The 87,454-nt window shown below is 65.4% G+C and carries 60 protein-coding genes, 2 tRNA genes and 6 pseudogenes; 22 read left to right on the forward strand and 46 right to left on the reverse strand.

The genetic code is table 11. The annotated features are described in order from the left end of the window. A partial coding sequence (locus GEV05_06780; GenBank protein MPZ43094.1) for a hypothetical protein occupies positions 1-204 on the reverse strand: 204 nt, incomplete at its 3' end. 157 nt (positions 205-361) lie between these two features. Here GEV05_06780 and GEV05_06785 point away from each other — a divergent pair. Beyond that, positions 362-2,068: a gamma-glutamyltransferase family protein gene (locus tag GEV05_06785; protein ID MPZ43095.1), complete on the forward strand. Its 1,707-nt coding sequence runs from the start codon at positions 362-364 to the stop codon at positions 2,066-2,068. 75 nt (positions 2,069-2,143) lie between these two features. Here the strand turns inward: GEV05_06785 and GEV05_06790 are convergent. The 7 genes and pseudogenes from GEV05_06790 to GEV05_06820 form a co-directional block, all read right to left on the reverse strand. Beyond that, positions 2,144-3,320 (reverse strand): annotated as a pseudogene (locus tag GEV05_06790) (hypothetical protein). Positions 3,321-3,381: 61 nt separating this feature from the next. Then, positions 3,382-4,626, reverse strand: coding sequence for a methyltransferase domain-containing protein (locus GEV05_06795; GenBank protein ID MPZ43096.1), 1,245 nt, complete (start codon positions 4,624-4,626; stop codon positions 3,382-3,384). A 14-nt stretch (positions 4,627-4,640) separates the two neighbouring features. Beyond that, a complete protein-coding gene (locus GEV05_06800) occupies positions 4,641-6,713 on the reverse strand; it encodes an NAD(+) synthase (GenBank protein ID MPZ43097.1) in 2,073 nt (690 codons plus the stop codon). 299 nt (positions 6,714-7,012) lie between these two features. Beyond that, the gene (locus GEV05_06805) at positions 7,013-7,429 is read right to left on the reverse strand and encodes a hypothetical protein (protein ID MPZ43098.1); all 417 of its coding nucleotides are present in this window, start codon (positions 7,427-7,429) and stop codon (positions 7,013-7,015) included. Positions 7,430-7,693: 264 nt separating this feature from the next. After that, entirely contained in the window at positions 7,694-7,975 is a 282-nt protein-coding gene (locus GEV05_06810; GenBank protein MPZ43099.1) for a hypothetical protein, read from the reverse strand. A 194-nt stretch (positions 7,976-8,169) separates the two neighbouring features. Beyond that, complete coding sequence (locus tag GEV05_06815) at positions 8,170-8,838, reverse strand: response regulator (GenBank protein ID MPZ43100.1); 669 nt, start codon at positions 8,836-8,838, stop codon at positions 8,170-8,172. 50 nt (positions 8,839-8,888) lie between these two features. Continuing rightward, positions 8,889-12,392 carry a PAS domain S-box protein gene (locus GEV05_06820; protein MPZ43101.1) on the reverse strand — a complete coding sequence of 1,168 codons (3,504 nt, stop codon included), beginning with the start codon at positions 12,390-12,392 and terminating at the stop codon, positions 8,889-8,891. Between GEV05_06820 and GEV05_06825 the strand changes: the two genes are divergently transcribed. After that, complete coding sequence (locus GEV05_06825; protein MPZ43102.1) at positions 12,341-13,399, forward strand: chemotaxis protein CheB; 1,059 nt, start codon at positions 12,341-12,343, stop codon at positions 13,397-13,399. The genes GEV05_06820 and GEV05_06825 overlap by 52 nt on opposite strands. Here GEV05_06825 and GEV05_06830 read toward each other — a convergent pair. The 5 genes and pseudogenes from GEV05_06830 to GEV05_06850 form a co-directional block, all read right to left on the reverse strand. Next, a pseudogene (locus tag GEV05_06830) lies at positions 13,309-15,165 on the reverse strand (SLC13 family permease). The gene GEV05_06825 and the pseudogene GEV05_06830 overlap by 91 nt on opposite strands. Positions 15,166-15,257: 92 nt before the next feature. Then, positions 15,258-17,036: an NAD(P)-binding protein gene (locus GEV05_06835; protein MPZ43103.1), complete on the reverse strand. Its 1,779-nt coding sequence runs from the start codon at positions 17,034-17,036 to the stop codon at positions 15,258-15,260. Between the two features lie 204 nt (positions 17,037-17,240). Next, a complete protein-coding gene (locus GEV05_06840; protein MPZ43104.1) occupies positions 17,241-17,615 on the reverse strand; it encodes an HNH nuclease family protein in 375 nt (124 codons plus the stop codon). A 90-nt stretch (positions 17,616-17,705) separates the two neighbouring features. Then, positions 17,706-18,260, reverse strand: coding sequence for a hypothetical protein (locus tag GEV05_06845; protein ID MPZ43105.1), 555 nt, complete (start codon positions 18,258-18,260; stop codon positions 17,706-17,708). A 184-nt stretch (positions 18,261-18,444) separates the two neighbouring features. Continuing rightward, positions 18,445-19,836 carry a Fic family protein gene (locus GEV05_06850; protein MPZ43106.1) on the reverse strand — a complete coding sequence of 464 codons (1,392 nt, stop codon included), beginning with the start codon at positions 19,834-19,836 and terminating at the stop codon, positions 18,445-18,447. 188 nt (positions 19,837-20,024) lie between these two features. Here GEV05_06850 and GEV05_06855 point away from each other — a divergent pair, with 188 nt between their 5' ends. Continuing rightward, on the forward strand, positions 20,025-20,642 hold the full coding sequence (locus GEV05_06855; GenBank protein MPZ43107.1) for a carboxymuconolactone decarboxylase family protein: 618 nt from the start codon (positions 20,025-20,027) through the stop codon (positions 20,640-20,642). A gap of 15 nt (positions 20,643-20,657) precedes the next feature. Here GEV05_06855 and GEV05_06860 read toward each other — a convergent pair whose 3' ends face one another. Beyond that, complete coding sequence (locus GEV05_06860) at positions 20,658-20,888, reverse strand: hypothetical protein (GenBank protein ID MPZ43108.1); 231 nt, start codon at positions 20,886-20,888, stop codon at positions 20,658-20,660. A 243-nt stretch (positions 20,889-21,131) separates the two neighbouring features. Next, on the reverse strand, positions 21,132-22,109 hold the full coding sequence (locus GEV05_06865) for a tripartite tricarboxylate transporter substrate binding protein (GenBank protein ID MPZ43109.1): 978 nt from the start codon (positions 22,107-22,109) through the stop codon (positions 21,132-21,134). Between the two features lie 409 nt (positions 22,110-22,518). On the opposite strand from GEV05_06865, the gene GEV05_06870 reads away from it, so the two are divergent. Together GEV05_06870 and GEV05_06875 are read left to right on the forward strand one after the other, a co-directional pair. Further along, positions 22,519-23,397: a YihY family inner membrane protein gene (locus GEV05_06870; protein MPZ43110.1), complete on the forward strand. Its 879-nt coding sequence runs from the start codon at positions 22,519-22,521 to the stop codon at positions 23,395-23,397. A gap of 40 nt (positions 23,398-23,437) precedes the next feature. After that, positions 23,438-23,872: a hypothetical protein gene (locus GEV05_06875; protein MPZ43111.1), complete on the forward strand. Its 435-nt coding sequence runs from the start codon at positions 23,438-23,440 to the stop codon at positions 23,870-23,872. A 184-nt stretch (positions 23,873-24,056) separates the two neighbouring features. Here GEV05_06875 and GEV05_06880 read toward each other — a convergent pair whose 3' ends face one another. Together GEV05_06880 and GEV05_06885 are read right to left on the reverse strand one after the other, a co-directional pair. Further along, positions 24,057-24,350 carry a hypothetical protein gene (locus GEV05_06880; protein ID MPZ43112.1) on the reverse strand — a complete coding sequence of 98 codons (294 nt, stop codon included), beginning with the start codon at positions 24,348-24,350 and terminating at the stop codon, positions 24,057-24,059. A 222-nt stretch (positions 24,351-24,572) separates the two neighbouring features. Beyond that, positions 24,573-25,226 carry a DUF4154 domain-containing protein gene (locus tag GEV05_06885; GenBank protein MPZ43113.1) on the reverse strand — a complete coding sequence of 218 codons (654 nt, stop codon included), beginning with the start codon at positions 25,224-25,226 and terminating at the stop codon, positions 24,573-24,575. Positions 25,227-25,485: 259 nt separating this feature from the next. Here GEV05_06885 and GEV05_06890 point away from each other — a divergent pair, with 259 nt between their 5' ends. Further along, a complete protein-coding gene (locus GEV05_06890; protein MPZ43114.1) occupies positions 25,486-27,327 on the forward strand; it encodes a response regulator in 1,842 nt (613 codons plus the stop codon). Between the two features lie 105 nt (positions 27,328-27,432). Here GEV05_06890 and GEV05_06895 read toward each other — a convergent pair whose 3' ends face one another. From GEV05_06895 to GEV05_06930, 8 genes and pseudogenes are all read right to left on the reverse strand, one after another. Then, the gene (locus tag GEV05_06895) at positions 27,433-27,900 is read right to left on the reverse strand and encodes a hypothetical protein (GenBank protein ID MPZ43115.1); all 468 of its coding nucleotides are present in this window, start codon (positions 27,898-27,900) and stop codon (positions 27,433-27,435) included. Between the two features lie 12 nt (positions 27,901-27,912). Then, positions 27,913-30,064, reverse strand: a pseudogene (locus tag GEV05_06900) (BamA/TamA family outer membrane protein). 60 nt (positions 30,065-30,124) lie between these two features. Continuing rightward, a pseudogene (locus tag GEV05_06905) lies at positions 30,125-31,191 on the reverse strand (DUF4105 domain-containing protein). A gap of 76 nt (positions 31,192-31,267) precedes the next feature. Beyond that, entirely contained in the window at positions 31,268-32,425 is a 1,158-nt protein-coding gene (locus GEV05_06910) for a hypothetical protein (protein ID MPZ43116.1), read from the reverse strand. A gap of 588 nt (positions 32,426-33,013) precedes the next feature. After that, positions 33,014-33,397 carry a hypothetical protein gene (locus GEV05_06915; protein MPZ43117.1) on the reverse strand — a complete coding sequence of 128 codons (384 nt, stop codon included), beginning with the start codon at positions 33,395-33,397 and terminating at the stop codon, positions 33,014-33,016. Between the two features lie 148 nt (positions 33,398-33,545). After that, positions 33,546-34,781, reverse strand: coding sequence for a tyrosine-type recombinase/integrase (locus tag GEV05_06920; GenBank protein MPZ43118.1), 1,236 nt, complete (start codon positions 34,779-34,781; stop codon positions 33,546-33,548). Positions 34,782-34,974: 193 nt separating this feature from the next. Further along, a tRNA-Leu gene (locus tag GEV05_06925) sits at positions 34,975-35,062 on the reverse strand. Positions 35,063-35,194: 132 nt separating this feature from the next. After that, positions 35,195-36,010, reverse strand: a complete 816-nt coding sequence (locus GEV05_06930) for a hypothetical protein (protein ID MPZ43119.1) — start codon at positions 36,008-36,010, stop codon at positions 35,195-35,197. A gap of 578 nt (positions 36,011-36,588) precedes the next feature. Between GEV05_06930 and GEV05_06935 the strand changes: the two genes are divergently transcribed. From GEV05_06935 to GEV05_06945, 3 genes are read left to right on the forward strand one after another with little or no spacing between them, the layout of a single operon-like run. After that, positions 36,589-37,212, forward strand: a complete 624-nt coding sequence (locus tag GEV05_06935; GenBank protein MPZ43120.1) for a Rieske 2Fe-2S domain-containing protein — start codon at positions 36,589-36,591, stop codon at positions 37,210-37,212. Between the two features lie 17 nt (positions 37,213-37,229). Continuing rightward, the gene (locus tag GEV05_06940; protein MPZ43121.1) at positions 37,230-38,252 is read left to right on the forward strand and encodes a heme A synthase; all 1,023 of its coding nucleotides are present in this window, start codon (positions 37,230-37,232) and stop codon (positions 38,250-38,252) included. 16 nt (positions 38,253-38,268) lie between these two features. Next, positions 38,269-39,321, forward strand: coding sequence for an AI-2E family transporter (locus GEV05_06945; GenBank protein MPZ43122.1), 1,053 nt, complete (start codon positions 38,269-38,271; stop codon positions 39,319-39,321). 117 nt (positions 39,322-39,438) lie between these two features. Here GEV05_06945 and GEV05_06950 read toward each other — a convergent pair whose 3' ends face one another. The 13 genes and pseudogenes from GEV05_06950 to GEV05_07010 form a co-directional block, all read right to left on the reverse strand. After that, complete coding sequence (locus GEV05_06950; GenBank protein ID MPZ43123.1) at positions 39,439-40,128, reverse strand: hypothetical protein; 690 nt, start codon at positions 40,126-40,128, stop codon at positions 39,439-39,441. Then, positions 40,125-41,156 (reverse strand): MCE family protein, encoded by a 1,032-nt coding sequence (locus GEV05_06955; protein ID MPZ43124.1) that lies wholly within the window; start codon positions 41,154-41,156, stop codon positions 40,125-40,127. The genes GEV05_06950 and GEV05_06955 overlap by 4 nt, the downstream gene beginning before the upstream one ends. A 109-nt stretch (positions 41,157-41,265) precedes the next feature. Continuing rightward, entirely contained in the window at positions 41,266-42,048 is a 783-nt protein-coding gene (locus GEV05_06960; protein ID MPZ43125.1) for an ATP-binding cassette domain-containing protein, read from the reverse strand. A 3-nt stretch (positions 42,049-42,051) separates the two neighbouring features. Then, on the reverse strand, positions 42,052-43,224 hold the full coding sequence (locus GEV05_06965) for an ABC transporter permease (protein ID MPZ43126.1): 1,173 nt from the start codon (positions 43,222-43,224) through the stop codon (positions 42,052-42,054). After that, on the reverse strand, positions 43,170-45,338 hold the full coding sequence (locus tag GEV05_06970; GenBank protein ID MPZ43127.1) for a hypothetical protein: 2,169 nt from the start codon (positions 45,336-45,338) through the stop codon (positions 43,170-43,172). Before GEV05_06970 ends, GEV05_06965 begins: the two co-directional genes overlap by 55 nt. Beyond that, positions 45,335-45,925: an HdeD family acid-resistance protein gene (locus tag GEV05_06975; GenBank protein ID MPZ43128.1), complete on the reverse strand. Its 591-nt coding sequence runs from the start codon at positions 45,923-45,925 to the stop codon at positions 45,335-45,337. Before GEV05_06975 ends, GEV05_06970 begins: the two co-directional genes overlap by 4 nt. Continuing rightward, positions 45,844-47,403 carry an efflux transporter outer membrane subunit gene (locus tag GEV05_06980; protein ID MPZ43129.1) on the reverse strand — a complete coding sequence of 520 codons (1,560 nt, stop codon included), beginning with the start codon at positions 47,401-47,403 and terminating at the stop codon, positions 45,844-45,846. Before GEV05_06980 ends, GEV05_06975 begins: the two co-directional genes overlap by 82 nt. Continuing rightward, a pseudogene (locus GEV05_06985) lies at positions 47,400-49,946 on the reverse strand (hydrophobe/amphiphile efflux-1 family RND transporter). The gene GEV05_06980 and the pseudogene GEV05_06985 overlap by 4 nt, the downstream one beginning before the upstream one ends. Positions 49,947-49,950: 4 nt before the next feature. Next, positions 49,951-51,297, reverse strand: coding sequence for an efflux RND transporter periplasmic adaptor subunit (locus GEV05_06990; GenBank protein ID MPZ43130.1), 1,347 nt, complete (start codon positions 51,295-51,297; stop codon positions 49,951-49,953). 199 nt (positions 51,298-51,496) lie between these two features. Continuing rightward, a complete protein-coding gene (locus tag GEV05_06995) occupies positions 51,497-52,738 on the reverse strand; it encodes a PQQ-dependent sugar dehydrogenase (GenBank protein MPZ43131.1) in 1,242 nt (413 codons plus the stop codon). A gap of 350 nt (positions 52,739-53,088) precedes the next feature. After that, a pseudogene (locus tag GEV05_07000) lies at positions 53,089-55,309 on the reverse strand (HAD-IC family P-type ATPase). 9 nt (positions 55,310-55,318) lie between these two features. Further along, positions 55,319-58,540, reverse strand: coding sequence for a beta-phosphoglucomutase family hydrolase (locus GEV05_07005; protein MPZ43132.1), 3,222 nt, complete (start codon positions 58,538-58,540; stop codon positions 55,319-55,321). 16 nt (positions 58,541-58,556) lie between these two features. Beyond that, on the reverse strand, positions 58,557-59,492 hold the full coding sequence (locus GEV05_07010; protein ID MPZ43133.1) for an aldo/keto reductase: 936 nt from the start codon (positions 59,490-59,492) through the stop codon (positions 58,557-58,559). Between the two features lie 147 nt (positions 59,493-59,639). Here GEV05_07010 and GEV05_07015 point away from each other — a divergent pair, with 147 nt between their 5' ends. From GEV05_07015 to GEV05_07025, 3 genes are read left to right on the forward strand one after another with little or no spacing between them, the layout of a single operon-like run. Continuing rightward, positions 59,640-61,082: a cytochrome ubiquinol oxidase subunit I gene (locus tag GEV05_07015; protein ID MPZ43134.1), complete on the forward strand. Its 1,443-nt coding sequence runs from the start codon at positions 59,640-59,642 to the stop codon at positions 61,080-61,082. Next, positions 61,082-62,086 carry a cytochrome d ubiquinol oxidase subunit II gene (gene cydB, locus GEV05_07020; GenBank protein MPZ43135.1) on the forward strand — a complete coding sequence of 335 codons (1,005 nt, stop codon included), beginning with the start codon at positions 61,082-61,084 and terminating at the stop codon, positions 62,084-62,086. Before GEV05_07015 ends, cydB begins: the two co-directional genes overlap by 1 nt. 36 nt (positions 62,087-62,122) lie before the next feature. Beyond that, the gene (locus tag GEV05_07025; GenBank protein ID MPZ43136.1) at positions 62,123-62,272 is read left to right on the forward strand and encodes a DUF2474 family protein; all 150 of its coding nucleotides are present in this window, start codon (positions 62,123-62,125) and stop codon (positions 62,270-62,272) included. Here the strand turns inward: GEV05_07025 and GEV05_07030 are convergent. Further along, positions 62,244-62,921 carry a TetR family transcriptional regulator gene (locus GEV05_07030; GenBank protein ID MPZ43137.1) on the reverse strand — a complete coding sequence of 226 codons (678 nt, stop codon included), beginning with the start codon at positions 62,919-62,921 and terminating at the stop codon, positions 62,244-62,246. The two genes, GEV05_07025 and GEV05_07030, sit on opposite strands and share 29 nt — an antisense overlap. 90 nt (positions 62,922-63,011) lie before the next feature. Between GEV05_07030 and GEV05_07035 the strand changes: the two genes are divergently transcribed. The 4 genes from GEV05_07035 to GEV05_07050 all read left to right on the forward strand — a co-directional run bounded on the left by GEV05_07035 (position 63,012) and on the right by GEV05_07050 (position 71,547). Next, entirely contained in the window at positions 63,012-64,220 is a 1,209-nt protein-coding gene (locus GEV05_07035) for an efflux RND transporter periplasmic adaptor subunit (GenBank protein ID MPZ43138.1), read from the forward strand. Positions 64,221-64,421: 201 nt separating this feature from the next. Next, positions 64,422-67,562, forward strand: coding sequence for a multidrug efflux RND transporter permease subunit (locus GEV05_07040; protein MPZ43139.1), 3,141 nt, complete (start codon positions 64,422-64,424; stop codon positions 67,560-67,562). Further along, on the forward strand, positions 67,559-69,049 hold the full coding sequence (locus tag GEV05_07045; GenBank protein ID MPZ43140.1) for an efflux transporter outer membrane subunit: 1,491 nt from the start codon (positions 67,559-67,561) through the stop codon (positions 69,047-69,049). Before GEV05_07040 ends, GEV05_07045 begins: the two co-directional genes overlap by 4 nt. Before the next feature lie 305 nt (positions 69,050-69,354). Further along, a complete protein-coding gene (locus tag GEV05_07050) occupies positions 69,355-71,547 on the forward strand; it encodes a phospholipase (GenBank protein ID MPZ43141.1) in 2,193 nt (730 codons plus the stop codon). Between the two features lies 1 nt (position 71,548). Here the strand turns inward: GEV05_07050 and GEV05_07055 are convergent, their stop codons facing one another. Beyond that, a complete protein-coding gene (locus tag GEV05_07055; GenBank protein ID MPZ43142.1) occupies positions 71,549-72,172 on the reverse strand; it encodes a PEPxxWA-CTERM sorting domain-containing protein in 624 nt (207 codons plus the stop codon). A 198-nt stretch (positions 72,173-72,370) separates the two neighbouring features. Further along, positions 72,371-72,444: transfer RNA gene (locus tag GEV05_07060), tRNA-Cys, on the reverse strand. Positions 72,445-72,667: 223 nt separating this feature from the next. Between GEV05_07060 and GEV05_07065 the strand changes: the two genes are divergently transcribed. From GEV05_07065 to GEV05_07085, 5 genes are all read left to right on the forward strand, one after another. Then, the gene (locus GEV05_07065; GenBank protein MPZ43143.1) at positions 72,668-73,606 is read left to right on the forward strand and encodes a LysR family transcriptional regulator; all 939 of its coding nucleotides are present in this window, start codon (positions 72,668-72,670) and stop codon (positions 73,604-73,606) included. Between the two features lie 201 nt (positions 73,607-73,807). Next, entirely contained in the window at positions 73,808-73,993 is a 186-nt protein-coding gene (locus tag GEV05_07070) for a hypothetical protein (protein MPZ43144.1), read from the forward strand. Between the two features lie 401 nt (positions 73,994-74,394). Beyond that, positions 74,395-75,564: an efflux RND transporter periplasmic adaptor subunit gene (locus GEV05_07075; GenBank protein MPZ43145.1), complete on the forward strand. Its 1,170-nt coding sequence runs from the start codon at positions 74,395-74,397 to the stop codon at positions 75,562-75,564. Further along, complete coding sequence (locus GEV05_07080; GenBank protein ID MPZ43146.1) at positions 75,561-78,710, forward strand: efflux RND transporter permease subunit; 3,150 nt, start codon at positions 75,561-75,563, stop codon at positions 78,708-78,710. The genes GEV05_07075 and GEV05_07080 overlap by 4 nt, the downstream gene beginning before the upstream one ends. Positions 78,711-78,730: 20 nt before the next feature. Beyond that, positions 78,731-80,134, forward strand: coding sequence for an efflux transporter outer membrane subunit (locus tag GEV05_07085; GenBank protein MPZ43147.1), 1,404 nt, complete (start codon positions 78,731-78,733; stop codon positions 80,132-80,134). A gap of 13 nt (positions 80,135-80,147) precedes the next feature. Here the strand turns inward: GEV05_07085 and GEV05_07090 are convergent, their stop codons facing one another. The 5 genes from GEV05_07090 to imuA all read right to left on the reverse strand — a co-directional run bounded on the left by GEV05_07090 (position 80,148) and on the right by imuA (position 86,589). Further along, a complete protein-coding gene (locus tag GEV05_07090) occupies positions 80,148-80,678 on the reverse strand; it encodes a VOC family protein (protein ID MPZ43148.1) in 531 nt (176 codons plus the stop codon). 175 nt (positions 80,679-80,853) lie between these two features. Continuing rightward, positions 80,854-81,057: a hypothetical protein gene (locus GEV05_07095; GenBank protein ID MPZ43149.1), complete on the reverse strand. Its 204-nt coding sequence runs from the start codon at positions 81,055-81,057 to the stop codon at positions 80,854-80,856. 291 nt (positions 81,058-81,348) lie between these two features. Then, the gene (dnaE, locus tag GEV05_07100; GenBank protein ID MPZ43150.1) at positions 81,349-84,414 is read right to left on the reverse strand and encodes a DNA polymerase III subunit alpha; all 3,066 of its coding nucleotides are present in this window, start codon (positions 84,412-84,414) and stop codon (positions 81,349-81,351) included. A 9-nt stretch (positions 84,415-84,423) separates the two neighbouring features. Then, complete coding sequence (locus GEV05_07105; protein MPZ43151.1) at positions 84,424-85,875, reverse strand: hypothetical protein; 1,452 nt, start codon at positions 85,873-85,875, stop codon at positions 84,424-84,426. A 9-nt stretch (positions 85,876-85,884) separates the two neighbouring features. Next, positions 85,885-86,589, reverse strand: coding sequence for a translesion DNA synthesis-associated protein ImuA (gene imuA / locus GEV05_07110; protein MPZ43152.1), 705 nt, complete (start codon positions 86,587-86,589; stop codon positions 85,885-85,887). 145 nt (positions 86,590-86,734) lie between these two features. Between imuA and GEV05_07115 the strand changes: the two genes are divergently transcribed. Then, on the forward strand, positions 86,735-87,454 hold a 720-nt coding region (locus tag GEV05_07115; GenBank protein ID MPZ43153.1), incomplete at its 3' end, for an AAA family ATPase.

The raw sequence follows: 87,454 nt of genomic DNA on the forward strand, positions 1-87,454 counted from the left end.
GCTGAATGCGGCAAGCGTCGTGGTGGGATCGCCGAGACGGGCGAGGAAGGCGTGCACGAGCGAGTGCGAAAGCTGGTGCAACTCGGTCGTGAGAATCAGCGGAGCGAAGAACCAGACCGCCGTGCGGATGTTCAGCGGCGCCGGCGAGTGCAACGGAGAATGTGTGTGAGGTACGGCAACCATGATCCGGATGGAATTATCCACCGATCGCATCGAGCCGCGAGTCAGCGTGTCCACATGTTGGCTAGGGTTCGGACAATCGCATCGGGGCGCGCTACGATGTCGACATGCCCGGCCGTTATTCTCCAACCGCACATACCGCTGTGCGATTCGAACCTGAAGGGATGCGAGCTTGAGTCAAATGACCATCATGGGCGCCCGACACGTGATATCGGCCGGCCACTATCTCGCCGCGCATGCCGGCTTCATGATCCTGGAAGCCGGCGGCAACGCGATCGACGCCGGGGTTGCCGCCGGCATCGCCATCGACGTGCTGCAGACCGATCGTGTGAGCTTCGGCGGCGTCGCGCCGCAAATGATCTACCTGGCGAAGAGCCGCAGCGTGCAGTCGATCGACGGCCTCGGCGTGTGGCCGAAGGCGATCACGCCCGACTATTTCCTGAAGACGCACGGCGGACTGATCCCGCCGGGAGTCGAGCGCTGCATCGTGCCGGCCGCGCCGGATGCCTGGATCACGGCGCTCGAGCATTTCGGCACCATGAGCTTCGGCGAGGTGGCCGCGGCCGCGATCCGCTTCGCGACCGAAGGTTACCCGATGTATCCGGCCTTGACGCGCTTCCTCACCAACAACCGGGCTCGCTACGAGCGCTGGCCGTCGAGCGCGAAAGTATTCCTGCCCAGAGGCCGTGTGCCTCAGCCGGGCGAGTTGTTCGTGCAGACCGATCTCGGGCGCACGCTCATCTTCCTCGCCGACGAGGAGAAGCGTGCGGCACGCCGCAAGGGCCGCAAGGCGGGGCTTGCCGCCGTACGCTCAGCGTTCTACCGCGGCGACATCGCTGCGGAGATCGTGAAGTTCATTCGTGCGCAGGGCGGCTTCATGAGCCGCGAGGACCTGGCCGAGTATCGCGTGAGCTTCGAGCCGACCCTGAAGACGCGTTTCGCCGGCATCGAGCTGCATGCCTGCGGCCCATGGTCACAAGGGCCGGTGTTGCCGATGGCGCTCAACATCCTGAAGGGCTACGACCTGGCGTCGCTCGGTCACAACTCGCCCGAGTACATCCACCTGCTGGTGGAAGCGTTGAAGCTCGCGTTCGCGGACCGGCACAACCACGTCGGCGATCCGAAATTCGTCAAGGTTCCGATCCGGGGTCTGCTCTCGGAGCGCTATGCGGCCCATCGGCGCTCGCTCATCGATCCGGCCAAAGCCTGGGCCGAGATGCCGCCCGCCGGCGATCCGCGCACGTTAAGCGAAATCGCCAATCGCTGGATGCCGCCGCCCGAGACCGAGCACGGGCCGGGTCCGGGCGACACGTCGTACATTTGCGTCGTCGACAAGGATCGCAATGCCTTCTCCGCCACGCCGAGCGACGGCAGCGACCAGACCCCGACCATCCCGGGTGTGGGCATCGTGTGCTCGGGTCGCGGCACCCAGTCGTGGGCCGAGCCCGATCATCCCGCGTCGGTCGCCCCGGGCAAGCGCCCGCGCCTGACGCCCAATCCGGCACTGGCGTTCAAGAACGGCGAGCTGCTCATGCCGTTCGGCACGCCCAGCGGCGACGTGCAGCCTCAAGCCATGCTGCAGGTTTTCCTCAACATCAACGTATTCGGCATGGCAGCGCAGGACGCCGTCGAAGCGCCGCGCTTCGCGACCTACAGCTTCCCGGGCTCGTTCCAGCCGCATCCCTATTTCCCGGGCCGGCTGCAGATCGAGAACCGGATCGACTCTGCAGTGAGCGATGCGCTCGAACGCAGGGGGCACAAGGTATTTCGCTGGGGCGACTGGACGCCCCGCGCAGGATCGGTGTGCGCCATCGTCAACGATCGCAAGCACGGCGTTCTCCACGGCGGCGCCGATCCGCGCCGGCCGGCTTACGTGCTGGGATGGTAGAAAGGTGTTTGAATCTCCCCTCCTCTCATGAGGAGGGGTGTCGGCGCAGCCGACGGAGTGGTGTGGTTCTAACAGTCAGTCGTCGAGCACGAGCAGCCAGTCGACCGCATACAGCGTCGCCCCCGACGCGATCACCGGATTGAGATCCAGCTCGCGCAAGCGCGCGGCGTGCTGTGCGCCGAACAGGGAGACGCGCACGAGCAGATCCGCGATCGCCGCTTTGCTGATCGCCGGTTTGCCGCGCACGCCGTCGAGCAGGGCGCGGCGTTGCAGCTCATCCAGCATGGCGAGCGCCTGAGCTGGCGTGACCGGCGCCTTGCGAAACGCTACATCCCGCAGAACCTCGATCAGAATTCCGCCCAGGCCCGCCATGACCACGACGCCGAAGACCGGATCGCGCTGCAGGCCGATGACGAGCTCGGTGCCCGGCGGCGCCATCGGCTGAACCGCGACGCCCTCGATGCGTGCGCGGGGAAAGCGTGCCGCTGCATTGCCCACGATTTCGTCGTAGGCGGCGCGAATCGAAGTCTCGGTAGCGAGCCCGAGGCGCACGCCGCCGGCATCGGTTTTGTGGGCGATGTCGGGGGATTCGATCTTGAGCGTCGCGCATCACTTCGGCGAAGGTGACGTCGATCTCGTTGCCGGTATTGACGAAGTAACCCAACCCGAGATTACGCCGGCGGGCGAGCGCGGCGATCGCGGTTCCGAAAGCTCCAGACTGGGTGACGAACGCCACCGGCCCTGGAGGGGTCGGTCCGTCGGCGTATTGGCCGAAGCTCGCCATGACGCGGTCGAACGCGTTCACGAGCCCCAAACAGTTCGGGCCGCAGACTCGGATACCTGCCGCTCGCGCACGAGACCGGAGCTCGGCTTCGAGCTTGGCACCTTCGGTGCCCATCTCACCGAAGCCCGAACTGAATATCACCGCGGCCCGGACGCCTTTCCTTCCGAGGTCGTCGATCGCCGCAGGAACGACTGCAGCCGGAACGGCTACGATGGCGAGATCGACCTCGCCCGGAATGGCAGTCGCATTGGGATAGCATGCAAGGCCCGCGATGCGGTCGTATCTCGGATTGACCGGATGGATCGCGCCCGCGTACTGCTTCTCCAGCAGGAACTTGAGCGGGCGGCCGTTCACCTTGCGAAAGTCGGCCGAGGCGCCGACGATCGCGATGGAGCGCGGGCGAAGCAGCGGCGCCAGCGATCCGTTCATGCGCGAAATGGGGACGCACACAATTTTCCTACGCCACATCCGCATACGACGGTACGCTGGAAAACTGCGAGGAGAATTGTGTGCGTCCCCATTTCGGGACTCACGTCGACCCGGCCCCGCTTGCGGCCCGCAGCTTGGTCAGGTACTGATGCTCGCGCGTCCACAGCAACGGCTTCATCGTCTTGCGATCTGCCTTGGCGGCCAGGATCTGATGCAGCGAGATCCATCCGCTGGAAAAGGCGTGCGCGCAGCCGGCGAGGTATACGAGCCAGGTGCGGTAGCGCTGTTCGCCCACCAGGTCGCGCGCCTTGGCCTGCGCCGATTCCAGGCGCGATGCCCAGGAGTCGAGCGTCCTGGCGTAGTGATACCGCAGCGACTCGACGTCGACCGCTTCCAGGTTCTGCTCGCTCATCGCGCGGATCGCCAGGCTCAAGTGGGGCAGCTCACCATGGGGAAAGATGTAGCGGTCGATGAACGCACCCGCGCCCAGCCCGACCGCGCGGCTTTTCGGGTCCATAGTCGTGATGCCGTGGTTCATCACCAGGCCGTCGTCGGCCAGCAGGCGCTCGATCTTGCGAAAGTAAACCGGCAGATTGGCAAGACCCACGTGCTCGAACATGCCGACGCTCGCGATCTTGTCGAACTTCTCGTTCTCCGGCACATCGCGGTAATCGAGCAGCTCCACGCTGCAACGGTCGGCCAGCCCTTCGCGTGCGATGCGTTCGCGCACGAACTCGAACTGATTGCGCGACAGCGTGATGCCGAGCGCCCGCGCGCCGTGATGGCGGGCGGCATGCAGGATCAAGCCGCCCCAGCCGCAGCCGATGTCCAGCAGACGCTCGCCGGGCGCGAGCATGAGCTTGCGGCAGATGTGCTCGAACTTCTGCTCCTGCGCCGCATCGAGGCTATCGTCGTCGCTGCGAAAGTAGCCGCACGAATAGGTCATGTTTCGATCGAGCCAAAGGCGGTAGAACTCGTTCGACACATCGTAGTGATGTTCGATCGCCCTCGCATCCTGCTTGCGCGAATGGCCCATCACGCGCCGCAGCCGGGTCCAGGTCGCCGCATGCGGCCGGGCGCCGTGAACCAGGGCGTCGGCGGCCCGCATCGCCTCCAAAATCGACCCTTCGACATCGATCAGCTCATGGATGAAGGCTTCGCCCAGCTCGGAGAAGTCGGCTCCCACCAGCGCCCTCACGGCCGAGGGCTTCTTCACCTTGACGGTGACGGCGGGCGCAGGGCCGAGGTCGTAGGCGAGGCCGTTCCAGAGTTGCAGGCGCATCGGCACCGGCGCGGTGGTCATGAGATGCTGGGCGAATCGTGCAAGGCGCTTTTCGACGAACACGGTCGGTCCCCCGTTCAGGATTGAGCAGGTTTATCCGGGATATCGTCCAGCTGCGCGAGCCACACGGCGGCTTCGGCATCGCTCGGCGCACGCCAGTCGCCGCGCGGCGAGAGCGATCCACCGGAGCCCACCTTCGGCGCGTTGGCGATGCAGCTGCGCTTGTATTGGCTCAATTGGAAGAACCGGCGCAGGAACACGTGCAGCCAGCGCTTGATCGCTGCGAGCGAGTATTCGTTGCGCTTCGCCTCCGGCACATCGGGCCACGTGCCCGAACGCCGGTCGCCCCAGGCTGAATGGGCGAGGTACGCAACCTTGGCAGGCGCGTAGCCGAAGCGCAGCACATAGTAGAGGCAAAAGTCCTGCAGCTCGTAGGGGCCGACGGTCGCCTCGGACAGCTGGCCGGGCTGGTCTTCGGCATCCCCAGGCACCAGCTCCGGGCTGATCGCGGTATCGACGATGTCGCGCAGCACGCTGGAGGCATCCGCCCCCAGCTGGCCGGTCGCCGCGACCCAGCGCACCAGGTACTGGATCAGCGTCTTCGGAATGCTCGCGTTGACGTGGTAGTGCGCCATGTGATCGCCGACGCCGTAGGTCGACCAGCCGAGCGCGAGCTCGCTCAGGTCGCTCGTTCCCACCACCGGTGCCCCATGCTGGTTCGCGAGCCGGAACAGGTGGCTCGTCCGCTCCCCGGCCTGCACGTTCTCGAAGGTCACGTCGAATACCGGCTCGCCGCGGGCGTACGGGTGCTCGATGTCCTTCAGCATCTGCAGGCATGACGGCCGAATGTCGATTTCCCGCGCGGTGGCGCCGACCGCTTGCATCAATCGGTGTGCCTGGCCCAACGTGCGCTTGCCGGTGGCAAAACCCGGCATGGTGTAGGCCATGATGTCGGCACGCGGCAGTTTCAGCACATCCATCGCGCGCGCGCACACCAGCAGCGCATGGGTCGAGTCGAGCCCGCCCGATACACCGATCACCAGCTTGCGCGCCTGCATCGCCTGCATGCGTTTCACCAAGCCCTGGATCTGGATCTCGTAGATCTCGGCGCAGCGCACATCGCGCGTCGCCGGATCGTTGGGTACGTATGGGAACCGGTCGTAGCTACGCGCCAGCGATACCACCCGCTGGGCCGGGCGATTCAGGTTGAATTCGACCGTGCGAAACCGATCGACGCTCTCCCGATGCCGCAGCGCCGCCTGTGCGAACGTATTCTGGCGCATGCGATCGGCCACCAGACGGTCGAGATCGATATCGGCGCAGGTGAGCTGAGACTGGTAGCGGAAGCGATCGGATTCGGCCAGCAGCGTGCCGTTTTCGTAGATGAAGCCGTGACCATCCCAGGCCAGGTCGGTGGTGGATTCGCCGTAGCCGGAGGCGCAGTAGAGATAGGCTGCGATCGAGCGTGCCGACTGGCTTGCGCCCAGCAGCCGCCGGTACGAATCCTTGCCGATGACCACGTTCGATGCCGACAGATTGAGCAGCACGGTCGCACCGGCCAGGGCGCCGTACGACGACGGCGGAATGGGCGACCACAGGTCTTCGCAAATCTCGACGTGAACTGCCAGCCGGTCGAGATCCTCGGCGCGGAACAGGAGCTCGGCTCCGAACGGGACATCGTGCTGCCCGCACAGGCTGATCGACGCGCGCCGGCAGGCATCGCCGGACGTGAACTGCCGCAGCTCGTAGAACTCGCGATAGTTCGGAATATAGGTTTTCGGCACCACGCCGAGGATGCGTCCGCGGCACGCCACGATGGCACAGTTGTAGAGCGCGCCGTCGATCTGCAAGGGTGCGCCGAAGACGGCGAGCAGAGAGTGCGCGCGAGTCGCCTCCAGCAGCGTTTTCAGAGCGCGTTGGGCGCCTTGCAGCAGTGCCTGCTGGTGAAACAGATCGTCGCAGGTATACCCGGTGATTCCGAGCTCGGGGAACGCGATCAGGCAGACGCCTTGGCTGGCCGCCTGCTCCAGAAGCTGCGTGGTTTGCGCAGCGTTGAATTCGGCATTGGCGACGCGGACTTCGGGAACGGCGACGGCGGCGCGGATGAATCCGTGTCGATACAGATCGAGGAAGGCCTCAGTTTCGCCCATTGTCCGAGCCGTGTATGCGAATCCGATGCGACGCACCCGTCATGCCTGCTCAGCTGGCGCATGACGCCTGCCTGCGTTCTTGCCTTCCCGCGCGAACGCATTGCCGATTGCGAATTCACAGCGGGTGCGCGCGAACGCATCGATTCTACCAGTAGCCGGGGCCGCGACTGCCAGCCGCCGCGCACGGAGTGTCGACTCGCATCGCAGATTGTTGTAACCGTGCCCCGCACCGCCGACCGCGCCTCGCGAAACGGGGCGGAGGGGATCGTGCGTCTCGCCTCGATGCTATTGTGATTCTGTCAGTGTGACTCGGCTGCCCGCCGCGACCGGGACCAGGCGAGCAGCCGCTCGAAATCCCCGGCGAAATGTTTCCTCAGCAGGACGTCGTAGCCGATCGAGCACGCCATCGCCTCGCCACCGTCGAGCCGGCGGGAAATGCCCTCCTGCGAGCAGCGCGTGTAGAACAGCTTCATTTCCTGCTCGGAAAACTGCTCGAAGCGGGCACGGACGGGATCCTGGCCAGCGGCCGACGCTTCGCTGCCTTCCAGCCCCGTGCGCTCCACGAGAGCGCGATGCTGTTGCACCCGTGGCGCATCCGCCGAGCTGCCCGAAGCTGCGATGGCCGCGCAATACCAAACGAGCCAGATGGTCGCGGCAATGCCGAGAATGAACGAAGCCTTGCTGCAAACGCCCCATTGCTTGCAACTGGTTGGCATGGCGGTGTCCTCGCTCCACGTCGATGCGCCCACGCTCTCGACTGCACGAATGCGGCCCGGGCTCCCCCGGCGCTCGCGCCGGGCTTGTCGTACGAAGCACATTGTCGACGGCGAGCCTGCGCCTTGCCATCCGACAAAAGGATCAACCGTTGCCTACCAAAGTCTAGCGTCTAGCGTCTAGCGTCTAGCGCTCGGATCGATGCCGGCACATGCAGCTGTCGTGCGGCTGCTTTACGGATGTTCGTGGCGCGGACGCCCGGGCGCTCAGAGCAGCGACGGCCGTTGGAAGGCTCCGGGATCGGCAGAAATCGCGGGGTCGCCTGGGTATGATCCATCGATGGCGAGCGTTCCGTCGCGAAAAGACAAGCGGGTTTCGAGCTTGTTGCGAGCATCGAAGACATCCACCGCCGATCCCCGCTCGGCGGCAACCTTGCAGGCGATTTGCACCAAATAGCTCCGATCGTCGCTCTGCAGAAGCCCGCATTCCTGGCCCTCGATCATCAGGTGCCATTGCTGCTCGCGCCAAACGATCTGGTATTGCTTCATGGGAGCCTCGCCCTGGGGTGAAGACCCAACCGCACCCGATTGCGGAAGGGCACTACAATTGCATGCCAAGGTACTCTGGCACGCACGGGCACGCAGCGCGATACAGGATAGGGGTGCACAGCCCCGGGGATATCCCGGGCGTGCCGGTACGGACTCGGGGTGCGCCAGAGCCGCTTCGGGGTGCGTCAGAGCCGCTAATCGGGCGCCACGTCTTCGGACAGCCAGCCGCGCGCAACGGCGTAGCGCACGATGTCGGCACGGGTGCGCAAGTGTAGCTTTTCGATCGCGGCCGACTTGTAGGATTCGACGGTCTTGATGCTCAGCGAAAGCGCCGCGGCGATTTCCTTGTTGCTGCGGCCCCACGCAATGCCCTGCAGTACTTCTTCTTCGCGTGCGCTCAGGACCTCCTTGGAATGCGACCGCACGGCAGCGACCGGATGGCTGAAGGTTCGCTGCAGCAAAGGCCCCGCCAGGCCGGGCTCGATGTACGTGCCCCCCTGAGCGACGATTCGTATGGCATTGATCAAGGTATCGGCGGCGCTCTTCTTGAGCACATAGCCGCATGCGCCCGCTTGCAGCAATCGGCGCAGATAGGCCTGGTCGGCATGGCGTGTCAGCGCCAGGACTCGCACCGAGGGACAGTGCTCGGCGATCTTCTCGGCCGCTTCCGGCCCACCCATATCGGGCATGGACACGTCCAGGACCGCGACGTCGGGCCCCTTCTCCATGGCAAGTCGCACGGCTTCGCGCCCCGTGCCCGCCTGCGACACCACTTCCATGTCCGGCTGGCCATTGATCAGCATGCCCAGCCCATCGCGCACGATGGCATGGTCATCGGCCAGAAGAATACGTAGTTTGGTCATGCCATCGTCCGGTGATCGCAGGTTCTGGCGCATCTCCGCGTCCGTTGCGGCTACTCGATCGGCGCATCGCCACTTCCGCAACGCTCATTCCCCGCGTCATGCCGTTCCCAGGCAGGGACGCAAACACGCACGGTCGTTCCTCCTGGCCCGGAATCGATCTCGACCGTTCCCGACACCAGGCCGGCCCGCTCCCGCATGCTGAGCAAGCCCAGCGCTCGCGGATCGACCGGTGCCGAAATATCGAATCCTACGCCGTTATCCTTCACCACCAGGGAAACATCCGCGGCATCGCGTTCCAGCAGCAGCTCGACCTCGGTGGCTTGCGCGTGCTTGGCCACATTGTTGAGCGCTTCCTGCGCGATTCGGTACAGGACGGTCTCCATCTCGGCCGGAAGGCGCGCCGTAAGACGCGACTGCAAGCGGACAGGAATGTCGAAGTACTTCGACCAGCTTGCAATGTAGTCCGACAGGGCCTCGGACAAACCGAGGTCGTCCAGCGCCGTGGGGCGCAACTCCCAGACCAGAAAGTCGACATCGCTGTCGAGTCGCTTGACGATGTCTTCCAAGGCTGCGATCTGCGCCCGGAGCGGCGCTGTCGCGTCGGCCGAGGATTTCATCGCGGCGAGCTGGAGCCCCAGGGCGGTGATCTCCTGTCCGAGCTGGTCGTGCAGCTCGCGCGAGATGCGCCTGCGCTCCTCCTCCTGCGCACGCACCAACCGGCGCAGCAGGCGCACGCGCACCGCCTCGGCCCGCACGCGCTCGTCCATCTCTCGCCGCAATGCCGCATTCGCTTCCGCGAGCTCCTGGGTCCGCGCCACGACGCGCGCTTCCAGCTGTTCATGCGCAGCACGCAGGCTTTCCTCGCTCTCGCGCAGCGCCTGCTCTGCCCGCCTGCGCTCGGTGATGTCGGTAAACGTGAGCACGACACCCACGATCCTGTCGTCGGCGGTGCGATACGGCAGCACCCGGGCGATGTACCAGTGACCGTCGGTTGCCTCGACCTCGCGCTCGCCGACCGACAGCGTGTCCAGCACCCGCTCGATGTCGTGCACCAGCTCCCGATAGGTCAGCCGATGGGTGATGTCCATGAGCGGCCGGCCAGCATCGGCCGGGATCAGGTTGAAGATCGATCGCGCCCGCGGGGTGAAGAGCTTGATGCGCATGGCCCGGTCGACGAAGACGGTGGCGATGTCGGTCGAATTCATCAGGTTGCGCGTGTCGTTGTTGGCCGCCGAGAGCTCGTCGATCTTGATCTTCAGCTCCTGGTTGACCGTGGTCAGCTCTTCGTTCAGCGACTGCAGCTCCTCTTTGCTGGTCTCGAGCTCCTCGCCGGACGAGCGCAGCTCCTCGTTCATCGCCTGCAGCTCTTCGTTGGAAGCCTTCAACTCCTCCTGCTGCAGCTCGTGCTGCTCGATGGTGGTGCGCAGCTTCAGCTTGACCCGCATCAGCTCCTCTTCGAGCTGGCGGGCAATGGGCTCGACCCGCTGCACGGCATCGCCCACCCGGGCGGGCTCGTCGGCTTGCGTTCCGTCGATCGTTTCGAACAGGACCAGGATCATGCCGCGTGACGTGTCGATTTCGCTGAACACGGGCCGCACGATCAGCTTGACGTGCTCTGTTGCGCCATCGATCTGGATGGGGCCCGCGATCGTCTCGGCGCTGGTCCGGTACTGGGCGGCGTGGTTGAGGGCGCTGTGCAGCTCGAGGCGCAGCTCGGAACGGACCACCTTGAGCAGATTCTGCGACGGCTCGCCGCCGACGAACTGCAGGTAGCGGCCAGCGTGTTCGGACAGGTGCAGGATGTCGTAGTCCTGGCCTACGACCACCGAGGGCGCGGCATAGTGCTCGAGCAGGCATTGATGCAGTTCCTGGTACGACATGCGCTCGCGCAGGCGCGACTCCGGCGCGCGCGCATCGGCGGACCATTGAATAGCCGGCAACGTCGTCGCGCTGACCGGGGGCAGCGTCACCGGGGTTTCGACGTTACGGCTCTGGAATATGTGATGTTCCTTGTACAGGGGAACATAGAGATTGCCGGCGTCCTCGGCCGACTCGGAATTGCCCAGGAACAGAAAGCCGTCCGGGTTCAGGGCGAAGTGGAACAGGCGCAGGATGCGGTCCTGCGCGGCCCGGTTGAGATAGATGAGCAGGTTGCGACAGGTTACGAGGTCGAGGTGGGAAAACGGCGGGTCCACCAGCACGTTGTGGGGAGCGAACAGAACCATCTCGCGCAGCTCCCGGCGCACGCGGTACGAATCGCCCTCCTTGATGAAAAAGCGCCGCAGGCGCTCCGGCGGCACGTCGGCGGCGTCGTTCAGCGTGTACAAACCCGACCGCGCCTTCGCCAATGCGGCGTGGTCGATGTCGGTGGCGAACACCTGGATGGTGGGCGCGCTGAGCGGATTTGCGATCTGCTCGGCGAGCAGCATGGCGGTGGAATAGGCCTCTTCGCCGGTCGCGCATCCCGCCGCCCACACCCGGACATGATCCTGGGAGGTACGGTGGTCGAACAGCTTCGGGACGACATGGCGTTCGAGTGCGGCCCACGATTCGGGATCGCGGAAAAAATTCGTGACGCTGATCAGCAGATCGCGCAGCAGCAGGCGCGCTTCTTCCCGATTCTCGCGCAGGTAACGCGCGTATTCGACGATCGAGTGAAGATCCTGCACGTTGATGCGGCGCTCGATGCGCCTCAGTACCGTGGAGCGCTTGTAATTGGTGAAATCGTGGCTCGTGCGCACGCGCAGCAGCGCGAACACGTCGCTCAGCGCCTTCTCGTACTCGTCGGCTGCGTCGCGCTCCACGGCCTTCGCCGTATTGAGCTGGCTGTGATAGTGGACAAGCCGGGCCGGAATCTCGGTGGCGGGCAACACGTAGTCCACCAGCCCGGTCGCAATGGCGTTGCGCGGCATGTCGCTGAAGTCGGCCTCGGTCGGCTCCTGGACGACGCATATCCCGCCGCACTCCTTGATGCGCTTCATCCCCATCGAGCCGTTGGCGCCGGTTCCCGACAGGATCACCGAGATCGCGCGCGTGCGCTGCGCCTCGGCGAGCGTGCGGAAGAACATGTCCACCGGCGCACGCCGTTCCTCGGCGCCGTTCATCGGCATGACTTCGATATGCCCATCGGCCAGAAACAGCCGGTTGTTCGGGGAGACCACGTAGACCTGGTTCGGGGCGATGCGAACGCGAGCGCGAACCTGCGTCACCGGCAGCGGCGTCGCTTGCTGCAGAACCTGGGCGAGATGGCTTTCATGCTCGGGGGACAGATGCAGAATGACCACGTAGACCATCCCACTGTTGTCCGCCACGGCACTGAAGAACTGCTTCAGCGCTCGGATGCCGCCCGCCGAAGCGCCCAGCCCGACGACGGTGTTGTCGTCGAAGGTGGGCAGCTCGTCCGGCGCGCACGGCATCGTGCTTGCTGTCTCGCTCATCTCCCAATCTCCTGGTCGGCCGGTGCCGCCGCTACCGCGATCAGCGCTGGGCGACCTCTGCGTCCATGATATCGGAAGCCGCCGGTCCGGGAACGAGGCGTGCGATAATCGCGGCATCTCGCATCCGCGAGAGACCCAGGACTGGCGGCGCAAGCCGCTCTGGCCGAACCAAGGCCCGAATGATGCGGCGGAATCTCATGGTAGTGGGGGCATCGGCTGGCGGTATCGATGCGCTGCGCACGATCGCCGCGGGCCTGCCGGCGGATTTTCCTGCCGCGCTGTGTGCGGTGATCCACGTAGCGCCCGATTCCCCGGGCATCCTCGATCGCATCCTCGAGCGCGCAGGTCCGCTGCCTGCCGTGATGGTGAATGACAAGGAGCGGCTGCGCGAAGGCGTCATCTACGTGCCGCGGCCCGACCACCACCTCATCGTCGAGCCGTCGCGGCTGTGCGCGACCCGGGGGCCGAAGGAAAACCGTTTTCGGCCCGCGGTGGATCCGCTCTTTCGCTCGGCGGCGCAGACCTATGGTCCGCAAGTCATCGGGGTCATTCTGACCGGCGCACTGGACGATGGAACCGCCGGCCTTTGGACCGTGAAGCAACTCGGCGGCGTTGCCGTCGTCCAGGACCCGGACGATGCGGAAGCTCGCTCGATGCCGCAAAGTGCGCGCGAGCACGTGCGTGTCGACCACTGCGTCCCGCTGCGCCGAATAGCCAGCCTGCTGGTGGAGCTGGCGAGGCAGGACATTGCCGAGGCAGGAGGCTATACCCTGCCCGAACCCATCAACATCGAAGTCGAGATCGCCAAGGAAAATGCCGCCCTGGAGGCCGGAATCGAAGCGTTGGGCGAGCCCTCGAGGTACGCCTGCCCGGAATGCCATGGCGTGCTGCGGCAGTTGAAGGAAGGCGATCGCATGCGCTTCCGCTGCCATGCCGGGCATGCGTACTCGGCTGAAGCGCTGGTAGCGGACATGGATCAGGCGATCGAGGAAAGCCTGTGGAGCTCGATACGGGCAGTCGAAGACCAAAGGCGTCAGGCGGGCCTGAGCTCCCAGACCCAGGCGACGAGTGGCACCCCCGCCAGAACGACCAGAATCGACAAAGGCAGGCCGAACTTCCAGTAGTCGCCGAAGCGGTAGCCGCCGGGACCCATCACCAGCGTATTGCACTGGTGCCCGAAGGGCGTGAGGAAGTCGCATGCGGCGCCGACCGCAACCGCCATCAGGAACGGATCGACGTTGAGCCCGAGCTTGCCGGCGAGGCTGGCGGCGATGGGCGCCATCATCAACACCGTTGCCGCGTTGTTGAGAAACGGCGTGACGGCCATGGCTGCCACCATGATGAGCGCCAGCGAGCCGAGGGGCGGCAGCGCGTTGGTGACGCTCGACAGCCACCCCGCCACCAGGTCCGAGGCTCCGGTGGTGCGAACCGCCTCGCTCACCGGAATCAAGGCACCGATCAGAATGATGATGGGCCACTCCACGGTCTCGTACACTTCGCGCAGTGAAAGCGACTTGGCGAGCAGGATCGCGACCGCGGCGCCGAAGAATGCCAGCGCGACCGGCAACAGCTCGAATGCGACCGCGCCCATGGCGGCGGCGAGCACGAGCAGCGGAACCTAGCGTTTGCGGTTGCGCCCCAGCGCCACGTCGCGCTCCGCGAGCGGCAGGATGCCGAGCGCCTTCAGCGCATCGGGCAAGCGATCGAAGCGGCCCTGCAGCACCAGCACGTCGCCGGCGCGTAAACGAACCGAGCGCAACCGCTCGGTCAGATTCTCGCCGCTGCGGCTGATGGCGATGAGATTCAGGCCGAAACGGCTACGCAGATTCACTTCCGCCGGCGTGCTGTACACGAGCGCCGAGTCGGTCGTGATCACGCCCTCGATTACACCGACGTTGTCCTCGTCGTGCTTTTCGTCCTTGTCGTTCTCGTCATCCTCGCCCTTGTCGTCCTTCTCCTTGGAATCCTGGGGGTCCTTGTCTTCCTTGCGATCCGACTTGGCATCCTGCCCGGGCAGGTTGAGGCCCCCGCGCGCAATGGCGCGCTCGAGGTCTTCCGGGTCGCCCTTGATGAGCAGAACGTCGCCCTCCTGGATCCTGACGTTGGCATGGGGCTTCAGCTGGCGCGTATCGTCGCGCACCACCGAGGTCACCTTGGCTTCGCCCTCGGCCAAAGCCTCCACCTCTCGCGGCCCCTGCCCCACGATCGGGGACGAGGCCGGCACCCTCGCCTCCACCACGTAGTCCTCGATGTCGATCGCGGTATTGAGCGCCCCCGCGCCGCGCCGCTTCGGCAGCCAGGTGCAGGTGAGCGTGATCCAGACGAGACCGAGCGCGGACAAAGCGAGACCCACTGGGGCGTAGTCGAACATGCGGAACGGCTCGCCGCCGAGCTCTTCGCGCACGCGTGCCACGATCAGGTTCGGCGAGGTGCCGATCAATGTTATGAGACCGCCCAGGAGCGAGCCGGATGCGAGCGGCATGAGCAGCTGCGAGGGCGAGGTGCCCGAGCGCTTCGCCATCTGGAACGCCACCGGAATGAGTATCGCGAGCGCACCGACGTTCTTGATGAAGGTCGAGAGCAGCGTCACGGCGAGGACCAGGACGAACACCTGCGCACGCAGCGACGTGAGATGTGGACCGAGTGGCCGCAACGCGACCTCGGCGATGCCCGATTTGGCCACCGCGGCGCTCACGACCAGGGCGGCGGCCACGATGATCACGATGTCGTCGCTGAAGCCGGCGAACGCGCCTTCGGCCGGCACGATGCCGACCATCACGGCTGCGAACAACGCCAGCATCGCAACCAGGTCGTAGCGCAGGCGATCCCATACGAATAGCGCCATCATGATCGCGACGATGGCGAATACCGCGCCCTGGTCGAACGTCATAGGCAGAATTCCGCGATACTCCCCTCTCCCTTCGGGAGAGGGGCTGGGGTGAGAGAGAGGGACCGAGTTGTGGAGCAGCGACCGGAAGCTCGTCAGCGCGCAGCCAGCAAACCCCCTTCGATCGCCTTGATCTGCAGCGCCAGGTACCTGGAGTAGATGCGACACTGCGCGAGGCTGCCGGCCATGAACCAGAGGCCTTCCTGCGGCGTACGCTTCCACATGTTCGCCATCTCGCCGTCGTCGCCGAAACCCCAGATCGGTCCCACCCGCTCCGAGATCGCAGCGCCGAGCAGGCGCCGCACCAGCTCCTGCTGCGTGTAGTAGCCGGTGGCGAGCACGAGCAGCTGCGCGGGCAGCACGGTGCCATCTTTCAGCCGCACCCCTTCGGGTACGAAGCGATCGATGCGATCGAACTGCAGCAGGCCGACTTCGCCGTCGACGATGAGCTGCGAGCAGCCGACGTCGAGGTAGTAGCCGCCGCCGCGGCGTCGATACTTCATCTGGTGGCCGGTGCCGTCTTCGCCGATGTCCCATTTGAAGCCGCGCGCGACCAGCCCCGCGATCAAGTCCTTGTCGTACTCGACCATGCGCTCGACCGCCAGCTGGTAGCCGCGCACGATCAGCGGATAGGTGGCAGCCGTTGCGATCAGATCGCAATCGTCCAGCGGACCTTCGTCGTAGAGCGCATAGTTGAGCTTCGCGCTCGGGTCGACGCTCACCACGGTGGTGGAGCCGCGCTGGATGATGGTCGTATCGACGCCGTGGCTATGCAGGTCCTGCGCCACGTCGTGGCCGCTGTTGCCGGTGCCCAGCACCAATGCCTTCTTGCCACGCCAGGCCGAGCCATCGGTGAATTCGTGCGAGTGCACGATGTCGCCCGTGAAATCTTCGATGCGAGGCAGCGATGGCACGCGCGCAATGCCGCTGACGCCGTTGGCGAAGACCAGGTGCCGCGGATGCAAAATGCGCTCCGAGCCATCGGCGTTGCGCACTACCGCTCGCCAATGGCCCGCGTCTTCATCGTAGGCGCCGCCGGTGAACTCGGCGCCGGTCCACACGTCGAGCTCCAGTGCCCAGGCATAGTGCTCGAACCAGTTGGCGAGCATGTCTTTCGGGATGTATTTCGGCCAGGTCGGCGGGAACGGCAGGTACGGCAGGTGGTTCACCTGGATCTGGTTGTGCAGCGCGAGCGAGTGATAGCGCTTGCGCCAGTTGTCGCCGATGCGCTCATGCTTGTCGACGATCAGCGCGTCGATGCCGAGCTGGCGCAAGCGCGCGCCGAGCGCGAGACCTGCCTGGCCCGCGCCGACCACGAGCACCGTCGGCTCCCGATCCGCATACGCCTGGCTCTTGACGCGCTGGTCGAGCCAATTGTCGCCGCCGAAGTTGCGCGAATAGGCCTGGCCGGTCGGGCGGCGTTCGCCGCTCGTCTCCTCGAATCCTCTCAATTCATCCAGCGTGGTCAGGAATACCCAGGCCTTCGAAGGCTGATCGGCAAGAAACCTCACCACGCCGTTGCCGCGCCCGAGCTCGGTTTCGAACGTGAACAGTGCCTCGATCACCTCGACTCCGAGGCGGCGAATGCGCCGCGGCGGCGTGCGCCCGGGTGCGACGGCGAATGCCCGCGCCTTGGTCCTCACCTGCAGCCGGCTCAATTCGGCCGCAATGCGCGCGGCACCGCGATGCGGGGTCAGGTTCCAGGTGAAAGCGAGCAGGTCGCGCCAGTGGCTGTCGGGCGCGAACAGCGCCGCAATGGCATCGGCATTGCTTGCATGCAGAGCGGACTCGAACGATTCGAGCCAGTCTCGTACCAGGCTTTGTTCATCGTCGAGTACGGCGTTCGCCAGGTGCGCTCGGTCCAGGTCGTTCATAGAAATTCCTGTGTGCTTGGATTGGAGCTCGTGCGTCGAGCTTTCCCGCCGAATGCTAGGCCATTCCACCGAGGCGCACAAATCGCCACACAGGCATGGGACCATCTCTTGGAATCGCCGCGAATGAGCTCTCTACATAACGTTCACCGAGGTGCGGATGATCCGACCCGCGGCAGCCCCGCGATAGCTTGTCCGATCGGCGGCTCAGGATGGATTCGATTTCTTCGCGTCCAATCTTGCCTTCAGGTCCGCGAAGGGATTGTGGGTTGCGGGCGTGGCGGCCTGGCCACCAAGCGGCTCGCGTCCGGCGGAATCCTTCAACTTCGAATGCTCATGCTCGTGGCAATACGTGCAGAGCAGCTCCCAGTTGCTGCCGTCGGGCGGGTTATCGTCGTGATTCCCGTTCTTGTGATGGACTTCGAGCAATTGCAGGTTGCTGTGCGTGAACGTGCGCCCGCACACGCCGCACACCCAGGGATACATTTTCAACGCCTGCTCGCGGTAGCCGGCGGCGCGCTGCTCGGCATTGCGCCTTGCTTCGCGCACGATCTCCTCCAATCGGTCCTTTTTTTCGGGCATCAGTCCTCGGGTCCGTGTATCGCTCGATGCGCGAATGGGGTCTGGAAAGCGCGGTTCCTGCGGCGAACTGGGCGGCTCGCGCCTGCGTCGCTACGACGAGCGCCGGTTCGCTTCCTCGAACAGTCGCACGGCGCGTTCCACATCGTAGCGCTGTTCCAGCAGCGACTCCGGGTTCCATTCGCTGCGTTCGGCGGCGAAGAAATCGCCACCATACACATGCAGCGCGCCGGAAAGCCGTTCGATCGGGTTGGTGACCGAGTGGATGGTCTCGGCGCCGAGGAGCGCCACGTCCTTCTCGCACAGTGCCCGCGCGGAAGCCGCCTCCACTCGCCCGTTTGTCCCTTCCGGCACGCGGCGCCAGAAGATGTTGTCCTCGCGCCCGGTGTAGATCCCGATCACGGCCCACATGCGGTGGTCGTGCGGCATGATGGTCATCATCGGCGCCCATACTACGTTGAGGATCGTCAGATCGTCCGAGCGGTGCAGGGGCTGGATGGCCCCGCGGATCGGCGCGCCCAACCCTTCGAGAACGGCTGCAGGTTCCGAAACGGTGCGAGTCACGAGCTCGCGGATATGCCGGGAGGAATCAGCGCCACGCAACGCCGACCGGCAGTCGGCAACGAACTGCTCCGCTTCGAACCGCATCGCGACCTCCATCGGGCAACCTCGGAGCGGCCACGATATGCCGCATCGCGCCGCTTGTCCAATGCGCGTAGCCGGCCAGCCCGGGTTATGCCGGCTGGGTTCTGATGCGGTGGCCTGCGTCGTGTTTGAGCCGAGCGGGTGCATACCGTCACGCGCGACGATTGATGGTGCGGGCCGGAGATCGTCACCTTCTTTTCCAAGCCCGAAATTCGGGTAGTCGCAGTCGATAGCGGGCAATGTTGCCTTCGTGCAGATGATGGAGATCGTTGAAAGCCATCGCTACGAATTCGGCCAAGTCCCCGAGCTTGACGAGTGGCGCCGCCAGCTCGCGGACTAGTCGAGTGTCGATCGGCTTCCCGCCGCGGACGATGTTGCCAACGACATGGATGAGTGCTTCGCGGTTGCGCAGGCGTACCGGATCCGGTTCGGGAAGTGATTCCTTGATCGCGACGTAGCGTTGGCAAGAGCGCTCGTATGCCCAGACGAAGGCATCGCGCAGCAATTCGACGCGGTTGAGCTCGTAGACGCCCAATATCCCGTCCACGTATGCCGGCTCGGGCACGTCCACGAAGGACAGTGGCGACAGGTTGTGCTTGATGAGCGGGATGTTGGCGCCCAGTCTGGAGACGCGCTTGTTGACGTCAAGGAACGGCTGCAGGTACGGGATCTGCACCATCAAGAAGAACGCCTGCTCGAAAGGATCGCGTATGACATTCGCCTTGTCGAGAATGAGGCGAAAGTATTCCTCGATCTGTTGAGGAACGGCCAGTGGAAGAAAGACGCTGCCGCTGATCTCGATAGTCGCAGTGCGTAGACGTCCCGATGCGCCTGGATCCATAAGGAGGTTTTCCGAGAGCAACGCATGCAGGTTGAAAAAGGTAAACGCGTCGAAGCTGATTTCCTCGGCGTGATCGACGAGCATCTCGATGGCGGCCTTGTGGTTGAGGATCATCTGCGCCTCGCGCTGATCCTTACCGTCCGCGGCGTGTCCGAACTCGATGAGGTTCTGAGTTTCCAGACGACTGTAGGTATTGCCTTCGAGCCGGCTAGATGCCCAGGAAAGGTCGATCATCAGCCGGCCAAGAACATCACGGGCGTAGGTGCCCGCTGATCGTTGCATTGCGGGCGAACGGCCGAGTCTGTGCAGAAGGCTGCGCACCGAGTCCGGTACATACGCAGAGCTGTTGGGTTCGTAACGTTCGAGGAACGCGCGGTTGTAGCCGACGGGTTTACGTTCAGCGATCGGCCGGCGTACAAGTGCCTTGAGCTCTTGGCTCTCGCGCGAGAGCGGAACGTAAACTTCGGCGGCGGCTACGAGCACGTCGGGCGCCTCGGTGAGGTGAGCCGCGGCGGTGATCGGGGCGAGCAAATAACGGCTGGCCCTGCCCTTGCCGGCCTTGAAGACCCGCCTTGCTTGGATGAGTCGCGCGACGCGTCGTTGGAGAGTCCTCCGGTCCAGGTCGAGACCAGCTCCCTTTGCGGCCTGTTCGAGATCGTGTATACCGAGGCCCGACTTGTGGCGAGCGAGAAGCGCGACGAACCTGTCAAGCTCCTGGGCCGTAACGCGCTTAGGCATTTATTTGTCGCGATTGGTCATTTCGCGACAGTATGAGGCGTAATTTGTCGCGAAATCAAGTTTATTTTGTCGCGATGCAGCTTTTGCGACATTAAGTCCGTGGCCGCGACGCCCCGAATTTCTATCTGCGCGAAGCGCCCTTGTCGCCCCGATGCTAACTTAGCGCTTTGCCACGCAAGGATGGGACGATGAGCGCTTCCAACAACACCAACAGCACCGCCGACGCCCGCCGCTTCAAGCTGATTCCGGTCGACAATCTCACGCCCGAGCAGCGCACGCTGTACGACGCGATCCGCTCCGGCCCGCGCGCCAAGATTACAGGTTCGGGGGCGGCCAGCGCCGGCCCGCTCGGGGGACCGTTCAACGTCTGGCTGCGCAGTCCCGGCATCGGCGATTGCGTGCAGCGCCTGGGCGAGGAGATCCGCTTCCGCAGCTCGCTGCCGCCGAAGCTCAACGAGCTGGCGATCATCATCACGGCGCGCTACTGGACCTCCCAGTACGAATGGCACGCGCACTGCCGCCTGGCACTCGAAGCCGGGCTCGATTCCGCGATCACCCAGGACATCGCCGAAAGCCGCAGGCCGGTCAGCATGGATGCGGACGAGGCGACGATCTACGATTTCTCGCACGAGCTGCACGAGACCCACGGCGTGAGCGATGCGACCTACAAGCGCGCGCTGGAGCGCTTCGGCGAGCGCGGCGTGTTCGACCTGATCGCGGTGAACGGCTTCTACGGCTTGGTGTCGATGTGCCTCAACGTCGATCGCACGCCGCTGCCGGCGGGCGTTCCCGTGCCGCTGAAGTGAGCGGCAGCGGCGCGATCACGTTCTATCCGAGCGGGTGAATGCCGCGAGCTCCCAGGCGTCGGGCATTTCGTCGTAGCGCAGGATGTAGAGATCCCCGTCGTCCGCGCGCGCCTTGAACCAGCGCTGCTCGGGCCCGATCCAGCGGTCGACGATCTCCAGCACTTCGAGTCGCCGCTCGCCGAGCCAGAAGGCGCGCGGCTCCTGCTCGCCGCGATAACCCGCGTGGCTTTCCACTCGAATCGCCATAGGGCGCCATACTAGCGCGCAAATGGAGTTGCGGCGAGACGAGCTTCCGGCAAGCTCGAAGCTCCGCTGTTGAAGAAGTCGCGGCAGGCCGGCCGAATGCCGATGGGGTGTTTCGCCGAGTCCCGCGCGTACTGCCCCTATGATAGCGGGGCCGGCGGCGTTTGAGCGTACCTGTGCGCGTAGGCCTTTGCCGATGCCCCGTTGCCGGCGCTCGCGAGCGTTCCGAGCGTGTCGGCCGAAACGTTACTGCATCTTGACGCCGGATTCCTTGACCACCCGCCCCCAGCTCGCGATCTCGTTGCGCAGGATCTTGCTGGCCTCTTCCGGGGTGGTGACGCTCGCCTCCACGCCCTGCGCGGCGAGCTTGTCCTTCACTTCCTTGCTCGACAGCGCCTTGACGAACGCCTGGTTCAATTTCTCCACCGCCGTCTTGGGCGAGGCCGCGGCGGTCAGGACGTAGAAGTTGACGGGGACATCGAGCGTCGGAAAGCCGGCCTCGACCATGGTGGGCGTATCCGCAATAATCGGCAGACGCTCCTTTCCGGAGACGCCGATGATGCGGATCTTTCCGCTCTTGGCGAGCGGAATGCCGGTCGCGGTGGTGGTGAACCAGATTCCGACCCGATTGGAGATCACGTCGGGGACCGCGTCGCTGGTGCTCTTGTAGGAGACGAGCGAGATGTCGATCTTGCCCGCCGACTTGAGCATCTCGCCCATGAAATGCGATGCCGAGCCGAAGGTGCCGGCGTAGCTGAACTTGCCCGGATTCGCCTTGCACAGCGCGACCAGCTCCTTGATCGACTTCGCTGACGAAGTGACCGGAACCGCGAGTACATAAGGCAGCGTCGCCGGCCGAATGATGGCGGCGAAGTCCCTCTGTAGATTGTAATTGACCTTGGTCACGTAAGGATTGATGGTCTGGCTGGTGCTGGCGATGAGAATGGTATGGCCGTCGGGCGTGGCCCTGGCGGCGAGCTCGGTGCCGATCGCGCCGGCCGCCCCGCTGCGGTTCTCGACCACCAGCGGATTTCCCATGCTGTCGCCGATCTTCTGCGCGATCACGCGTGCAATGAGATCGTTGCCGCTGCCCGGCCCGTAGGGAACGATGAACTGGATCGGCCTGGTCGGGAAATTCTGTGCCGCGGCCGCGCCAAAGCCCAGGGCGGACGCGGCCAGCGTGACCGATACCTGCGCCGCGAATCGAACGAACTTCACTGCCATGTTACCTCCTCCTCTTTGTACTCAACGTTGTTTGCCGCACACGCGGCCCACGCCGTCCGCCGCGTCGGGATCGGCCGCGAGCCTCATTAGCCCACTTGCTGGACAGCGCGCTCGAACTTTACACCATCCGGAGGCGAGTCCGCGCGCGCTTTAAGCACGTTGCGCCGGGCGCAGTTTGCGCTAAGCTCTTTGCATCTTCCTCAATGACGCAAGTGAGGTCTGCCGCTGGAAAGCGAGATCGAGGTCGGTTCTTTGCGCAGTGCTTCTAACGGCAAGCCGTTCGCCATCGAGGCGAATGCCGCCGGTCGGAACCGCTGAACCGGTTGCGTTGTCGAGAAAATATAGCGGACGCGCTTGCCGTCGCGGCGTGGCGTGCGTGCCGCGCCCCTTGCATCGCGGAGCCTGACCCATGTCGAGCCTGCGCCTTAGCTCTGCGAAAGCCCCCGTCCGGAACGCATTCGGCATCGGCAGGAAGGCCGTGGCGGATTTCAGTCGCCACGACATGTCGACCTACGCCGCGGCGCTCGCGTACCGCCTGCTGTTTTCGCTCTTTCCCTTCCTCGTGTTTCTCGTCACGCTGCTCGGTTTTTTGGGCGTGCCCGAGATGTTCGACTGGCTGCGCGAACAGGCGGGGTACATGCTGCCGGATCAGGCGATGGAGCTGGTGAATACGGTTGTGACCGAGGTCGAAACGCCGCGCGGCGGGCTGATGTCGGTTGCCGTCGCACTCGCGATCTGGTCGGCGTCCGCGGGGGTGCTCGGAACGATGAATGCGCTCAACGTGGTGTTCGAGGTGCGGGAGCGGCGCGCGGCATGGAAGCGCATCCTCGTCTCGCTGCTCTACACCCTGGCGCTCGCGCTCATGCTGGTGATCGCCGCGGGAATGATGATCACCGGCCCCGAGCTCCTCGCCTGGGCCGCGCGTTATGTGCGGCTCGATGCCTACTTCATTCTGCTATGGGGCTGGATACGCTGGCCGCTGATCGTGTTCCTGCTCATCCTGGTGGTATCGATGGTGTACTACGCCGGGCCGAACCTGAAACAGCCCTTTCGACTCGTCACCGCGGGCGCGGTATCGGCGGTGGCGGCCTGGGTCGCGGCCTCGTTCGCGTTCGCCCTCTACGTGCAGACCTTCGCCAGCTACAACAAGACCTACGGCAGCATGGGTGCGGTGATCGTGCTGCTGCTGTATTTCTTTCTTTCGGCCGCGGTGCTACTGTTCGGCGCCGAGATCAATGCGGTGCTCGCTCGCAGCCGCGGCGAGCCGATACGGGAAGACACCGGTTGAGGGCGGCAAGCCGCACCGGGTTTTCATGGAGGCAGATGCAATGACCGTCGACCGAAGCACCGTTGTCGAATGCGCGTTGCCAACGTGCCGGCAAAAATGCTACCGCCGCATTGCCAGGACGCTCGGTTGCGCCCTGCTATGTTGGCTTCTCGTCCCGACGCCCGCGCTGGGCCAGACGATACTGGGCGCCGAATACGATGCGTCGTCCGATGCGCTGGTCATCGCGATCGCCTACCAGGGCACCAACCCGAATCACGATTTCGCGCTCACCTGGGACAAGTGCGAGCCGACCGGCGGCGGTCATTCCGTGGTGGCGCGCCTGATCGATCACCAGGGCAAGGACACTGCGCAGAAGGATTACCAGGTCAGCCGGCGCTTCGAGTTGTCGGCGCTCGAATGCCGGCCTGCGGAGGTGATGGTTCGACTGGGCCCGGTCTCGAACCGGACGGTGTCGGTGCCTGCGCGCGGCCGCTGAGCGCAACCTCGACATTGCGGTCGACATGCCGTCGGCGTTTACCGTCGTCATGCCGGAGGGCTAACCAGCCCGTGGGCCGCCTGCACCGGAGCGTTGCGGCGCGCGAAGGACATTGCCACGATCGTGCACCAGCTTCAGGCGCACCTTCACCGAGGCCGATGCAAGGTTGTCTGCGCCACGCCTTTCATCGCGTCATCTTGTTCAGACGCGCGCGCAAGTCGTCGCGTACCCGGCGGATGAGCTGAGCGTCTTCGTCGCCGCCGGCCGACTCCGCCAGGAAGTAGGTCATGGCGGTCAATGCGCGCCGGGCGCGCGAAACGCTGCGCCGCTGGACCTCGTCGTCGAACGAGCGTTGAGCCATGTCGAGATATGCCTCGGCCGTTCGCGCTTCGAGCAGGAGGAAATCCGCGCTGCCTATCCCGGAGCGCGGGGTCTTGCACCCGGTCGATTCCGGTTTACTGAACGATTCGGTACGCATGATCGGGCCTCGAGTTGCGGATGACAGGCGCACTGAATCAAACCCTACTGCGCCCAGTTTGCCCAGGAAACCCGGGAAATCCTCATTGGGTTATTCCCGGGTCTGGCAATTGCTCGGAGCACTGTGTACGCTGCCGGCGGGACACTCGCATCTCCCGGCGCGAGTCAGGGTCCGCAACGTCCCTTGCGTCCTGCTCCGGCGGCGTGCCTGCGCGCTGCGCCGCTAGTGCAAACGGCGCGCTGTGGTAATGAAACCCTCACGCCGACCCGGAAGCGGCGTGTACCGGTACGCGTACATCAAAGCGCCGCCTTTTTCGCCTTTCTTGATCCGCGTCGCTACGCCAAGGAGGCGCGAGTTGAGCTGCAGCCCGGCATTTGCGGCGGCCGCCAAAGAGATTTCGATCTGGACCCGGTTCGTGGTCACCAGGTTGATGATGCTGCCACGCTCCAATCCATCGGCAACCTCGGTGACGGTCAAAACAGGCCGGTGCCCCACGAGCCCGAGAATGCGCCCGAGACGATCGGTTTCGGCTGCGCCAATGAAAAGGATGTGCACGCCGCTCAAATCGTTTGCGCTTTCCACGCGCCGGACGCTGACGGGGCGACCGGGTGCGGTTTGCCCAGGCGAACTGCGGCGCAAGTGCATCTCCACATCTTCGTTGCTGAGCACGCCGATGACGACTTCCTTGTGAGCGCCGGTACTTTCCGGCCACGTCACGAAGTTCGCGAAGTTGTAGAGGAAGGCCGCCTTCACCTCGGCGGCTGAAGCGCGTAGCGGCGCTTGCGCGCGCGCGCCGCCACCGACGGCGATAAACCCAAGGAGCAACACAAGGTAGGCAAATCGGTAGGCAAATCGGTAAGCAAATCGTATCCGCATTTAATGCCGCCACAGGAGTGTCACAAAAATGGATCGGGCAATTTCGGCGCTGGTCCGATCGCCCCATTCCCGGTGGTACGGATCGAAGGCGTTTTGCGCGACCAGGGAGAGCTCCAGATTTCGCTTCACGTGGACCTCACCGTCATCTTCCTCATCGTTCGATTTATCGTCCGGTCGCTCGAAAGCCCGAGGTCGGGTGCGCGAAATGGTAGTCTAGCAGACGACGCCGGACGCTCCGGAGCTTCTCAAGAACACCCGCATGCCAAAGCCTGCCTCGATCCGGCGCAGCGTGACCCGGGTGGTGTTGCTGACGACGGCAACGGCGCTACTCATCAACGCGATCGCCTTGATCGCCTTGGATATCGGCGCGTTCCGTAACGCGGAGCTGGCGGACTTTCAAGTGCAGGCCGACATGCTCGCGCGCGCCTCGGCAGCGGCCGTCGCGTTCAATGACGTGAAGGAGGCCAACCGGGCGTTGCGCCTGTTCGAGCAGAATCCGAACTTGCAGGCTGCGGCCATCTACCGTGCCGACGGGCGTCTGTTTGCTTCCTATGCGCGCAAAGGTGCATCCAAGCCGCCTCCCATGGCGAACGCCAGCGGGGTTGATTTCGAACGCGACCGGCTGCGCGGCTTTCATACCGTTCACGAGGACGACGGGGCCGTCAACACGGTCTACCTCCATATGAACTCGCTTCTTTATGACCGGGCGCTGCGCTATCTCGCCATTCTCGCCGCAGTCATGGCGGGTGTACTGGGTATCGCCCTGTTCCTCGCGCATCGGCTGCAACAATCGGTGACAGGCCCCATCCTGGTCGTGGCAGACGCGGCCAAGCAGGTGGTCGAGCGCCGCGACTACAGTGTTCGCGTCGCGCCGCAGCCGGGAACGGAAACCGGCGTGCTCGCCGAGGCATTCAATTACATGCTGGCGGCGCTGGGCGATGAGATCCGGGAACGCCGGCACGCGGAGTCGGCGCTGCGCGAGGCGGATAGCCGCAAGGACCGCTTTCTGGCGACGCTCGCACACGAGTTGCGCAATCCGCTCGCGCCGATCGTCACGTGCTTCCAGCTGCTGCGGCGCTACGGCGGCGGCGACGCCGCGCAAGAACGGGCGCACGAGGTGATCGACCGACAGGTGCGCCATATGACCCGGCTGCTCGACGATCTGCTCGATGTCGCTCGAATCACCAACGACAAGGTGCAGTTGCGCAAGCAACGCCTCACCCTGGCATCGGTGATCGAAGCGGCGGTCGAGGCCACGCGGCCGGCGATCGATCGCGCCGGGCATAAGCTCTCCGTCGCCATCCCACAGGAGCCTCTTTATATCGACGGCGATGCCGTCCGCCTCGCCCAGGTCTTCGCCAACCTGCTCAACAATGCCGCCAAATACACGAACCGCGGCGGAATGATTGCCCTCACCGCCGCGCGCAAGGACACGCATGCTGAAGTGACGGTCGCGGACCAAGGCATTGGCATCGCCGCAGAAGACTTGCCGAAGATTTTTTCGATCTTCGCCCAATCCGATCCGGCGCGCGACCGCTCGGAAGGCGGCCTCGGAATCGGACTGTTTCTGGTAAAGGCGCTCACCGAGTTGCACGGCGGCGCCGCCAGCGTCGCCAGTGCCGGCCTGGGACGGGGCAGCCAGTTTACGGTCCGCCTGCCTCTTGCCGATGTTCAGGGGCTGGAGCTGGTTGCGGGAACGCAGATCGCGCCTCCCGAGAGCGTGCCGCGCCGGATTCTGATCGCCGACGACAACCGAGACGCTGCCGAATCGCTGGCCACGATGCTGCGCTTGCAGGGCAACGACGTGCAGGTCGCACTCGATGGTGTCGAAGCGATGGCGATCGCGCACAACTATCAGCCCGATACCGCGCTGCTGGATATCGGCATGCCCGGTCTCACCGGCTACGAGGTGGCCCGGCGTATCCGGCAAGCACCGTGGGGTCGAACGATGGTGCTGGTGGCGGTTACGGGCTGGGGGGCGATGGACGATCGGGAACGTGCGCGCGAGGCGGGCTTCGACCATCACCTCACGAAACCCGCCCGCATCGAGGATATCGAGCGCATCTTACGGGAAGAGCCGATGCGCCGGGTGGCGGGGTGAAGCGCCCATTCGTCCGTGCCGGCGAAGTCGGTCAAGGAGCTGACCGGCAAGCTGTCGGCAATGCTGCGCCGAGTGCCAGGTGGTACGCTCGAAGCCCTGGCGAGATCATGCGCGCCTCATCCCTTCGATCCGCGTTCTGAGCTTGTCGCGAGCGGCGACAACCTCGTCGCGCAGCGGCGCGTCGACATTCAACTGCCCCAGGAAGTAATCCACCGCAGCCAGCGCGCGTTGCGCCAGCGCGAGGTTACGATCGAAGCTGCCTTGATCGGCGGCGGCCTGCGCAATATCCAGGAACGCATGTGCCGAGTCGCAGTCCGCAAGGATGGACGCAGTACCGGTGTGCGCCGCCTTTTGCAGCTCGCTGCGCGGTCGGCCTTCGTCCCATGCTGCGCGCGCATGATCGTAGCGCCAGCTCATGCCCGGCACGGAGGCCGACAAAGATCTGATCTCGACATCGCGACCCGCGTCGATATGATCGGCCGCGATGCGCTGCGCCTGATCGAGCGAGCGGAATATGCCTATCGGCCGACCGTCCGCCCGCAGCTCGTAACCGACCGGGTCATCGATACTCATGCGACGTACACCTCACCGAAGAATCATACTCGCCTCGGGGCGTGCGTCTACCACATTGCTCCAGCGGATTGCCGACTTTGCCGAATTCGATGGAAGCGCCGCCGTACGCGCCCTCCAGCAGAGTCCCTCGGAGGATTCGGTGGTAATACATCAATCGGCCGAATTTCATGTTCTCGCCAACCAGTTGACCGGTCGCGTATCCCGATTGCTGCAAGAAGCCACCCCATTGAAACAAATCGAAGCGCGGCAGCGAATTCGACCCGATCTTGCCGCCGAATTTCAGAGCGACATTGAACGTGTGACTACCGAACGAATACGCGCCGGTCGCTTCGGCGTCCCACTTGGCGTAGTCATCGTCGGCGCCCAGCTGGCTTGTCGACTTGTACAGCCTCATCCCGCTGCGCCACCCGTTGCGCGGGAAATGCACGCTGTCGGCTCGATCGAAAAGCAGACGAAGCGTGTACGCTCCTCGAGTAACGTTCGACGCCCCGGGGGACAGGGTTTCGGGTCCGGTGTCGAGCTTCGGCTCGAGCGTGCCGCCCTCGATTCCCAAGCGCAGCTCGCCATATTGGCCCATCACGCTTCCAAGGTCCACGGCCGCAAGGGCGGATGTCGTATCGTAGGTCGCAATGCGGCGATCGCCCTGATAGAGGTCGGCCGAGCGGCGCTCGTAACTCACACGCGGTGCGACGAAGAACTGGCCCTCCGGAGTCAGCGGCTGGTAGAACTCGCTCCCCACGCTGCTGGTGCGGCCGATCTGTAGGTCGGTTCGCCATTCCGCGCCCAACGTGTTGAGCCAGCGTTTCCGATAGCTGCCGATCAGATTGAAGTACGCATCGCCCTTGAAATCGCTGGAAAGGCCGATCCCGAACCGCAGCGTGTCCAAGCCCCAGGATTTCTCGATCGCATCGACCACCAGTACTCGCTTGCTCGGTTCCTCCAGGAAGCGGTAGCTCACGTGTTCGAAGTCTCCCGTTCCGTAGATGCGGCGCATGTCGCGGTCGAGGACTTGCTGGTCGATTGGCCGTCCGGACCGAGTTTCCATGCCTGCCTGCGCGGTGCGCGGATTGACGCTGCGCATGGGCGCAAAACGGATTTCGTCGACGGGTTGCAGGTCGGGCACTACCTCCACCGTTTGGCGTTGGCGTAGCGCAGCGTATTCGGCTGCCGGGAGCGAGAGCCGCGCGAGCTGATCGGCCACCTTGCGCGCAGCCGCTTCGCCGAGGGGCTCGATTTTTGGCAGGTTGTCGAAGTCGCCTGTCGTGAAATCTCCCAGGTCCGGGGAAATGAGGATGTCGGTGCTCTTCAGCGAAGCCAGGGAAACCTGGACATTCTGTTCCGTGAGAATACTGAACATCTGGCTGCTCACACCGAGAATCCCGTTCAGCTGCTCGCGCTTCAGAAGGGGTGTGCCGACATTCACGGCGATGACGATGTCGGCACCCATTGCCCGCGCCGTCTCCACCGGCAGGTTGCTGGTGAGCATGCCATCGACCAGCATCATGCCGCCGAACTCCGCGGGCGCCACCGCTCCGGGAACGGACATGCTGGCGCGCATGACATTCGCGAGCTCGCCCTCGCTGAAGACGACCGCTTTGCCGGTCACCAGGTCCGTCGCAACGGCACGAAACGGGATCGGAAGATCATCGAAGCGGTGGAATCCCTTTACCTTCGACAGCCGACGCAATACCGTCTCGAGCTGCACGCCGGTGACCAGGCCCTTGGCGAGCGTCAAACCGCCGCTGCCGATCCCGATCTCGGGACCTACGAAATTCTTGATGTCCTCCTGTTTCTGCCGAATGGATCGCTCCTGCCGCGGCGGGCGTTCCTTGAACAGCAGCTCGGTCGAGATACTGGCGTTGATCTTCTCCATTTCCGCGACACTCATGCCGGTCGCGTAGGCTGCACCTACCAGAGAGCCCATGCTGGTTCCGGCTATGCAGTCGATCGGTACACGGTATTCCTCCAATACCTTTAGCACGCCGACGTGCGCCGCGCCACGCGCGCCTCCTCCGGATAACACCAGGCAAATCTTCGGTCGCGTCGTGCCACCGGCGGCGGAACCCGTGTCCGGCGTTGCAGGCAGCGCCACGCTGGGCAGCATGGCGGCGACGGCCAAGAAGGCGGCTGCTGTAAATGGTTTGCAACGCAGTTGGCTCAACATTCTTCGCCTGCCTTCTGAAGCGATGTCGTGTTATTCGAATTCGGGCGAGCGATCATGCGTTCAGCGCCCCGGTTTCTCGATGATTCCGCCCGCGCCGCTGGCAGTCGGCGTTACCGGATGCGCGCGGATGCGCAGGGAGAAGTCCGCGGCGCTATCTGCGGCTTGCGCCCGGGAATTGACATGAGCGCGCTGCTTGAGCTCCGGAAACGCCACGCCGGTATCGAGCCGGCCCGTGTCGTACAGGTACTCCGGTACATAGCCGCTTGCCAGGATCTTCCAGCTGAACCGTGGATGTCCGGCATTGACCAGGGTATGAAACCAGATGTTGGTCGTGCAGTTGGTGGTGAGCGTGTTGTAGAACTCGGGCTGCGCTTTGAGGGCGTTGATCTTCTTTACGTACTCCATGAATAGTCGCCGGCCGTTCTCGATCGGGCCTCGCATGCGAAAGATGTAGACGTCCTCCGGCGGATCGCGGCGATAGTTGGTGCGCAGGCGAACCACGTCACGCTCGTCGGCCACCACGTAGTAGAGCTGGTACTGACGGAAGAATCCCTTGAGCGTGGAATAACTTTCTCCCCGTTCCTTGCGCGTCTCGATGGAAACAGCGAGCTGGTCGCCGCCGGCAAAGGCGAAGCTGACGAAGATGTGTGCGATAGCCGTCCCCATCCAGTAGACGGCCACCAGATCGACCCCTTCCAGCTTGCTCAGATCGAAGCGCTTGCCGTAGTGGGCGGGGGTGTAATCGGTCTCGCTGCGGTAGGCGAAATTGCGAATGTTGTGCAGCGTGACGAAATCGCCCCCGACCGTGGCATGCGGCAACACCGCCACGTCGGCTTGCCAGTCGCGGTCGTTGGATGGCTCCAGGGCGCTCCACCACAGCAGCAGCCCTGCGAATAATGCGACGTAAGCCACGAGGGCCCGCCAGCGCCAGCGGCGGCAGCCCAGTGCGATCAGCGCGCCCAGCGATGCCACCGCGCGAATGCCACCGCCAGGCCATTGCGCAGCGCATCGTCGGACGGGCCGGCGTTGATGATCGCGAGCACGCCCCAACCGCTGGTTGCAAGCATGAGCACGCCGAGCAAACCCAGTCCCAGGGCGGCGGCGATTCGGACCGGGACATTGCGCATTGCGGACGCGCGCGTGAGATCGGTGATGGATTGATCGCTGGAGGTCATCGTTCGAATCGTCTCGATGTCGGCAAGGTCAAAGGCCGAACAGCATCTTGAGTAACCGCTGCGCCAGTTCGTCGGTCGGAAAGAACAACAATACGAGGGGCAACAGAGGCAGGACCGCGGATGCCACAAACGTGACCAGCAGCCGCTGGCTCACCGGAATCAGACGCATATCGCGCACGATGCCGACGCTGGTGGCAAAGTCGGCCATCGACTGCACATCCCCCGTGCCCAACAGTTCATCTGGGCGGATCGCGGCTGCACCCAGCCATTTCCTCTCGAATTCGTTCACGTAGCGCGCTGCAAGCTGCATGTACGTATCCAGGCCCTTCACTCTGCATAGCCAGAGTTGCGGGGCGAAAACGAACATCGGCCCCAGGAACATCGCTGCTTCGATGACGAGCACGAATGCGATCGCCGGGTATATCGCCGTCGGCGTCGTCGTGCCGGAGACAACGCTCTCCGCCAGCATGGCCGCTTGCAGCGACGAGAGTGCGACAATCAGCAGGGCGAATTCGGAATGCACCACCTCCAGATATCCCAGCCCGCCGGCGCCGTCGGGATGCGTCGGCACGAGGTGCAATTCCAGCCTCGCCACGCGCCAAAGAAAGTACGACCAAAGACAAATGCGCCACAGCCACCGGAGAACAAGGAAGCGAAAGAGCGTGAGGCACACGAGCCAGTACCACTGAGCCGTCAAGCCAGGTTCGCTCGCGACGGGGCCCGTCGCAGTCGATCCGAGCAGGGGCAGCACCGGGGCAATCGTGGACATCACAACGGCCGCCAGCAGGCACACCGACTCCGGCAGCCACGAGTCCTTCCATCGCCTGATGCGTGCGAGCTCGGCGTCGAAGGCCGGCAATACCGTATCCGGAACGACGCCCGAACGCACGATCGTGTGCACGAACACGGCCATTCGCGGATCCAGCAGGCTTTCGCACCAGAAGAACAGCGGAATGGCGACCAGCAAGCGAACATGCCCGCCGATCACCGAGAGGGAAAAAACCTGATCGACGATGCCCTCGATCGCTGCCAGCAGCAGCAGGATGCTCCAACAGGACACGCCCAGCGCGAGTCCCAAAGGAACCGTGTTCGATCCGCCTCGGACGAGTCCGAGGCGCTGTCCGAGCCGGTGCAGCGGGCCGCCCAGCAGCGAGAAATCGTCGAGCTTCCTGGCCTCGTTCGAAATTGGGCACCTATCCGTCGTCTGGCTCGAGCAAGGCGCTGGCACAGATCCGCCCGTGCCATCCGAATTCATGGCGAATAGTGTCTTCGAATCGTGATGGATGTCGGTGTTGGTGCTGGTGTTGGCGTTGGCGACTTGCGCACCGTCGCTCGGGAGCGCACCGTCGCTTGGCGTGTCGTCGGCTCGTGCGCACGCCCATTGATCAGCCCACGGGCGGTAAGTGCATCGCTTATGGCATCCTGCGAGCAGCCGGCGCGGCAGTGCCAGAGCAGCCGGCCATCGTCGCCTGTGTGCAGTGCCAGACTCGGGTGCGCATCGTCATGGCAGGGGCATATCGCCACAAACCCGGCACCATCGCGCCGTGCACCGCCGAGTGCGTCAGCGATCTGTTCGGGCGACATGCTAAGCGGCTGTCCGCCTCGACCAGGGCGGCGTTTGCGGTCGCGTCGCCCTGGCGCCGGCCAGGTATTCACTCCGCTCCGGCGTTTCTTCTTCGAGTCGCGTCATGCAGCGGCTCGCTCGCTCAGGCGATTACAGTAAGCGCTGCTCTGATCTCGCCGGCGCTATGCGTGCCGTGCTTCGCTTTCGGGATTAGGCCCTTCTTGACCCAACGTCGATACGTTGGCTCTGCAATGCCGCCGAATAGCGCGCGCACCACACACGGCTGCACGCGGGCATCGTCAGGAAGCGACGGCCACAGGCGCTAAATCGCTCCGGAGGAAGATCGAGGATTCCGACTAGTTCGCCGCTAAGGTGGGCCTGTTCCATTGCCTTGCAAAGTTTAGAAGTCGCTGCAGGATCGTTTGGATAAAAGAGACGCACGATATCGTCGCACGACCAAGCGGGCACGATTCCTTGTTTGATGCAGTCTTCGATGTGTTCCACCATGCGTTGCCGCATCCGCGCGTCGTAGTATGGCGCGAGAATTCGGATACACTCGCGAAGCGCATTCGCCCCTTCGTCCGACAGGCTCATAGCACGCCTTCCAGTGCTTTCCTTCAAGCGAGGAAGTCGCGCCAAGCCGGTGAAGGTGCCGGCGTTTCGGTGATCAGCCTAGGCGCGACAATTCAATCTTACCTTCGCCATTCCAGCCATCGAGTTTTGAGAGTTGCCGGCGCGGGTCTTACCCTGCTGCCTTGCGGATCGGGAGAACTTTGCGCCCGCGCGCCGCTGCGTCCAGATAGTCGGCCCATGATTGCATCATCTGGATGCGCTCGGGCAGGTATTGCGCATGGTTGTACGCGGCGCGGACTTTGTTCCCTTCGACGTGCGCGAGCTGCCGCTCGATAACGTCCGGCTTGAAGCCGATCTCATTGAGGATCGTGCTGGCCGTCGACCGGAAGCCGTGCACCGTGGCGCGGCCGTGGTAGCCCATGCGATAGAGCGCATAGAGCAGCGTATTCTCGCTCATGACCTTGCCGCCGCCGGTCGTCGCAGGAAACAGCAGGTCATCGTGCCACGAGTGCTTCTTGATCTCGGCCAGGACCTCCAGCGCCTGGCGCGACAGCGGGACGATGTGCCCCTGCCTGCCGCCCTTCATCCTGGCAGCAGGAACACGCCATTCGGCCCGGTCCATATCGAACTCATCCCACCGGGCGCCGCGGAGCTCGCCGGAGCGCACGAACGTGAGCAGCACCAGGCGCAGCGCAAGTATGGTCAGCGGATGCCCGTCGTAGCCCTCCAGACGCTCCAGGAACGCCGGCAGCTCGTCGCGCTTGATCCACTTGCGGTGCTGAACCTCGGGCGCCTCTATCGCCTCAGGATCGATCTGCGCGGCCGGGTTGTACGTCGCCTTGTGGGTGGCGATCGCGTAGCGAAACACCGACGAGCAGCGTTGCTTGATGCGGCCCGCTACATCGTAGGCGCCACGGGCAATCACCCGATCGAGCAGGCGCAGAATCTCCGGGGTAGTGATTTCGGCAATCGGCCGCCGGCCGATGTACGGAAACACGTCGCGCGTCAGCGAATCCAGCACACGGTCGCCGTGGTCCGAAGACCATTTCCGCCGCCGCTTGGCGTCCGATACCTTGCGCTTGCACCAAGCACGAGCCACCGCCTCGAACGAGTTCGCCGCGCGCTCGATCTGCTCGCGCTTCGTCTCGTGCTTCGTTACGACCGGGTCTTTGCCTTCGGCGATCAGGCTGCGCGCCTCGTCGCGTGCCGCGCGCGCCTGCTTCAGCTTGACGGCCGGGTAGACCCCGAGCGCAAGCACCCGCTCTTTGCCATGCAGCCGGAACTTCAGGCGCCAGTATTTCGAGCCGTTGGAATGGACGAGAAGAAAGAGGCCGTCACCGTCGAACAGCTTGCGCTGCCTGTCGCCGGCCTTCTCCGCTTTGATGCGAGCATCGGACAGTGCCATGGGGGTATCTCCCTGCGGGCCTAAAACCCGTCTGTACCCCGCGAATGTACCCCCCATTAGATTGGGTCGTCAAATCCAGCCATCACCTGACCATTCGGCGCTAGCCGGGCAGTGTTTCATAGGGCAATTCGTCGATATAGGCTTCATGGCCCGTCTGATATGGCGGCAAATGACGGCGATTGAATTTCGGTACTGGTGCCCGAGGCCGGATTCGAACCGGCACGCCGTATTAGGGCGAGGGATTTTAAGTCCCTTGTGTCTACCGATTCCACCACCCGGGCGAAGGACTAGGCTCCGACAGATCGGCCTATCCTATTGTAAACGGCCCGAGTCGGTGCAGGCGTCTCGAAGCTCACTCTGGATTCCCGCCTGCGCGGGAATGACGAACTACTCCGAATTTACGATTCACCGCACTAGAAGCGGGTCGTGAGCCCCACGACGGCAGCCCAATCCGCCGTCAGTTGCACGCCGTTCACGTGCTGATATACGGGCAATTGCACGAACCCGTAGAGCTGGGTGCGTTTCGAAAGCGAGTAGCTGATGCCCGGACTGACGTGGACGAAGCGGCCACCCGTGTCCTCGGGCTCGGCTTGCGCGCCGCGGTCCCGGCGTCGGACCTGGATATTGGCCTGCAGCATGAGGCCGACGTTCTCGGATGCTTCGTACCGATAGCCCACGTCCAGGGTGTAGCGCTTGCCCGGGCGGTAGTCCTGGCGACTATCGAGAGGGGTCTGAACAAGCACCTGCGCGAACCACGACGAGTCGAAGCCGGGAATGACCTGGCTGAAAAAACCGCCGATCAGCGCATCGGTCGTGCCGCTGCCTGGCTGCAAGGAGCGTTCCGCGAGGGCTCCCTCGTCGTTGCGAACATCGTGCTTGCCCGTGGGAAGCTTCAGACCGAAATTGATGCCGAAGAAACTCAACCGTCCCGTCGCCGGATTGCTCGCGGCAGTTTGAAACCGCCCGAGAACACGGATGTCCCCCAACCGCGTGAAGTCCCAGCTTTCGGCAATCGGCGTGCCGCGGTGGTTATGGATGTGGCGGTGGCTCGGGTGCACGACGGGAACGACGGCGCTCACGCCCCAGTTGCGATCGAACGTGTAATCGAGCGTCGAGACGAGGTTGCGATTGATGCTGCGCACCTCGTCGTGATGCTTGGAAATCTCGCCGACACCCACCTTCCTGGAGCCGGCGCGAGGCTGGTCCTGGTCCACGAACTCATAGCGCATATCGAGCCGCAGGCCAGGCTCGGCCACGAGCCCGTACAGGTTCCAGTTGGTATTCACCATGCAGTAGGCCAGGCCGCAGGTCGCATTCGCATCTGCCATGGCCATGATCGACATGGCCGATACGAGCAATATCCTTCTCGATGCACTTTGGGCCATGAACGACGACATTCTTCCAGCCGGGCGTGGCAGGCGCGGGGGCGAGCAGCGGCATTCCTCGTGGCGCATGGGCGCGAATTCCTTTGTCTACCCATGCCGTCATTGAGGCGAAGGGATATATGTGTGTCGGCGAGCTACGCCGATGCAGCATCCGTGATCGGTGCGCGCGCTATTGTAATCGTGCCGCGTCGCGACACCATTGGACGCAGCGTCGATGGCATCCGACAATAGCAGCCTTTCGCTTCAAACTCCCTTCGGGAGAGGAGTTGGGGTTGAGGGAAGTCGTGAGCACGACGCGTAATTTTCCCTCACCCTCGATCCATCTCCCGAAGGGAGAGGGAAGACAAGCACACCCCCTGGACAACATACAAGGGGTGGCGTGAGGGATCGAAGGCTCCCGCGCCGGTTCAGGAACAGATCGAATGAGCGACGCACTCGACTACCTGCTCAAGGTTCGGCCCGAGGCCATGGGCCATTACTTCCGTTTCATGCGCGAAGCGGGGCGCCATCTCGACCCGAAGACGCGGGCGCTCATCTCGGTCATCACCAAGGTTCATGCGCAAACCGAAGCCGGGTTCCGGCAATACCTGCGTCGGGCGCTCAAGGAAGGCGCGCAACCGATCGAAGTGCTGGATGCGCTGCTGATGGCGTTTCCGGCCCTCGGGCTCACCCGGATCGTCTGGGCGGTCGACGTGTTGCTCGCGATGGACCTTCCCGAATTCCGGGCCGATGCGCTTCTGGGTGAAACCGGCTGGCATCGAGTCTGCGCACTGGATGATTTCGAGGTCGGCGAGACGGCCCGCATCGAGGTCGATGGCAAGCCGCTGCTCGTCCATCGCACCGAGGACGGGATACGAATATACGATGCACATTGTCCGCACCAGGCCACCCTGCTGTCCGCGGACGCGGTGAAAGGAACTCGGCTCGTATGCCCGAAGCACGGCTGGGAGTTCGATGTGCTCGATGGCCGATCGATCAAGGGCAACGCGCCGCTGCGCGAATTCCCGAACCGCATCGATGAACGCGCCGTGCTCGCGTACTGGTGAGCATGGCGCGAGCGCGCATGGACGACCGGACACGCCGGCAGGTCGCAACCTGGCTGTTTGCGTTATGCGCGCTGCTGTTCGTCATGATCGTGGTCGGCGGCATCACGCGTCTCACCCGATCGGGACTTTCGATCGTCGAGTGGCAGCCGATCGTGGGCACCCTGCCGCCGCTGAGCGAGGCGCAGTGGCTCGATCTGTTCGACAAGTACAAGCTCACGCCGGAATACAAGCAGGTCAATCTCGGCATGAGCCTCGCGCAGTTCAAGAGCATCTTCTGGTGGGAATACATTCATCGGCTGCTGGGCCGGCTGATCGGTTTGGGATTTCTCCTGCCCTATCTCGGGTTCCTGCTGCGCAAGCGTCTCGACCGCTATTACGCCTGGCGGCTCGGATTCGTTTTCCTGCTGGGCGCGGCGCAGGGCGCGATGGGCTGGTACATGGTGATGAGCGGCCTGGTGGACGATCCGCGCGTGAGCCACTTCCGGCTCACCGCGCACCTGGGACTTGCCTTCGCCATCTTTGCCGCGATGTTCTGGATCGCGCTCGACATGCTCAAGCCGAGCCCAGGACGGGCCGCGCATCGCACCCGGCTCTCCGGCGGCGCTCTCGCACTGGTGGCGCTGGTGTTCCTGATGATCCTGAGCGGCGGCCTCGTAGCCGGCATCCGTGCCGGCTATGCCTACAACACTTTTCCGCTCATGAACGGCCACTTCGTCCCGCCCGAGATCTTCATGCTCGAACCGTGGCACCTGAACTTCTTCAACAACATGGCGACGGTGCAGTTCGATCATCGCCTGATCGCGTGGCTGCTCATGATCGTCGTGCCGCTCATGTGGTGGGCCACGCGGCGCAACCCGGTGCCGCCCGCGGCGCGACTGGCAGCGAGCTGCCTGTTGGCCGCGGCTGCCTTGCAGGTGAGTCTCGGAATCACGACGCTGCTGCTGCGCGTGCCGGTCGTGCTCGGCGCTGCACACCAGGGCGGCGCGGTGCTCGTATTCGCGGCCGCCCTATGGCTCGCGCACGCCCTGCGCCCAACATGAACGGAATGCCGCCGCCATGCCCCAAGACAAGACCTTCGTGTTTCTGGTGATCCTCATCACCGCCGCCTTCATCTGGATCCTGCGGCCGTTTTATGGCGCGATATTCTGGGCGACGATGCTGGCGATCCTGTTCGGCCCGATGTTCCGGCGCCTGACGCTCGGCGGGCGGGCGCGGCGCACGCCGGCGGCGCTGCTCACCACCTTCGTCATCGTGGTGCTGGTGATCCTGCCGGCGGCCATCCTTACCGGCATGCTGGTGCAGGAAGGGCTGGGCGTTTACCAGCGCGTGCAGTCGGGGGAGCTCAATTTCGCGCGCTACCTGCAGCAGATCATCGGAGTGCTGCCGGCGTGGGCGACCGGATGGCTGGAGGAATCGGGGCTGACCGATTTCGCCACGATGCAGGAACGCTTGTCGGCGGGACTGATGAAAGGCGTCCAGTTCTTCGCCACGCAGGCGTTCACGGTCGGAACCAACACGCTCGAATTCATCGTCGCCTTCTTCATCATGCTTTATCTGCTGTTCTTCCTGCTGCGCGACGGCGACCGGCTCGCCCAGCGCATCCGCTCCGCGGTCCCCTTGGAGCACACGCTGCAGCAAAACCTGGCGACGAAGTTCGCGGCCGTGGTGCGAGCGACCATCAAGGGCAGTCTCGTGGTCGCGGTCGTGCAGGGGGCGCTGGGCGGACTCATCTTCTGGATCCTGGGGATCAACGCGCCGGTGTTCTGGGGCGTGGTGATGGCGTTCCTGTCGCTGCTGCCCGCGGTGGGCACGGCGCTCGTGTGGGTACCGGTCGCGATCTACTTCCTGGTCACGGCTTCGCTCGTGAAAGGGCTCGTGCTGGTCGCTTTCGGCGTATTCGTGATCGGCATGGTGGATAACGTGTTGCGCCCGATCCTGGTGGGCAAGGATACGAAAATGCCCGACTACATCGTGCTCATCTCGACTCTGGGCGGCATGGCGATGTTCGGCATCAACGGCTTCGTCATCGGGCCGCTGATCGCCGCCATGTTCATCGCGGTATGGGATACCGTGGCGCAGGCGAATGCTGCTCGACACACCGAGCTTTGAGGCACGCGCTTTCCTCCCCTCCCCTCACCCTCGATCCCTCTCCCGAAGGGAGAGGGAAGACAACCATAGCCCTTGGGGCAAACATACAAGGGGTATGAAGCGGTCTTTGCTGCGGCGCTACGGCGGGGTATTGCTGCGAGAGCGTAGCGTCGCCGCCTCGCGCGCGAGCGCGCTGGCGAATTCGCCCAATGCCTGCGCGGTAGCTGCGGCCACCGCGGATGGCTGCGCCGAGGCGAGCGGTACGTCGAGCTGCGTGCGACCCGAGTGATTGGCACGCTCGCCTCCGGCGGCGACGAAGCTCCAGCGCGCATCGAGTGCAAGACGGCCGTCGAGCGGGTCCAGCGTGAGAAGCTCGATCGTCAGGTCGGCATCGGGGATGCGGCCGTCGCCTTCGATCAACACGCGCCCGGGGCCGAGCCGTTGCGACAACGCGTCGCGCAGCACGCGCCCCGCGGCATCCGACAGCCGCTCGGCCCATTCGGCATCGGCCGCCACGATCAACGTCTCGCCTTGGCGGCCGGTCACGACCGGGAAGCCATCCAGATAGCCGGGTACGCTCACGTGCCGCAGCAGGATCGTCGGCTCCGCGGCTGAATCCGCTGCGGCGCTCGGCGCGGCGGGCGGCGGCGCCGGCAGCGCTACCAGCGTGGGCGGCGCGGACGCGCATGCAGCGAGCATGAGCAAACCCGATGTTACCAATGCCGCGCGAACAGTCGTCATCATCGTTCCCGAATGAGAATGCTCGGATCTCGAAGCAAGCATCATTAAACCCAATGTCACGAATGCGCCGTGCACGGTCGTCATCATCGTCCCCGAATGAGAATGCTCGGATCGCGATCGGCGCGCTCGGCCAGGCTGCGCAGTCGCGCCGCCGCGGCGGCCAGATCGTCCACGGCGCGCTGGATCTGGATCATCGTGCGTCCGTGCGGGTCGAGCACCCGGCTCGCCCCTTCCAGCGCCTGCTGCGTTGTTTCGAGCGCCGGAGGCAGCGCAGCGAGTGCGGCATCGGCACCGGCGATGGTCTTGTCCACCTGCTGCAGCGTCGATCGGGCCGAGGCGGCCGTGCTGGCCGCTTCGCGCTCCAGCGTCGCGGCAAGGGCCTGCACCGATTGCAGCGTCTTGTCGAGCGAGCCGGCGCTGGTCGTCATCGTTGCGCGCACGGTGTCCGAAAGGCCCGCGACTTCGGTGTCGACCGTCTTCAGGGTCTGGCGCAGCTGGGCAACGAGCAGCGGCAACTCCTGCATCGTCTGCGCGGTCTCGGGCGAGCCGAGGATGCGATTGAGTGCGCCAAGCGTGCCCTGCAGTGCTTCCACTGCCGCGGGCAAGTCGATGTTGCGTGCCTTGCGGGCGAGCTCCTCGAGATCCGTGGGCACGGTCGGAATCTCCGTCGGCCAGGTGGTCTCGGCCTTCCGCGACTCGGCTTTGGGGCGAAAATCGAGATCCACGGTCAGGAGCCCGGTCACGAAATTCTGCTTCACCAGTTGCGCGGCGAGGCCGCGCTCAACCAGCGTGGGCACCAAGGTCTCGTCCATCGGCAGCTCGCCGCCGTAGAACTGCACCGAGTCGGGCACCAGGTCCATGTCTACCTGCACGATGGTGCGGAAGACTTTCGGCTCGATGCGGATGCCGATCGCTTTCACCTGGCCGACCTCGACGCCCCGGTAAGTCACCGCGGCGCCGACCTGCAAGCCCGCAACCGAACCGCTGAAGAAACTGACTGCGCGCAGCCGATCGGCAAAGAACGCGCCGCGGCCGAACAACAAGATCGCAGCCACGATCAGGGCGAGCGCGCCGAGCACGAACAGGCCGATCGTGGTCGGTGCGCGCCGGCTCATGCTGCCGCCTCCGAACGCACATCGCACGTCAACGGCCAAGCCGTCGGCGGCCGGCGTCGATTCGCTTTGCGGTCGATCCCCACTGCGTGGGGCCCCTCGCCCGGTAAGCTCACGTCGCCGCCTCCACTTCGGGTCTCGATTCGACGCCTCTGCGCGCGAGGAATTCGCGCACCTTCGTGCTCTGCGCGGCGCGTGCCAGCTCGGCCGGCGGGCCGAGCGCGATGGGGCGATGCGTTTCGCCGTCGAGGAACAGCATGCGGTCCGCCACGCTGAACAGACTTTCCAGCTCATGCGTCACCAGCACGACGGTGATACCGAGGCCCGCGCGCAGGCTCGAGATGAGCTCGTCCAGGCGACGCGAAGAGAGCGGATCGAGCCCGGCCGAGGGCTCATCCAGGAACAGCACGGATGGATCGAGAGCGAGCGCGCGCGCCAGCGCCGCACGCTTGCGCATCCCTCCGCTCAGGCTCGCCGGATAACGCGCTTCGGCGCCGGAGAGCCCCACCAGCGCAAGCTTGAATCGCGCCAGCGCGCTGCGGGCGCCCGGTTGCGCATAGCCGTGCAGCTCCATCGGCAGCATGACATTGTCGAGCACGCTCATGGACGTCCAGAGCGCGCCGCCCTGGAACAGGACGCCGAAATCCGGCGCACCGTCGCGCGGCATGCCGTCGGGGCGTGCCTCGATCAGGATGCGCCCGGACTGTGGCTGCAGCAGCCCGATCATGGCCTTCATCAGGGTGCTCTTGCCCGAGCCGCTGTCGCCCACGATGGCGAAGATCTCGCCCGCGCCGATGTCGGCGTCGATGCCCGATTGCACCGGGTGTCCGTCGTAGCCGACCGTAACGTCCTCGATACGGATCCGGGGCGGTATGTCGCTATATGACGTGTTCATGGCTCATACGTCGAGGGCATTCGCGCACATCGCGAACACCGCGTCGAGAACGATGATGACGACGATCGAGCTCACCACGGCCATCGTGGTGGCCTCGCCGACACCGGCCGCACTGCGCGCGGCCCGCAGCCCGTAATGGCAGCCGATCAGCGCGACCGAGGCACCGAAGATCAGCGCCTTGAGCGCCCCTATCGCAAAATTTGCTCCCGCGATCGCATCGCGCGTCTGCACCATGTAGGCCGTAGCCGAAATGTCCAGCAAGGGGGTCGCCACGAGCATCCCCCCCAGCAGGCTCAGCGTGCAGGCATAGACATAGAGCAGTGGCATCGAGACGCTCAGTGCGACCACCCGCGGCAGCACCAGAAACTCCACCGGCGACACGCCCAACGTGGTGAGCGCGTCGATTTCCTCGTTGCTCTGCATGGTGGCGATGCGTGCGGCGAAGCTTGCGCCCGTCCTCCCGGCCAGCACGACTGCGGTCAGGATCGGCGACAGCTCGCGCACCGCCGCGATGCCGACCAGGTCCGCCACGTAGATCCCCACGCCGAACGCACGCAGCTGCACCGCGCCCACGAAAGCCAGGATGGCGCCCATCAGCAGGTTCACGATCCCGACGATGAAAAGCGCTCGCGTGCTCGACTCCGCGATCACGTCGAGCACTTCTGCGCGGCGCACCTTGGCCCGGCCGGCGACGAATCGCGGCAGCAGCAGGACGACTTCGCCCAGCAGATCGATGAAGCGCTTGACGCCGGCCGCGTGCGCTTGCGCCAGCAATCCTACGCGGGCGGCGAAACCGGGCCGCGGTGCAGTCTGCGCCGGGCGCAGCGACGATGGCCGTCGCGCCAGCGCCAGCAGATCGGCCATGTCGGCGGGCAGACCTTCGATGGCAATGGGATGGCCGGGACGTTCCAGGTGGCTCACGAGTTGCGCGAGGAACGCCGCATCGTGGCTGCGCCAGTGCCACTGCGGGGGCGCCTCGATGCGCACGATCTCGACCTCGCTCCCCGGTTCGATGCCCCATCGCTCCGGGGGCTGTGCGAGCAGCGCCGGATCGATGCCCATCTCCGGGATCCGTACCGTCAGCGCACCGTTGTGTAGATGGAAGGTGGGCGCCACGCGATTCACGTCTGGCGGGCCGTTGCCGGGAGAGCACTGTAGCGCCCGAACAGGCGCCATACCAGCAGTCCCCCGCCGATCAGGACGGCGGTCACGACGGCGAGGCCTGCGAGCGTGTCTAGTCCCGGCGACGCGATCACGGCCTGCACGCGGTCGACGAAGACAACCGTGAGCGCGATCCGCGGGGCGATGCCCAACACCGTGCCGAGCCAGAAATCGCGCCAGCGAATATACGAAGCACCGGCGACGAGATTGGTCTTGGGAAACGAGGCCACCGGCAGCAGGCGAATGAGCGCGACGGCGAGGATTCCTTTGCGGGCGAGCCGGCGCGTAATGCGGTTCAACTTGTAGCCGGCGAGCCGGCGCACGACGTGGCGTCCGAGCCGTTTTCCCAGGGCGTACATGACACCGGCACTCAAAAGCGCGCCGCCGAAGGCGAAAATGCCGCCGAACAGCGGACCGAACACGAGGGCGGTCAGCACTACGAGCACCGTGACCGGGAAACCGAGCAGGTTGCCGACCACGTAAAGACCCATGGTCGCCGCCGCGGCCCAGTGCCATGTGGCGAAGGCGCGCATCGTTTCGACGATCGGCCCGAGCTCGATCCAGTCGCGCAACGGCGTCCAGCGCAACGCCGCGGCGAGCCCGGCGACAACGAGCAGGGTGAACAGGTAGCGGGCGACGCGGCCCGCGATCGATCGGTGCGCTTCAGCAGGCACGAACTCGGCCACGAGCTTGTCCGGGTCGACCGGACGTTCGGGATCGACCAGCGCACTGGCGGGCAGCAGCGCATCGGCGTCGTCCGGGACCACGGGATCGATCGGCTTCAAGGTGCGCTCGGCGCCTTGCAGGGCCTCGATGCCCCGGATGAGGCTGCCGCGATGACGCTCCATTTCCTGCGCGACGGCGCGCGGCGTGGTGTTCAGGTGTTCGGCGAGCAGCCGGTTGCGGAATTCCGCGATCGCTTGCCGGATGCGTGGCTCTCCGCGCGCTTCCAGGGCCAGGTTGCACTCGGTATCGAAGCCCATCGAACGGTTGTTGAAATTGGCCGACCCCACGCTCAGGAACTCGTCGTCAGCGATCAGCACCTTGCTGTGCACGTTGAGCAGATTCGGCCGCTGCAGCCGCGGGATGTGTGGATAGAGCAAGCGGTAGCGACCGTGGGCGTCCGCACGTACCAGGCGTCGATGCAGCAGCGCGCGCAGCACGCCCATCGTTCGCTCCTCCAGCCAGCCCTCCTCGGTGAGCCGCGACACGACCACGACTTCAGGTCCGTTCGTCTCTCGCAGTCGCCGATCGAGTGTCGCCCCCAGCAGGCTGGAGCTGAAGTACTGGTTTTCCAGGTATAGCGTGCGCCGCGCTTGCGCGATGGCGTCGGCATAGAGATGACGGATCTCCTGCACCGGGGTCCCGTTTCCGTACCCGGGGTCCGTGCGCGCAATCGCGACGTCGACATCGAACAGCTCCGCTCGCGTGGTCTCGGGCCACGGGTCGGCTGGCAGCTCGGTGTCGTCGTAGCTTGGATGCCGGCCGGTCGCGCGCACCCAGCGATCGCGGCAAAGATCGCCCAGAGCAGCCGCCACCGGGCCGGAGACGAGCGCCTGCACGTCGTGGTTGGGTCTGCAAAGACGACCTTGCGCATCGCGGCGATAGGGCTGGATCGGGCGGTGTTCGGGTGTGTCCCAGCGCCCGTGCGTCAGATCCAGCCCGCCGACGAAAGCCACCTCGTCGTCCACGACCACCACCTTCTGGTGGTGCGAGCTGCCGACGGGGTGCTTGTCGTCGAGCCGGAATTCCAGGCGTGCACGCGGATGGGTCTTCCAGCCCATCTTGTACAACGGCACCCACTCGCGATCGCGCGCGAAGATCATCGCGAAATCCCATGACAGCACGTACATGTGCAGGTGTCGCCGGCGCTTCACCACTTCTTTCAAAAACTCTCCCAGCTCCTCCGGGTAGCCGTCTCCAGCGCCGTGCGGTACGAGCCGGATCCTGCTGTCGAAATCCCAGCCGAGAATGTGTACGCTGCGCCGGGCTTGCGCGATCGCCGAGCGCAGCGCCGCGAAATACGCGCTCGCATCGATCAGAAAGGCGAGCCGGTGCGCGCGCTCGATGCGCCAGCAGTTGCGCCCCGGTACCAGGAGCCGTCCGCGTGCCTCGCCCACTGGGCTCAGGTTCCGCGCGGATGCGCGCTGGGATCATGAAAGCCGCTGTGCGGATCCGAATGCTTTTGCCAGCGGCGCGCGCGAAACGCCAGCACCAGCAGCAGGATGCCGGTTGCGACCGCATAGAAACTTACGAACAATGCGAGCGCCAGCGCGCCGGCCGGCGGAAACATCAGCACCAGAACGCCGAACACGATCGACACCACGCCGGTGAGGGCCAGCAGCCACTCATGCTCGATCTCCTTGCGCAAACGGATGGCGACGGCGATTTCGAGGACGCCCGTCACCAGCGCATTGGCCGCCATCAGCAGCACCAACGCGAACAAGGTGGCGCCGGGCTGGAACACCGCGATCACGCCGACGACCAGGCTGACGAGGCCGAGCAGCAGCATCAGCCACCAGCCGCCGTTCATGGTGCGATGCTTGAGCGCGCCGGCCACGGTGACCGCCCCGACGAGCAGCGCGAACGCGGCGAACAGCGAAACCAGCACCAGCAACGTGATGCCGGGCCAGATCAAGGCCAGTATGCCGAACAGCAGCGCGATGGCGCCGTGCAGCGCGAGCATCCACCAGGTTCTCGATAGCAGTTGTTCCATAGCGTCTCCTTTGCGGTCACAGTGATGGACGGACAGCTACTGTTGCACCCGCCGTTCCCCAGGCCCCCCCCCGGACGCGACGGCTCGACATCGGCCGCGATGGCAGCCGGGTCCCATCCGCCTCCGAGAGCGCGGTACAGCGTCACGAGCGAAGTCAATTGGGTCTCGCGTGCCTGAACCTGCGCGAGCTCGGCGGTGAAAAGATTGCGCTGCGCATCGAGCACCTCGAGGAAACTCGAATAGCCGTTGCGGTAACGGGTCTCGGCGAGCGCCAGCGTGCGTTCGGTGGACGCGACCTGGGCCGCCTGGGTCGCATGCTGCGCGGCCGCGCCGCGAATCCGGATGAGCGCGTTCTCGACTTCCGCGAACGACGCCTGGACGGTCTTGGCGTACTGCGCGAGCAGCTCCTGCTGCTGCGCGGTGAGCAACTCCACCTGCGCGCGGGTGCGCCCGGCGTTGAAGATGGACTGCGCGGCGGCGGCACCGACCTGCCAGAACAGCGCCCCGCTGCTGAGCAGGTTCGACAGCGACGAGCTCGCCCAGCCGAAGGCGCCGGTGAGCGCTATGGTCGGAAAGTACAATGTCCGGGCAGCGTCGATGCGCGCGTTCGCCGCCAGCAGATTCTGTTCCGCCGTCAGGATGTCCGGGCGCCGGGCAAGCAGCACCGAAGGCAGGCCGACCGGGACGTCGGGGGGAGCGGCGAACGCCATGACCGGGACGCCGCGCGGGATCTCGTGCGGAAAGCGGCCGAGCAGCAATGACAGCGTGCTCTGCTCCACCCCCGTCTGCTGCTCGAGGTTCGTGATGACGGCCGCGGCGTTCTGCAGCGCGACCTCGGCTTGGCGATAGTCGAGCTCCGAGGTGACCCCGCCGCGCCAGCGCCGCTCGGCCAGGCGCAGCGCATCCTCGCGCACGCGCAGGGTGCGCTGCGCGATCTCCAACTGCAGGTCCAGGCTGCGCAAGGTGAAGTAGGAGCGCGCGACGTCGGCGATGAGGGTCAGGCGAACGGTCTCGCGCCCATAGGCAGTGGCGAGGAGATCGGCCCGCGCCGCGTCGGTCGAGCGTTGCAGCCGGCCCCACAGATCGACTTCGTAGGAGATCAGGCCTTCGAGCGCGAAGTCGTTGGCGATCCTCGGCGCACCGGGCAGCGTGACGGACGAGCGGGCGCGAGCGGCGCTCGCCTGCGCGCTGACCGTGGGAAACTGTTCGCTGCGGACCAGTGCGAGGTTGGCGCGCGCCTGGGCTACCCGCGCTGCTGCGATTGCGAGATCCCTGTTGCCGTCCAGGGCCGCGACGACGAGCTCTTGCAACACCGGGTCGCCGAACGTGCTCCACCAGACCGTGAGCGGCGCCGAGCTGGTATCGACCCCATCGAGGTGCCAGGCAGCGGGCATCCCGGCATCGACCGGCGGGTGATCGGTGCGCAGTGCGGCGCAACCGGCGAGCACGAGAACCCCCATGGCGAGCGCTCGCCTCATGGCTTGTTATCGTCCGCGGGCGCGTTGGCGGTCGGCGCGGTATGGGGCGATCCGCGCTGTCTTCCGGCCATCAGCGTGTAGAACAGCGGGACGAACAGGATCGCGAGCGCGGTCGCTGCGAGCATGCCGCCGACCACGCCCGTTCCGATCGAATGCCGGCTGCCCGCACCCGCACCGCTCGCGACTGCCAGCGGCAGCACTTCGGCCGTGGTCGCTTCGATGGCCGAGAGGGCTTCGCCCGAGCTGTAGCCGGGAGCGGCGGAGCCGATCACGCGCGCGGAGGGAAAGCCGTTGAAGCGCTCGACCTGGCCGGCGCCGGTCACGCGTTCGACCTGGATCATGCTGGCGAGCGGAATCATCTCGCCCGCCGAGGAGCGCACGTGGATGCGGCCGATGTCCTCGGGCTGCGAGCGGAACGGCGCCTCGGCCTGCAGCTGCACCCGGTAGGTGCGGCCAAAGGCGTTGAAGTCATTCACGTACAGGGCGCCGAGGATGGTCTGGAGCGAATCGAAGATGTGGTTGAGCGGCACGCCATAGGCTTTTGCCCGCTCGCGGTCGACGTCGACATAGAGCTGCGGTATGTTGGCGCGAAACTGAGTGGACACGCCGCTGAGCTCGGGACGCTGATTGGCTGCGTCGACGAGCTTTTGCGTCGCCTGCGCGATTTCGACACTGTCCGCGCCGCCGAGGCTCTGGATATTGGCCTCGAACCCGCCGGTCGCCCCGAGGCCCGGAATGGGCGGCGGGTTGAAGGCGAGCACGATCGCCTCCTTGATCGCCGCGGTCTGGGCGAAGAACCAGGGGATGAGACTTTGCACGTCGGCGCCCGGCGCGGTGCGCTCGTCCCAGTGCTTGAGCCCGATGAACAGCGTCGCCGTCGCACTGTTGAGGCCGCCGCCCAGGAGATCGAATCCGACCAGTTGCACGACATTCTCGACATGCGGATTGTCCATCGCCATGCGCACGACGCGATCCGACACCTCTTCGGTTCGAGCGAGCGCCGATGCGTCGGGCAGCCGGATGGACGCGAAGAACACGCCCTGGTCCTCGGCCGGAACGAAGCTCGTGGGCACCGCACGGAAAAGGCCCACGGTAAGCGCGATCATCACGCCGAACAGAATCAGGGCGAGCGCAGAGCGCCGGATGAAAAAGGCGACGCCGGCGGTGTAGCGGCCAGTGAGCCAGTCGAAGCCGCGGTTGAAATAGCGGAACAACCCGCGCGGCTCGCGACGTTCGGGCTTGAGCATGACGGCGCACAGCGCCGGGCTCAGCGTCAGCGCCACCAGCCCGGAAATGCCGACCGATATGGCGATGGTGATCGCGAACTGGCGATAGAGAGCACCAGGCCGAGCAAGGTGAGCGTATTGACGGTGAAGCCGAGCGCCAGCATGCCTGCGAACGTGCCGATGAGCGAGACCGGAACGGCCAGCATCGGGATCAGCGTGGCGCGCCAGTTCTGCAGGAACACGTACACCACCACCAGCAGCACCAGCAGCATCGCCTCGATCAACGTTTTCACGACCTCCTTGATCGAGGCGTCGATGAAGATGGTGGTATCGAACGGGACCGTATACACCATGCCTTCGGGAAAGCGCTGTGCGAGCTCGTCCATGCGCGCGCGCACCACCCGGGATACGTCCAGCGCGTTCGCGCCCGACTGCAGGTACACCCCCATGTTGACGGCGGTTTGTCCATTTCACCTTGCCGATGAAGTCGTAGCCCTGCGCGCCCAGCTCGACGCGCGCCACGTCCTTCAGGCGCAGCAGCGATCCGTCCGGGTTCGCACGCAGCACGATGTTCTCGAACTCGCTCGTTTCCAGCAGCCTGCCCTTGGTGGTGACGGTGTAGGTGAACGGTACCTTGCCGCCGTTGGGCGGCGCGCCGATCTGTCCGGCCGCGAACTGCGAGTTCTGCTCGCCGATCGCTTGAGCGATATCGGAGGTCGTCAGCGCGTATTGGCGCATCAGGTCGGGCTGGACCCAGATGCGCATGGCGTAGTTCTGGGTGCCGAAGAGAGAGGCATCGCCCACGCCGGGAATGCGTTTGAGCTCGTCGATGACGTTGAGCTGGGCGTAGTTGGTGAGCTCGACCGCGTTGTGGCGTCCGTCGGGCGACAGCAGCGAGGCGATCAGCACGATGTTGGTCGAGCGTTCGCGAACCACCACGCCGAGGCGGCGGACCTCCTCGGGCAGGCGCGGCTCGGCGAGCCGCACCCGGTTGTTGATGTCGACCGTGGCATCGGCCGGATCGGTGCCGATGTCGAGGGTCACCGTGATGGACGCGGAACCCGTGCCCGAAGTCGCGCTCATGTAGAGCATGCCTTCGGTGCCGTTCACCTGCTCCTCGATCGGCCCGGCCACGACGTCGGACATCACCTCCGCGCTCGCGCCCGGATAGTTGGCGCTGATGGTGACGGTCGGGGGCGAGACCTCGGGAAATTGCGCGACCGGGAGCGTGGTGAGCGACACCAGCCCGACCAGCACGATGACGATCGACAGGACGGTCGAGAAGATCGGCCGGTCGATGAAGAAGCGCGAGAACACGCCGCTACCGCTTCCGGTTCGGAGGCTCGGGCGCCCCCTTCTGCGGCGGCGCCGTGCCGGGGGCGGCCGGTTTACCGGCGTCAGCGGCGGGCGCGGGGACGGCCTGGACCGGCACGCCTGGCCGGAGTCTCACCACGCCGTCGACGATCAACCGCTCGCCGGCCTTCAGGCCCTCCACCACGATGATGTTCTCGCCGCGGGTCTGGCCGGTGACGATCGGGCGCAAATCGGCCTTACCGGATTCGGTCAGGACGTAGACGCTCTGCCCGCCGGGACCTTGCAGCATGGCACGCTGCGGGATGAGGATCGCATGGGGCCGAACCGCGCCGCGGATGCGCATGCGCACGAACGCGCCGGGGAGGATTTCGGCGTCGGGATTGGGAAACCGTGCCCTCGCCTGGATGGTGCCGGTCTTCGGGTCGACCGACGTGTCCTGGAAGTCGAGCCGCCCCGTGCGGCCATAGAACTCTCCGGTCTGCCGCTGCAGCTCGACCGTGAACTTCCGCTCCGGAGGCAGTTCGATGCGCCCGGCCGCGATTTCGCTTTGGATCTGCGAGTAGTCCTTGGAGGCGAAGCTGAAAGTCACCCAAAGGGGGTCGACCTGGAAGATGCGCGTGAGCAGCGTTTCCATCGCATTGACCAGGCTGCCTTCGGATACGGCGGCGCGGCTGGTGACGCCGGATATCGGGGCGGCAATCGAGGTGTAGCCGACATCGATCTGGGCAGTCTTGTACTGCGCCCGGGCAGAGAAGAGATTGGCTCGTGCGGATTGCATCGCGGACACCGCGTTGTCGAGCTCCTTCTTGCTGACCGCGTTGTCCGCGTACAGCGGCTGCAGGCGTGCCACGTCCTGCTCGGTTCGCGCCAGCTCGGCCTCGGCCTGACCCACGATGCCGCGGATCTGCTCGAGCGCCGTCTGAAAGGGCAGCGGATCGATGCGGAACAGCGCCGTGCCGCGCTTGACGAAGCTGCCCTCGGTATAGAGGCGCTCGAGCAGGATGCCGGTCACGCGCGGGCGCACCTCGACTTCGCGCGTGCCCTGCGTCTGGCCGATGACTTCCCAGGTTACCGGTAGCGTTTGCGGCTCGACGGTGATCACGGTCACCGGCAAGGGCGCCGCCTGGCCCTTCTGCGCCGCCGCCTTGGGATCTTCCGCGCCGCGATTGCAGCCTGTGCAGATCAGGATCAGCCCGAGACAAACTGCGAATCGCGCTCCGGACCGGGAGGGAGGCCTCCCTGGTGCATGCAACCTGCATCCATGCCCCGCTGTTGGCTTTTCTGGCCGCGACACCGAGCTTCGGCATTTGTCTTCGAAGACATTCGCCACTTCCATGGTGTCGAGCGCCCGCACGGGAGCGCCGGGCCGGTCACTGCGTCGCGCAGGCGTATCACTGCGCGGGTGAGTCCATCGCCCGGACGAAAACGCTGTCGCGTGGGGCAACTCGCGTGCCCGGTTCCTGGAGAGCAGCGGACTCCGGGCTCCGCCGGTTCCTGCAGCGCGGGGCGCTCAAGTCGCCCCGCGGGGTCTGGAGCGCTCCGCCCCACGCGGTTCAGCGACGCGGCACGATCTTCCACAGCTCGCCGTCCGATTCGTCGGTCACCACGTAGAGCGCGCCGTCGGGTCCCTGGCGAACGTCCCGCACGCGCTGGCCGCGCTCGGCCAGCAGATGCTCTTCGCCGCGCACCCGATTGCCTTCGATCACGAGCCGTACCAGGCGGCGCTCCTTGAGCGCGCCGATGAAAAGACTGTCCTTCCAGGCCGGGAACAGGCTGCCCGTGTAGAACTGCGCGCCGGAAGGCGCGATCACCGGGTCCCAGTAATAGCTTGGCTGCTCAAAGCCCGGCCGGTCCGGGACCGAGCCGGTGATCGGCTGTCCGGAATATTCGCGCCCGTAGGCCACTACCGGCCAGCCGTAGTTCTCGCCCTTGACGATGAGGTTGAGCTCGTCGCCACCGCGTGCGCCGTGCTCCACCACCCAGAGCCTGCCCTTCGAATCGAATGCCGCCGCCTGGACATTGCGATGTCCCAGCGACCAGATCTCGGGCAGCGCATCCGGCTTGGCGACGAACGGATTGTCCTTCGGCGCCGAGCCGTCCGGCTGGATGCGCATGACCTTGCCGAGATGGCTGTCGAGCTGCTGGGCATACTTGCGCATCGCCGTGACCGAGCGTTCGCCCGTGGTGACGTAGAGCCTGCCGTCGGGCCCGAATGCAAGCCGCGAGCCGTAGTGCATCGTGCCGTCATAGGTCGGAAGCACGCGGAAGATGACGCCCACCTGCTCCAGGCTGCGGCGGTCCGCGGACAGAACGCCTCGCGCCACACTGGTGCCGTTGCCGCCCTCGCGCGCTTCGGAGAAGCTGAGGTAAATCGTCCGATCGGATTCGAATTGCGGGCTCAAGGCCGCATCGAGCAGACCACCCTGCCCGCGCGCGTCGACCTTCGGCACGCCCGCGATCGGCGCTCCGAGCTCGCCCTCGGCGCTCACGATGCGCAGGCGCCCCGTCTTCTCCGTGACCAGGACGTCACCGCCGGGCAGCGGCTCGACGGCCCAGGGCTGAACCAGTCCCTTGGCCAGCACGACAACCTCGAACGCGACGTTCGACTTCGCTGCGCAGGTGCGTGTCTGACCCACGAAGGCGGGCTTCTGTTCGGAGGCGTTCGCCGGGCGCGTCTCCAGTGATGGACAGGCACCGGGGCGCGCCGGCGCGCCCACAGCCGGCGTCTGCACTGCCGCCTGCGCGGCAAGCAGCAGCACGATCGATACCGATAGCATTCGCATGAGAGTTCGCATGCTCCGAGGTGTGTTCCCTTTTTTCCCTCACCTGCAGTGCGCGCATCGGCATGCAGGCCGATGCCGTTCGGCCGGCGCGAACCATGGTTCGCGAAACACCGGCCTCACCCCCCAGCCCCTCTCCCGGAGGGAGAGGGGAGCTTGCCACTGCGTTCGCATTAGGGTGTGCATGGCTTCGAGCCGGCGTGTTTATCGAGATCTTCAAGCGGATAGCAAACCGAGCTCTGGAACTCCCCTCTCCCCCTGGGAGAGGGGCTGGGGGTGAGGGATGGAACGCACGACTGCCGCAATAAGCGTACCGCCTGACCGGACGGCTGTCTTCCCGCCTTCGACGCGCGCGCGAGAACAATTTACCGTTTCGAGGTCAGCAGCCGCCACACGAGCTTGCGCAACTCGCTCGTCCAAAGCACCAGGCTGCCCATGGCGGCACAGAGCAGCCATTGCTCGAGCGTGAGCGGCACGGTGCCGAACGCGATGTTGAGAAAGCCCACGTTGACCACCGCCACTTGCAGCAGCAGCGAAAGCGCGATGGCGCCCCACAGCCAGTGATTCGCGAACATGCCGTGGAACGCGCTGGCCCGCTCCGAGCGGGCGTTGAAGCAGTTGAACAGCTGCGCAAAAACGAGCACCGTGAAACCCGCGGTGCGTGCATTGTCCAACGTGCGCCCGCCTTCGATGAGTCCGCCGGGCAGGTACATGTCGAGGGTGAGCAGCGTGGCCACCGCCATGACCAGGCCCACCTCCACGACGCCGGCCCACATGCGCCCGTCGATCACGCGCTCGCTGAGCTGGCGCGGCTTGCGCGCCATGACGTCCTCGGTCTCCGGGTCCACGCCCATCGCGGCCGCAGGCGCCGAGTCGGTGATCAGGTTGATCCACAGGATCTGCGTGGCGAGCAGCGGCAGCACCAGCCCGTCGCCGCCGCCGGTCAGCCCGATCACCCCGGCGCCGACCACGCCGAGGAACACCGTCAGCACCTCGCCCATGTTCGACGACAGCAGGTAGCGCAGGAACTTGCGGATGTTGTCGAAGATGCGCCGCCCCTCGCGCACGGCAACCACGATGGTGGCGAAGTTGTCGTCGGCGAGGATCATCTTCGCCGCCTGCTTTGTGACCTCTGTCCCGGTGACACCCATGGCGATGCCGATGTCCGCGGACTTGAGTGCCGGCGCGTCGTTCACGCCATCGCCCGTCATCGCGACGATCTGGCCGTCGGCCTGCAGCGCGTCGACGATGCGCAGCTTGTGCGCCGGCGCAACGCGCGCGTAGACCGAAACCTTGCGCACGGCTTCGCGAAACCGCGTCTCGTCCAGCGCGTCGATCTCGAGCCCGGTGAGCGCACTGGCGCCACGTTCCACGATGCCGAGGTCGGCAGCGATGCGCGCGGCCGTGCGCGGATGGTCGCCCGTGATCATGATGACCCGGATGCCCGCGCGCCGGGCATCGCGGATCGCGACCGCCGCTTCCTCGCGCGGCGGGTCGATGATGCCGACGGTCCCGACGAAGATCAGGTCGCGCTCCAGCGATGGATCGGCTGCCGTTTCCTCGCCCGGCGCGAGTGGCCGGTAGGCGACGGCGAGCGTGCGCAGGGCGTCATCGGTCAGCGCGTCGACGTCAGCCAAAATGTGCTTGCGCGCCGATTCGTCGAGCGCAACGACCTCCATGCCCTGGCGTACACGCGTGCAGCGTTCGAGCAGCACGTCGGGCGCGCCCTTGCTGATCAGCATGCGCTCGTCGCCGTGCTCGTGATCGATGTCGATCGTCGACATCATCTTGCGCTCGGAGGTGAACGGGATCTCGCCCACGCGCTCGAAGCGCTGCGCCCGCCGCTCGGCCACGCCGAGCTTGCGCTCGGCGACCAGGAAGGCGGCCTCGGTCGGGTCGCCCTGGATCTGCCATTCGCCATGCTCGCCCTGGCGCAAGTCGGCATTTCCGGCAAGGCTGCCGCCGCTCAGCACTCATGTTGACGCGATCGCCCAGCGCCACCGGCTCGGGCAAGGTCGCCACGTCCTTGAGCACGGCTTCGCTCTCGCCGGTGAGCGACGCTTCCTGGATGCGCAGCGCCGCGGCCTGAACGAGGCGCGCATCGGCGCCGACCGAGTCGCCCTCGCCGAGCACGAGCAGGTCGCCGCGCACGAGCTCGGCGCTGGGGATGCGCAGGGGATGGCCATCGCGGATGACCGCGGAGGTCACCGCCGTCATCCGGGCGAGCGCTGCGACCGCGCTTTCGGCCCGCGCTTCCTGCACGAAGCCGAGCACCGCGTTGACCACGACGATCAGGGCGATCACCAGCGCATCGATCGGAACGCCCTGTGCGCCTTCGATGAACCACGCGACCAGCGAAATGACGATCGCCGCCAGCAGCAGGTAGATGAGCGGATCGCGCAACTGGCCGACGAGGCGCCGCCAGGCGGGAACCGGCGGCGTCTGACGCAGCTCGTTCGGGCCGTCCTGTGCAAGTCGGCGCGCCGCCTCTGCGGAGCTCAGCCCGCGCTCGAGATCGGTGCCGAGCGCCTGCGGGTCGACGCGGGAGGGATCCGGCCGCGAGTCGGGCTGATCGGACTCCTTCATGGGCGGCCGCTACATGAAAAGCTCACCGGCTGGCGCATCGCCTTCCTCCGGTTTGCTCGAATCGAGTCGGAACACCCGGGTGCCGCCGGCGAACTCGAGCTCCTTGTTGTCGAGCGCCATGCGAATCGGTACAGGGCCGCGCTCGCGCCCGCGCACCGTCAGCGTATCGGCCGTCACGCGCAGGTCGAGCGTGTGGCCGCGATAGCGGATGCGCAGGTCGAACCGCCTGATACCGCGCGCGAGCTTGGGATCGAGCCGCAGCACATTGTTCCTCACCTCGATGCCGGTCGACACGCGCTGCAACAGGTCGACGGTGCCCGCCATGGCGCCCAGATGAATGCCTTCGGCGGTCGTGCCGCCCTGGATGTCGCTCACGTCGCTCTGCAAAGCCTCCGCGAAGTAGCGCGTCGCGCGCAGCCGATCCGAGCGGGCCAGCACCCAGGCATGCACCACGCGCGAAAGCGTCGAGCCGTGCGAGGAGCGGCAGTCGTAGTAGGCGATATTGCGCGGAATCGTCTCGTACTCGAAAGGATAACCCAGCCGCGAAAGCAGCTCGCCGAGCGCTTCCGACGAAAACAGGTAGAACAACATCAACACATCCGGCTGCTTCGCGAGCTTGTAGCGGTTGGCGCTGTCGTTCTCCGCCTCCAGAATCAGGTCCAGGCGCTGGATGTTGCCGTAGCGGGCGCGGTAGCGCTCCCAATCAAGCTCGGCGAGCTTCTCGTAGCCTTCGAACTGGCTGATGATGCCGCCGTCGTGAAACGGAACGAACATCCTGCGGCTGATGTCGTCCCAGCGCGCGAGCTCTTCCGGCGTGAGCGCAAGCTGCGCCATCACCTCGGCGCGGCGCATGTCGGAGAGGTGGTCGAGCACATCGAGCGCGCGGCACAGCACCCACACCGCCATGATGTTGGTATAGGCATTGTTGGACAGGCCCGGCCGCGGGGCGTCGGGGTAACCTTCGTGGAACTCGTCGGGTCCCATCACGCCGTGAATCTCGTAGCGCCCGCGCGCTTCGTTGAAGGTGGCGATACTCGACCAGAAGCGCGCAATCTCGAGGATCAGCTCGGCGCCGTGGAAATGCAGGAACTCGAGGTCGTTGCTCACCTGGTAGTACTGCCACACGTTGAAGGCGATGGCGGCCCCGACGTGGCGCTGCAGGTAGCTGTTGTCGGGCACCCAGCGCTGCGAGCGGTGATTGAGGTTGAGCTCCTGCGTCTCCTCCTGTCCGTCGCTGCCGCTCTGCCACGGAAACATCGCTCCCTCGAAACCCGCGGCCCGCGCGGCCGCGCGCGCCTCGCCCAGGCGCCGGTAGCGGTACATGAGCAGCGAGCGCGTGATCTCCGGGGTGCGGAAGTTGAGAAACGGGAAGATGAACAGCTCGTCCCAGAAGATGTGGCCCTGATAGTGCTCTCCGGTCCACCCGCGCGCGGGGACGCCGATGTCGAGACTGATCGAATTGAGCGAGGTCGCCTGCAGCAGGTGAAGTATGTTGAGCCGCGCCAGCATCGGCACGTTCAGCTCGAAGCGGGCGCCGGCGGGCTGCATGTGCAGGTCGAAGCGCCGCCACAGCTGCCGCCAGGCGTTCGCGTGCGCGGCCGCGAGCGCCTCGAAACGGCTGGCGCGGGCCGTGGCCTTGCACGCCGCGACACCGGGCTCGGAGATGGCGCGGTCGCGCGTGGTGTACAGACACGCGATCTTCTCCAGCGTGAGCGTCTCGCCCTGCGCCAATGTCATTTCGAGTTCCTGGCCGATGTAGCCGGGCTCGTCGACACGCTTTCGGTGCGCGACGATCGGTTTGTCCGCCACGAACGCCTGGGTGCGTGCCGCCACCCCGACGTGCAGATGCGACTGAGTGGTGCGCACCAGCAGGTACACCGAATCGTCGCCGAGCTGCTCCGCGGCGAGGGGCACCAGGTGCCTGTTGTTGAACCGGGAGTAGAGCTTGGCGCCCGCGTTGACCACGCGCCCATCGATTGCCGAGCGTATCGCTGCCTGCCCCGACCAATTCTCCGCCGTCAGCGACAACTCGAGCGCGGCGAGGTGCATGTCCGCCATCGACACCAGACGCCGTTCGGCCAGCGTCGTGCGCCGACCCTTGGCATCGTCGAACTGCACGCGCCGAACCAGGATGCCGCGGCGCAGGTCGAGCTCCTGCCGGTACGCGACGATCTTGACCGATCCCAGATCGAACCATGGCTCATCCGCCAGGCGAAGCTCGAGCGCCAGCCAGTTGGGCAGATTGACCAGGTCCTCGTTCTCGACCACCCGGCCGGCGATGTCGGTTCGCATCCGGTTGTAGCCCCCGGCGAGATAGGTGCCGGGATAATGGGTCCCGTCCGCCGTTACCCAGGGCAATGCACCCCGAGTAGTGAAGTAGCCGTTGCCGAGCGCGCACAACGATTCGCGAATGCCTTCGCACTCCGGGTCGAAGCCTTCGTAGAGGAGCGTCCAGGCATCGGGCGGCTCGGCCGAAACGCGCACCTGGGCGAGATCGGCCACCACGGCGTCTGCGCCCGCATCGTGCAGCGCCTGCGCCTGGCCGTGGCGGTCCACGCCGATCACGCTGCCGAAGCCGCCGGCGCGTCCGGCAGCGACTCCGGCGATCGCATCTTCGACCACGACCGCGCGTGCGTGCTCGACGCGCAGCCGCCGCGCTCCCTCCAGGAATGCGTCCGGTGCGGGCTTTCCCTTCAAGCCCAGGCGCGTCACATCGCCGCCGTCCACGCGAATGTCGAACAGCTGCGCGATGCCCGCCGCCTCCAGCACCGCCGCGCAATTGTTGCTCGACGACACCACCGCGGTCTTCACCTCCTGCGCGCGCAGCGCATGCACCAGCTCGATCGATGAAGGGTAAGTCTGCACACCCTGCTGCTCCAGGCGCGAGGTGAAGTACTGGTCCTTGCGGCTGCCCAGCCCGTGCACGGTGCGCGCATCGGACGAATCGTCGTCCGTGCCGAAAGGAAGCTCGATGCCGCGCGCGGCGAGGAACGATTGCACGCCGTCATAGCGCGGCTTGCCGTCGACATAGCGACGATAATCGGCGTCGATATCGAACGGCGCGAACGTCTGCCCGGTATCACGACCGTAGTCTTCCAGGAACGCGTCGAACAGCTGCTTCCAGGCCGCCGCATGCACACGCGCGGTCTGCGTCAGCACGCCGTCCAGGTCGAACAGGACTGCGTCGTAATCGCGCGGCGACAGCGTGACGGTCTGGCCGGTGCTGCTCACGCGGGTGCGAAGGGTCTCAGTCACTGGCTGCGGTGAGGCGGTCGATTTCTTCCGGCGCCAGCGTGAGCTCGGTCGCGCGCACGAGGCTCTCGAGCTGCTCGATGCTGGTCGCGCTGGCGATCGGCGCGGTCACGCCTTTTCGTGCGATCAGCCAGGCGAGCGCCACTTCGGCCGGTTTGGCTGCGTGTGCCCGCGCCACCTCGTCGAGCGCGGCAAGGATGCGAACGCCGCGTGCATCGAGATGGCGCCGCACGCCCGCGCCGCGCACGCTCAGATTTAGATCGGCGCTCGAGCGATACTTCCCGGAGAGAAATCCGGAAGCCAGACTGTAGTAGGTAATGACTCCTATCCCTTCGGCGATACACAGATCGCGCAGCGCTCCCTCGTAGCCGCTTCGATCGTACAGGTTGTATTCGGGCTGCTGCACTTCGAACCGGGGTAGGCCCTGGCCCGCGGCGACATCGAGCGCCTGACGCAGTTGCGCGGCCGAGTCGTTGGACGAGCCGATCACGCGCACCTTCCCCTGCCGCATGAGCTGCTCGAATGCGCGCAAGGTCTCGTCGATCGGCGTGCGTGGATCGGGCTTGTGGGCGAGGTAGACGTCGATGCGGTCGGTGCGCAAGCGCTTGAGCGATGCTTCCGCCGCCTCGAGCACGCGCTTGCCGGCCAGTCCCTTGTCGGAGCCCGCCTTGGTGATGATGACGACCTGGTCCCTGCGCCGTGGCGAGGCGGCTAGCCATTCGCCGATGATCGTTTCGGACTCGCCGCCCTGATTGCCCGGGACCCAGCGCGAATACACGTCGGCGGTATCGATGGCATCGAGGCCCGCTGCGACGAAGCGATCGAGCAGTGCATGCGAGGTCGCCTTGTCCGCCGTCCAGCCGAAGACGTTGCCGCCGAAAACCAGCGGCGCGATCTCGATGCCGCTGCGGCCGAGAGGTCGTCTGTTCATGACAATTCCTTCCTGCAATTCGATGCGCAACAAGTTTTCGGAGCAGGCACATCGTATGCCCGAGGCCGCGGTTTCATTCCTGCCGATGGATGCTTGCCTTGGGTTTATCATCGATCGCGCGCTTCCTGTAAAGGGTCGGAGTCGATCATGCCGGAGTTCGATGCGCTTCTTTTGGCCCGCATCCAGTTCGCGTTCACGATCTCGTTCCACATCATTTTTCCGGCGCTGACGATCGGGCTGGCGAGCTACCTAGCCGTGCTCGAAGGCCGCTGGCTCGTCACGAAGAACGAGGTCTACCGCGACCTCTATCACTTCTGGCTCAAGATCTTCGCCGTGGCGTTCGGCATGGGGGTCGTGTCGGGCATCGTGATGGCATACCAGTTCGGCACCAACTGGAGCGAATTCTCGCGCGTCGCCGGCGGCATCGTCGGGCCGCTGCTCGCATACGAAGTGCTGACGGCATTCTTTCTCGAAGCGGGATTTCTCGGTGTGATGCTGTTCGGCTGGAACCGGGTCGGTCCGGGGCTGCACTTTCTGGCGACCGTCATGGTGGCGCTGGGATCGGTCGTGTCCGCGTTCTGGATCCTCGCCTCGAACAGCTGGATGCACACGCCGCAGGGCCACGCGATCGTCGACGGCGTGGTCGTTCCGGTCGACTGGCTGCAAGTGATCTTCAATCCTTCGTTCCCGTTCCGGTTCACGCACATGGTGACCGCGGCCTATCTCGCCACGGCGCTCGTCGTCGGCGCAGCCGCGGCCTGGCACCTGCTCAGAGGCGACGACACCGCGCCGGTGCGAAAGATGTTCTCCATGGCGATGTGGATGATCTTCTGCACCGCCCCCATTCAGGCTGTGATCGGCGACTTCCACGGCCTCAACACGCTCGAGCATCAGCCGGCCAAGCTCGCGGCGATCGAGGGCCACTGGCAGAACCGGCCCGGGGAAGGGGTGCCGCTCATCCTCGTCGGCTGGCCGGACATGGCGCGCGAGCAGACACGCTTCGCGCTGGAGGTACCCAATCTGGGAAGTCTCATCCTCACGCACACCTGGGACGGACAATTCCCCGGGCTGAAGGAATTTCCCCCCGAGGATCGTCCCAACTCGACCATCGTGTTCTGGACCTTCCGCGTGATGGTCGGGCTGGGGGTGCTCATGATCACGCTCGGCCTGTGGAGCGTTTGCCTCCGCCGGGGCGGGCGGCTGTATCGCTCACGCGCGTTCCTGCGCTTTGCGACATGGATGGGAAGCGCCGGGCTCGTCGCCATCCTCGCCGGCTGGTTCACCACCGAGATCGGGCGCCAGCCGTGGCTGGTGTACGGCATGATGCGCACGGCCCAGGGTGTATCGGCACACGGCGCCGGTCAGGTCGGCCTGACGCTCGCCTTGTTCGTCATCGTTTATTTCGTCGTGTTTGGCGCCGGGACGATCTACGCGCTCCGGCTCATCCGGCATGGGCCTAAATTGCACGAGGGCGAGACGCCGGTACTGGGCGGGCCGGGCCAGCCGCGTCAGGCCATGCGGCCGCTCTCAGCGGCCGCTGCAGACCCCGATGCGCCATCGTCGCGCGATCCCGGCATGGAGACTACGTGATGGACCTGCTGCCGCTGCTGTGGGCGATCGTCATCCTGTTCGGCATCATGATGTACGTCGTCATGGACGGTTTCGATCTCGGTATCGGAATCCTCTTTCCGTTCTTCCCGGAGAAGGCGGATCGCGACGTGATGATGAATACGGTTGCGCCGATCTGGGACGGTAACGAGACCTGGCTCGTGCTCGGCGGCGCGGGCCTGCTCGCAGCCTTCCCGCTCGCGTACTCGGTGATCCTGAGCGCGTTCTATCTGCCGCTCATCCTCATGCTGATCGGATTGATCTTCCGCGGCGTGGCGTTCGAGTTCCGCTTCAAGGCCCGGCCCGGCCGGCGGCGCGCATGGGACAAGTCGTTCGCCGCCGGCTCGTTCGTCGCCGCCTTCTTCCAGGGCGTCACGCTGGGCGGCTTCGTGCAGGGCGTGCCGGTGCGCGACAACGCCTATGCCGGCGGGGCGTTCGACTGGATCACGCCTTTCGCGGTGTTCAGCGGATTCGGCCTGTGCGTGGCGTACGCGCTGCTGGGCGCGACCTGGCTCGTGATGAAGACCGAAGGGCCGCTGCAGGCGCAGATGCGATCGATCGCGCGCTATCTCGTTTGGGCGCTGCTCGCGTTCATCGGCGGCATCAGCATCTGGACCCCGCTCATCGAGGCATCGATCGCCCAGCGCTGGTTCGCCTTTCCCAACCTGTTGTGGCTCTCGCCCGTGCCGCTGCTGGTGGCGGCGACGACCTGGCTGCTGCTGCGCGAGCTGCGGCGCGACGCGCACGCCAGCCCGTTCGTGCTCACGCTCGGCATGATCTTTCTCGGCTACCTCGGGCTCGGCATCAGCATCTGGCCGAACGTGATTCCCTACCAGGTCTCGATCTGGGATGCGGCCGGGCCGCGGCTCAGCATGGGCTTCGCCCTGATCGGCACCTTGTTCATCGTTCCGATCATCCTCTTCTACACCGCCTGGAGTTATTGGGTGTTCCGCGGCAAGGTGCGCCCCGGCGAGGGCTATCACTAAATGGTCACTAAATGGGGACGCACACAATTTCTTGCGATGCGAAAAAAAGTGTGCGTCCCCATTTCCCCGATCTGGCGGCAACGCGTCGCCTGGCTCGTCGGGCTGTGGCTCGCCGGGGTGGCAGTGCTCGGCCTGATCGCCTTGCTGCTGCGGATTGTCATGCGCCTTGCCGGGCTGTCTTCCTGAGCGCCGAAGCCGCGCGCTTGTCCGGCCGAGCCGCGGCGCGGCGCCCTTTAACGTGCGCGGCGATGAGCAGCCGCGCCGCCCTGCGCATGCCGAGTTGGCCGTGCTCGTCGAGCAGCCACAGGCGCAGCAGCCCGGCCAGGAACACGAGCGTATCGAGCGCAGCGAGCCGAGGCCTCAAGCCGTTCAAGCCCGCACCCTGGCGCTGGGCCTGGCGGTAAACGCGCGTGAGCGCATTGCACAGCCTGCGGTTCTTGCGCACGTATTCTTCCAGCTCGGAGGCGAGCTCGCCGACGTACTCGCAGCGAAACGACATGACCGCGAATACCAGGCGCGTGTGCTCGTCCTTCGCCACGGCATCGAGCAGGTCGCGCAGGAACCGATCGATCCGCTCGAGCGGCTCGGCGGCGGCAGCGTCGAGCAGGGTGAAATCGCTCTGATCGACCAGCGGCAGGGAGACATCTTCGCGGATCGCGCGCAGCAGTGCCTGCTTGCCGGAGAAATGCCAGTAGATCGCGCCGCGCGTTACGCGGGCCGCGCGCGCCACCTGCTCCAGCGTCGTGCGCGCGATGCCGCGCCGGTGAAAGGTGCGCAGCGCCGCCTGCATGATCCGGCGGCGGGTCTGCTCCGCCTCTTCCTTGGTTCGACGCATGCTGCTGGTGATCCTGTACCGATGGAAATTTACCTACATTCGAGATTGTATATAATGCCCCGCTTGTCGGTCCATACCCACCTTTCAACGATGAAGCATCGCGAGTCCCGCTGCATGCATGCCGTTACGACCCCAACCCGCTTGCTGGCAGCCTGCGCCTTGGCTTTCGCGCTCGCCGGCTGCCAGAAGGAGCAGGAACCTGCTGCCGCCAACGCGGCCGCGGCCAATTCGCCGCCGCTGCAGGTGTCGGTGAAGCGGGTCGAGCGCGGGCGCGTGCCGATCGCCCTGGAAGCGGTCGGCCAGGCCGAGGGCTCGCGCGAGGTCGAGATTCGCGCGCGCGTCGCTGGCATCCTGGAAAAGCGCCTCTACGCCGAAGGCCAGCCGGTGAAAGCGGGGCAGACGCTGTTCGTCATCGATCGCGCGCAATACGAGATCGCGCTCGCACAGGCGCAAGCGGCCCTAGCGCTCGAGCGCGCGCGGCAGGAGCAGGCCCGGCGCGAGGCGGATCGTCTGAAGTCGCTTGCCGACAATCGCGCCATCAGCCAGCGCGAGTACGACGACGCGGTGTCGACCCTCAAGCAATCCACCGCCGCGATCGAAGGCGCGCAGGCCCGCATCGCCGAGGTCAAGCTCAATCTTTCCTATACCAACGTGACCGCACCGATCCGCGGCATCACCAACCGCGCGGTGCGCTCCGAAGGCAGTCTCGTGGCGGCGAATACCGATCTGCTCACCACCATCACCCAGGTCGATCCGATCTGGGTGCGATTCTCGTTGGCGGCAGCCGACTTCGAGCGCATCCGCGGCCACCAACGGCGCGCGCAGGTGCACCTGCTCGATCGGCAAGGCGCGGTGGTCGCCAGCAACGGACGGCTCAATTTTGCCGCCTCCAGCGTCGATCCCAAGCTCGGCACGGTGCAACTGCGCGCGGAATTCCGCAATGCCGACCGGCGCTGGCTGCCCGGCCAGTTCGTCCCGGTGCGGATCCTCGCAGGCGAGCAGGAAGCGTTTCTCGTACCGCAGGCCGCGGTGGTGCAAAACGAGCAGACGAAGATGGTCTGGGTGATCGGCCCTGAAGGCAAGGCGACAACCAAACCGATCGACACCGGCAACTGGCTCGGCGCCGACTGGATCGTGACCGGGGGTCTTGAGCCCGGCGATGCCGTCATCGTCGACAATCTGATCAAACTGCGCCCGGGAATACCGGTCCAGGCACGCGCCGCCGATGCAACCGCGCCGGCCGGCGCACCGGCTGCAACGCCTGCCGAAAAATCGTCCGAAGGCGCGGGCGCGCGCTAGCGAGCTTCCGCAAAATGACTGGCCGCTCGCTCCCTCACTTGCAGTGCGCGCATCGGCATGCAGGCCGATGCCGTTCGGCCGGCGCGGACCATGGTCCGCGAATTCCCGGCCTCACCCCCCAACCCCTCTCCCGAAGGGAGAGGGGAGCGTATTGCGGAAAGCGGCGTGTCAGCCACTTTCCGGATCGTCAATAGGACGCTCATGGGCAATTTCTCGCGCTTCTTCATCGAGCGGCCGATCTTCGCCAGCGTCATCGCGATCATCATTACGCTCGCGGGCGTGGTTGCGTCGCAGGTGCTTCCGGTCGCGCAGTATCCCGAGATCGCACCACCCACCGTCACCATCAGCGCCACGTATCCCGGCGCGAGCGCCGAGACGCTCGCCAAGACCGTCGCCGCGCCCATCGAGGAGCAGCTTTCGGGTGTGGAAAACATGGTCTACTTTACCTCGAGCGCCGCGGCCGATGGCACCATCAGCATCACTGCGACCTTCGAGGTCGGCACCGATGTCGACAAGGCGGTGTTCCAGCTGAACAACCGCGTCGAAGTGGCGCTGCCCCGTCTGCCCGAGGAAGTGCGCCGCAACGGCGTAGTCGTGCGCAAGCGCTCGAACGACATCCTGCTCGTGGTAGGGATGCTCTCGCCCAGCGGGGAGCGAGAAGCGGTCTATCTCGCCGATTATGCCACCGTCAACCTCATCGACGAGCTCAAACGCGTTCCCGGCGTGGGCGATGTGAACCTGTTCGGCTCCGGCTACGCGATGCGCATCTGGCTGCAGCCCGACAGAATGGCGCGCCTCGGCGTCACGCCGACCGACATCGCCAATGCCATCCGCGCCCAGAATCAGCAGTACGCCGCCGGCACGATCGGCGCCGAGCCCGCGCCGCCGGGCCAGGCGATCACGTATACCGTCACGGCGCGTGGCCGCCTGGTGCGGGCGGAAGAGTTCGCCAACATCGTGGTGCGCGCCGGAGGTCCCGCCGGCGTGCTGCGCATCAAGGATGTCGCACGCGTCGAGCTCGGCGCACGGACTTACGATACCGCCACCACCGTCGACGGCAAGCCGGCGGCGGGCATGGCGGTATACCTGCAGACGGGTGCGAATGCGCTCGAGGTCTCCGCCGCGGTCAAGGCGCGCATGCGCGAGCTCAGTACTGCATTCCCGACAGGCGTCGACTATCTCATTCCGTTCGACACCACGCGCGTGGTCGAGGCGTCCATCAACGAGGTGGTCGTGACGCTGGCCGAGGCGGCCGTCCTGGTGCTGCTGGTAGTCTTCATCTTCCTGCAGAGCTGGCGCGCGACCCTCATCCCGATGATCGCGGTTCCGGTATCGCTCATCGGCACCTTCGCCGGGCTGTACATGCTCGGCTTTTCGATCAATACGCTGACGCTGTTCGCGATGGTCCTCGCCGTCGGGATCGTGGTCGATGACGCCATCGTGGTGCTGGAGAACGTCGAGCGGCTCATGCGCGAGCAGCAGATGCCGGCCAAGCGTGCTGCAATAGAATCCATGCACGAAGTATCGGGTGCGGTGCTCGCCATCGTGCTCGTGCTCGCCGCGGTGTTCATCCCGGTGGCGTTTCTCGGCGGCATTGCCGGTCAGCTGTACAAGCAGTTTGCCGTGACCGTCGCGATCGCGGTGGGACTTTCGGGCCTGACAGCGCTCACCCTCACCCCGGCGCTGTGCGCGCTGCTGCTCAAGGCGGGACACCACGAATCGCGTCTGTTCCACCCGTTCAACGCGGGTTTCGCCAAGCTGACGGCGCTCTTTCTCTGGTTCGTGAACGCCGCGCTGCGGCACCGCCTGCTGGCCGGGCTCGCTTTCGCGGGTTTCGTGGCGGCGGCTGTGCTGCTCTTCGCGCGCGTTCCGGGAAGCTTCGTTCCGCCCGAGGATCAGGGCTACCTGATCAGCGCAATCAATCTTCCCGACGGCGCAACCTTGCAGCGCACGGCGGCGACCGGCGCGCGGCTGCAGCAGGAGCTTGCCAAGGAGCCGGCGGTCGATCACATCTTCGTCGTGCCGGGACGCGGCTTCATCGGCGGAGGCAACAAACCGAACACGGGCACGAGCTTCATCCTGCTCAAGGACTGGGACGAGCGCGAGAAGACCGCGCCGCAGCTCGCCGCCGATATCACGCAGATGGGACGCACATTCTCCGATGGCATGGTGCTCGGCTTCAATCCGCCGGCGATCCGGGGTCTGGGCACGGCCGGCGGGCTCGAGCTCTATGTGCAGTCGCGCGCAGGATCGGACGCGCGCGCACTTGCGCAGGTCGTGCAATCGTTCACCGCAGCGCTCTCCGAGCACCCGCAGCTGCAGAACATCAATACGTTCTATCGCCCCAGCGTGCCGCAGTTGCTCGTCGAGGTGAATCTCGAACAGGCGATGGCGCTCGGCGTTCCGGTGAACGACGTGTTCGATGCGCTTACCAGCACGATGGGCACGCTGTACGTGAACGATTTCAACATGTCCGGGCGCACGTACCGGGTGCAGTTGCAGGCCGATGCCCCGTATCGCGCGCAGCCCGACGATCTCGGCCGCGTCCACGTCCGATCGGAAACGACCGGGGAGATGATTCCGTTGAAGGCCTTTCTGCATACGACCGACGTCGTCGGCCCCGAGCAGGTCGAGCGCTACAACGGCTTCCTGGCGGCCAAGGTGCTCGGCGCGGGAAAGCCGGGCGTGAGCTCCGGCGAGGCGATCGCGGCCGTGGAGCAAGTGGCGGCGCAAGTGCTGCCCGCCGGTTACACGATGGAATGGACCGCGCAGGCCTACCAGGAAAAGCGCACGGGCGCGGCATCGATCTTTGCCTTCGGCTTTGCCATCGTCATGGTGTACCTCATCCTCGCGGCACTGTACGAGCGCTGGCGGCTGCCGGCGGCGGTGGTGCTCGCCGTTCCGTTCGCCGTCCTGGGTGCGCTCTCGCTGGTCTGGCTGCGCGGCATGGAGAACGACATCTATTTCCAGATCGGCCTGGTGGTGCTGATCGGGCTGGCGGCGAAGAACGCCATCCTGATCGTGGAATTCGCGCAGCAGGGGCTGCTCGCCGGCATGGCGCCCGTCGAGGCCGCCGTGCAGGCTGCGCGGCTGCGCTTCCGGCCGATCGTGATGACCTCGATCGCATTCGTCTTCGGCGTGCTGCCGCTTGCGATCGCCAGCGGCGCCGGCGCGGCGGCGCGCCGCTCGATGGGCACCGGCGTCGTCGGCGGCATGCTGGTCGCAACCTTCGTCGCGACCATCTTCGTGCCGCTTTTCTTCACCGTGTTCGCGCGCCGGCGCAAGATGGGCGAAGCGCCGGACAGCGAGTCCGCGCCGCAGGCGCTGCAGGAGCCGCGATGATTCGGTTGCATCGGCTCGGTCCGCATTGGTTCGCTCCGCGCCGGCTCGCTCCGCAATGGCTCGCTCCGCAACGGCTCGCTCCGCAATGGTTCGTTTCTTTGGTCGCCTTGCTCGCGGGCTGCACCATGCTCGGCCCGGATTTCCAGCGTCCACAAGTCGCCCTGCCCGATCGCTACGCCGAGGCCTCCGAAGCCGGCGGCACGCTGACGAGCGTCCCCTCCAACTGGTGGCGCTTGTACGAGGAGCCTGAGCTCGATCGGCTGGTCGACGCAGGGCTCGTGCGCAACACCGATGTGCGTCTGGCCAGCGCGCGCATCGAGGAAGCCGCCGCGGTGCTGCGCGAAGCCCAGGCCACGCTGCTGCCGCTGATCGAGGGCAACGTCGATGCCGGCCGTGCGCGCACCAGCCAGCGCACCGGCGCCGCGTCCGGCTCCGGCGGATCGAGCGCCGGGCCCGCAGTGCGAAACAATTTCCGCATTGCCGCCACGAGCTCCTTCGAGTTGGACTTCTGGGGCCGCCTGCGCCGTTTGCGCGAATCGGCCGGCGCCGATTTCCTCGCCAGCCGTTACGGCCGTGATGCTGTCATGCAAGCGTTGAGCGCGGCGATCGCGCAAACGTACTTCACCGTCCGCTCGCTCGATGCGCAACTGGTCGTGTCGAACGAGACGCTGGCGGTAGCGGACGATTCGGTCGAGATCGCTCGCGCGCGCGCGCAAGCCGGCCTGGTGTCGGACCTCGATGTGTACCAGGCGCAGGGCAATCAGGCGCAGGTCGCGGCCCAGATCAAGGATCTGCGCCGCTTGCGCGCTGCCGCCGTGCATCAGCTCGGCGTGCTGACCGGCAAGCTCGATCTGCAACCCGAGCGCAGCGACATGCGCACCCTGCCCTCGCCGCCGTTGCCGCCGGCGGGGTTACCCGCGGCGCTGCTCGAGCGCCGTCCCGATGTCCGCCAGGCGGAGGCCGTATTCGCCGCGGCAAACGCACAGATCGGTGTCGCGCGCGCGGCGCAGTTTCCGACCTTGAGCCTCACCGCCTCGCTCGGCGTGCAGAGCGCCGAGCTGGGGAATCTGCTCACGGCCAGCGCCGGCATCTGGTCCTTCGGCCTGGGAGCGGTCGGACCGATCTTCGATGCCGGCCGTTATGCCGCGCGCACGCAGCAGGCCGAAGCGCGCGCCCGACAAGCCGCAATCCTGTACGAGCAGACGGTGGAGAACGCGTTTCGCGAGGTGAGCGATGCGCTCTCCAACGTGCGTCTGGCGGCCGACGCCGAGCAGGATCTCGCCGCCCGCGTGACGCAGGCGCGCAATGCACTACGGCTCGCCACGATGCGCTACGAGGCTGGCTATTCGGCCTATCTGGAAGTTCTGGACGCGCAGCGCACGGTGAACGAAGCGCAGCTCGCCGCAGCGCGCAACCGCCAGATCTTTCTGGGCTTCACGGTGGATCTCATGAGCGCCCTCGGCGGAGGCTGGACGCCGTACCATTGACGCAAGCGGCTGCCAAGCCGCTGAGGGCGCCACACCCCCTTCCCGGGCACGTGCCCGCTTGCGGGCACGCGACGCTCCCCTACCAGGAACCTTCCCACCTGGCGGGCATGCGACGCTCCCCACCCACCGGGCCCAGAACCGCGCCGGCGCGGGCGGCACTGCGCAACTTGCCATCGATCCTGGCTCGATGCCAGCTGACGGGCCCGGTTGGTGCTCCCCGGTTGGTGCTCATAGGCAGGCTCGAACGCGATACCCGGCTATAAAACACACAATCGCGCGCCTTGCACGCACATCCGACCCAAGTCATGGATACTTCGGCAGCCGAATCTTCCGCCCTGTTCACGCCGGGCCGTAACTGCGCGCATGTCGCGCGCGCCGCCCGCGCGACCCCGCTGGTGGACGCCGAATCGTACTTCAGCGCCTTCGCCCGCGCCGCCGAGCATGCGCACGATTCGATCATCATATTGGCGTGGGATTTCGACAGCCGCACGCCGCTCGATTTCGATGGGGCCGGGCCTCAGCCGGCGGTGCTGCTCGGGGATCTTCTGAACGACCTGGTCCGCCGCAGGCCGCGGCTGCGCATCTATGTGTTGATCTGGGACTATCCCATGATCTTCGGCACCGACCGCGAGACTCGGCCGATCTACGGCCTGGGCTGGAAGCCACGCCGGCGCGTGCACTTGCGTTACGACAATACGCACCTCGCCGGCGGTTCGCATCATCAGAAGATCGTGGTGATCGACGACACCGTGGCGTTCTGCGGCGGGCTCGATCTCACCACCAAGCGCTGGGATACCTGCCGGCACGAGGCGAACGATCCGCGGCGCAATGTGGAAGGTTCCCCCTACCCGCCATTCCACGATGCCATGATCGCGGTGGATGGCGAAGCGGCGCGGGCACTGGGGCGCGTGGCTCGCGACCGCTGGCACAAGGCGACCCGATACGTCATTCCAGCGGCACAGTCCGATCGCGATGCCTGGCCCGAAGGCCTCGAGTCAGTGTTTCGGGACGTCGATGTCGCGATCTCGCGCACCATCCCGAAGTCCGATGCTGCCGAGGGCGTGCGCGAAGTCGAAGCGCTGTACGTGGATATGATTCGTGCCGCCAAGCACTACGTCTACCTCGAGAATCAGTACTTCACCTCGGATACGATCCGAGCCGCGCTGAGCGAACGCCTGGCCGAGCCCGATCCGCCCGAGATCGCCGTCGTCACGCGGCGCCTGAGCCATGGCTGGCTGGAAGAAGCGACCATGACGGCACTGCGCATCCACCTCGTCAAATCGCTGCGCGAGGCCGACAAGGCGGGATGCTTCGAGGCCTATTACCCGCACACGCCCGGCTTGCAGGAGGCCACCTGCATCGATGTGCACTCGAAGATCGCGATCACGGACGATCGCTGGCTTCGCATCGGTTCGGCGAACCTGTCGAATCGCTCGATGGGCGTGGATACCGAATGCGACCTCACGGTCGACGCCGGCGCCGATCCGGAAAAGACAGCTGCCGTCCGTGGCTTTCGCGATACGCTGTTGAGCGAGCATCTGGGCGTGAGTCCGCAGCAACTGCGTGTCGAGCTCGAAGCGCAGGGTTCGATGCACGCGGCGATTCGACGGCTGCAATGCGAGCAGCGCACGCTGCGCCGGCTGGAGGACGACGACGAGCCGGCAGGCACCGCCGCGCTTGCGGCCGTGGCCGATCCCGAGCAGCCGGTATCGCTCGATCGGCTGATCGAGCTCTTCTCGCCCGATACGCAGAAGCGCCGTTCCGGGCCGCAGTGGAGCAGGATCGTCCCGTTCGCCCTCCTGCTGCTCGCCTTGTTCCTGGCCTGGCGCTATACGCCGCTCGCCGACTGGTTCACCGCCGAGCGCGTCATGGGATGGGCGCGGGCCTCGGCGGGCGTGAGCTGGTCGCCGATCGTGGTGATCCTCGCCTACGTTCCCGTCGCCTTCACGATGTTTCCACGCCCGCTGCTCACCCTGTTCGCGGTGGTGGCCTATGGACCGGCCATGGGATTTGCCGTCGGTATGGCCGGGCTCGTCCTGTCGGGCGCAGTGGCCTATGGCACCGGACGCGCCGTATCGCGCGATACCGTGCGCCGCATTGCGGGCAAGCGGCTCAATCGCACCAGCGAGGTGTTGCGAAGGCGCGGATTGACCGCGTCCATCGCGGTCAGCATCGCGCCGGTCGCGCCGTTCGTGGTCGTCGGTGTCGTGTCGGGCGCGGTTCGCCTGCGGGCGTGGCAATACCTTCTCGGCATTGTGATCGGCAACATCCCGGGCTTGCTCGTGACCACCTTTTTCGGCAACCAGATCGCTGCGGCGCTGGAAGATCCTTCGCGCATCAACTACTGGCTGGTGGCAGCAGCGATCCTGGTGATGATCGCGCTCGCCGTGGTGGTGCGCCGCTGGGTACAGCGCGTGGAAGCCGAAGACAGGCAGGCGCGCGGTAATTCGGACGCCCGGCGCCTGCCTGCGGGGACTGCCGCCGCTTCGGCGGGTTAGGTCACGGCCCGCGCCGGCGCGATCGGCGGTACGCGGCGCCCACCAGGCCGAGGCCGGCAAGCAACAACGCCCATTCGGATGGCTCCGGGACGAGCGCGAAATTGGTTTGACTGAATGCCGCGAGCGAGTCAGGCTGGCCGATCAGGTTGGCCATGCGCGCGAGTATCCTCAGGTCCGCGGTGTCGTCGCTCAAGTCGGGCGAGAATACCAGCCGCGGCAGATTCAGCCCGCTGTTGAAGTAGACGAACACACCGGGCGCGGACTCGGTGATCTGGTCGGCGATGAGGTTCGCTGCGTTACCGGCGCCGAAGGGCGTCAAGGGATCGGCATCGTTGTCCGTCGTGCGCAACACGACCACGTTCACGCCCGAGGCCGGCAGGTTGGGCGCCAGGTCGTTATGGAGGCTCAGCGTCTTCATTCCGAATCGGCCCGTGTGGAACACGAACACATCGCTGGCTGTGGAAAAGCTGAGCGGGAGCCCTGGACCACCGACGATCTGCCTTCCGGCAAGGATCGGCGCGTCGCTGCCTGCGAACGGGTCGGTATCGAAGAGGAACTGGACGGCGCTCGCCGGCGTGGCGGAAAACGACAACGCGATGACTGCAGCAACGGTCGCTGATTTCATTGCCCCTCCTTCATGAGGACGAATGTCCGAAGCGCGCCCCCATGCTGAGTTGCGCCCGGTAGCGCGTCAAGCCCAGGACTGAGCAGTATTTGGCAGGTGCGCTGCTGTCCCGGAAGGAAAATCCCTCCCGCCGCAACGATCGCATCACGCGGCTGCAGAAAGGCGACGACGGATCCGGGAGAGGTGCAGTGGAAGACTTGGAGGCGCGAGCCGGAATCGAACCGACGTGGAAGGATTTGCAGTCCTCTGCATAACCACTCTGCCATCGCGCCCTGAAACAAAAACGGGGAAAGTCGGACCTTTCCCCGTGCTGTTCGGTCGAGCGGGAACCGAGTCTCGAACTCCCGCTCCATTTTCCTTGCCGGCGTTGGATTTTTTCGTCCACGCCCAACGCCGTCAATGTAGCAAATTATGTACTACCGCGAGTAGGCTTGGCAACACCGCGACTTGCGGCTACCTCGACATTGGCCATTCTTTGCACCCTGCGACTCACCCATGGAAAACTTTCGAGCGCTGAATACATTCGTACGAATCGTACGGGGCGGAAGCTTCAGCAAGGCGGCGAGAGAGCTTGGCATTTCTCCGCAAGCGGTCAGCAACCAGATTCGATCTCTCGAACGTTGGGTCGGCGTGCGCCTGTTCAATCGCACCACGCGCAAGATCAGCCTGACGGAAGAGGGACTACGCTTCTATACCACTTGCGTGAGTGCAATCGATGCGATCGACGAAGGGGTGCGCAACCTGCACGAAGCCAGTGAGGAAGTTTTCGGCACGGTACGCCTGGCCGCGCCTCATGGCTTGAGCTGGCGATTGGTCGCGCCGCTGATCGGCCGTTTCCTGACGATGCACCCGCGGCTCTCCATCGAGCTGATCGTCCAAAACCGCCTGCCCGACTTGGTCGCGCAAGGCATCGACGTCGGCGTGCTCGGGGATCCGTTGCCTGAAAGCTCCATGGTGGCGCGGCGCTTCGGCAGCGTCCAACTCGTCTTGTGCGCGACACCGGCATACCTGCGGAAGAACGGAACTCCGCAGCGCGTGGAAGATCTGGCGCATCACCAGTGCATCAACTTCCGAAACTGGATCACCGACAAGGTCATCCCATGGACATTCAAGCGAGGCGATAGCGTGCTTGCCGAGACTGTTCCGGCACGCTTCATCACGAACGACGGCGATAGCCAACTGCAGGCTGTATTGAGTGGAGCCGGAATAGCTCAACTATCTTCCTATCGGATCGCACCCTATGTTCGTGCGAATCGGCTAAAACCCTTGCTGCTCGGTCATGTGTCCGAAACCTATGGTCTTTACGTATACCTGCCGAGGCGCAAGCAAGTGCCTAAGAAGGCCCGAGCGCTGGCCGATTTCCTGTTCGAAGAGCTGAGGATCCATCCCGATCTTCAAATCCCTGGAGGCCCGATAAGGACTCCCCGCAGCTAGGCTCTTGCTTAGCGCTACTGGTGGCGAATTGACAAGCATCTATTGAAAAAGAAGCAACGCATTATTCTCTTCTCGTTGTTTCACCCGATGCTAGACTTACGTCCAATTCCAATGGTGCTGGGACTGACGGCGTCTCGCATCGAAACGTCGCGGTAGTCGGAACGCCGACGGCGCGCTTTGACCATGAGTAGGCCCAGGCGGATGAGCTGGCTGGTTTACGTGGACAGCATCCCCACGTGGGTGTGTGCCTCGATGGAGCAGGCGGCCGAGCTCGCCGCTCCGTATGCGGAGGATCAGCGCACCCTCGCAATCGAACAGCGAACGAGCAGCGTCAGTCAGACCTGGCTCTACGATCGCCCCACGCAGCGCTGGGTCGTCGAGGAGTAGGCGATCCGCTGCATTTGTCGGTCGATGAGTTCTCCGGGCCCGCATCGGCTTCGAATTCGGGCTCGCATAGCAGCGGCCTTGGGCCGCTCGGATCGTGCCCGGCCTGTGCCATGTTGCGGGTACTGTGAGATGCCATGGCGGGCCCGGACAAGCAATCGAGGACTTTCGATGGCTGACCGTGCCCAAAGTGGTTGGCTGTAGAGCCTTTGATCCTTCGTTCTTTACCCTAGAGGATCGGGTTTAATCAGGTTCTTGCCCCGGTCAGCCCTTTTCGCGCCGTTGATAGCCGCAACGCATCCGTCCACCAACCGTACTTCATGAAGATCCGCCGAGAAACGACGGGGCGATGTTCCGCTCGCCCTCAAAACAGCATGGCCAGCCTTCGCTCGACGCTTACCGGCATGCGGAGCGCCGGGCGAGCGTGCATCGTCGCCTGCCTCGCAGCGCTCGTGCTGCTGACCGCCTGCGCGCGCTCCGAAGATGCCGCAGAAGTGACGCCTCGTGCACCCGACGCGGGCTATGTCATCATGAAGTCAGAATCCGTTCCGCTCGTCATCGAGCTCGCCGGACGCACCAGCGCCTACGAAGTCTCCGAGGTGCGTCCCCAGGTCACCGGAATCATTCGCGAGCGTTTGTTCACCGAAGGCTCCGTCGTGCGAGTCGGCCAGACACTTTATCGGATCGATGCGAGCGTCTATCGGGCCACGGAGGCGGAAGCCAAGGCCGATCTTGCAAGCGCCGAAGCGACGCGCGATGCGGCGAACGTGCGCGCTAACCGCTTGCGGCCGCTTGCCGAGATCGAAGCCGTGAGCCAACAAGACTATACGGATGCGGTCGCAAGGGCGCGCGAAGCCGAAGCGGCGATCGCGCAGATACGAGCCCGACTCGAGGCCGTCACCATCGATCTTGGAAATACGAGCGTACCGGCCCCGATCAGCGGTCGTATCGGACGCTCGCTCGTGACCACGGGCGCGCTCGTGACGGCCAATCAGGCGCAAACGCTGGCCATGATTCATCGTCTCGATCCAATGTTCGTGGACATCCAGCAGTCGAGCGCCGATTTTCTGGCCCTTAGGCGCGCGTTGACCAAGGGCGATGTCGTGCCCTCTTCCGCGATGGTGAGCCTCACGCTCGAAGACGGCAGCGCGTACTCGGAGTCCGGCACCCTCCAGTTCGCCGAGGCCATGGTCGATCCGAATACAGGCTCCGTCGTGTTGCGAGCGCGGTTTCCCAACCCGACGGGACTTCTATTGCCGGGCATGTATGTGCGAGCGCGTTTGTCGCAAGCGACCGTGCGCGAGGCGATCCTGGTGCCGCAACAGGGCGTGTCGCGCGACCCGCGAGGCCAGGCAACCGTGATGCTCGTCGGGCCGGACGACAAAGCGGTTCAACGCGTGATCGAAGCCGAACGCACCATCGGCGACAAGTGGCTCGTCCGCAGCGGACTCCGGCCAGGCGATCGTGTGATCACCGAAGGATTGGGGCGTATCCGAGCCGGGCAGGTCGTCAACCCTGTTCCCGCGTCGGCGCCCGCAGCGCGCAACGCGCGGGCCGCGCACGCGCCGACGTGATCTCTCGCGTCTTCATCGATCGACCCGTTTTCGCCTGGGTCATCGCGATCGTCATCATGCTTTCGGGCGTCGGCGCGATCGTCTCGCTGCCTGTCGAGCAATATCCCGACATCGCGCCGCCCACGATCAACATCCGCACGAATTATCCCGGGGCTTCGGCCGAAGCGCTGGAAACGAGCGTGACGCAGATCATCGAGCAGCAGCTCACCGGTATCGACGGGATGATCTACTTCTCGTCGACGTCCGACTCGGCAGGGCGTGTCCGCATGACCGTCACCTTCAACCGCGGGACCGATCCGGATATCGCCCAGGTGCAGGTGCAGAACCGGGTGCAGCAAGGACTCTCGAGACTGCCCGATCAGGTCCGACAGCAGGGCATATCGGTCACCAAGGCCAGCACGGACTTCCTCCTGGTCCTGGCCGTCTACGACGAAACCGGCCTGCGCACCCGCAGCGACGTGTCGGATTACCTGACGTCGACGCTCCAGGATCCGCTCGCGCGCGTGCCTGGTGTCGGCGACGTCAACGTGTTCGGTTCCCCCTATGCGATGCGCATCTGGCTCGACCCGTTCAAGCTGTCCAGCTTTCAATTGATGCCGAGCGACGTCATTGCCGCAGTCGAGGCTCAGAACACTCAGGTGGCCGCCGGGCAGATCGGCGAGCAGCCGGCATTACCTGGTCAAATGCTCAACGCAACGGTCATCGCGCGCTCCCGTCTGACGACGCCGGAGGAGTTTCGCAGTATCGTCGTGAAGACGAAGACCGACGGCTCCAAGGTTCTGCTGCAGGACGTTGCGCGTGTCGAGCTGGGCTCCGAGACCTATACGTTCGCTAGCCGGCTGAATCTCTATCCGGCGGCGGGCATCGCAATTCAGCTCGCTCCGGGGGCCGATGCGCTGGAAACGGCAGAGCTCGTCAAGGCGACGGTCGAGCGCGCGGCCCGCTCCTTTCCCGAGGGACTGAGCTACGCTTACCCGATCGACGCGACCCACTTCATCAGGCTCTCCATCAGGGAAGTGACCAAGACGCTGATCGAGGCGATCGTGCTGGTCGTGATCGTGATGTTCCTGTTTCTGCAGGGCTGGCGCGCGACGCTCATCCCGGCGGTCGCCGTGCCGGTCGTTCTTCTCGGCACGTTCGGTGTGCTGGCTGCCTTCGGTTTCACAATCAACACGCTGACGCTGTTCGGACTGGTGCTATCGATCGGGCTGCTGGTGGACGATGCGATCGTCGTGGTGGAGAACGTCGAGCGCGTCATGCACGAAAACCCCGAGATGTCTGCGCGCGAGGCGACCATCCGCTCGATGGACGAGATCCAGACCGCGCTGATCGCGATCGGCCTGGTGCTCTCCGCCGTGTTCCTGCCGATGGCCTTCTTCGGCGGATCGGTCGGCGAGATCTACCGGCAATTCTCCATCACCGTCGTGTCTTCGATGCTGCTGTCGGTCGTGGTCGCGCTGGTGCTCACGCCAGCGTTGACAGCCACGCTTCTCAAGCAGAACACTCATGCGGGTCGGCAAAAGCGCAGCCGTTTGGTCCGCCTGGCTTCCCACGGCGGCGAGCGCTTCAATGCCTGGTTCCAGCGTAGCGCCGAACGCTACCGACGCGGCGTCGCGGCAATCATCCACCGGCCCGCGCCTGCCATGGTCGTCTACATCGCCACGACCTCGGCGCTCGTCCTGATTTTCGTCGGACTGCCGACAAGCTTTCTTCCCGTGGAAGATCAGGGGCGGGCCCAGATCCAGTTCACGCTACCGCCCGGGGCGACGCAGCAGCGCACCGAGGCAGTCGCTACCGAGATCCAGCATTATTTCCTGACCGATGAAAAGGCCAACGTCTCGGCCGTTTACACGATCACCGGCATCAGCCGGGCGGGTGCGGGACAGAACGCGGGACGCGGCTTCATCGCTCTTGCGCCGTGGGAGCAGCGCGAGGGCCCGGAGAATTCGGCCTCGGCGATCGTCCAGCGCGCATCGCGGGAGCTCGCGCGACTGCGCGACGCGCGCTTCTACGCGCTCAATCCGCCGCCCGTGCGCGGCCTCGGCGACTCGTCGGGGTTCGAGATGCACCTGCTCAACAGCGGCGGATTGAGCCGCGAGGAATTCAAGGCCCGCGCCGAGCAGCTGGTCGAGGCAGCGCAGCACGAGCCCGCCCTGAGCGCCGTGCGCCTGAACACGCTGGAGGACGTGGCAACGCTGCAGATTGCGATCGACGAGGAAAAAGTCGGTGCACTCGGGCTTGCGCAGCGCGATGTCGACGCCACGCTGACCACCGCGTGGGGCGGCAACTACGTGAACGACTTCGTCGACCGCGGGCGCGTGAAGCGCGTCTACGTGCAAGGGGACGCACCGTATCGCAGCCGGCCCGAGGACCTCGCGTCCTGGTTCGTGCGCTCGGCCGACGGCAAGATGACGCCGTTCTCGGCCTTCGCCACGATCTCGTGGGCAAGAGCGCCCACCGCGCTTGCGCGCTTCAACGGTCAGCCGGCGTACGAAATCCAGGGCGAGGCCAGCGCAGGCCGCAGCTCGGGCGACGCAATGGATCGCATTGAAGCGCTTGCGGGACAACTGCCGGGAACGGCAACGGCGTGGAGCGGACTTTCTTACCAGGAGCGGGTTTCGGGCGGTCAGGCACCCCTCCTCTATGCCGTCTCGCTGCTTGTAATCTTCCTATGTCTCGCGGCGCTCTTCGAGAGCTGGTCGATTCCGGCCTCGGTGATGCTCGTCATTCCGCTCGGGCTGGTGGGTGCCGCAATCGCCGTGGCGCTACGCGGTCTGGAAAACGACGTCTATTTTCAGGTTGGGCTTCTCACAACGGCGGGTCTCACCGCGAAGAACGCGATCCTCATCGTGGAGTTCGCAGACCAGGCGCAAAGGCTGGGCAAATCGGCCGCGGAAGCCGCAATCGCGGCAGCCCGGCTGCGACTGCGCCCGATCCTCATGACGAGCTTCGCCTTCATCTTCGGTGTTCTGCCACTCGCCGTGTCGACGGGGGCCGGCGCCCAAAGCCGCATTGCCATCGGTACCGCAGTGATCGGGGGCATGCTCACGGCAACCGTGCTCGCCATCTTTTTCGTCCCCCTGTTCTACGTGTTCGTCCGGCGATGGTTCGGTGGACAGACGAAGCGGGAAGAGGTCGTAGCATGAGTGTGCGCCGTGGCACTCGCATGCGGATCATCGTCGCGCTCGCAATGCTAGGCGGCTGCAGCCTCGCCCCGCAGTACGAGCGGCCGACGCCCGCCATACCGCCGACGTGGCCAGCAGGCGACGCGTATATGAAGACGACTGAGGCGATGCTGCCCAAGTTGAGCTACCGGGACATCTTCCGCGCCCCCGCGCTACAAATTCTCATCGAACGTGCGCTTGCGAACAATCAGGACTTGAAGCTCGCCCTGGCGAATGTCGCGGTGGTACGCGGGCAGCTACGGGTGCAGCGCGCGCAGGTCTTGCCGCGGATCGACGGCTCTGCGGGTGTCAGCGCGGACAAACGGTCTGACCGCTCATCTAGCGGTGCGGGCGGTAGCAGTGACAACGGCGACCGCATGTCCACCATCTACGAACTGGGTGTTGGGCTCACTGCGTTCGAGCTGGACTTGTTCGGGCGTTTGCGTAGTCTGAACGAATCCGCCTTGCAAGACTATCTGGCGAGCGAAGCTGGAGTTCGTGCGACACGTCTGACCCTCGTCGCCGAAGTCGCGAATGCGTACCTCCGGATCGCTGCCGACAGAAGCCTGCTAACGATCGCCAGGGATACCGCGGCGACTGCCGAGCGCAGCGTCGAGCTCACGCGTGCCCGGCTGGCGGGTGGCATTGCCCCCCGCAGCGACTTGCGTCAAGCCGAAACGGTGCTCGCGCAGGCGCAATCCGATTTGGCCAGTCTCACTACCATCGTGGCGCAGGGCCGCAACGCGCTCGAGTTGCTCGTCGGCTCGCCGGTGAGCGAAGCAGAACTCGCGCCCTCCATCGAAAGCATTGACGGGATGCTCGCGGAGCTGCCAACTGGGTTGGACTCATACATCCTGCTGCGGCGCCCTGATGTCCTACAGGCTGAGTATCAGCTAAGGTCGTTCAACGCACTCATTGGTGCAGCTCGTGCCGCCTTTTTTCCGCGGATCACCCTCACCGCCGCGACGGGGCTCACTAGTACGGCTCTATCCTCGCTGTTCACAGCTGGCGCGTTCTCCTGGACTGTACAGCCTTCACTGTTGCTGCCCATCTTCGATGGCGGCGCCAATCAAGGCAACCTGGAGGCCTCGATAGCGCTGCGCGAGGCCGCCACGGCGAGATATCAGAAGACGATCCAGACCGCCTTTCGCGAGGTTGCCGACGCCCTTGCACGGCGCGGAACGATCGACGACCAGTTCGAAGCGCAGACTCGGCTCGAGGAAGCGGCCCGCGACAACTACGAGCTCGCGAATGCGCGCTATCGCCAGGGCGTCGAGTCGTATTTGAGTACTCTGGACGCACAGCGCACGTTGTACAGCGCACGCCGTTCGCTCGTCTCGACGTGGCTCGTGCGCGCGGAGAGTCTCGTCGAGCTGTACCGGACAATCGGCGGAGATGCCGTATAGAGTGGTCGTTTTCCTAACTTTTCTCCGGGTGGTGCATCGGTGTTTCCGGTCGCTCTCCAGCGGCAAGCGTACCCCCGCCTTTCTTCTCTTGCGGTTTGCCGGGACCGTCGTGCTCGGGTTCCAGCTTGCGCTCGACTAGCGGATGCGGCTTGGACGCCGCCGTGCCACCGCTGCCGTACGGACGGGTGATGATTTCCAGCAGATGCCCGTTTGGATCGTCGAAGTAGAGCCCGCGTCCGTCGTCCCAGCCGTTTATCTGATTGCGCTCGCGGCGGGAGGGATCTGCCCAATACGTGAGGCTGCGTTCGCGAATTCGCGCGAAGATCTCATCGAACTCGGTCTCGCTCACGAGAAAGGCATAGTGCTGGGAGGTGATCTCGCCTTCGGTTTCCATGTAATCGAGCGAGGTGTCATCACCCACTTTCACCACTGCGAACGGGCCGAGCAACGAAGGTGTCGGCAGGCCCATGATCTCGGTCAGAAACAGCGCCGCAGCCTGCTTATCGTGCGCGGCCACGATCGTGTGATTCAGTCGAACGGCCATGATCACAATCCTTTGTCGCGATGGACACCCGGGATTCGTCGCCCTCGAGCTACTTGGGCTCCACCGGGAGGCCTGCACTGAGCCACGCGTCGAACCCGCCGCTCAGGGGATGCACGTCCTTGAAGCCGCGTTCTGCAAGTTGTTGCGCCACACGGGCGCTCGAGGCTTCCTCGGGTCAGGTGCAGTAAGTCACGACAAGCCGATCGTGCGGTACGTTCCCGATGTTCCCGGGCTCGTCGACAGGCACCGGCAGCGCGCCCGGCAGCTTCGTCGGGGCTTCCCGCCACGCCTTAGGGTTGCGAGAGTCGATAAATTGAACCTTCTCGCCGTGCTGCAGCTTGTCGTCTATTTGGTGCGGGGTCATCTTGGGTTCGGCCATGGCAGTCGTGCTCCGGTGCGGTTGACTTGTTCGGTTGCCTTGTTCAACCACTGGAAACCGAGCCCACTTGCCTGCAATATCGGTACCCCGGTCGATGCGGGCGCGGCTCCGGCTTTGCAAGCCCCGCTCTATTGATCGTTCCGTATTGGACGACAGTCCAATACGGACGCGACGCTCCCCTCTCCCCCCGGGAGAGGGGTTGGGGGTGAGGGACGAGCGTGACATGAAATAGGGAACGCTCGATAGTTTGCGAATGACGAACCGTGATGTATCGCGCTTGGTTTTGCCGTGTCAGTGAAAATCCCGACTCTGCGTGGGCAGCGCACCCAGCAGATGACTATGATCGACCAGCCGTCGTGCTACGACATGCACGACATCCCCGACGCGTTGCACCTCCCCCACGATACCGAGAAGCCGGGATGCGAGCAGCTCGCGCCGCTGCCGCTCCGCCACGCGGGACCAGACGACCACGTTGACGTTCCCCGTCTCGTCTTCGAGCGTGACGAAGATGACGCCGCTCGCGGTGTCCGGTCGCTGCCGACAAGTCACGATGCCTCCGGTATGGAGCGTGCGTCCGTTGGGTGCACGCTGAACCTCTTCGGCACTCTGAATGCGCAACTGCTTGAGGCGGGAACGCAGCAACGCCAGCGGATGCCGCCTTAGCGTGAGCCCGAGTCGGCGGTAGTCGGCAACGATGTCCTGGCCCTCGGTCGGCAGCTCCAGCGCGGCCTGCTGCCCGGTCCGCACCACGCTGATGGGAGCATCCGCGGCCACCCGCCCTAACGTCGCCCACAGGGCCTCCCTACGATGACCGGTGAGCGCGCGCAGCGCATCCCCATCGGCGAGGCAGTCGAGGTCATGGCGATCGAGCCCGCTACGGGCGAAGAAGTCTTCGCTGCCAAGAAATGGTGCGCACTGCCGTGCGGCGACGATGCGCTCACCGGACACCTGTTTGAGGCCCTTCACCATGTGCAGACCGAGGCGAACGACAGGCTCGCCGGAGTAGCCGCACTCGAGCGTCGAGAACCACGCGCTCGCGGTGACATCGACCGGCCGGAGCTCGACACCGTGCCGCTTGGCATCCTGCACGAGTTGCGCCGGCGCATAGAACCCGAGCGGCTGGGCGTTGAGGAGCGCGGCGCAGAACGCAGCGGGCTCGTGACACTTGATCCAGGACGAGACGTACACGAGAAGCGCGAAGCTCGCCGCATGCGACTCCGGGAAGCCGTACTCGCCGAAGCCCTGAATCATCCGGTAGATTTGCTCGGCGTAGGCTTGGTCGTAGCCGCGCGCCAGCATTCCGTCGATCAGCTTGCGCTCGAACGCCCCGATGCCACCTCGACGGCGCCAGGCTGCCATGGCGCGGCGAAGCCGATCCGCCTCACCGGCGGTGAAGCCCGCCGCGACGATTGCGAGCTGCATCACTTGCTCCTGGAAGATCGCCACCCCCAGCGTGCGCTCGAGCACCTGTTCTACGTCAGCGGATGGATATGCCACCGCCTGTTCCCCCGCCCGGCGGGCGAGGTAAGGATGGACCATCCCGCCCTGAATCGGGCCCGGACGCACGATCGCGACCTCGATCACGAGATCGTAAAACCGGCGTGGCTTCAACCGCGGCAGCATGCTCATCTGCGCGCGAGACTCGACCTGGAAGACCCCGACGCTGTCGCCTTTGCAGAGCATGTCGTACACCGCGTGATCCTCGGCCGGGATGTCCTGCATGCGCATTGCGGTGCCGCGGAAGCGGTTGATGAGATCGAGCGCGCCACGGATACAGGAGAGCATGCCCAGACCCAGCACATCGACCTTCAACAACCCCAGGGCATCGAGGTCGTCCTTGTCCCACTGGATGACGGTGCGCTCGGCCATGGCAGCGTTCTCGATGGGCACGCAGCGGGACAGCAGGTCGCCAGTGAGGACGAAGCCGCCAGGGTGCTGGGACAGGTGCCGGGGGAACCCGACGAGCTCGCCGGCCAGCGCCTGGAGCATGCGCACCTTGGGATTGTCGGGATCGAAGCCGGCCTCGATCAGGCGATCCGGGAGCACCTTGCGCCCATCCCACCAGGCCATGACCCCGGCGAGCTTATCCACCTGGTCGAGCGAAAATCCGAGCGCCTTGCCGACATCGCGCAGCGCACTCTTCGGCCGGTAGGTGACAGCGATCGCGGTCATGCCGGCGTGCTCGCGCCCGTACTTCGTGTAGATGTACTGGATGACCTCCTCGCGCCGCTCGTGCTCGAAGTCCACGTCGATGTCCGGCGGCTCGTTGCGCTCGCGCGAGATGAATCGCTCGAAGAGCACGTTCATGCGGTCGGGATCGACCTCGGTGATCCCGAGGCAGTAGCAGACAACGGAATTGGCCGCCGATCCACGCCCTTGGCAAAGGATCTTCTCGTCCCGAGCGAAGCGCACGATGTCGTACACGGTGAGGAAGTACGGCTCGTACCTGAGATCGGCGATCAGCGCGAGCTCGTATTCGATGAGGTCGCGGACCTTGGTCGGGACGCCGGCCGGATAGCGCCGTGCGCCACCCTCGTAGCTGAGCCTGCGCAGATAGGAGGTCGGTGTCTCGCCGTCCGGCACGATCTCCTTCGGGTACCGATAGCGGATCTCGTCGAGGGAGAACGTGCAGCGCTCGGCAACCGCCAGCGTCTCCATCAGAAGCTCCGGCGGGTAGATGTTGGCGAGCCGTCCGATCGATCGCAGGTACCGCTCACCGTTCGGATACAGTGCCGAGCCTGCCTCGGCGACGGGCGTGCCGATCCGGACCGCGGTCAGCACGTTCTGCAGGGCCCGCCGCTGCCGAGCATGCATGTGCACGTCACCGGCGGCGACGACCGGGATGCCTACCGCGCCAGCGGTTGCCTGGATCAGATGGAGCTGGTGCGCATCATCCGGGCCACGCAGCAGCTCGGCAGCCGCCCAGGCCCGCCCAGGGAAGGCATCCGTGATCCAGCGGGCATCGTCGATCTTGGGGATAGGATCGGGCAACCAGAGCGCCACACAATCCGCAATCGCGAGGTCGTGCCGTTCGAGCCGGTATTCGCCCTTCGGCGCCTGCCGGCGCCCCCGGGTGATGAGCTCGCAGAGGTTGCCGTAGCCGTTGCGATTCCGGGCGAGCAGGACGACGCGCAGACCGTCAACGATACGCAGCTCGCTCCCGATGAGGAGCCGCAGGCCGACATCCTTCGCCTCGATGTGGGCTCGCACGATCCCGGCAAGCGAGCATTCGTCGGTGATCGCGAGCGCGGCATAGCCGAGCCTGGCAGCCTGCAACACCAGCTCCGCGGGGTGCGAGGCACCGCGCAGGAAACTGAAGTTGCTCGAGCAATGCAGCTCGGCGTAGGCCGGGACCACGGCGACGACTCACGCAAAGATGCCGTGCAGGTACCAGGTGGGCGCACGGTGTTCGCGATACACCCATACCGTCTCCCCGTTCGGCGAGCGCGCGACGTAGTAGTCGCGGCCGGCGGGCTGACTGTCCCACTCGCCGGCTTCGATGCGTTCCGGCCCTGCGATGCACTCGAGCATCCCCTGGCAGAACGGCTGTCCGTCTTCCGTCAACAAGGCCCGGGGGCGGTTCAGAAGCCAGAGCGGCCGCGGCCCGGGCGGCAGCGGGATCGCCTTGTGCCGCTCCTTCGTTCCGGGCGCAATGCGGCGCCAGCTTTTCTCCGGCCGGTGATCATCGACCGATCGGAGCGTGAAGACGTGATCGGCACCCAGGCGGGCGCTGAGCTGATCGATGAGGTGGTCGACCTGTGTCGCCTGTTCCTGCGGATTCGGGAGCCACGCCAGGTTGCGGTCCTGCAGCGGGAAGCACTGGTCGGCGATTACGCTGAGCGCGAGCGCCGGTGTCGGGAGCGTGGTCCTCGCAAGGCGTTCACGAGCGAGGTGCAGGAGGCGATCCGCACTGCGTTCCGGCGAGACCGTGCCGAACGTGATCCGCGACGTGATCCGATTCACGCACTCCAGCACGAGCTGCCACTGCTGCACGCCGGCAGATCGGCCACGAAGATAGCCCTCGAGCTCGCGCAGCACCCGTCGCAGGGGAAACTGCAGCGCGCTCGCATCCGACGCTTCGAACCCGAGCTCGATGCGGGAATGGAAGGATTCCGGTGGCCGAAAATACGGCCGAGGATCCGGGATCCTGCCATGGGCGCGATCCAGGTCGTTTGCGAGGACTCCGAAGCGCTGCACGAAGCCGTCCCGCGGCAGTGCCATGCATTGGCCGACACCGGTGACGCCGAGCGCTCTGAGCTTGCCCAGCGCGTCATCCGGCCAGTCGAAGAGATCGAGTGGGAGATCGAAAAGACGCTCCGATAGCAGCGACGGGTCCGTACACGTGCGGGCTGTGATGCCGCGATGTCGTGCCCGAGCAAAGAGCCGGGCGGCGATGGGCGTCGGAGCCACACCCAGGGAGATTCGGTAGCCGAGCTCGGACGCACCCTGACGCATTCGGGCCAGGACCTGCGCAAGCCCGCCGTGCAAGGGCAGCGCGGATTCGATCTCGACGATCAGGCTATCGGACTCGAGCACGACACTCGGGCTGAACTGGTACGCCCAGGCCGCCAGGTTCTGGAGGGCGTTCGCTTCGGACGCCCGATCGCGCGCGACGGCGACGAGATCGCCAGCAAGGGCGCGGGCGGCAGCGAGGCTCATTCCGACCCGGACGCCATGTTCACGGGCGAGCGGATTGACGCTGGCGATGATGGGCCGGTTGCTTGGGCCGTCGGTGACGACGGTGGCACCCGCCTCATCGACGCCGCGCAGGGAAAGCTGTAGCGGCAGATCCGGGATGAACAGCGCGATCCAGAGCATGGCGTCACCTCAAGCAGAGCGGGTTGCGGAGCGAACGGACGGCAAGGCGGCAGTCGCAGTTGCCGATGATTCGGAGCGAGCAATCCAATGCAGGGGAAAAGGCGTCAGGACGACGGGCCGCGAGCTCAGCGCGCCGCGGCGCTTCAAGATCTCGACGTGCAGGTGACCTACGCGCGCATGCAGGGCAAGCCGCAGCGGCGCCGGCGAAGGCGTTGTGCGGGCGTCCGGACCACGGTAAAGGACGCACGCTGCGTCTCCGCGCGCAGCCGCCCCATGGAGACGCTGCAACGACCGGTAATCGGGCGATCGACCGCGCATCGCCCACAGCGCGACCATCCCGCAGGCGCCGGAACGCAGCGCTTGCTCGGCTGCCCACAGCGCATCGAGCCCGTCGACGTCTACGAGGAGCACGCGAGGCAGCGGCAGCCCTGCCGCCTCCAGGGCGCGGGCGTACGGCAGGTACGGCGACGCGATCAGCGCGATGTGCTTCCCCTGCTCGGTGATCGCACGGAGCGCCGGGGTAATCAGCGAGAGCTCGCCGATTCCTTCGTGGGTGAGGAGCTCGGTGAGCGCGCCTGCTGGCCATCCCGCCTCCGGCAGTTCCCGCTCGAGCACCGCATAGCCGGTCGGAATCCCCGCACGCTGCGCCGGCTGCACGTCGCTCACGCGCCAGATCGCAGGGTGACGAAGGCGCTCCGGGAGGGGGGTAGCCATGATCGGAAGATTGGAACAAGGCCGGTCAGGATACTGTACGAATACTCAGTAATTCAAGTATCCTTGATCCCTGGAGCTACTGACGCCGCTTGACATTGCCCTGGCGACAGCTCGATCACTCAATTGCATCAATCAGGTAGGACGCATGGAAACGACCGAACTCGCAGAAGCATCGTCTCACCTGTGCGAGCTCAACCCAGCCCAGCGCGCTGCCGTCGCATACGGTATCCAGGGTCGCGAGCACGTGGACGCCGCCCCGCCGCTGCTCATCATCGCCGGGGCGGGAACCGGCAAGACCAAGACGCTGACCCACCGGGTCGCTCATCTACTGCTGAATGGTGCCGACCCGCGTCGCATCCTTCTCCTGACGTTCGCTCGACGGGCGGCCGCGGAGATGACGCGGCGCGTCGAGCACATCTGCTCGCAGGCCACCCGGGGACGCTCCGGAATGCCGGCCGATGCGATCGAATGGTCGGGGACCTTCCACGCCGTCGGCGCGCGGCTGCTGCGATTGCATGCGGAATCGATCGGGTTGGATGCATCGTTCTCGATATGCGACCGCGGCGATGCCGAGGATCTGATGGATGTCGTTCGCGAGGACCTCGGGTACTCCAGTACGCGCAACCGCTTCCCGAAGAAGGGCACCTGCCTCTCGATCTACAGCTATGCCGTGAACGCCCAGACCAGCCTGCGTGAGACGCTGCGGCGCGCCTTCCCGTGGTGTGCAGAGTGGGAAGACGACCTCGGCAAGCTCTTCGGCGGTTACGTCGCAGCCAAGCAGGCGCAAGGGGTGCTCGACTACGACGATTTGTTGCTGTACTGGGCGAAGATGATGGAGGTGTCGGAGATTGGCGCGCTCGTGGCG

The organism is Betaproteobacteria bacterium (assembly GCA_009377585.1).
Classification (GTDB): domain Bacteria; phylum Pseudomonadota; class Gammaproteobacteria; order Burkholderiales; family WYBJ01; genus WYBJ01.

Excerpts from the sequence above, each read along its gene's own strand:
- GEV05_07055 (MPZ43142.1), bottom strand. The coding sequence starts at position 72,172 with ATGAAATCAGCGACCGTTGCTGCAGTCATCGCGTTGTCGTTTTCCGCC.
- GEV05_06820 (MPZ43101.1), bottom strand. The coding sequence starts at position 12,392 with ATGCCGCGATTATCGCACGCCTCGTTCCCGGACCGGCGGCTTCCGATA.
- GEV05_07070 (MPZ43144.1), top strand. The coding sequence starts at position 73,808 with ATGAGCTGGCTGGTTTACGTGGACAGCATCCCCACGTGGGTGTGTGCC.
- GEV05_07045 (MPZ43140.1), top strand. The coding sequence starts at position 67,559 with ATGATTCGGTTGCATCGGCTCGGTCCGCATTGGTTCGCTCCGCGCCGG.
- GEV05_06815 (MPZ43100.1), bottom strand. The coding sequence starts at position 8,838 with ATGACCAAACTACGTATTCTTCTGGCCGATGACCATGCCATCGTGCGC.
- GEV05_06920 (MPZ43118.1), bottom strand. The coding sequence starts at position 34,781 with ATGGCACTGTCCGATGCTCGCATCAAAGCGGAGAAGGCCGGCGACAGG.
- GEV05_06800 (MPZ43097.1), bottom strand. The coding sequence starts at position 6,713 with ATGGGCGAAACTGAGGCCTTCCTCGATCTGTATCGACACGGATTCATC.
- cydB (MPZ43135.1), top strand. The coding sequence starts at position 61,082 with ATGGACCTGCTGCCGCTGCTGTGGGCGATCGTCATCCTGTTCGGCATC.
- GEV05_06890 (MPZ43114.1), top strand. The coding sequence starts at position 25,486 with ATGCCAAAGCCTGCCTCGATCCGGCGCAGCGTGACCCGGGTGGTGTTG.
- GEV05_06855 (MPZ43107.1), top strand. The coding sequence starts at position 20,025 with ATGAGCGCTTCCAACAACACCAACAGCACCGCCGACGCCCGCCGCTTC.
- GEV05_06950 (MPZ43123.1), bottom strand. The coding sequence starts at position 40,128 with ATGATGACGACCGTGCACGGCGCATTCGTGACATTGGGTTTAATGATG.
- GEV05_06980 (MPZ43129.1), bottom strand. The coding sequence starts at position 47,403 with ATGAGGCGAGCGCTCGCCATGGGGGTTCTCGTGCTCGCCGGTTGCGCC.
- GEV05_06835 (MPZ43103.1), bottom strand. The coding sequence starts at position 17,036 with ATGAACGACCTGGACCGAGCGCACCTGGCGAACGCCGTACTCGACGAT.
- GEV05_06810 (MPZ43099.1), bottom strand. The coding sequence starts at position 7,975 with ATGAAGCAATACCAGATCGTTTGGCGCGAGCAGCAATGGCACCTGATG.
- GEV05_06895 (MPZ43115.1), bottom strand. The coding sequence starts at position 27,900 with ATGAGTATCGATGACCCGGTCGGTTACGAGCTGCGGGCGGACGGTCGG.
- GEV05_07015 (MPZ43134.1), top strand. The coding sequence starts at position 59,640 with ATGCCGGAGTTCGATGCGCTTCTTTTGGCCCGCATCCAGTTCGCGTTC.
- imuA (MPZ43152.1), bottom strand. The coding sequence starts at position 86,589 with ATGGCTACCCCCCTCCCGGAGCGCCTTCGTCACCCTGCGATCTGGCGC.
- GEV05_07035 (MPZ43138.1), top strand. The coding sequence starts at position 63,012 with ATGAAGCATCGCGAGTCCCGCTGCATGCATGCCGTTACGACCCCAACC.
- GEV05_07075 (MPZ43145.1), top strand. The coding sequence starts at position 74,395 with ATGCGGAGCGCCGGGCGAGCGTGCATCGTCGCCTGCCTCGCAGCGCTC.
- GEV05_06885 (MPZ43113.1), bottom strand. The coding sequence starts at position 25,226 with ATGCGGATACGATTTGCTTACCGATTTGCCTACCGATTTGCCTACCTT.
- GEV05_06865 (MPZ43109.1), bottom strand. The coding sequence starts at position 22,109 with ATGGCAGTGAAGTTCGTTCGATTCGCGGCGCAGGTATCGGTCACGCTG.
- GEV05_06965 (MPZ43126.1), bottom strand. The coding sequence starts at position 43,224 with ATGGCGCCTGTTCGGGCGCTACAGTGCTCTCCCGGCAACGGCCCGCCA.
- GEV05_07025 (MPZ43136.1), top strand. The coding sequence starts at position 62,123 with ATGCGAAAAAAAGTGTGCGTCCCCATTTCCCCGATCTGGCGGCAACGC.
- GEV05_07040 (MPZ43139.1), top strand. The coding sequence starts at position 64,422 with ATGGGCAATTTCTCGCGCTTCTTCATCGAGCGGCCGATCTTCGCCAGC.
- GEV05_07105 (MPZ43151.1), bottom strand. The coding sequence starts at position 85,875 with ATGCTCTGGATCGCGCTGTTCATCCCGGATCTGCCGCTACAGCTTTCC.
- GEV05_06805 (MPZ43098.1), bottom strand. The coding sequence starts at position 7,429 with ATGCCAACCAGTTGCAAGCAATGGGGCGTTTGCAGCAAGGCTTCGTTC.
- GEV05_06840 (MPZ43104.1), bottom strand. The coding sequence starts at position 17,615 with ATGCCCGAAAAAAAGGACCGATTGGAGGAGATCGTGCGCGAAGCAAGG.
- GEV05_07010 (MPZ43133.1), bottom strand. The coding sequence starts at position 59,492 with ATGAACAGACGACCTCTCGGCCGCAGCGGCATCGAGATCGCGCCGCTG.
- GEV05_07095 (MPZ43149.1), bottom strand. The coding sequence starts at position 81,057 with ATGGCCGAACCCAAGATGACCCCGCACCAAATAGACGACAAGCTGCAG.
- GEV05_06995 (MPZ43131.1), bottom strand. The coding sequence starts at position 52,738 with ATGCGAACTCTCATGCGAATGCTATCGGTATCGATCGTGCTGCTGCTT.
- GEV05_06960 (MPZ43125.1), bottom strand. The coding sequence starts at position 42,048 with ATGAACACGTCATATAGCGACATACCGCCCCGGATCCGTATCGAGGAC.
- GEV05_06850 (MPZ43106.1), bottom strand. The coding sequence starts at position 19,836 with ATGCCTAAGCGCGTTACGGCCCAGGAGCTTGACAGGTTCGTCGCGCTT.
- GEV05_06880 (MPZ43112.1), bottom strand. The coding sequence starts at position 24,350 with ATGCGTACCGAATCGTTCAGTAAACCGGAATCGACCGGGTGCAAGACC.
- GEV05_07030 (MPZ43137.1), bottom strand. The coding sequence starts at position 62,921 with ATGCGTCGAACCAAGGAAGAGGCGGAGCAGACCCGCCGCCGGATCATG.
- GEV05_06785 (MPZ43095.1), top strand. The coding sequence starts at position 362 with ATGACCATCATGGGCGCCCGACACGTGATATCGGCCGGCCACTATCTC.
- GEV05_06845 (MPZ43105.1), bottom strand. The coding sequence starts at position 18,260 with ATGCGGTTCGAAGCGGAGCAGTTCGTTGCCGACTGCCGGTCGGCGTTG.
- GEV05_07090 (MPZ43148.1), bottom strand. The coding sequence starts at position 80,678 with ATGGCCGTTCGACTGAATCACACGATCGTGGCCGCGCACGATAAGCAG.
- GEV05_07085 (MPZ43147.1), top strand. The coding sequence starts at position 78,731 with ATGCGGATCATCGTCGCGCTCGCAATGCTAGGCGGCTGCAGCCTCGCC.
- GEV05_06930 (MPZ43119.1), bottom strand. The coding sequence starts at position 36,010 with ATGCGCTATGAGTTCGTGGACCAGGACCAGCCTCGCGCCGGCTCCAGG.
- GEV05_06825 (MPZ43102.1), top strand. The coding sequence starts at position 12,341 with ATGATATCGGAAGCCGCCGGTCCGGGAACGAGGCGTGCGATAATCGCG.
- GEV05_06975 (MPZ43128.1), bottom strand. The coding sequence starts at position 45,925 with ATGGAACAACTGCTATCGAGAACCTGGTGGATGCTCGCGCTGCACGGC.
- GEV05_06945 (MPZ43122.1), top strand. The coding sequence starts at position 38,269 with ATGCCCCAAGACAAGACCTTCGTGTTTCTGGTGATCCTCATCACCGCC.
- GEV05_06935 (MPZ43120.1), top strand. The coding sequence starts at position 36,589 with ATGAGCGACGCACTCGACTACCTGCTCAAGGTTCGGCCCGAGGCCATG.
- GEV05_06875 (MPZ43111.1), top strand. The coding sequence starts at position 23,438 with ATGACCGTCGACCGAAGCACCGTTGTCGAATGCGCGTTGCCAACGTGC.
- GEV05_06870 (MPZ43110.1), top strand. The coding sequence starts at position 22,519 with ATGTCGAGCCTGCGCCTTAGCTCTGCGAAAGCCCCCGTCCGGAACGCA.
- GEV05_06915 (MPZ43117.1), bottom strand. The coding sequence starts at position 33,397 with ATGAGCCTGTCGGACGAAGGGGCGAATGCGCTTCGCGAGTGTATCCGA.
- GEV05_07050 (MPZ43141.1), top strand. The coding sequence starts at position 69,355 with ATGGATACTTCGGCAGCCGAATCTTCCGCCCTGTTCACGCCGGGCCGT.
- GEV05_07065 (MPZ43143.1), top strand. The coding sequence starts at position 72,668 with ATGGAAAACTTTCGAGCGCTGAATACATTCGTACGAATCGTACGGGGC.
- GEV05_06940 (MPZ43121.1), top strand. The coding sequence starts at position 37,230 with ATGGACGACCGGACACGCCGGCAGGTCGCAACCTGGCTGTTTGCGTTA.
- GEV05_06955 (MPZ43124.1), bottom strand. The coding sequence starts at position 41,156 with ATGAGCCGGCGCGCACCGACCACGATCGGCCTGTTCGTGCTCGGCGCG.
- GEV05_06860 (MPZ43108.1), bottom strand. The coding sequence starts at position 20,888 with ATGGCGATTCGAGTGGAAAGCCACGCGGGTTATCGCGGCGAGCAGGAG.